The following is a 115,343-nucleotide window of genomic DNA, read 5'->3' as shown; positions in this document are numbered from 1 at the left end:
AAATACATGGAGAAAAGTAATAGCACACTAGACAGGTAATTGATTAGAGTATAACATAAAAAAGCAAGTTCAAACTAAAATTGAACTTGCTTTTCTTTTTTTATACTTTAAAGGGAAACAAATATTTATGAGTAAATATTTTGTTGATTTATACCAAAACATAATGTAAAATAAGTAGGAAATTTAGGATGATATTTCCTTGATGTCTTTTAAATGTATTTAAAGTATTTATTTTAATGTAATTAGTATAATTGGTAATGAATGCAGTGAAAAACTTATGGAAAAATGAAGAGGGGGAAGTTTATGAAAAGAGGAATAAGATTAAAATTAATAATAATGTTTGTTTTACTAATTTCTATTCCATTAGCTTTATTAGGGGGAGTATCTTACTCAAAATCAAAAGAAGTTTTGAAAGAAAATTTTGAAAATTCTACCTTGGAAATAATAAGGCAAGTAGATAAAACAATAACAAATCGTCTTAAGGGTTTGGAAAAAAGTCTTATACAGTTGTCTTATGATGAGAAAATACAGAAGATTATTCATGATGAAGAGAATTTACCAGAGGTAATGAAACAGTTTGAAAATTTTATGAAATCACATGATAATGTGCTAGATATTTATATAGGTATGAAAAATCAAGAGACGTATTCTTATGCAGTAGGAGGTTTTGTGGACAACTTTGATCCTACTGTTAGAAATTGGTATATAAAAGCAAAAAATGAGAATAAGTTTATTTGGGCTGAACCATATGAAGATAATACTACAGGAAAAGTAGTATTAACTGCAGCAATTCCTATTTTTGATAAAGTTAACAATAATGAATTTATTGGTGTGTTAGCTTTAGACATTACACTAAATGATATAGGGGAAGAAATTAACTCAACGAAGATTGGTAATAACGGATATGTATACATATTGGATGACGAGAGTACTATTATAATGCATCCCAACAGTGAGCTTCTATTAAAGTCTCTAAAAGTAGAGGATATTTCTAAGGCTTTAGAAGAAAAGAGTCAAGGGCACGTAGAGTATAAATGGGAAGAGGATGGAGTAAAAAAAGATAAATTTACTGCATTTATTAAAAATGAAGAGTTAGGATGGAACATTCTTGCGGCTATGTATATTGATGAAATTGATGATGATATCAATGTTTTATTAAAATGGATTAGTTATATAGGAATAGGTTCGTTATTAGTTTCAATCTTAATAGCTCTTTTATTCTCAAAAACAATAACTAAGCCAATTAATTCTCTTTTGAGGGTTATGGAGGATGTTAAAAAGGGTGATTTTTCAGTAAGAAGTAATGTGAAATCTAAAGATGAATTAAGAAGTTTAGGAGAAGGATTCAATGTAATGTTGGAATCTGTAGGAAGTTTTGTTAGTAATATAAAAATTGTATCTAGTGAAGTTAATGAATCGTCTCAAAGCTTAGCAGCAATTTCAGAGGAAACAAGTGCATCAGCTGAGCAAATGAATACCACAATAGAAGAAATAGCTAAGGGAGCAGCAGAACAGGCAAGTGATGCCCAAAGAGGGGACCAGATTACGTATGAGCTAGCAGAAAAATTAAATGAGTTAACAGATAATACAAGAAGAGTTGAAGAAAGTACTAATCAGGTATCAGAAGCCAATTTAGAAGGTATCAAGGCGGTAGAAGAGTTACAGAATAAAACTAATTCTAATGAAAAAGCTATTGAAAAAATTGAAGCTGCTGTGGTTGAATTAAATAACAATACTATGACTATAGATTCTATACTTAATACAATAAATTCTATATCAGAGCAAACAAATTTACTAGCATTAAATGCATCTATTGAAGCAGCAAGGGCTGGAGAAGCGGGTAAAGGTTTTGTAGTAGTTGCGGATGAAATAAGAAAGCTTGCAGAAGGTTCAAAGATTTCTACAGATGAGATTAAGAAAATAATTTTTAGAGTTCAAGAAGACAGTAATAATACTGTAAATACAATGAATAACGTTAAGATTATTGTAGGAGAACAAAGTGAAGCTGTTTATGAAGTAAATGAATCCTTTAAAAAAATATCTATGTCTGTAGAAGATATTATAGGTAAAATTGAATTTATGAGTGATTTTGCTGAAGAGATTAGTAATAATAAAGGAGAGATGGTAGATACAATGCAAAATATATCAAACATATCTCAACAAACTGCAGCTAGTGTTGAAGAAGTAACAGCATCTATAGAACAGCAAAGTGTTACAGTACAAGAAGTTGCAAATTCTGCAGATAAGCTAAGTGAATTGGCAAATAAGATGGAGCAAGAATTAGGTAAGTTTAGAGTATAAGGCGTAAGAAAATAAAAAAGTTATCTTATTAAGTGATAATAGTCTGTGTATTTCCTATGAATACAATTTTTAGTATATCTATTTTGAGGTGTACACAGATTCTTTTATATTTGTTGTTTTCAAAATTGAAAGAAAATTTAAAATTTTGTGTTGTATTTCTTGTTGAATAGGTATATAATGTAAATGATAGCAAAAAAATATTAAAGTAATAGGAGGTCGTGTAAATGTTAAACAATAGATTGTTTAGAGGGAAAATTGCTAGAGTTACTACTGGCGTTTCAGAGAAATTTAGAAAATTAAATAAGCACGATCTTGGGGTATATCTTTAATATTGATTAATTTTATTTATATTGAATATATAAGCCATAGGTTGTGTGCCTATGGCTTTTAATATTGTTAGTGGGATTATTATGTATTAATTCAAATACATAAGTCTAACTTTCTTATGTTTACAAAGCCGTAGAATGTTTATTCTTCGGCTTTTTACGTTCATAAATTTATTGAAAGAGGAGTGTAAAAGTATGATTACAGTATTTAAAAAAAGAAAAAATAAAGATTGGGATCCTCAATTCTATACTTGAACTTTGTCCAAGAAAGAATGGACAGTGAATATTTCACACTTAAGGGAGGGTGACAAAAATGAAAAAATTATTAAAGTTAACTAAAGGAAATAGATTATTATATATTACGGCAATTCTTTCTATTGCAGTAGCTACCTTTGTATCAATGATTCAGCCTATGATTATTAAGGTAACACTTGACTCTATAATAGGAGATAAACCAATAGATGCTCCAGTAGCAATTACAAATCTTATTGCCAAAGTAGGGGGGAGAGAGGTTCTTTGGAGAAATATATGGATCTGTTCATTAGCAATTGTACTTCTGACATGTACAAGAGGTGTGTTCTTATTCTTGAAAGGAAAGCTTTCAGCACAGGCAGCTGAAAATATAGCAAGAAATATGAGAACAAAACTTTATGATCACATTCAAAATCTACCATATAAATATCATGTTAATGCAGAATCAGGGGATTTAATTCAAAGATGTACTTCTGACGTCGAGACAGTTAGAAAATTCTTTGCAAACCAACTGGTTCAAATAGGAAGATCATTCTTTATGGTTACCTTCGCACTTATAATGATGTTGTCTCTAAATGTTAAGATGACTTTTATTGCTATGATTGTAGTGCCTTTTATATTTGTATTTTCATACGTGTTTTTCAAAAAAATTAAGCATACTTTTGAAGAGGCAGATAAGCAGGAGGGTGTCCTTACATCTATACTTCAAGAAAATTTAAGTGGGGTTAGGGTTGTAAAAGCATTTGGAAGACAAAGCTTCGAAATCGAAAAATATGAAGAAGAAAACAAAAAGTATAGAGACTTTACTTTTAAACTAATAAAGTTACTTTCAAACTATTGGTCATTGTCAGATTTACTTTGCATGACTCAGATTGGTTTGGTTTTAATATCAGGAGTATACTTTGCAGTAAGTGGAGAAATAAGTTTAGGTACTTTAGTTGTATTCACCACTTATGAAGGAATGTTACTATGGCCTGTAAGACAGCTTGGAAGAATTCTTTCAGATATGGGTAAAATGACAGTTTCACTAGGAAGAATAACAGAAATTCTTGATGTACCTGTAGAACAGGAATACGGAAAAGCTATTAAACCAGAGGTGAAAGGTGAAATAAGTTTTGAAAATGTAAGTTTCGAATATGAAAAGGAACAAGGAGTCCTTCATGATATAAGCTTTAAAGTAAATAAAGGTGAAACTGTTGCTATTGTCGGTCCTACAGGTTCAGGTAAATCAACATTAGTACACCTTCTATTAAGACTTTATGACTATAATAATGGTTCTATTAAAATTGATGGAACAGAGCTTAAGGATATAGAAAGAAAATGGATGAGAAGTAATGTGGGAATAGTACTTCAAGAGCCATTTCTTTATTCAAGAACAATAAAGGAGAATATTAAAATAGCAAAATTGGATTCTGAGGATGTAGAAATTCATAATGCGGCTTCTTCAGCTGCTGTTCATGAGGTTATAACTTCTTTTGAAAATGGTTATGACACTATAGTTGGAGAAAAAGGTGTTACATTATCAGGAGGACAAAGGCAGAGGGTCGCAATTGCAAGAACTCTTATAAAGGATATGCCAATACTGATATTTGATGATTCTTTAAGTGCAGTAGATGCTGAAACAGATAGAATAATAAGAACAGAGCTTAATAAGAAAAGTAGCGATAATACAACATTCATAATCTCACACAGGATTTCAACTGTTATGGATGCAGATAAAATTATAGTATTAAATCATGGAAAAATTGAAAGTATGGGAACACATGATGAACTAATAATGGAAGATGGTATTTACAGAAGAATATGGGAGATTCAAAACTCATTAGATACATTTGCTGAGGAAAAGAAAGCATGTAATGAGTAATAGGAAAGCGGGTGGAGAGAGATGGCTAGAATAGAAGAAAATTTAGAAGAAAATAAAGTTACGCAAAAGTTAAATATAGGTATATGGAGAAAGCTTTTTAAATATCTTACAGAATTTAAAAATGCACTTTTAATAGCAGGAATAATAATGATTGGTGTTGCAGGTATAGATGTAGTAATGCCTCTCATGACTAAATACGCTATTGATAATTTTATTATTAAGAGTACAACAAAGGGGTTAGGATTATTCGCCTTAGTATATTTTTTGATAATTATATTTCAGGTTATAAATGTAAGACTATTTATAAGGCAGGCAGGTAAAATAGAAACACATCTTGCATATCATATAAGAAAGCTTGGATTTAAAAGGCTTCAACAGTTATCCTTTTCTTATTATGATAATTCATCAGTAGGATGGCTTATGGCAAGAATGACATCAGATGTAGCAAGACTCAGCGAAATTATTTCCTGGGGATTAATAGATATGGTATGGGCCTTGGTTATGATGATTGGTTTTATAGGTATAATGCTGTATCACGATGTAAAGTTAACCCTTATAAGTATGAGTGTTGTATTGCCACTATTTTTTATAGGTGTATTCTTTCAAAAGAAAATATTAAAATCATATAGAAGTGTTAGAAAGCTAAATTCTCAAATAACTGCGGACTTTAGTGAGGGAGTTTCAGGTGCTAAAACAACTAAAACTCTAGTTAGAGAAGAAGAGAATTTAAAAGAGTTTAAACACGATGCAGGAAGTATGAGAAATTCTGCTGTTAGGGCAGCTATGTTTTCCTCATTATTTCTTCCAATAGTTATATCAATGGGAAGTATTGGAACAGGGCTTGCTTTATGGGTAGGTGGAAATAGCGTTATAACATTGGGGTTGAGTTATGGTACTTTTGTAATGTTTATCACTTATACAATACAATTCTTTGAGCCAGTTAGTCAGCTAGCAGCAACAATTGCAGAACTTCAAAATGCACAGGCATCAGCTGAAAGAATAATAAGTCTAATAAAAACTGAGCCTGATATATGGGATAAAGAAGATGTAATAGCTAAGTACGGTGACTTATTTCATGCTAAAGAAGAAAATTGGGAAAAAATTAAAGGTGAAATCCAATTTAAAGATGTATGTTTTGCCTATAAGAATGGAGAAAAGGTTCTCAATAACTTTAACTTAAAGATTAAGAAAGGGCAGACTATAGCGCTTGTAGGAGAAACAGGTTCAGGTAAAAGTACCATTGTGAATCTTATTTGTAGATTCTACGAACCTAACAGTGGAGGGATATTGATTGATGGAAAAGACTATAGAGAAAGGTCATTATTATGGCTTCAATCTAATATAGGTTATGTGCTGCAAAGTCCTCATCTATTTAGTGGAACTATTAAGGATAATATAAAATACGGAAAGCTTGATGCTACTGAAGTGGAAGTAGAAAGAGCAGCTAAACTTGTTAATGCTCATAACTTTATAATGAAGCTTGAAAAAGGTTATGATACTGAGGTTGGTGAAGGGGGAGGAAATCTTTCAACAGGAGAAAAGCAACTTATCTCTTTTGCTAGAGCAATTGTAGCAGATCCGGCTCTCTTCGTACTTGATGAGGCTACATCTTCTATTGATACAGAAACAGAAAGAATGATACAAAGTGCTATAGAAAAAGTTCTTGAAGGAAGAACAAGCTTTGTAGTAGCTCATAGACTTTCTACTATAGTATCAGCAGATAAAATCCTTGTAATAAGAAAAGGAAAAATTACTGAAGCGGGTAATCATAGAGAGCTTATAATGAGAAAAGGATATTACTACAATCTTTATACAAATCAACTTCTTGAAGATAAGGAGAAGGAAAGTAAAGAAGTATTTGCGTAGGAAACATGTGGCTAAATTAAATGCTGGATTTAAAAAATAGAGATGTATAGATACATCTCTATTTTTATGTGCTTAACATAGGTATAAATTTTTATGCAAGGCCCTTTGTTTCAAGAACAAGAGCAATAATAATAAGGGCGCTAACTAATATGAATATTAATACTACTCCAACAAGTGGTAAATTAATAATTTCTTCATGAGAAAATACCTTGGTATTGTTATCTTCCTTAATATTTACATCATATATTTTACACAATTTTTTAAATAACTTAAAAGTAATAAATAATCCAATCAAAGCGAGAATAAACATCATAAATAGCTCAAAAGAACTGGTAGTACTTGCCACTTCAGTTGTTTCAGATACAGCTGGGTTACTGAAAATTTCTATAAATACGGGAAAAGAATTATTTATAAAGTGCAGCAACATTGAAGAAAAAATAGAACCTGTTATATACACTAAATATGTCATTACAATTCCAGTTGCAAAGGTGTGTGTAAATTGAAATGTATTTAAATGCATCATTCCAAATATAAGTCCATTCATTATTGCAGCAATATGGACTTTCTTATTTCTATAACCATCCAAAATTATTCCTCTCATTACTAATTCCTCAAATACAGCTGGAGTTACAGCAGTTAGAAGAATCAACATCCAAGGATTAGTTACAGTATTGGAAGTAATTAGGGTGGATAATTCATCTCCAAACAATGCCTCATATGTAGAAATGATAGTAATGTCTAAAGGTAACATACATATCCAAATTAATGGAATGATTAAAAGAGCACTCATCTTTAAAGGCTTGAACTTAACAATTATTCTTCTGAAGGCTTGTCTATCAAATATAAAATATAATACACAAGGCAGAAATAATGCTAAAGGTTGATATGTACCTTCAGGCGAAGGAACAAATTGCATCGCTATTGACCAAACAAGCATAAATAAGAAAAAGGTATGCACCTTTAAAAGGGGCTTTTCTTTCTCAGATTGTAAATCTAAGTTTAATTCTGTCATATTTTCCATAGTTGAATTCTCCTTAAATGATAAATTATGACTTAATTATATATGAATATACTTCCATATTCAATCTTATCAGAGTTTTGTTGTAGTCGCAGAACATGTTTGGGGATATGTGAAAAATATGAAGCTAATTATGTTATGGAGTCTTACTATTTTTATTATTAATTATAAAATCAAATATGTATTTAAGATGAAAAGTGATTCCGAGAAATTGCTTATGTTTTTACATTAACATACTATATATTAGAAAATATAGGAAATATAGAAAATAATTTATTAATATGTTAGCATTGTAATTATATTGAGATATAAAAATGATATTTATTTAAAATTAATGGGGGGATAAGGTATGGTAAATGAACAGGTTAAGGTTTATGGAAAGGTAACAGATTTTAATGGTACTCCGTTATCGGGAGCAGAAGTAAGATTGATGAATGAGAAGTTTGAGGATATTCATGTAACATATACTGATGATCAGGGTAGATATAAGATTAAAACAGAAAAGGGATTATACTTTCATTTTTATGCTTGTAAAGATTATAAAGTAAACTACCTAGAATATTGGGCAGGGAATATTCCAATATTTGAGGATATGGAGTTAAATGCACAAATTGATGGTTTAGAAATATACTCATTAACAGCTTTTCCTGTTAAACGTGGATTCCCACAGCTAATGTTATATTTTAGACCAATGAGCTTAAAGAGGGCTAATGAACTTGAAGAAGCAGGAGATATGAATTTTAAAGAAAAAACTGTAGATGAATCACTGGATATAATTGATATTTCTCCTGAATTAACAAAGGAAGATATAGAGGTTCAAGTCAATGGAGAAAAATCTGAAGTTTATGAGGTTAATAAAGTTTCAGAATATTTAAGTAATGGACAAGCTACATATTCATACTTAGTTCATGTGAGTTTAAATAAGGATGTAAATAAATTTGAATATAATAAAGTTCATCTTTCATTGTTTGACAGAAAAACTGGAGAAAGAGGAGAAGGGAGTGTGTTTTGGAAAGAAGAAGAAACAGTTTAAATTGTTTTTAAGACATAGTTTGTTTGTATTACGTTGTAAAGGAAATATAATTATTACGACGAAATAGTATAATATTACGCACCTTATTTCTCCAAATGGCTACTTCACAAAGGAAATATGTTCAATTATATGTGATTTTTATGTCATGGAGTGGGTAAGGTATAGATTAATTGGAGGTGTAAAATGAAACAAGATAGTTCAACAGAATGCTGGAATCAAGTTTGCATAGATACTTGGGTTGAAAAAGCTCAAACAAATGATTTCCGACTATATTATATAATGCCATATACTTTGCAAAAAATAGGAGATGTTCACGGAAAACAAGTTCTTGATTTAGGGTGTGGTGAAGGTGGATATTCAAGAGCCTTATCGAAACAAGGAGCCATTGTTACTGCTGTAGATTGTTCTGAAACTTTTACAACTTATGTTACAAATAAGGTTAGAGAAGAGAGCTTGGACATTAAGGCATTATGTAGAAATGCTAATGAATTGACAGGCATCATTGATAACACTTTTGATGTTGTGCTTTGCTCGATGATGTTAATGGATGTAGAAGACCTTGATGGGACATTAAAAGAGATATATCGAGTTATAAAACCTAATGGGAGGGTTTTTATATCTATATTGCATCCATGTTTTAAGCCAAAAGAAAGTAAATGGATATTGGAAGATGATAAAATAAAGGTGTTAGTTAGCGATTATTTTAATCCAACAGAATGGGTTGGAGATATTAAAGGTATTGATACCTCCGTAATATATAGACATAGAACCCTATCAGAGTATATCAAAGCTTTCATAAGGAACAAGTTTACAGTAGTGGATTTGAATGAGCCAATTCCATCAGAAGAACAGCTGAATATGTCATCAAGAATTAAATGGTTATCCAAAATACCAATGTATATGTTTATGGAATTAGAAAAGTAATTTCCAATTTATCGGAAATGTTCTGGGATTAAACTGTAATTGCTTCACAATTTTCTTAATTATGATACAAGGGATTGATAATTAACAATCGCTTTAGACGCAATAAACGAGTATCTTGAACTAACAAAATGCCTAGTTAATAATATTTATACTATATATTAAAGGAGGAAAACAGTTCCTCCTTTTACTATAACAAAACATATTCATTTAATGCGTAGATGAATATGTTTTATTATAGTAAAATACTATAATTTAAAATAAACATATTCATTTTATGCGAAAATGAATATGTTTATGATAAAATGATAATATTAATAAATAAAGGAGAAAGAGATGATAGCAAGGAAACTTATTACGAAGCACTGAATAAATCTTCAATGCTCTGGCATGATGGGAGCCATAATTTTAATATATGGCTTGAATATTTTTTAGGAGTTATGATTAGAGCGTATAAAGAACTAGAGAATAGAGTTGGAATTATAATTAAAACTAAAGGAAGTAAAAGTCATAGAGTAGAGAAGGCCATTGAAGGAATTTTAGGTTATTTTACTAAAGAGGAAATTAGAAATATTTGTCCTGATATTGGAGAATCTACGATTAATAGAGTATTTAATAAATTAAAGCAAGAAGGGAAAATTGACGTTGTAGGTAAAGGGAGAAGTGCTAAGTGGAAAAAATTAAAATAGCGATAAGCACTATTCATATGAGAAAGGAATAGCTCTAATTGCATTTCTAATTCACGTTTCTATATAACAAAAATGTAATTATTATGTAACTAATGGGAGAGGGAATAGGTATATAATTTTATTGGTATAAAATTCATTTTGTAAGAAGGGGATTAGTTATGAAATTAAAGAAAAGATTTATTACAGTATTGTTATTAATGGTTTTCTTTATGGAAACAATTGCTTTTGCAGATATTCCTGCATTCACTGTGGTTATTGGGGACAAAGGATATTCACTTGAGCAATTACACAAAGGGATAGGAAGCGCTGAAATTAAAAAAGGACAACCTATATATATCAAGAGTACACAAGGGAAATGGATAGACACAAAAAGTGGAAAAGAGGTTGATAAAAATATAATTCCTCAGGTTACTTATTTTGATGAATATGGTAATAAGGTTGTTTATGAGAAACATGATGGAGATATTATAAAAGAAGTAAGTGAAAAAATGTATTTTGAATTATTTATAACAAAAAACAAAAGTGGACTTGGACAAGTAATATCATTGAATATGACACCTGAAGGATACTCTGAATACTTTAATGTTAATTATTTTCAGTTAGTTGATAAAGAAAATAAAAACATAACTGAGATACTTGAATTAGGTAAAGTAAATTACATTTATCCAGATATAGAAGCAAAAAAAGTTAGTATCAATTTATATGATTTTTCTAAGGAGAAAATAGTTGGTATTAAAGAGGTTACAATAAAAGAAGATGAAAAGATATTTATATCAGAAAATAAAATAGCAGAAAATGAAGTGATTACTGTTTCAAGTAGTGAAGAATTGGTAGCTGCATTAGGATCACATAGGACGATTCGTTTAAAAAAAGGTAAGTATGACTTATTAAATTATGATAAAAAAGGTTCATGTGTGAGATATGGTCAAGTTTTTGATGGGTTAGAAATAATCTTCAGTAACATAGTAGATATGACGTTAGAGGGGGAAGAGGGAGTAGAATTATATGTTGATCCAAGATATGCTAATGTGATGAATTTTAACTCTTGCTCAAGAATTAATTTTAAAAATCTTACTATAGGTCACACAAGAGGAAAAGGATATTGTACTGGCGGAGTTTTGAAGTTTGACTATTGTGAAAAAATCAATATTGAAAATTGTGTCCTTTATGGATGTGGTACTGAAGGGTTAACAATTACAGGTACAAATGATATCTTTGTTAAAGATTCAATTATAGAGGAATGTAGTTATGGAATAATGACAATAGATAACTCTTCTAATATTAGTTTTGAAAATTCTATTTTCAGAAACAATAAAGAGTTTCATGGAGCGATAATAAACACATGTAACAACGTAAAATTTAATGAATGTATCTTTGAAAATAATGAAGCTAAATTTGATGAGTTTATATCTGGATATGGAGCAGCTGAAGGAGCAGTAACAATTGAAAACTGTACATTTACTAAAAATGATAGTAAGGCCTTCATTGATGAAAACTATAAAAAGTGTGTAGTTTTGAAAAATAATAAGTTTGAGAAAAACAGCTTTGAAATAGAGGGGACTGTCACCACTCGAAAAAAGTAGAAAATAGGGAGATGGACACTTAGTGGTCAGAATCTTATGCATATAAATTGCCAGGGAAATAATTTCTCTGGTTTTTTATTATTAATAATATGTATTTTTCATGTGCTAAAAATATCTTTGTTTTAGAAGAGAGTCATGTGTTAGTTAATGGTTGCAATTGTAATTCCATGATATAATTTACATGTATAAAACTTGAGGGAGATAGGGGCAATAAGAAAATGGAGGTGGAATAGTATGAATAATTCCTTAGAATATCAGGTTAGAGTTTTAAAAATAGAGGAATTAGAAAGAGCATTAGAGCTTATATACAATGTTTTTATGGAATTCGAAGCACCAGACTTTTCAGAACAAGGTATAAAAAAATTTGTGGAGTTTTTAGATTTTAAGTCAATAAAAAATATGATTGATGATGAAAATCTTCATTTCTGGGTGTGTTATGATAAAGAAAAAATTGTTGGAGTTGTTGCAACTAGACAAGTTAGTCATATAGTTTTGCTATTTGTAGATAAAAACTATCATAGGAAGGGAATAGGTAGAAAGTTATTTGAAACAGTATTATCCACAGTTGAAAATAATCCTAGTATAAAAGAGATAACCCTTAATTCATCGCCTTATGCAGTAGAATTTTATCAAAGGTTAGGTTTTCAAGATACTGATTTAGAAAAGACTGTTGATGGGATAAGGTTCACTCCTATGAAATTTCAGATTAGGTAAATGTAATTAGTAAAAATATAAAAAGAGAGGAAGAAATCAATGGTTTGTTATAGAGATATACCCTTTAGTGAGGTTGCAATTATTAAAGAAGTTTGGGAGAGAAACAGAAACTTTCATGAGGAGATATCAAAATCTTTTAAAGAGCTCTATTCAGATCTTGTTTTTGAAGACAGAATAAATGTATTCAGCTCCTTTGATAAAGAGCATATAAAAATTACACTGGCTGAGGATGAAGAGAGTTGCAGATTACTTGGATACTGTATTTCCACATTTGAAGGAAATCAAGGTGAGCCTCAAACACTCCATGTTGTTGAAGAAGCACGAGGCACAGGAATTGGCAAAGAACTAATGAATCGTCATATTGAATGGTTAAAAAATAATGGCTGCGAAGATATCAACATTACGGTTTCTTATGATAACAATAACACTATAAAGTTTTATGAATCTATGGGATTTAAGCCTAATACTATAGAAATGAGGTTAACTAGTAATTAAGTAGGATGTACAAGCTAAGGTACTGATTCAGAAAAGATTGTTGATGGGATAAGATTTACTCCTATAAAATTGCAGATTAAATAAACTAGAAGGGGATACATATGATCCAATTAAAAAGAGGCATTTTGACAGCAGAAAAATTTATTGATTTAGTAGAATCAGTTGGGTGGGCACATCCTACAATTGAACAAATACAATTAGCGCTAGATAATTCCCTATATACTGCTTGTATAACAGATGGGAATGAAATTATTGCAATGGGAAGAATTATAGGAGACAACAGCATGTCTTACTTTATAAAGGATGTAGTAGTTAATTCAGAATATCAAGGAAAAGGTCTTGGAAAGCTTCTTATTAATGATATGTTGTCTTTCTTAAAAGAGAAAACACAAAAAGGATGGAAGTTCTGTGTTGAGCTTATGAGTGCTGAGGGGAAAGAAGTTTTTTATGAAAAGTTCGGATTTGAGAGAAGACCATCCACTAGTGGGGGAGCAGGAATGTTCTTGTTGATAGATAATTTATAAGGAGAAGAGTATGTATTGTCCAAAATGCGAAAGGCAGTACACTGATGGAAGTTTAAGGTGTAAAGAATGCAACCAAAAACTAATAGTAAAACTGCCAATGAAAAAAGTTAAAAAGAATAAACTCAGGGTAGACAATCATCCAGTGAGAGGTGAAAAGAAGAAAAGAGATGCCATAGAAGAAATGTTGTTTAAAATAATATTTTTAAATAAGCATTCCAATATATATTTTTTTGGTTTTTTAATAAGCTTATTCTTAATATATTTTACCGTAATGGTAGTAGCTTATGAAAATATGGATTTAAAAGATGCTCTACTAGTAATAGATATTTGTAAAAAAGTTATTTGTATATTGGTTTTAACATTGGTATTAATAGTATTTGGGTATGGTTTAGAGGACTGGAAATATTATAAAAAACTAAGAATGAAAAACAAGATATGTGCAGATATAATAAAAGGAATCTTAATACTTTGTATAGTTACTGCTGAAATTAATATATTAAGTAAGCCAGTGCTTGATTTTATATATAAAGATAATTATATATCCCAAGGTACAGTAACTGGTATTTCAGAAGGATGGCGAGGGCACATTACTATATTTGTTGACCATGAAGGTTACTCATATATCAAAAGATTAAAGAGTGTGGAAATTGGAGATACATATACTTTTACATATTCTAAAAGAAGTCATCTAATATTAGGCATTAAATAATATATCTTATTATAAATATAATTAATGTTGAAAAATGGTACAAGTTAATTACATAATCTTAGGAGGATAAATAATGAGTATGGAAAAATCATGTGGTGCGGTTATATACAGAAAATTAAATGGGGATTTAGAGTTTTTAGCGGTTAAAAGTAAGGTTAATGGACATTGGGGGTTTCCTAAAGGCCATGTGGAAGAAGGAGAGACGGAAAAGGAAACTGCAAAAAGAGAGGTTCTTGAAGAAACAGGCTTAAACATTACTTTGGTTGAGGGATTCAGAACCAAGATTGAGTATTCTTTAGCTGAAGATATTCGTAAAGAAGTTATTTTTTTTATTGGGAAAACATCAGATCAGTGTGTAAAAATTCAAGAAGAGGAGATTGGAGAATACAGGTGGCTAAACTATAGTGAGATGCTTGATTTATTAACATTTGATAGTAATAAAAGTGTTTTAAAGGAAGCTCAAGAATATTTCATTGTTTGACAGAAAAACTGGAGAAAGAGGAGAAGGTAGTGTGTTTTGGAAAGAAGAAGAAACAGTTTAAGATTATCATATGTAAGAATTTTTAAATGATTCGATAGCAAGAAATAATCCCATTAGCTACGTTAGGGGAAGTTTCTTACTTGAAATCAAAACAGATTATAAAAGAAAATCTGAAAAGCTCTACATTAGAAATAGTAAAGCAATCAGAGGAAACAATAACAAATTATCTTAAAAGCATTGCAGGAGAACAAAGGACTGCCGTTTATGAAGTAAATAGGGCATTCCAAAGAGTAAGTTTAAAGTATAACTAAGACCTAGATATGCAATATCGTTTTAAAATACATATATAGGTTTTTCACTGTGCAAAATCATATTATGTCGATATTTTTCGATTGTTATGATTTTTTATTGATTTATATCAAAATTTAATGTAAAATAAAAAGGTTACCAAGGAGAATATTTCCTTGGTGATTTTTTATAGAGAAAAAAATGAAGAGAGGGAAGCTTATGAAAAAAGGAATAAGATTTAAATTAATAGTAATGTTTGTTTTATTAATTTCTATTCCATTAGGTGTACTGGGAGGAATATCTTACTCGAAATCAAAAAATATTTTGAAAGAAAATTTACAAAGTACTACATTACAGCTAGTAAAGCAAACCGATAAAATAATAACAAATTATCTTAATGTTTTTGAGAAAGGTCTTATGGAGATGTCTTATGATGAGGAGCTGCAGCAGATTGAAGTTAACCAAGAACATTTGCCGGAAATGATGGAGCATTTTGATAACTTTATGAAATCTCATGACCAAGTATTAGATATTTATATAGGTACCAAAACTAAAAAATTCTACTCACATTTAGACAGTGGTTATGTAGAAGGATTTGACCCTACTGAGAGACCTTGGTATATAAAAGCAAAAGATGAAAAGAGGTTTGTTTGGGCTGGACCATATTTGGATGATAAGACTAAAGAATTAGTATTAACAGCGGCAATTCCTGTCTTCAATGAATCCAGCAATAACGAATTTGTAGGGGTTTTAGCTTTAGATATTACATTAAATGAATTAGGTAAAGAAGTTAATTCACTAAAAGTAGGAGAAAAAGGGTATGTATTTATATTGGATTATGATGGTAATGTTATAATGCATCCTAACAATGAACTTTTACTTCAGCCTTTAGGAATTGAAAATATATCAAAGGCTATAAAAGAAGATGATGAAGGAAATGTTGGGTATACATATGAAGAAGAAGGCATTAAACACGATAAGATTGCTGTATTTACTAAAAATGAAAAATTAAAATGGAATATTCTTGGAACTACTTATATTGATGAAATTCATGATGATACTAGTGTTTTATTTAAATGGATTACTTACATAGGAATAGGTTCTCTATTAGTTTCTATTTTAATAGCTTTTTTATTCGCAAAAACAATAACCAAGCCAATTGATTCCTTTTTGAGGATTATGGAGAATGTTAAAAAGGGAGATTTTTCAGTAAGAATTAATGTTAAATCAAGAGATGAGATAGGAAGATTAGGAGAGGGCTTTAATATAATGCTAGAGTCTGTAGGAAGTTTTATTAGCAATATAAAACATTTATCTAGTGAAGTAAATGAATCTTCTCAAAGTTTAGCAGCAATTTCAGAGGAGACAAGTGCTTCAGGGGAACAAATAAATACTGCAGTAGAAGAAATAGCTAAGGGAGCGGCAGAGCAGGCAGATGATGCTCAAAGAGGGGATCAGCTTACCTATGATTTATCTGAAAAATTAAATGAATTAGCAGATAATACAAAAATGGTTAAAGAAAGTACTAATCAGGTAACAGAAGCAAATTCAGAGGGTATGAATTTGGTACAAGAGTTACAGAATAAAACCAATTCCAATGAAAAAGCTATTGAAAAAATAGAAGCGGCTGTAGTTGAATTAAATAATAATACTATGAGTATAGATTCTATACTTGATACAATAAATTCTATATCAGATCAAACAAATTTACTTGCATTAAATGCATCTATTGAAGCTGCCAGAGCAGGCGAAGTAGGGAAAGGGTTTACAGTAGTTGCTGATGAAATTAGAAATCTTGCAGAAGGTTCAAAGGAGGCTACAGATGAGATTAAGGTAATAATCTCTAAAGTCCAAGAAGACAGTAATAATACTGTAAATAGAATGAATGAAGTTAAGAGGGTTGCAGGAGAACAAAGTGATGCTGTTCAAGAAGTAAATGAATCCTTCAGAAGAATATCTAAATCTGTAGAAGAAAGTATAGCTAAAATTAAATTTATGAATGATTCTATTAAAGAGATTAATAATGATAAAGAAGCGATAGTAGATTCAATACAGAATATATCAAGTATATCTCAGGAAACAGCAGCAGGTGCTGAAGAAGTAACAGCTTCTGTAGAACAGCAAAGTGTTACAGTACAAGAAGTTGCCAATTCCGCAGATAAGCTAAGTGAATTGGCAAATAAGATGGAATTGGAATTAGGTAAGTTTAGAGTATAATAAAAAAGAAAAGTAAGTTGAGACTAAAATCGAATTTGCTAATCCTGTTGAAGGTAAAAGTGTAGCTTTTTTATTTGTATTATTAGTAGGTTATGTCTTTGGAATATTACATAAGATTTTTAATTCATATGATAATGTTATATTCTTATATATGTTGAACTTTGTAATGGTCTCAATAGATACAGGGTTATATTTTAGAGATAAGAAGCATTTGGAACAGAATAAGAGAAAATTAGAGATGTAGTTTATGTGACTTTTTCAACAAACTCAAGTAATTCTTAGGAATTACTTGAGTTTGTTTATTATATTTTAATTTTTATTTTAGATATCAATTAAGATTACTGTGTTATGATACAAATCCCCTCTATTATATTATACCATAAAAATAAATTTTTTTCTAGACTTACAATTTATGGGTGTGTGTTATATAATAATATTCCGCGGAAAAATAATTAATATTGAAAGGAGAATTGAATGAATATACTGTACGAGTATATAAAGCTAAATTTAAAGGTATTATTTCAACACAAAAGGGCATTTTTCATAATGTTCTTTGTAAATTCAGCTGTTGTGATGATATACCTTCCCTTATTTAGGAGTATTTATGCCTATAATAATTCTCAAAACATAAAAGGGTATTCATTAGAACAAATGGTATGGTATTTTGCAGCAGTAACTTTTGTTAACACTTGCGTTCATTCCTATGCAGATTCAAGGATATCCACAAGAATACGAAATGGTAATTTAAGTATTGATTTATTAAAACCTGTAGGAATAATGAAAATAGAACTTGGACAAGGAATAGGTTTAAAAATTCCTGCTATTTTAATTCAATTCATGTTACCTTTTTTAGTCTATTCATTAGTAATATTTCCAACCTTTATTACTTTTAATTCTGTTTTCAAATTTATTATTCTCAATATCGGAGGATTCGCAATAGCATTTCTTACAAATTATATAATCGGATTAACTGCATTTTACATTAAAAACAACAACTCTATTATAAGGTTGAAAGGTTTCCTATTTAATTTTGCTGGAGGGGCTTTTATACCATTAGATTTTTTTCCTAACTGGGCTAATACTGTATTGGATATACTGCCCTTCAAGTATGTTTATTATTGGCCAATTCAATTCTTTTTAAATTCAGAAAAGGCACAAGGTACATTTATATTCTATAAGATATTCTTTATTCAACTGCTTTGGAGTGTTGTATTATTTATTCTAGGCAAGTTTTTGTACAATAAGGTAATCAAAAATTATTGTGCAGTTGGAGGTTAATTATGAAAAAAATTATGAGTTTAATTGATGTATTTGTATGGAATAGTGGGCTAAATATTTCACGAAGCATGCAATATAGATTTAATTTTTTTACTGGGATGATAATTACTTTATTATTCACATTAACAGGACCACTGATACAATATTTATTTTTCACGCAAACAAAAGGATTTCCAGGATGGAGTTTACAACAGATAATTCTTTTTCAAGGAGTGCTTCTTACTACTATTGGACTTAGAAATACTCTGTTTGGTACTGCTAAGACTCAATTCATTGGATTAATAAGAAGAGGGGAGTTTGATAGATTTCTATTAAGACCTTTTCCACCAATGGCACTATTATTAGCTTCTTCTTTTAGCCTTGATGGAATAGGAACTTTGATAGTAGGTGTAGTTCTAACAATATATTCAATAGTAAAACTCACATTAACCATAACCTTATGGCAACTTGGGCTTTTTATATTATGTATTCTCTTTGGGCTTTTATTAAGTGCAGCTTTAGATATATTACATTGCAGTATAATAATACTTACTGTAGCAGATGGTGGAGTACGAGGGATAATGGAAGCTTATTTGAAGTTTTCTGAATATCCATTAGAGATATATACAAAGTATCTTAAAATAATGTTTATGAGCTTTTTGCCAATAGCCATATTCGTTTATTTCCCAGCGCAGATTCTGTTGAATAGGATAGACATAAAAGTGCTTTTAACTTTTGGTAGTATTGTAGTATTTTTTATTTTAAGTTCTTTTTTCTGGAAAGTAGTATTGAAAAAATATACAAGTGCAGGGGGTTAAATTTAAATATGAATGAGAATATAATTTCTGTCAAAGGTATAAACAAAACTTTTAAAGTTACTAGTAGATCAAAAGCGGGATTAGCTTCATCTATTAAATCTGTTTTTAAAACAAAATACAAGTATGTAGAAGCATTAAAGGATATAGATTTTGAGGTTAAAAAAGGGGAGATACGTGGCTTAATAGGTTCTAATGGTGCAGGGAAATCAACACTTATTAAGACAATGACAGGCATACTATATCCAACAAGTGGAGAAGTTAACGTAATGGGTTACACCCCTTGGATTGATAGAGAAAAATATGTAAAAAATATAGGTGCTCTTTTTGGGCAGAAGACTCAATTGTGGTGGGATCTTCCGGCTATAGATGCTTTTTCTCTTAGTAAAAAACTATATAATATTCCAGAAAACATATTTAAAAGAAATATAGATTTTTTTATTGAGATATTAAATATTAGGGAGGTTGTAACAAAGCCAGTAAGGCAGCTTTCTTTAGGTGAAAGGATGAAATGTGAATTTGTAAATGCTCTTATTCATGAACCAGAACTAGTTTTTCTTGATGAACCTACAATAGGACTTGATATTATTTCAAAGGACGCAATAAGGAAGTTTATTAAAGATGTTAATAAAGAGAAGGGAACAACCTTTATACTTACTACTCATGATATAAGTGACATAGAAGATTTATGCAGCAATGTAACTATCATCAACAAAGGTGAGAAAGTTTATGATGATTCTTTTGATAATTTAAAAAATTATTATGAAAATAAAAGAGTTATTAAAGCTCAGTTATTCGAAGTCCCAGATCCTAAAAAGTTAGACCTATTTACTGTTAAAAGTTTAAAGGATTTGAGTCTAGAAGTTGAAGTGGATTTAAATAAAAAGAACTTAAAAGAACAGCTCTATAAAGTATTAGATTCATTTTCCATTCATGATATAAATATAAGTAATATTAATATTGAGGAAGTTATTAAGCAGATTTATGCAAGCTAATGTTGTTGTAATTTAGAAGTTTTGAAGCATAAGAATGACCCCTTAAAGTAAGTATATAGGGTTCTTTTTACCTATGTCTACTTTAAGGGGTACACTTTATTTCACAGCGCTTGCTTTTTTTTATGATATTATTCCAACTACACAAGCAGTAAGTAGAGAAGCTAAAGTTGAAACAAGTAATAATTTACCTGCATTCTTCGTCATAAATTCTGCTTTTTTCACATCAAATACCTTTAATGTTCCTAATACCATACCAATACTTGATAAGTTGGCAAAGGATATTAAGAATGTTGATATTATTGCAATTGATTTAGGTTGTAATGTTTCTAATATACGTTTCAAATGAGCCATAGCTACAAATTCGTTTGCTATGATTTTTTCTCCCATTATTCCACCTACAGAAACTATATCACTAGTTGGTACACCCATTATGAAAGCAATAGGGGCAAAAATCCATCCTAAGATAGTTTCTAAAGTTAAACCGTTTGCTACAGCAGATAATATAGTGTTAATAAAATGAATTAAGCCTAAATAAGCCATAAGCATTATACCAACTATAACTGCAGTTTGGAAACCTGTAGTAGCACCATTACCTATTGCATCAAGTAATGATTTGCACTCTGAGGCATTTTCAATATCTATTACATCCTCTTCTTTTGGGATGTTTACAGGTGTGAATAAAGAAGCCAATATCAAACCACTAAATACGTTAAGAGGTAAAGCAACAAATACGTATTTATAAGGTATCATCTGTATGTAAGCACCAATTATAGAAGCAGATACACTTGCCATTGCAGAAACGCATACAGTAAATAATCTGTTTCCATTTAAGAATTTAAACTGAGATCTAATAGCTAACAAACTATCGCTTTGTCCAAAGAATATATTGTTTATTGCTTGGAAGGTTTCTATTTGTGGAGTACCTGTAACCTTTCCTACAATTTTACCAACCCATTTTGTTATAAATGGAAGTACCTTTAGATAGTTTAATAATTCAAATAAAGCACCAAAGAATACTAGATTTAATAATACGCTAAAGAAAAACGTAGCATTTTCACCTAGAGCTAGTCCACCAAACACAAATTGAACTCCTGAACTAGCACTTGTAATTAATGAAGAAAAAACTGAATTTAAAGAATCAAGAATTTTTATTCCTAATTCAGTTCCTAATACAAACCAGCCAGTTAAAAATTGCAATACTAACATAATACCAATTGATTTGTAATGAATACCTTTTTTGTCGTTTGAGAATATGTATCCGATAGTAAGAACTAATAATATACATATGAATCCTAAAACCATAGACATTTAAATTTCACCAACCTTAAAAAATTTTAATAATTTAAACAATAATAAAATCGACAAAAAACGACGACTTTATTATTATAGTATATTTAAATTAAAAAAGCATTAAAAAAATAAAGTTCGTAAAAAAGAGAATTTAATTAATTAAATTAATTTTCTGAATTTGCAAATAAAAAGCGCGAAATTCGCGCTTTTTATTTATCTTAGTTTTTAAGTTTCATTTCAACTGGGATTAGTTCTTTCCAAGTTTCCATAGCTGGTTTTATTACAGCTGGTCCAATTTTTGATATAAGTACTAATTGGGAACCTTCAGGTTTTTCATCACAAGGCTTATAATCAATTTTTCTATTAACAACATCAACTTGATTCCAGCCGTCATCTAATTTAACGAAGCCTTTCATTCTGAAAGTATGTTTTGAAACCTCTTCTAAAAACTTAGTTAAATCTTCTTTATTAACCATATCTTCATAAGTTAACATTAGAGTTTTAGGTTTGTTTTCTTTGGTATTAGTTGTTTCTTCTGATTCTGCCCATTGATTTTGAAGAAGATCTTCATTTAAGAAATCATAATTGAATTTACCAAAAGCAGCTTCTTGTATAGCAGCTTTAGGATTAATCTCTGTGATTTTTTCTTTGATTTTCTCAACAGTTTCTTTATCAACTAGGTCAGTTTTATTAATAACTGCTAAATGACAATGTTTAATCTGTCTTTCAACAGTTTCTAAATCTTCTAATTGGTCGAAGAAATGAAGAGCATCAACTATGCTGACTATTCCTTTGTATTCATAAAAATCACCTTTTTTATGCTTAACACCAAATAAAATATCATCAACATTAGATGGATCAGCAAGTCCAGAACTTTCTACAAATAAATAATCTAAATCCATATCACACATTGTACACATAGTATCTACAAATGAAAGTTTTAAGCAAGAGCAGAATATTGAACCTCTGTTAATTTCTACAAGCTCCATTCCATCTTTTTTTATAATTTCACCATCGATGCTTATTTTTCCAAACTCATTCATTATTACTCCAACTTTTTTATCAGCAATGTCATTTAATACACTTGTTAAAAAAGTAGTTTTCCCTGCGCCTAAGAAACCAGAAAGCATGTATAGTTTAATTTTTTTACTCATATTAATATCTCCCTTATCTCAAATTTTTAACATTTGTTTTTTATAGATATTTTTTAACTTCTTTAACTGAAAGAACTCTTCCAGAAGATTTAACTACTTCATCAACTACAAGAGCTGGTGTAGACATTACTCCGTAAACGACGATTTCTCTAAAGTCTTCAACTTTTTGGATATCAGCCTCAAGCCCTAGCTCCTCTATAGCTTTTTCTACATTTTTTAATTGTTCATCACATTTTGAACAACCTTCGCCTAAAATTTTAATAATCATGATAACACTCCTTTCATTTTATCTATAATATAATGTTAAATAAGTATCCTACAATAATAATTGCTGTTCCAGTTACAGCTACAAATGTTGCTATTAATTTTGGTTTAATAACTTTTCTAAGAAGAATCATTTCAGGTGCTGAAAGAGCAGTTACTGCCATCATAAATGCCAGAGCTGTTCCTATACCTACCCCCTTATTTATAAGAGCTTCTGCAATTGGAATTGTTCCAAGCGCATTTGAGTATAGAGGGATACCACATAATACAGCTACTAACACAGCAAGAGGATTATCTGGGCCAGCGTATTGTGATAAAATTTCCTCAGGAGCCCATCCATGAATAGCTGCACCTATAGCTATTCCTATAATAAGAAAAAGCCATACTCTTTTAAAAATATCTTTAACATTTTGAATTGCAAAATTTACTCTATCTTTTCTTGTTAATTCTTCAATTGGTTTACTGCCCATCTTAAGTTGATAAACATATTCTTCAACTTGGTTTTCCAAGTGAAGCTTGTCAATAATTATTCCACCAATAACACCAACAACAACCCCTGTTACTACGTAAATAAGAGCAACTTTCCAACCAAATGAAGCTAGAAGAATTGCAAAAGCAGCTTCATTAACTATAGGTGAGGTTATTAAGAATGAAAAAGTAACTCCGAGTGGAATTTCTGCTTCAACAAATCCTATGAATAATGGTACTGAAGAACAAGAACAAAAGGGAGTAACAATACCAAGTAATGAAGCCATAATATTACCTTTAATTCCACCAAATTTTTCTAATATTTTTTTTGTTCTTTCTGCAGGAAAGTAACTTCTAACATAAGAAATCAAAAATATCATTGTTCCCAGTAGAATCAAAATTTTAATGGTATCGTAGAAGAAAAAATGAACGCTTGAACCAATGCCAGATTCCATAGAAAGTCCAAAAACATTTACAACTAGTAATTCAATTAATTTATAAAGCCAATCAAACATAAGAACACCCTCTTTTAATATTAATTATACACCTTAGAAAAACATGCATTAGATTACCATTAACTTGAATCTATTTATGACAGTTGCACTTGATTTTTAATGCCGTAGCAACTTCATCTTTTTTTTCTCTCATATCGCTACGAGTGTAGCTACTTTTTTCATACCTTTTTAATTTTGATAAGTCATTTATACATTGTTCATCAGTTTCAATTTGATTTAGAAAATAATCATAAAGCTTTTTATTGTCTGCTTTGAATTTTTCGTGGATAGTGTAATAAGTCCACTGAGATTCTTTAGTCGAATCTATGATTTTAGCTGTTTTTAATCTGTTTAAATGCCTTGAAGCATTTGATTGAGTTATTTCTAAAATTGTCTCTATTTCGCATACACATAGTTGGTGATTTACTAATAGATTAAGAATTCTAATTCTTGTTTCATCACTCAACATCTTGAATATCTCTACAAAGTCCATATGTATCCCTCCTATATTTCATATCACTATATTCGTTTACACTCATATAGTACATCTATTTTAAAAAAAATGCAACAAAAAAACAGAAAAAATTGATAAATGTCCCTAAATTTATTTTATTTATTATTGAATATTTTTGGAAAAGGGACAGTATAAATTAAAATTTGTATTAAAAATCTGATAATATTACATTAAATCAAAATAAAAATTGTGGGTTTTATGTGATAAAATGTGGTTTGGAGCTGGAAAAAGTATATTAAGGAACATTTTAGATAGAAGAAGAAGGCGAGAAAATATTATGGCTGTAATTTGTATTGATTTAGGAACTACAAATAGTCTTGTAGCATGCTTTAAAGATTTGGAAATCTAAGATTGAATATCAATTAAAATGTAATTATTATGTAACAAAAGCAAGTGATTATAGTTATATAATTTTATTAAGACAAAATATAAAAAGGGAGATGTGCTATGAAATCAAAGACAAAATTAATAGCAATGTTTTTATTAATAGCATTTTTTATGCAAACTATAGTCTTTGCAGAGATTCCTAAATTTACTGTGGTGATTGGAAAGAGAGGATATTCACTTAAGCAATTACACAAAGGAGAAGGAAATTCTGAAATAAAAAAAGGTGTACCAATATACATTAAGAATGCAAAAGGAAAATGGATAGACATAAAAAGCGGAAAACAAGTAAATAAAAATACAATTCCTAGGATTACTTATTTTGATGAATATGGTAATAAGATGGTTTTTGAAAAACATGATGGAGAAATTATAAAAGAAGCATGTGAAAAAATATGTTTTGAATTATTTATAACAAAAAACACAAGCGGAATTGGTCAAGTTGTATCGTTCGTTACGACACCAGAAGGATACTCTGAATTTTTTTATGTTAATTATTTTGAGTTTGTTGATAAAGAAAATAAAAAGTTAACTCAAAAGTTTGAATTAGGTCAAGATAATTTTACTTATCCAGAAATAAAACAAAAAAATGTTAATATAAATCTATATAATGTTTACAATGAAAAAATAGCTACTATAGAAGATGTTAAAATTAAAGAAGACGAGAAGATAGGTATATCGGATAGAAAAATAAAAGGTAGGAAAATAGTAAAAGATGAAGGTATTACTGTTGCCTTCCTAAAACAGAAGAATTAAAAGAGTATTATAGAAAAACTATAATAAAAGAAAGAGATCCTTGAGGTATAATTATGAAAAATAAAATTATTAGCATTGTAGGTATGTTGATTTTTACCATAGTAACAATTGGTGGAGGTATGTTTTTAGCAACAAAAGGATTTTTTTATTGGGAATTCATAGGATTAAGTGCATACACTTGGTTAAAGCTTATATGTGGCATAAGTATAGTTGCAATAATACTATATGATTATATTAATATAAGAATTCAAAAGAAAAAGGATGGAGAATTAAAATTTATACTTAAAAGAAAAAATAAGAAAAATCAAGTTGTATGCTTTATAGCAGTATTGATATCATTTTTTATACAAACGGTAATTTTGACAAAGGGATTTAAGGAATTCAATTCAGATATAATATTTCTTTTTTATTTTCATGTTCCTTTACTTTTAGTGTTGGGATACAGACATAATGAAAAAGAAGGTCTTGGTGAAGAGGGAATATATTATTGGGGAAGTTTAATTGCGTGGAAAAACGCAGTAAGATATAGTTTCAATGAAAATACATTAATATTAGTTATAAATAAAAAGACTTTTGGAATCAATGAAATAGTTAACATACCTTTTATTATAGAAGATACTGATAAGACTCATATTGAAAAGTTCTTGTGTGATAGGGTGGAAGAAGCGTGTTGTGATGCTGCGGTTCTAAGTTGTGATGTTTAGGATTTAAGGTATTCAATATGGTAAATAAAAAAAAGTTTTTTGGAGGAGAACTTTAATGTTTATTTTATCATTAAAGTACATAAAGTCACTTGAAGAGGTTGATTATGAAATAGTTGAGTTTTTACCAACAAAATATGTTGATGGGTTTGAGCGTTTCATAGGTGAATAATATGCTTATTTAATGTGTTAATATAAAGTAATTGCTGCATAAATACTGCCTTATGATAAAATTTGTTTCGCAAACGAATTTTATCATAAGGCAGTATTTATGCGGCTTTTTTATATTTTAAGTATTTATTCATAAATTGTCGATTACTGGGTTATTGAGGTTCGAAATATAGGGTTTTAATGTTGAAAAAATTCATATATTGGTATATATTATATAAATGAGTACTATTTTGAAAAAAATACCGATTAATATGAATGGAGATAATCTTTATAGAGAATATCCAGATATTAGTTATAATTTTGACCTGTTTGGCTATAAAACATATTAAAGTAAGAATCAACAAATTTTTGATAAATAACGTGAGAATACTTGAGTTTTATCAAAAAATCACTTTTCAAAATTAAATGTAAATAATATCTATATTTAAGTTTATGATTTATTGCTATTTGGCAAGTGAAAACTTTCACGTATTAAATAAAAAAAGTGATTCTTGGGGTGAACAGAATTTTTATTGAAATCAATATTATGTTATATCAATGGATTTGAAGTTTCTGAGGGTCTTATATTGAATTAGTAAGGGGGAATAAATATTTATGGTAAAAAATATTTAAAACAGTGTTATGAGCTATTCTAGTTATATTGTTTTTTTTTTTGCATGTCCCGTATATGCAGATGTAGGCGAATTTAAAAGATTAATAGTACTAAAATTTGTAAAGCGAAGTTTGGATGGGACAAAGAAGATACGTATTTAGAAATTAAAGGTAATTATACATTTATATAAATATTGGGGAGTTAAAATTGATATAACTTTTTAGAAAATCTCTGATTGCTTATTCGATGGGAAATCATAAGTAAATTTAAAAATAGTGTATAGTTATATTAATCTTGGAAATGGAAAAATAGGAGAGAAATAAGGGATAGGAGGAGTGACAATGAAAAACAAAACATGTCTCACAGTTGCAATCTTAGCGATGGCTATTATCGCAAATTTCTTTAATTTTGGAACTGAACAAGTTTATGCTGCTGTAAGTGGTAATTTGCTTATAAGTAAAGATGGAAATGATTCAGATTGGAAATGGAATAGCATATCCTATTTTGGAGGATCACTAAGTATTACTGATGATGGTAAAAAATATTCTTATACTATGTCTCAAGAGGAATTTGATGAGATTATGGAGTATCAGAATGAAGGATATAATATTTATTACAGAGTAGCTTTTAATACTATGGAAATTGAAAGCGCTGATTTGGAAATGTATTTTAATGGTGAAAATAATCCAAAAGATGATGATGGTGTTTGGAATAAGGATGAGGATGTAACCTATAAGCTGTATCATTATGAAAATGGGGTAACTGGATCTCAAACCCCTGGATATTATGAAAGTGCACCAGGGGATAGAAAATTATATTCTTTATCCGATACCACATTATATATAGAAATGAGTGGTGGAGATAAAGATGAAATCCTCATGACAGATATTAATTTTGAATATGCAATAATTGATGATGTTCCGCCAGAGATAGAATCAGTAGTTTATTATGATGATTGCTATGATTCAAGTCCACTTACAAGAGGCAGCGAAAGATTAAGCTTTAGCGGGGATGATAATTATGTAGATATGGTAATCACTTTTGATGAAGATATAACGCTTACAGAAACAGGAGCGGATAAATACATTGAAACTAACATGACTATTGGAGAAGCGGGGACAGGGAGTTTTGAGTATTTATATAAAAAGGATGAGAAATCTATTGTATTAAGGTATGATGTGGCATATGGCGATTATGCTAGGGAAATTGATAGAGATGGGCTTGTAAATAAAAAGAGATTATCATTAATTAATAAAAGTAGTTTTTTATCTGATATTGAAAAGTTTGAAATAAAAGATGCTTATGAAAATGAGTTTACTGCTGGCAGTAGTCATAGCTATTCAGACGTATCTGGGTTAGATATTACTATAGATGGAGATCCACCAGAAATAAGCATAGTTGAGTATGAGGTCGCTCATGGGGATGATAGCAAGGGGGTAGGCAGATACCTTAATGTAGGTGATATTGTATATATTAAAGTTAAGCTAGATCAGCTATTAGATAATGAAAAGGCATATGTAAGCAGCAGCGGATACCTACCATTAACTAATGGAGCAAAGGCTAATATAGATAATTATACATCAGCAGGCTATTCTAAAAATGAGTGGATTATTTATAAATACGTCGTATCAGAAAATGATACTAACACCAATTCTTTAAATCATACTATCACTGCTAGTGCTGCGAATAAAGAATACTATAATCAAGTTTTTAATATGGCTAAAACTATGGGAATTGAAGATGACTATGGTAACTATGCTCGAATGTTTCAAACAGGAGAGGACAGATACGCTACAATGCTATTTCCAAAGATCAACCATGAAGATAAGAATATTTTTGTAGATACTACTGAGCCTAGAGTTGATTTTAGTTATTCTTCTTCTGAAGCTTATAAAAATGAACAATTAGTAATTGTTACACCTGTTGAAATAGGCAGTATGCTTTCAGATGGAGTGTTTTACTATGTAATTAGTAAAAGTTCACAGCATCCAACTAATGGAATTATAGATGATAGTATACTTGGTGCAAAAGTATATCCTTATACTAGAACAGGAGATAATCCAAATTCGGGTTATAGTGATATTTCAGGAATTAAGGATGTAGTAATTGATGATGATTTATATATAGGTGTCAACAGCTTTAGTCAATATGACGAAAGGTATGACATTATTAATAAAACTGGTACATATGAAGATGTGAATTACGTAAATGGAACAGCAAGTGATGTATTGTATGATGATAGACGTGAAATTACGGGGGAATTTTATATTCACACCTATATGGAAGATTTAGCAGGAAATAAATCTTGGCAGACATCACAACCTATACATATGGACAATACACACATTAATGTAAAGTTATCGCCAAATGGGACAAACCAATATGTAGGTGATTTGAATATAAATTTCGAAATGTTACAAGAAGAACATTCAGGATACGATAAGTATGAATACCGTTGGGTTTCTCCAACAAGTTTGAATGAAAACACAATTGATATGAAAGAAATGTATACAGAAGGAACATATACATATAACTTGCTTAGAGATAATTATAAGGATTGGATGACAGGGGATAATCTTAACAATTATTCTAAAAATAATATACCTATACCTTCATTTGATGAAAGAGAACATGGATCATATTATCTGCTAATTAGAGCTTATGATAAAGCTGAGAATATAAGTTACATTGTTTCAGAACCTTATTATTTTGATAAAGAAAAGCCTGTTGTGACTTTTGAATCACTTAGTGAGGGATTCCATAATCCACTAGAAAATCATAAGGTAAGGGTAACAGTTAATGATAAGCATACCTTATTAACAGAATTTAAGTATTACTTTAGCAATAGTAATTTAACTAGAGATAAAGAGGATAAAATATGGAAACAACTTGAGCTTGAATTGCCAGAATTACCAGAAGATTACGATGTATTTAGTAATGAGGATTATGGTGATTTACTTACTGAAGAATCATTTTTAGAAACTAAAGACTGGAAGGAAGAAACTCTTAATGGATATGTATTCTTACATATTTACGCTAAAGACATTTGTGGCAATGAAATTATTGTAAAACAGGATTTTCTTCTAGATAATAATGGGTTCCCTACTATTAATTTTGATTATGACAATGCAATAGGAAATAGGTATAAAAGTGTAATTGGACATATAAGAGGTAGTGATGATGGTGGTATTAATACTCTTGAATATAAATGGAGTCAGTCTATTGAAATTCCTCAAAGTTATGAGGTTCTGGATATTTCAGGGGTTAATTCTAGGGATTTTAAAATTGATACACCAGAGTTTAATAAAGATGGTGAATGGTATTTACATGTTAGAGCAACAGATACATATGGTAATGTGAGTAATAGTGTTTCAGAAAAATATATTATTAACTCAACAGCACCAGACATTGGAATGTTCCAAATAGATAATGTAGGTATTATTATCACAAAGGACAGAAATATAGCTTTAACATTGAATAAATCAGTAGATGACAAACTTGAATATACTTATGTGATTTATAGTGATAAGACATGTAATACAGAGATTAAAAGAGGTACTTTCAGCTCAACTTCTGAAATAGTTAATATACAGCTAGATAATAGTACAAGCGAAGTTCAAAGTTTTTATTTCAAATTTTATGATAGTCTTGAACAAATAACAGAAAGTACTATTAAAGCAGAGGCAATTTATGACAATACACCTCCAACCGCTGAGTTGATTTATTCACCATCAAGCGAGAAGGGAATTGTAGAAGGAGAAGTTACTGTTACATTAAATAATGTTGAGGATAATATTTCTGATACAAATGACATTGTTTTAAGTGAAAATGCTTATACTTTTACAGAGAATGAGGAGCATGTATTTACTCTTACTGATGAGGCAGGTAATGTAAATACATATATTGCAAAAGTTACATGGATATCAGATGATAAACCAATTATAAGATTAAATACAAACAAGATTTTCGGCCATAAGTATAAGTCTATTGACTGTACATTAACAGCAGAAAGACCAACAGGTAGTGGATATATCAATATTGAAAATCCAAAGATATATTATCAATTCTCAACATCAGAGGAAGCAGTAGATGAAAATGATAAAGGTTGGATTGAGTATAATAATGGAGATACAGTAACTTTTGATAATGAAAATGGTGAGTATTACTTAAATGCTAAACTAGTTGATGGTAAAAGAATCTTTAAAAGTAGATTTGGAAAGTTTGTACTTGATAATATAGCACCTGAGGCAGTACTTGCTTATACGTATACTGATGAAAAGGGAGAGTCAAAAGAGATTACACAAGAGGAATATGAAGCTATAGAAGAAATTAATTCAGTAGTTAAAGTTTCTCTGGCTTTTGATGAAGATGTAATAATTAAGAGTGTAAAAGACAGTGAAGGAAAGGAACTTCATAGAGGAAAAGTTATTACATTCAATGAGAATGATACAATAACAGTTGCTTATATGGATAAAGCAGGTAATGAAGCTTCTAAGGACATCATTATCGATAAAATCAAAATATCAAATATTGATGAGAATATATTTACTGTAACACCGGATACAGTAACAAATGAAGAAATTACTGTAATAATTGAAGCTCCTTCAGAGAAGGTAATCAAAAATATTCGTTTTAATGATATAGCGATAGAATTAGAGTCAATTATATTTACTAAATTAGATGAAAATGAAGACAAGAATTATATAAAAGCGGAATTTAAAGTAAAGGAAAATGGAACAATAAAAGTTGATCTTCTCGAGAAGGATAGTGAAGATGTAATATCTACAGAGGAATGTGTTATAACAAACATAGATAAGACGGTTCCAAGCGGTAATATTACGATTTCAGAAGTTGATAGATATACTAGAGCAGCAGCTATTGAAATTACTGATAAAAATTCCACTTCAGTTACTAAAGTAGAATTTATAAAAGAAGATAATGCTGTTTTAGAATTTACTGCTGAAAACAACTATGCAGCAGGTGGAGTAGTATACAATATTATCACTAACACAGTAACAACAAGAATTAATGGTACTGTAAAATACTATTTTGAGGATAGTGCAGGGAATAAAGCAGAAAAAGAAAAAATTATAAATACTATTAATACTGAACTTGATTTAACTAAGGTATCTGCAGCATATCAGGTGGAAGGACAAGATACAGTCTACGATAATGTGGAAAGTATTGGTGTTGTTAATAAAAATATTACAGCAAGCATTACTATGCCTGAGGAATACTATGTTGTTAACAATTCAGGGAAAAGTACTAGAACTTTTGTAGTGGGAATGAAATACGATTTCTTGATTTCAAATGGTATCAACATAGGTAAGGTAAGTATTGATTTAACTAATACAATTAAAAAGACAGGTCCGGTTATTAATCTAGATTATACAATAGATGGAACTGATCATATTAGTAAATTATTGAACGGAAAGACAAGCAAAAATGTTCTTCTTACTATAACTTCAGATGATTCAATTAAGAAAGTAGAGTTTGATGGAGTAGAAGATAACAGTGCACCATTTAGTTATGAATTTACAGAAAACAAGGTTGTAACTATTGTTGCTACAGATACAGTAGGGAATATAAGTACCCTTAAAGCTTCAGTAGACTGTATAGATAAAGAGCCAGTAAGAGCAGGATTATTTTCTCTTTATACACAACCTACAAATGCAAATAATATTAAAGTACAGTTTCTATCTACAAAGCCTGTTGATGTTTTAGAAATAAGAAAAGATGGTATTAAGTATAAAGATGTGGAAGATGGAAATTCTGTAACTAAATATGAGTTTAATGTTGACAATAATGGAGTATATAGTGTTAGATACAGAGATGATATAGGAAATGAAGCAACTGTTAACTTAGCAGTTTCTAACTTTGATAGAGAAGCACCAATAGTTAAACTTATCTATAATGGAGAGGCATCAAAAAAATCAACAAAGGAAGATGTGTTAGTAAGCGTTCAACTTGTAAATGATGACCAAGAAAAGTATGAAATTAAAGTGTTAAATACTATTGGAAATATTGACAGTTATTTGTTTAAGGAAAATGGAAAATTCACATTCAGAGTTTCTGATGCAGCAGGAAATATAACTGAAATTACTGCTACTATTGACAATATTGATAGAGCGGCACCAGCATATAAAGTTAAATATTCTGAAACAGAACTTACAAAAAATGATGTAACTGCAACTGTAACAATAGATGAAGATGAATATTTAATTCTTAATAAGGATATTGACCAAAATAATAATGATAATAGTATTAATCAAAGTATTAAGGTTAATGGAAGAGATATAAAAATTAAATTTGATGATAATGGCTACTATCAATTGAGAGTTAGTGATGCAGCAGGAAATGAGAAAACAATTTTAATAAGAGTAAGGAATATTGATAGAATTAAACCTACTATCGAGCTTATTAATGATTACGTTGTTACTCTTAAAGGTGAAGTGCCTAAATTAAATGATTTTATTGCTTATGACACACATGATGGAGATATTCATAGTAAAGTCAATATCTCTCAGTTGGATATAACTACAGAAGGAGATAAAACAATAACTTATACTGTTAGTGATACAGCAGGAAATATATGTAGTGTAGATAGAGCAGTAAAAGTTGTTGGAGATGATTTTACAGTAATAGTAGATGGAAGAGAAAATCCTGAGCCATTTGTCACAATGAATAAAGAAGTTGATATAAGAGTATTTAATTTTATTGAAAACATGAAGATTAAATATTTAAAAGAAACAGTTAAGCATGGAAGATTCAAGCAAGGGGGACAGTTGTTTGATATAAGATATGATACTGTTGATGATGGAAAAAAAGGCAAAGATGAAATGAAATTCTCTGTTGACAAAACAGGATGGTACACTATTTACATTAGGGACTTAAATGGACAAACTACTAGTTTAACAATTTATTTCACTAAAACTAATTAAATCATATACTAGGCATATTCAAGGAAATACATTATTGAGATTTCAAGTGAAAACTAAATTTATACATACTGAAAATTCATTGAAGCACTGCAATTTTGAGACAGGTATAAATCAAGTATACTATGAAATCTCTATAGTGAATGATGAGTCATAAAAATTTGTGTCTAAAGTATAGAGAAAGGAATGTAAGATAATATGAAAAAAATAATATCGTTTGTATTATTTTTGATTTTAATATTTAATATTTCATTCCCAGCAGTAACTTGGGCAAGTGAAATAACACGACCTGTTACTCATGGGAATAATGTAATTGAGTTTTCTGTTAATAATAAAGGAAGGTTTAATATAAGATCTACAGAACTTGGTAATCCTATAAGACCTAATGATTCGAAAAAAACATTATTATTTTATGATGGAGAAAATGAAACATCCTTCACAACTTTTAGAATAGATGGGGAAGAATATATATTTGGTGAAAACTATGCCTATTCACTTTCTCAAAAAGCTAAATTGATTGGACAAACAGTCAAAGAAGGAGATTCAATTGTAACAACTTATAAAATTGGATCTAATGATAATGCAATCAATATTATTCAGAGATTAAGTGTTATAAATGATACTAACAATACGAATTATGGTAATGTATATATTCAATACGCACTTGAAAATAATACTGGCAGAGAGGTTAATATAGGTGCCAGAATATTACAGGATCTCATGATAGGGGATAATGATGGATGTGCAGTAAAAATAGGGGATAACTTTTTTGATAAAGAGATAGAATTTACTGGGGAAAACGTACCTGATATATGGAGAGCAACGGACAATGAGTTTGCTCCTAATGTTGTTGGATATGGGTATACCAATGGATGGGGAAATATAAAACCAGATAAGTTAATAATAGGTCATTGGCAGGGGCTATCAGAGACTTCTTATGATTACACTGTTAATGAGGAATTGAATTTTACAGTTGAAAGTGATTATGGAAGCAAAGATACAGCAATAGCTTATTATTGGGAACCAAAATCTGTTAGTAATAATGAAACCATTAATTTTGAAACTTATCTTGGACTTGGGCAAATAATAGATAAAGAACTTACTTATGCAACTAATATATTAGCACCAACTCAAATGGTAGTGAATGAAGATAAAACTGGATATGTAAACGATGGTGAATTTGAAATTGCAGTAATGATAGAAAATAATCTTCCTAATTCAGAGGAAATATATGATGTAATGGCATATCTTACATTTGATGATGCTGGTGGAGCTGTTTCACTTAATAATGATGCTGGATTAAAAGGTACAAAGCTTATCAAAAAGGGCGGACAGTATACATTCAGATGGAAGTTAAAAGCTACAGCTGGAGAAGAATACAACGCTACAAAATATAAGGTACAGTTATATGATAGACGTAATGTGTATCAAGAGGGAGATGAGCTTCCAGAAGGGAAAAAAGTTGGAGATGTTAAGCTGGAAGAAATTTATACTGTTTCAAAGGGACTAGTTCTTCCATCAAAAAGTGGTGCACCACCACAAATAACATTTGGAACAATTTCTCCTAATGAGATTTATTACAGCGGTAAGAATCTTGTTACAGTTAATTGTACAGGCATACCTTTGTTATCTAATAAGGAAAGCTGGGAACTGCAATATAGAATAAACAAAGGTGAATATAAGGTTGTTTCATCTGACAACATTAATGTAGTTCTTGAAACTAATTCATTAGAAATAATGTTTGAAGAACAATTTGATGTTGGAGAGATGGATTTCAGAATAAAAATATTAAATGATTTATTCACGGAAGGTACTGATGAATCTAAATATATATTAAAAGATGATATATATAAAATACCCGGTACAATCACAGTGTCGAAAGATAAAGCAGTTATGCCAAGGACCTATGGTATGTTGGCTATTGTATCAGATAGTAAAGATGGGGAAACTATTTATCATCATCCAATACCAATTAAAGATGAAACTCAACTTGAAGAATTAAATAAGGCATTAGAAGAAGCAAATAAAAAAGATGGAGATGAGTTTAGTAGAGAAGTACTTATGGTAATAAGTGGTGACATAAGAAGTGTTAGAGATAACGGACAGTTATCAAAATATGTTGTTTATGCACAACACAAAAAAGCTATTATAAACAACATCATTACTTATACTTCTGCAATTCCTATAACTATACAGTATCTTCCACCGTTAGTTGAGAAAAATAGAACTTCTATTCAATATTTCTCAGGGGAAAATGATGGTATGACTGATACTTTAAAAGAAGCATTAACTAAAACTACAACTATTCCTGAAAGCTTTGAATTAATTCCAGGAGGGACATCAATACCAGGAGTTTTATCTGATGCGGAGTTTGATTTCAGTTATGTTGGAGAAGCAATGGATCATGCTGTTAAAGCAAAACAAACTGTAGATTTAATTAAAGGTAATATTCTGAGTTCAGATGATTTAATATTAACTGATGTTGGTGGAATATCTGTTACAGGATTAGGAATACTTGGAATTAATTCAGGTGATGGTTTTGATTTCTGGATGGATATGTTCTCAGTTCAATTTGCAGATAATAATAAATATGCCCTATGGGATATAGAAGAGGGCATTTCACCAGTACAATTCAATCTTGATGGAGTGGGAGCAGTTTTAAACAAAGCCATGGACGGATTACCTGTACAAATTGGAGGAGTAAGGGTAGTTCAAGATGATGAACTTGATATGCTGACCTTTGATGCCACAGTTGATTTAACAATGCTCCCAGGTAATGTTGTAGTAAATGCTGAAGATGTTTTCTTCTCAACAAAAGGATACGAAGGTATAGTTGTAAATGCAGAAGCTGCACCAGAACCTATTGGTATAATTAAAGAAATGAATCTTAATGTAAGAGTTGATACTTATAATGGTGAGTTTGGAATAGTAGGTGGAGCTCAAGTACAGGTTGTAAAATGTGATATAGAATTCAAGATGATAAAAGAAAAAAGAAATGATACTTGGTATCTAAGTGATTGTATTATAGCAGGAGGAGGAAAACCAGGTATTCCAATATTTGCAGGTGCTGCGTATATTACAAAACTTGGTGGTGGTGTTCGTAATCTAGTAGAACTTACTAATCCCTATTATGATAATCCAGAGGCAATATTTACAGTAGTTGTTTTAATGGACCTTAATGTTGTAAAAACTTTAGATGGTGAATTTACAGGAGAATTTACAAAAAGGTACTTGGAAATAGGTGCTGAAAGGGCAGCTATAAAGAAACTTGATATTTTTAGAGATGTAGGTGTGAGATTAACTTGGATTACAGGAGGACCAGAACTTTTCAGGTTAAGAGCAAAGGGTACTATAAATATTGAAGATGTATTAATTGGAGAAGCCAAATTAACTATATCAGATATATTCTTTGAGGGTTCTAGTAGATTAACGGTAAAAATTCCAGGAAGCGTTCCTATTGTTGGTGGAAAGAATATTGGAAGAGTATCTTTTGGAGTAAGTAGCAAGAAGATTTGGGGTGCTATGGGAATTAACCTGCTCTTTAAAACTGTAGACATTGGTGCAACTTATTGGTGGAGAGGGAAGCTTAAATTTGATATTGGACAAGCAGAACAGTACAATAATCTTTTAGCACCAACACCTTTTAATAACGGAGAGGACCTAATCAAACCGAAGGGTGGTTTGTATCAAGGAACTACATTCGATGATAATGGTGAGAAAGTTGATTATTTGATCGGTACAAATGTTGAAAAACAAGAGAATAAAATTAATAATAATTCTCTTAAAAAAATTAAGTCTGTAACATCTTTTAATAAGTATAATAACGTATTTTCACCTGTACCAGTGGATAGTGATTATATTGGTACAAAAACTGCTTTAACAATAACAGAAGGTAATTATCATCATAACGAGTTAAGTTTAGAAGACAAGTATGTTTATGATGTTAAAGGATACGTTAAAAGTAATACAAAACTAGTTTTTGAGTATGAAGGAGAAGAAGAACCAAATATCTCTTTATATGCTAAAACAGGAGAACAGCACGAGGAAGATGGGAAGGTTTCAGATATAATTGGAGATACTCCATATTCTCTAAGTTCTGTAAATCATGTTTATAACGATAAAAATTACGAGACATTTATAGGATTTGACTCAAGTGAAGAAGAGGTTGAATTTGTTGTTGTTTCAGATGTAGAACTTTCTAATTATATTACTTATACAGATACTATAAGTGATGAAATAAAAAATGAATATATCTATGAAGTAACTATGGATACTAAGGAAAATACAGTGCTTGCTTTTATGCACGATGATGAATTGGAAATTGACGTTTATAAGCTAACTGGAACTACTTTTGATGGTAAAGAAGTGATAGGTGAAAAAGATACTTCACTTAAGCATATGGATACAAAATATAATAATAAAAACATCAGAATAATTAAAGGGTTTGAAGCTGGATTATCAGGAGCTAAGTTCTTTGTGAGTTCAAATAAAGAACTAACAAACCAAAATATTTTAGATGCTAGCATTATAGATGTACAAGATAGTAATAGTTCTTACGGTTCAGATATAGTGGCTGAATTTGTTTCAAAAGAAAACATACAAGACGCAGAGGTATTTTACATTACTGATGAGGATGATAATATAATCCAACTGCCAGAAGGAGATATCAGCGTATTATTCAATGAAAGGGAAATAAATAATAAAACTTATAATACAATGCTTTTCCCATTCGAGAATAATGGTAAATATTATTTATATTCAACTGTAGCTATTGATAATGAACTTAGCAGTATTTATGAAATCGAAAGAATGCCGAAATTGGAGAAAGACTCAGTTGAAATAAAGGAAAACTCACTTTCAACACAGAAATTAGATGTTTCTTGGGAAGGAAGTAATTATAGATACACTGCAGATGAAAATAAAAAGACTGATAGAACTGTTTTCGGTTTCTACTTAGTTGATGATAGCAAGATTGTAAACGAAGATGATGAACTTGAAAACGACATGGGCGTACTTTTAGGATTCTATAACGTTGAAGAAGGAGGACCTGATTCTTACACTATTGATATTCCAAAAGGAACTCCAAGTGGAAACTATCGTATCAAAATTATTTTAGAAACAGAAGGATTATGTCATAGATATGCATACTCTAAAAATTCTATTGAATATATTAATCCTCATTCACCAGAAAAAGTGACTAATGTTAAGGCAAGTACAATCGGAAATGGATTATTAGATGTTTCTTGGGAGAACAGTGAAACTGTAGATGAATACTATATTGAAGTATTTGATGAAAATAAAGAGTTAATGAATAGTTTTGGATCAGCTTCAGTAGAAGGAAATATTAAAAAAGCTGTAATTGGTGGAGTTTATGAAACTTTCAATCCTGAAAATCCAGAAGAATCAACAGTTGCAGGATTAGAGTCAGGCAAAGATTATATAGTTGGAATAACTCCAGTTAAGAAAATTGATGATACTTCAACAATTATTGGTGAAACAACTTATAGTGAGAAAATATATTTACCAAAGCCGAACCCAGCATCCATAAATATAGATTTTGGTGATGAGAATACTTATACTAGAACAGAAACTTCTTATGGGATTAATGCTGATGGTGAAGCAACCACTGAAGATATTGCTGTAAAAGGGGCAAATAAAAAATCTCCACTTTTGACTATAAAAACAGATCAGAATGCTACTATTAAGATTTTATTGGATAAAGTAGAACTGCAGAATACAACAGATTTATCTAAAAAAGTTGATTTGCAAATGGATAAATTAACTGAAGGTGTTCATTATCTGGATGTAATAGCTAGAACTGAAAATGGTGATGTGTCACACGAATCCTTAAAGTTTTATATTGATACTAGAGGACCAGAACTCTTAATAAACAGTCCTCAAAACAATGAATATATTTCTAGTGATATGAACAGTGTAGTAGTAAGTGGAAGAACAGAAGTTGGAGCTAAAATAAAAGTAAATGGAGTAACAATCCCTGTTGATGAGAAAGGGATTTATGAAGGAAATGTTCCTGTTGATAAGGAAAATGTTAAAACAGTGCTCTTAATTGAGTCGAGTGATGATTTTGGAAATATTACTAAGAATAAGACAGAAGTTATTAGAAATATTGCGCCAATCAAAGACGTTGTAATATCAACAGATATTCCTAACAGTACAAGAACAATAAAGAAACCTATTTACGAAGTAACCATGAAAAAAATGACAAATATATTCACAGGACAAGAAGTAGATGTTCCAATGACAACTGATGAAGTAATTGGTTATGACGAAGAGGTAATTTCAGAAAACATTGTTAAAATGGGAAGTAGTTATAAAATTGATGTTCAGGGGATTCCTGAAAATCTAGAATCTGTTGCAGCTGCATCGTCTGATGATTATGTTGGTATTGATAAAAATAAGGTTAAATATGAAATACTTGAAGGGAAAACACTTGCAAGTATTGATGATAACGGAGTTTTAAAAATTAAAAACAATGGTGATGTTGTTGTAAAAGTATCTTATGAAGTATTAAGTGATTATGTAGGAGAGAATGGTGAGAAAGTAAAAGGTTACTCATTTGATAAGTATATCACTATGACTTCTGAGTTTGTCGATGTTTATCCATCAGATCCAGATGAAGAGGATAAGGACGGAGAAGATAATGATGGAGATAATAATGAGGGAGACAAAAATACAGGAGATACTGATACTGGAGATAGTGGAAGAGAGCATCCAGGATATAATCCAAAAGAAGATACAAATGATGAAGTAACTAAAGAAAAAATTAATATTACTGTAACAGATGGAAAAGAAAATCTTGTTTCAGAGATAGATATAGTAAGAACAACAGAAAAAAATGGGGATAAAAAAGATAAGGTTGTATATAAGGTAGAACAAGCCAAAGCAACATCAGAAAAGCTAAAAGAAGAAGGCAAAGATACAGCAAGAATAGTCTTACCAGATAAAAAGGATAAAGTAGTAGAAGCAAGGATAAATATCCCAAAAGGGTCAATAAGTACATTAGCAAAAGGAAACATTAGCTTGGAAATAGACACTGAAAATGCAAGAATAAATATACCAAAAGAATCAATACAAAGTTTAGATAAAGAAATGAAGAAAGACTTGTTCTTTAAACTAGTTCCAATTAAAAAAACTCAAGGTAAAAAAGAAATTATCAAAAGAGCAAAAAAAGAGGAAATAGTAAAAGAAGCCATACAGGATACTTCGGTTTCAGTAGTAGGAAGACCGATGACTATAGAAACAAATATGGATTCGAAAGCAGTAGATATTATTCTTCCTTTACAGGATGTATCAATACCGAAAGAATCAAAAGCCAGAAAAGAGTTTTTAAAGAATTTAGCAGTATTTATTGAGCATAGTGATGGAGAAAAAGTAGTAACTAAAGGAGAAGTTGTAGAGTACAAAGAAGGGGAATTAGGAATTAAATTTAGAATAACTAAATTTAGTACTTTCACAATAATTAAATTAGATAAAGGGGAATTTGACTTTATTAATTTCAGTACTCCAAAGACTTTTATGCAAGATAAAGAAATAAAAGTTAAATTCAATAGACCAATAGATATTTCCACAATGACAAAAGAGAGTATATATGTGGAAGATTCATCAGGTAACAAAGTAGAAGCAGTATTAAAATATAACCCTATAAAAAATGAAGTAACTGTTTCACCAGTAAAAAATTATACTTTAGGAGCATCCTATAAATTATATGTTACAAATAAACTTCTTTCTGTTTTAGGAGAACCAATTAGCAAAAAAATTACTTACAAATTCAATATAGGAAATGTAAGTCTTAATATGGAAACTAAAATGAAAGAGTATAAAGATGTTTTAGAGAATAAGGAATGGGTTATAGAGTTGGATGAAATAATTGATTTGATTAGCTCTGAAAGCAATGGTATAAAGGTATATGATGAAAATTGCAATGAGGTAGAGGTACTTAGCACAGTAGTAAATAATAAAACAATAAAGATAACTCCAAAATATGAGTATCAGAAAGGAAAAACATATTACTTAATTGTAAATGGATTGATCTCTGAAAGTGGAGAAGAGTTAAATAAATCAAATTGGATTAAGTTTACAATAATAAATAAATAAATAAAATTAATATAAAGACTTCAGAACATAATAAAGGGTGTTCTGGAGTTTTTATTTCTAGAAGGATTTTAGCTGAAGAAAGTAGAATATATTTAGTTTGAAAGGAGTATGGTGAATGATGAAAAAAATAGTATATATAACTATGTTTTGTGTCCTTTTGCTTTTTAACTGTAATGTAATGGCAGAAGATATTACGGGAAATAGAGTAGTAGATCAATATAAAAATTGGACAATACATTTTAATGATGAAATTGATTTTGATAAAATATTATTTAATGATATTTATGTATTAGATAGTGAAGGTTTTCGTGTTTATGTAGATATAATTGTAGGAGATGATAATAAAAGCATAATTGTATGTTCACCATCAGAAGGTTATCAAGCTGGAGAAAAGTATACATTAACTATTAATGATACAATGCATTCTAAAAAAAATGTATACTTAAAACACTCAGTTGAAATGGAATTTAGTATAGCATCCATTGATATTAATGATGATAAGATAATGGACAAGCTAGTAGTTCTTCCTGAGACTGATTATGATGAATCTGAGGCTAAACAGATGATTAACAGATTATCAAAAATAGACCATAGAATACTTGAAGAACTTTCCAATGCAAATGTAAAAATTAAGCTTACAAATACTAATGTAACAGATGTTGATGAATATATTTATTTAAAAGGTGTTACTCCAAGAGGATGGGAAAATACAGGGAAAACGTGGGATGATATTCCTGGTCTAGGTGGTAATCTAGTTGTAGCTAGAATTGGATACAGTGAACCTTCTTATAAAAATGGACATGGTGCAATAAACTTAGAATTGCATGAAACTGCACATGCAATTGATTATTATGTTTTTGATAAGATATCGGGTCTAAACGAATTTATCAGTATTATGAATGTAGAAGGTGAAAAGTTATTTCCAAATGATGGTTACAGAGGAGGTTATTGTGAAGAATATTTTGCTGAAGCTTTTGCAATGTATTACTTAAATGATAAAACAAATGAAGAATTAAAAGAAAAAGCACCGTTAACGTATAAATTTATGGGAGAATTACCGGAGAAGATATCTCAAAAAAATCATTTGGAAGAATCTGCATAACAAAAGGTATATTAATATAAATATTTATAAGAAGAAGAAGGAAAAACATCGAGTTTTTTCTTTTTTTTTAGTTTAGTTGAATAAACTTAATAAAAGTATGATATAATATATACAAACATGTGTTTGTGGAGGTTAAATGATATGAAAGTAGTTGCAATGCCAATAGAAGTTGTTGCTTGGTTTGATAAGGAAGGCATACCTCATCCAGTGAGGTTCAGGGTTACTACTAAAGATTGTGAAGAGAAAGTTGTAAAAATACATAAGGTAATGACTAGCGAGATGGAAAAACTAGCGGGAAACGTGATGTATATATTTAATTGCATGAGTGTAATTAATGGGATCGAGAGAGGACTTCAGATAAAATATGAAATTGATACTTGTAAGTGGATTTTATTTAAAATATAGGGAGGCAATTATTTATGAAAATTCAAGCGTTAAGTTATGAGGATAAGGTGAATAAGGAAGTCTATGAAGGGCTTCGAGATTTAGAGATATTAGTTTTAAGTAATGCTGATAGAGAGACATTATTGGATCAAATTAAGAGAATGAAAATGAGGTATGATGAGATTCCGTTTTGATGAAACTTAAATACTTATAAACATACTGTGTGCATACTCTTTGTGGAGAAATTTTGAAATTATTTTGAAATATATAGAAGAAGTAATTAAAAAAAGAAGATCAGTAATGAAATTAATTGATTTATAATAAAAGAGTATAGGGAGGGAAAATGCAAATTAAAAAAAGAATAGGTGTAAGTATTTTTCTTATAGCTATGTTTATAATCTTTATAAGATATACTAATGATATCCATTTTGTATCTCAAACTGGATTTGATAACTATGATGTAAATAGAAAATATTATCTTGGATTTAACATGCATAAGGAAGGATTTATTAATTGTAAAATTAAAAATTGTTGGCTTGTTGATAAAAATGGTAATAGAATAAAAAATGAGGATATCCATTATAAATTTTATATTGATGAAAGTAAGACAACAGGAGCGGTTTCTAAAGAACTTTCATTTAAACCTAAAGCTTCATATAAAGATATTAAAAACTATGCAATTAAAACTGATAATCCAAATTTAGATTTAGAAATTTATTTTGATAAAAATAGTAATACAGAATTCATTCAAGGAATTAAGATTACTTATTCATTTCTAGGTATTCCAAAGAGTAAAATAAAAAAAATTGAAAGCTTTGAAGTAGATAAATATTAGGAGGACATCAATGGATTATATAAATCAGATTATGGAATATATTCCTGCCAACGAACAAGAAAGACAAGATAAAAAGATAATTCTTGATTATATAGAGACATTTCCACATAACATTTTATTAAGAAAAAATGAATTCGCACATATTACAAGTTCAGGATTTATAATGAACAATGAAATGGATAAAGTGCTAATGGTTCACCACAATATACGAAATACTTGGGCTTGGACTGGTGGACATGTTGATGGAGATTCAGACTTTTTAAAAGTTGCAATTAAAGAGGCAAAAGAAGAAACAGGTATTAATGCTGTAATACCTCTTACAAAAAATATTGTGTCTATTGATATTTTACCTGTATATGGGCATGTGAGAAGAAATAAGTATGTTAGTGGACATCAACATCTTTCGGTAGCATATATTCTTATAGCAAGTGAAAAAGAAGTACTCACAGTAAAGGAAGATGAAAATAGTGATGTAGATTGGTTTTCTTTGGATAAGTTTACTGAAGACTACTTTGATGCTAAGGATGTTTATTTATATAACAAGCTAATTCATAGGGCTAAAGAAATTAACAACAATAGAGAATTTTATTAATTCACATTTTCTTATAATGAGTAACAATAGGACAACTTTAAGTTAAAAAGTTGTCCTATTGTTACTCATTATTTTAGTTCAATAAGATTATCAAAAGCAAATACATTATATCATATAGATCCATTAAAGAAGAATTTAAAGGAATTATTAAATAAAAATTGAAATATATAGAATTAGGGTAAATGAAATAAAAAGGTGGTGCAAATTATGATAGAAGTTACTGATATGTCATATGTTGAAAAAAGAAATGTTCTTAATTATATAGTAAACTTGCCAGATAACTATGATGAAAAAAAAGATGAATCATTTCCAGTGATACTATTCTTACATGGTATAGGGGAGAGAGGAAATGACATCAATCTTGTAAAGAAATATGGGATACATAGATATGCAAAAGAGATAAATATACCATTTATTATTGTTTCTCCTCAGTGTCACTCTAATAATTTTTGGGGTACACACATTAATGATATTGAGCTTTTATTAAAAGATATAAAGAGTAAATACAATGCGGATATAAGTAAAATATGTTTAGTGGGTATTAGTTTAGGTGCCTATGGAGCATGGAATTTTGCTATGCAAAGACCGGAATTATTTTCAAGTATTGTTTCAGTGGCAGGGGGAGCGATGTTGCCTAAATATGCCAATCTAATAAGTCATATTCCTTCTTATATTGTTCATGGAGAACTTGATACGGCAATTAATGTTAAAGAAAGTTTGGAAATAGCAGATGCACTTAAGGAAGTAGGTGGCAAAGTAGAGTTAGTAATTATTCCTGATATGGGACATGAAGCATGCACGAAAATTTTCGAAAGTGATGAATTATATAAATGGATTGAAGAGAATACAAAGTAAAAAAGATAGAGTCTGAATTGTAATTTATTGTATAATTAATAATTGAAATATTTATATAGAGGGTAGGGTAAGAGGATGGCAGAATTATGTGATATTTATGATATTAATGGTCATAAAACTGGAGAAGTTTTTATGAGAGGAGAGACTTTGAAAGAGGGACAATATTATTTGGCCGCAAATATTTGGATTATTAATAGTAATTTTGAGATATTGATTCAAAAGAGATCTGAGTTGAAAAATTTCTCTCCGAATATTTGGGCAACCCATGGTGGCTGTGTAAGTGCAGGAGAAACTAGTTTAAATGGTTGTATAAGAGAGGTCTATGAAGAGATTGGAATTGAAATTCCAGCTAAAGATATAAAACCATTAACTAGAACCACAAGTGGAAAATTAATTATGGACAACTATATAGTAGTACAAGAATTTAATATTTCATCAGCTAAATTACAGGTAGAGGAAGTTAGCGAAATAAAATGGGTATCCCTTGATGAATTAGTACATATGGCTAAGAATAAAGAGTTTTTTGAATGTCCAGAGCTACCTTATGTAATTAACTTTATTGATAATTACAAATCCAATATAATCTCTGGAGGTAATGTATGATTATTGAAAACAAAAGCAATTCAATTATATAAAAAATATGGGTTTGTAGAAGAAGGATTATTAATAAAAGATCGTATTCATAAAGATGGAAACTATTATAATACAGTAATAATGGGAAGAAAATCAAGTATGATTCTGTAATCATAATTAAGAATAAATTGCACCACAACAGTAATATATTATAAAAAGGGTAATTCTTTTTATATTTATATTTTTGCTGTTTCAAAAATAAAGTGAAACTATCAATTAAAATAATGGAGGGGACTTTATGCGTGTAATTTGGTTTATAATTTGGTTGATCTGTGGTATATGGGGTGCGAGGGATGCATCAGACAGAGGGCAATCGGGAATTTTAGTATTTCTTTTGATTTTTTTTCTTGGTCCAATAGGGCTAATAATCTGGTTACTGATTAGAGATAAAGGTGATAGATAAGTGAACCCTCCCACCAGTTGCTCACGCAGAACTGGGGGCTTCTAGTATCATGTACTAGAATTTTTCCTGTTTCCTAGAACATCGCCATATAGGGCTTATGCGTTCTCCTCAGGCTTGACTTTCCCTAGGACCTAGGGTAGTTACCGTTTTGCGGTATTCTAAGTTGCCTTAGATATTTTACGTGATGGAGGCTAAGCTTGGTTTTCACTATATTCGTATACCCATCACAACCTTATATATCTAGTTATCAAAGAACATTTATACTTATAGTATATACATTTTTGATGATTTTACACTTGTAAGCTATAGTATCTTCAGAAGGATATCGAACCCTTCTGAAAATAGTATTATCCATCACCCACTTATAGAAGATGGGCGACTTCCATACAATTACGGTTAAAAAAAGGTTTATGTGGATGATGAAATGGACATGGTGTTAAGGTTATAAGGTGTTATTTTTAGGATAGAATATTAGTAATAATAAATACAATACACTATATAACTATGTAAGGTAATGAGAGATCATTATCTTATTTTTTATAATTAAGAGTATTTGAAACTATCTTATTAAATTGTAGAAAAAATGTAATTATTATGTAACTTTGAACGCTGATAATAGTTATATAATTTTAAATAAAGATTTATATTGAAAAGTTCTTGAGTGATAGGAAGGGAGGAGATTGTTATGGTGTGGTTGGAAAAGGTTACGGCTGATAATTATAGAGAGTGTTTGAAATTGAAGGTTGCTGAAGACCAGGAACATTTTGTCACATCGAATGACATTTCCTTGGCCAGGGCAGTTGCATCTTATGATAAAGTTACACCTTTTGCAATTTACAATGATGATATTATGGTGGGATTTATTATGTTGCGTTTTAATGAGGGATATAATAATTATCTTATTTGGCAACTCATGATAGACGAGAGATACCAGTCAAAAGGGTATGGAAAGCAGGCTATGAAGCTAGCCATTGAATGGATGAAAAATGAGGATAGATGCTATGAAATTGTTCTTACGTGTAAGGATGGAAACCATCTCGCCGAGAAGATGTATACCAAACTGGGATTTGAAAAAATGAGTGAAGTGGTGGATGGGGAAGTTGATATGGTTCTGCGGTTGTAAGTATATTCACTAAAAGAATGATCCTTTTGAAATAATAGATGGAAATGACTTAATTCCGTTTTAACGTAATATTTCCTATAGCAACGTGTGATTTAAATTAAGAATAAATAGTATCACTACATTAATATATTATATAGAGACTATTTTTTAATAAAAATAATATTTTTGTAGATTAAGAAATAAAGAATAATAATTAATTTTAATCACGGGGGAGTGAAACTATATGGGTGTATTATGGTTAATAATTTGGTTGCTGTGTGGTATATGGGCTGCTGCGGATGCGTCAGAGAAAGGAAAATCTGGGTGTTTGGTATTCCTTTTAATTCTTTTACTTGGTCCTGTAGGACTGATAATATGGTTACTAATTAGAGATAGTATTGATTAATAATAAATTTAACCACCTGGGAAATTATTCTTAGGTGGTTTTTTAGTTAACCTTTATTACAATAAGGACTTCAAAGTTTGTTTCTGAGTAATTAATATCAATGATACCATTGTATTTTTTTACTATTGAGCTTACGTTTTCTATACCAAAACCGTGAAGTTTCTTATCTTCTTTGTCAGAGATATATTTACCTTTAAAAAAATTAACCTTTGAACCAATGGTATTAGTAATATTATAACTAAAATATCCTTTATCTAAGAGAGCCTTTACAGTGATTTTACGTTGTGAGGGCTTGTTTATTTTAAGGGATGCTTCAATTGCGTTATCAAGGGTGTTAGCGAAAATTGAACATAAATCAATATCTTCTATGGGTAAAACTTTATCGATTGAGATGTTGAAAAAGCAATCAATATTATTTTCTAATGCAAAATTATATTTTGCATTTATAACAGCATTTACGATACTATTATTGCAAAACTGTCTGTTGCTAACCTGAAACTTGTCTGAAAGGCATTCAAAATATTCTTTAGCACCCTCTAAATCTTTATTTTCTAAGAAAGCGGAAACTACTCCTAAATGGTTATTAATATCATGCCTTAATTTTCTGACCTCTTGTTGATTATTAAGGAGTTCTTGATAATAACTGTATTCTAATTTTAGATTACGATTTTCTGCTTTAATTCTAATGCTTTCTGCAATATATTCAATGAGATAAATTACGCCTAAATTTGTTATTATACAAGCCAAAGCAATAAAATAAGCTTGATATTCTTTACCAGATGGAGTAAAAATAATTGTTGCGTAAATGGAGATAAATGGTGCAAGGCAAATCAAATCAACCAAAAGCCATGTTTTATAATCAATCAAGCTTGAAGCTTTTTTGAATTTATCACCAAAAATTTTATATATTACAACCCAAAAGATACAAGATAATATGGTAATAGTTTCACACAGATTACTCATAAATAGTGTTTGACTTGAGCTGAAATATAATTTAACTGAAATATCTTTTGTTATAAAATTCAAAGCAACTACAATGGGGTAAAGCACCATAATAATACTTATTTTTTCTATCTTTGTACCCCTATAACAAGTGAGCATTACAACAAAAAACAAAAGCATAGTATAACTTATATTTACAACATCAGCATTATAAATAATTACACCTGAAATTGCAAACATGGAAAAAAAAGCAATAAACTTTATAAATTTGTTTTCTTTTACACAAACAAATTTATTTACCAGCTTATAAAAATAAATGCCTTTGATTATCTCTGACACTATGGATAAAAGATCATTCATAAGTTCTCCTTTCTTAGGCAAGTTCAAATAAATAACAAGTCAGTATACTCGTATATTTGACTTGTTATTTATTTTCACATGTCTACTTAAGCAGAGTTTTGGCAAAGGCTATAACCAGATTTTGATTATATGTTCTGCTTACTGGCAAATTTTCACCATTAACAGTAGCACTTTTACCTTCAACTGCATTTATATAATTTAAATTAACAAGGTAACGTTGGTGTATTCTAATAAAAAAAGATGGCAATTGATTTTCAAGTATATTCAACTTTTCATAAAATTCTATATTTCCATGTGAAGTAACTGCACAGACCTTACGTCGATCACTTACGAAATAGCAGGTTTCAGACAGGTTAATTTTCTGTGTTCCACTTTTTGTTTCTATTATGTAAAAAACATCTTGGATAGAGATCAACTCATCTAAAGCAGATTGCAAAACCTGTATGATTTTTTCATCTTTATAAGGCTTTAGAATATAGTTGAGAGCTTTTACTTCATATCCTTGAAAAACAAAATCAGAATACGCTGTTACAAAAATAATAATGCTATGTTTCTGAGTTTTTCTTATTTCTTTTGCAGTTTCAACTCCGTTTATTCCACCCATCTCAATATCTAAAAATATAATATCAAAAGAGTTTTTATTTATTGCAGTAATTAATGCTTCTCCATTTGAAAACTCATTTATTTTATATTCAATTCCTTTTAACTCAAGATAACAGCTCACAACCTTCTTCAAAGAGTTAGTTTGGATATTCTCATCATCGCAAATAGCTATATTTAACATGATTATCACCTACCATAAGAAAATTATAACATATCAAAAAATGGTAATCCATAATCTGAATTATTCTTTTCAGAACTTTACAAAATCCATGTAAAATGTTACAACTTGAATTATTTAACACAAATTGATTTTGATTTAAACTATAAGCATAACATTTTTAGGAGGAAAAAATAATGCTAGAAGTAAATAAATTACATAAAAGTTATCATAATGCTAACGCAACTTATGAGGTTTTAAAGGATATTTCTTTAGAGGTGAAAAAAGGGGAGTTTGTCGCAGTTATGGGACCATCAGGTAGTGGTAAAACAACCTTACTTAACTGTATTTCTTGTTTTATACCTTTTGAGCAAGGTGAAATTTTATTAAATGGAGAAAATATTGCGGGGCTATCAGAGGAACAGCTTGCAGAGGTACGTAATGAAAAACTTGGATTTGTATTTCAGGACTATATGCTGCTTGATGGATTAAGTGTTTTTGAGAACATTTGTCTACCTCAAATAATAGGTGACAAAGAGGTGGATATAATGGAGTCTCGTGCCAAAAAATTATGTGATACCTTTGGAATAAGCCATATTATGAATAAGTATCCAGCTGAAATATCAGGTGGGGAAAAACAACGTACGGCCGTGGCAAGAGCTTTAATAAATGATCCTTATGTAATTTTGGCAGATGAGCCCACAGGAAATCTGGACAGCAAGTCAAGTAGGGCAGTTATAGACTCTTTTACACAAGCAAAAAAAGAGCTCTCAGCAACTGTATTTATGGTAACTCATGATAGCTTTGCGGCATCTTTTTGTGATAGAGTAATTGTTCTAAGAGATGGAAAGGTTTATACGGAACTTACTCGAAGTGGAACACGCATAGAGTTTATGGATAAGCTTCTTGATACATTAAAGGTGCTTGGAGGTGACAATAATGACAATGAATAATGTCACAGCAAAGCTTAGGCAAAAAAACATCAAAAATTATTATCTGTTATTGCTTTGCACTATCCTTTCCGTAATGCTTGTGACGTCTTTTGCCTTAATATATTTCAGTAAGACGGTGCAAACAATACTTCCAGAAGGTGGAGACAGTCGAAAACAGGCATCTATGATTTTTGTAATTGCCATTGTGGGGTGTTGTGTGTTTACGACTTATGCATCATCACTCTTTTTTAAATATAAAAGCCGTGAATTTGGTATTTTTATGGCTTTAGGTGAAAAGAAAAAGCACCTTAAAAAAGTTCTGTTGAAAGAGCTTAGTGTGGTGATTTCTGCTGCATCAGCTGTTGGATTGGTGTTAAGTGTACCGTTGTCTTATTTTATATGGAAGATATTTCAGATTTTTATTGTTGACACACATGAAATGCAGTATCAATTTTCACCCTTAGGGTTTTGCTATGGTATGGGTTTTTGTATTTTTGTTACACTCTGCATTTTCATTTCAGGGGTAAAGTTTATTAAGCGAAGCAATATTATAGAAATAATTACGGATAGTAGAAAAAGCGAGGTTGTAAAAGACGTTAAGTCTTGGACGGGAATAGCTGGATGGATAATTTTCTTTTCAGGGATATTTTTAGGATATATGGTTCCACATATAGCTGTTAGAAAATTTAACTATCGTTTGCCATCTATTTGGAACGTAACATTTCTTTTATCCTTTGTTGGAATATATAAGATAATGCTTTATACAGTTGTTCATTCAAAAAAGGGACGAAACAGTAAGAAGTATTATCGAAATATAATTTCTTCAAATATGATGAGATTCGCTGGCAAACAAACGGTACGAAATATGTGTGTCATTGCTTTTTTGATTGCAGGTGCGTTATTTGCTGCATTTTATACACCAACTGCAGTCACAGGTATGTTTAGCGATTTAAAAGCTCGAAGCATTGATAACGTTTTCTTTTACAGACAAGATGAAACACAAATATCAAAAGAGGAGATTTACTCTCTTGCACATGAGAATAATGTGAAAATAACCGATTATTTTGAAGCTGAAACAATTTCACTTATTATCGATGGAGTACGTCGTGATTATGTTGGTAACAAGCTAATTGAAGAACATTGTGAGAAGCTTAAGTATAGCAATTTTATGTCAGAAGAAAGCTTTAATAAAATCAGTGGTGAAGAAGTTGTTGTGCAAAATGGGCAGTATTTAACTGTGGTATCAAAGGAGTATACAGAGGGATTCTGGAAAAAAAGCAATGATCTAAGCCTGGTAACCCATCCTGTTACCGATATAACGGAAAACCTTGCTTTCGTTGATGTTGTAAGATTTTCTTCACTTTCTTTTGATGGAACAAATATTTATGTAATATCAAATGAAGATTATGAAAGGCTATATCAGGGATTAACCGAAGATAAAAAACATAAATTTGTTTTATTTAATGTAGAAAATCCAGAGGAAACATATTTTTTTACAAAAAAATTAAGAGATGAAATAATCAACCGTAGCTCAGAGAATGTGGCGATTGTTTCAAGTTATGATTTGTATAAAAAACAAATGTGTGAAGAAGAAGGCGAAAAATACTGGCTTGATGATTATAATGTAGAGCTTTCTGTAGATAATTCACAGCTTTTTATGGATTGGAAATATTATCCTATGTTTAAGGTGGTAAACTCACAGGATTTAATTAAAAACCTTGCAGTATTTTTAATGTTATTTATTTATATTGCTATTATTTGCTTTGCGGCTGTGGCTATTATCGCCTACACACGAAGTGTAACCATTGCGATTGATAACAAGGCACTATTTATGAATTTAAAAAAGTTAGGTGCTAACAATAAGTACATTGAAAGATCTGTGAAAAAACAGTTAGCAAAAATATTTATATATCCAACTATAGTAGGAAGCACCGCGATATATCTTTTCTTTGGGATGATTATGTTTGCAAATGGTGGTAGCAATATTTCATCAAGTGAATATATGGCACTTTCTATAAACTTTGCTATTATCCTTATTGCTTGTGCTTTTATGTATAGCGTTTATCGTATTGCTTTAAGAAGAGTTAAAGTTATGATTGGAATTCACTAAGAGAATCAACAAGTATAGAGATTCCAGTATAAAACTAAACTTATACATACAGGTCTGAGGTGTCTACGATTTTGAGATATGTATAAATTAAGTTATACTATGGAATCTCTATAGTTAAAAGGGGAGAACTAAAGATTAAAGTCTTGTAATGAAAGAGTTTGTCTGATATATGTGCAAAAAATGGAGGTAAAAATAGAAAATATACATTGATAAATTAGGGGATAGAATCAGGGGGTAAACCTTGAATCTATACCCTTGTTTTTTTGTTAAATGGGTTAGGGGGTATGGTTCAAATAATTGAGAGGGGGATTTTTACTTCAAGGCGTATACTTTACTGGGTAGAGTTAAATATTTTGTAAGTATTTGACGTTTAAAACATTATATAATATAATTGTGATTGTAAACAAGAAAAGTCAGCAAGTTCACAAATATTCATATTTTAAATTATTTGTGATAGACAGGAATCTTGGAATTATGACAAATGTCATTTTGACGGAGGTAAATTGTTATGGGTTTTTTTTATGAAGCAACAGGTTTAACTGGTTGGGCAATTTGGTTTTTTGTTCTCTTTGCTTTAATGGCTTTCAATGAGCTTGGTCGTTCAACAAAATGGGGGGGAATTATACTTTTCTTAATTGTCCCTATAGGGTTAACTATCTTTGTTTGGCCAACAACTGCAGCACCAGGAAATGAATATGGTACGGGTACTTGGTTTAACTGGGTAAAAACTTATTCGGCTTTGGCAGGGTGTCTTTGGTTTATGGCTCTTCGCTACAGCCCAAAACTTGCTAAAAAGAAGTGGGCTTTATGCCTTCCAGCCGCTATCTTGGGAATCAACATCCTTGAAGCAGCTCTTCGTGATTTCCAATGTTTTTCATATGGAGCATGGAATGGAGCTTATGTGGACAACCTTTGGGTAATGTCAGGATCATGGAATATCATGAATGGTATAGCTGGAATTCTTAACGTTATAGCCATCTGTGGCTGGGCGGGTATTTTTATTTCTAAAGACAAAACAAAAGATATGATTTGGCCGGACATGATCTGGGTTTGGATTATAGCTTATGATTTATGGAATTTCGCATATACGTACAATTGTATAGCTGATCATTCGTTCTATTGTGGTTTGGCATTGTTACTGTCATGTACTATACCAGCTTTCTTTATCAAAAAAGGAGCGTGGTTGCAGCATCGTGCACATACTCTTGGCTTGTGGATTATGTTTGTTATGACGGTACCGAGTTTTGCAGATAGAATAGCACCTGTATCTACTACACATAACCCAAAAGCGTTTTTTATCGCAAGCTTAGTGTCATTAATCGCAAATGTTGTACTAGTAGCTTATCAGTTTAATAAGATTCGCAAAAATAAACTAAATCCACTAAAAGATGAAATTTATGTGGGATCAAAAGCGTACAAGCAAGTCGTTCAAGAAAATATATAGAATAATAAAAGTAAATATGTAAGTAAAAGTATAGACTTATCTGAGAGGATAGGTCTTTTTTTGTATTGTTTACAATTTTAAGGATGTAGATGGGGACTAAACAACAATATGGTTAAAAACTACTTAAATAGTGATATAATCAATATGTATAAAGGAAAGTACCAGCTGTGTTAATTCGGGTGGTGACAGGCACCAAAATAAATGAAAGGTGTAAATTAGAGATGTTAAAAGACAGATACACTATAGAACATATAAAATATGAAGATCAAAGATATGAACTTAAATTATTGGAGCAGACTTTAAGTTACTTAAGCCAAAAAAATGAACATTGTAAAAGAGCAATTGCAATAAATGAGTCAGATAATAATAGAAGTGAATTTCAGAGGGACCGTGAACGCATAGTTCATACTAAAGCTTCGCGAAGGTTGGTAGATAAGGCACAAATATTTACATCGTCAAAAGGCGATCATTTTAGAACTAGAATGACTCATACATTAGAAGTATCTCAAATTGCAAGAGGATTAGCCTTAAGGCTAAATTTAAACAATGATTTAACAGAGGCTATAGCACTAGCTCATGATATTGGACATACGCCCTTTGGGCACCAAGGAGAACGAACATTAAATAGTATATTGCGAAATGAAATTAAAATAATAACATGTGCCGATAAAATTGATTTTGGCGGATTTAAACATAATTTTCAAGGGTTAAGAATACTATCTTATCTAGAAGAAAAGTATTTTGAACATGAAGGAATAGACTTGTCGTATCAAGTGCTGGAAGGAGTTTTAAAGCATACTGGTGGTAAAGTAAAGGATTGTAATAATTGTGATAAAGAAGTTTGTTTAAGAAAATGTTTTGATGTAGATGAGTTTTTAATTAACGGTGAGAAAGAATATTTATTTCTAGAATATAACTTTCCAACTACTCTAGAAGGGCAGATAGTTAGTATAGCTGATGAAATTGCTCAGAGAGGGCATGATTTAGATGATGCTTTTGCAGCTAAACATTTAAGTTTTGATGAATTAGTATCCTATGCTGAAATAACAAAGATGAAACCTATTAAAGATATTTTGGAAAAAATAAAGATAGAATCTAATAGGATGAAAGAATCTAATATACTATTTATAGATGAAAATGATATGTTAAGAGCCCGTTTAGTGTCTGAAATATTGGGGTATTTTATGAAAGACATAGTGACTCAATCCAAAATTAATATTAGCAAATATGATTTAGACAATGAGCTTTACAATAAACATCATAGAATTAATAAAAAATTAATTGAATTTAGTGATGATTGTAAATTTATCTTGGATTATCTTGAGACAATAATATCAAAGAAAGTAATCAATAGTTTTGAAGTTGCAAGATTTGATGATAAAGCTAAGAGGATTATTATGGCACTATTTAAGGCTTATTATGACAATCCTAAACTATTGCCTGATAGAACGCTTACACGTATATATAGAGACATTAAAAGAATAAGTAATAATGTTATTGACTTTAGAAATGGAGATCCTAAATTAATTTCTAAAGAACTGAATTTGATTTGTTTTAGTGAACCCAAAGGTAAAGATTGTAATATTGATTTAAATGATGAATACATAATAAAGAGAAAAATTCTTGTTAGAAATATAACAGACTATATTGCTGGTATGACTGATAATTATGCAATGAATGAGTATAATTCAATATATGGGTGTTAAAAGTGTAGAGATGCTTCTAAATATGTAATAGATGGTCATTTGCCAACAGTTAATTTGACATATTTCGGGTGGTGACTGTCACTCTTATATAAAAATCCATCTTTCTTAAAATTTGAGAAAGATGGATTTTTCATGTTAATAAGAGAACACCCAACAGTTGTAGAAATCTTTCAAAAGTAATGGTGTGTTTTTGACATATTTCGGAGTGGTGCTACACTTTTCGGGTGGTGACAGTCCCTTTAAAGAAAACATAATTTATCAGTGTGGAATTTATGTGGAATTAATGGTATAATTTTGTCATAGATACATATGTTATCTTTTTAACATAAAAAAATCAAAATAAAACGTAGGAAAAAGATGGAGGAGTAGATGATATGGACACATATAAAGTTCTTGAGATAAAGCAAAGTGTTTTCGAAGATAACGATAGACAAGCAGATTTGCTTAGGGAAGAATTGAAAAAAGATAAGACCTTTTTATTGAATTTGATGTCATCACCAGGTTCGGGTAAAACAACAACTGTTGTAAGAACAATTGACGCTTTGAAAGATGAAATGAGCATTGGAGTTATGGAAGCAGATATTGACTCAGCTGTGGATGCTGATACAGTTGCTAAGACAGGTGCAAAAGTAATTCAATTGCACACAGGTGGAATGTGCCACCTTGATGCAGATATGACTAAACAAGGGCTAGAGGGTCTTGGAACAGAAGGAATTGATTTTGCAATCTTGGAAAACGTAGGTAACTTGGTATGCCCAGCAGAATTCGACACTGGGGCATCAAAAAATGCCATGATTTTAAGTGTACCAGAGGGAGATGACAAGCCTTTAAAATATCCTTTGATGTTTTCAATTGTTGATGTGGTATTAATTAATAAAATAGATGCAGTAGCTTGTTTCAATTTTGATTTTGATGCAGTTAGGGAGCGTATAAAAAAATTGAACCCGAATATCAAGGTTATCCCAATCTCTGCTAAAACAGGAGAGGGAATTGATGAGTGGGCCGATTGGATACGTGCTGAAGTGAAAAATTGGAACGGAAAATAGATATAGATAGATTTTATTTTGATCAGGTGAACATATAAAGAAAACTAATATATTAAAGAAAATTTATTTGGGGGTAATACTATGGTCAATGAAAAAGTAATGGAACTTGCTAATAAGATTAGTAGGACAAAAAAAGGTTCAAAAAACGAAATTAAGCCAGAAGATCCGCAATATTATATTTTGGAACCTGTTGTTACAGAAGAAATGGCAGAAGTAGCACTTTGCCTTGAATTTCGTAAACATATGAGTGCAAAGGAGATTGCTCCTTTGTGTGGTAAATCTGAAGAGAAAACAGCGAAACTCTTAGAAGAATTAGCAGTTGCGGGTGTTGCTTTTGTTAATGAAATTGATGGTGTTGATGTATACTGGCATGATCTTTGGGTTCCAGGACACATGGAAATTATGGTTAACAACAAGGAAAATGTTAAAAAGTATCCACAAATCGCCAAGGCATTTTATGAATACGGAGATAGAAGAGGGCCAATGTTGGCAGGTAGTATGCCTGTAGGTGTAGGTATGATGCGTGTTATCCCAATTGAAGAAGCCATTTCAGGTGAAACCAGAAGTGCATCATATGAGGAAATTTCAAAATATCTTAATGAAAATACTGTTTTCTCAGTTTCGGATTGTTCTTGTCGTACATCAAGAGAAGCCTTGGGACAGGGCTGTGGTCACTTGAAAGAAGATATGTGTATTCAGTTGGGACATGCTGCTGAATATTATATCCGTACAGGAAGAGGTAGAAAAATTACACGTGAAGAAGCTTTTGAGATTATTAAAAGAGCTGAAGAAAATGGGTTGATGCATCAGATACCGAATTTAGATGGTCCAGGGAAAACACACGCCATTTGTAACTGCTGTGGCTGTGGTTGCTTTGCTTTAAGACTTGCTAATAAGTATACAAACCCTGATTTGGTTCGTTCAAACTATGTTTCACAGATAGATACAGATAAATGTGTTGGTTGCGGAGAATGTGTTGAAAACTGTCCAACTAATGCATTGAAATTAGGTCAGAAATTATGTTCAAAAACAACTATTCCTGAGAAGAAAAGAGAACTTCCATCTGATACAGAATGGGGTCCTGACAAATGGAATCTAGATTATCGTACTAACAGAAAAGTTGTTCTCGAATCTGGTTCAAGTCCATGTAAAGCAGAGTGTCCAGCTCATATAGGGGTTCAGGGGTATATAAAGCTGGCTTCTCAAGGAAGATATAAAGAGGCACTTGAGCTTATTAAACATGAAAATCCGTTCCCAGCAGTATGCGGACGTGTCTGCCCAAGATATTGTGAATCCGAATGTACTAGAGGAGATATTGATGATCCAATCGCTATCGATGAAATTAAGAAATTCATCGCGGAACAAGATCTAAATATGGAGCATCGATATGTACCTAAAGTAAGACATCAATACGGTAAAAAAATTGGGGTTATCGGAGCAGGACCTTCAGGTCTTTCATGCGCTTACTACCTTGCTTTAGATGGTTATAAGGTAACAGTATTTGAAAAACAAAAAGTACTTGGTGGTATGCTGACACTTGGAATTCCATCGTATAGACTTGAAAAAGACGTAATTAATGCAGAAATCGATATTTTGAGAGAATTAGGCGTTGAGTTCAAGACAGGTGTTGAGGTTGGAGAAGATGTTAGCCTTAAAGATTTAAGAGGCCAAGGATATGAAGCATTTTATCTTGCAATTGGAGCTCAATCAGGTAGAAAACTTGGGTTAGAAGGTGAAGAAGCAGAAGGCGTTGTTACAGGTGTTGATTTCTTACGAAATGTAAACTTGGGTAATGACGTAAAACTTGAAGGAGACGTGGTTGTAATCGGTGGAGGTAACGTTGCTATTGACGTTGCAAGAACTGCTACAAGAGTTGGCGCTTCAAAAGTGGATATGTTCTGTCTTGAAAGCAGAAAAGAAATGCCAGCCCTTGATGAAGAAATTGATGAGGCAATGGGTGAAGATATCGCTATTAACAATTCTTGGGGTCCAAAAAGAATCCTCCAAGAAAATGGACGTGTTGTAGGTATCGAATTTAAAAAATGTCTTTCTGTTTTCGATAAGAATGGAAGATTTAGCCCTACTTTTGATGAAAATGAAACTAAGATTGTTAAGACAAACCATGTTCTGATTTCAGTAGGTCAAGGCATGGATTGGGGTAAATTGCTAGAAAACAGCAAAGTAGAATTGAATCCAAACAAGACAATCAAAGCTGATGCGCTTACTCTACAAACAGGAGAGCCTGATGTATTTGCAGGTGGAGATGCAATGACAGGTCCTAGATTTGCTATTGATGCTATTGCTACGGGTAAAGAAGGAGCAATCTCAATCCATCGTTTTGTTCAGAATGGACAAAGTTTAGTTATGGGACGTCTTAAGAGAGATTATCGTATGTTCGATAAAAAGAACCTTAAGCTTGAAGGATACGATAATACTCCAAGACAAAAAGCATGTCATGCTGATGGAAATACTAGCAAAGAAACTTTCAAGGATTTACGTGTTACATTTACAGAAGAACAAGTTAAGAAGGAAACAGAAAGATGTCTTGGATGCGGTGCTACGGTTGTAGATGAATTCATGTGTGTAGGATGCGGTGCATGTACTACAAAATGTAAATTTGACGCAATCAAACTGGTAAGAAAGTATGATGCCCAAAATCCAGAATTTGAAAATTTGAAGTCTACAGTTGTAAAACACATGGTAAAACGTAAGGTGAAAATCACTGTTAAAAAGCCATTGAAAAAAATAAAATCAATTATATCTAGTAAATAAAACATGTAAGATAAATTGACAAAATGAAAGGATAAGGGCGGGGGAAGAAACTTCACCCGCCTTTAAACTTTGACAGGAGAGGTGAGTATTATGCATGAATTGGGAGTTTTGATTGAAGTGGTTAAGACAGTTGAAAATATTGCTGTAAAGAATGATTTAACGAAAATTGATACCTTGGTTCTCCAAATTGGTGAGCTCTCATCCATGATTCCGAGATATATTGAATCATGTTACCCAGCAGCAGTGGATGGTACGATATTGGAAGAGACAAAATTAGAAATTGAGATATTACCAGGGAATGGTATTTGCAAAGAATGTAATAAAGTTTTTAATCTTATTGAGAATAATAATAAATGTCCAGATTGCGAAAGTGAAGAATGGGAGATATTGGGCGGAAAAGAGTTTATGATTAAGGAAATCATTGCTTGCTAAAATGAGGCTGAGAAGTTGAACATTAAAGACCTCTTTTGGTCATTATAACAACCGAATGAGGTCTTTAGTGTTTAGTATGTCTTGGTTTATCATTTATATTCTTGTGCAGAATATTCTAATACGGGTTCACACGGAATAGCATATAAGAGTGAGGTTATTCCAACTTGGATAAGTACCAAAGTCAAAAATTTGAACGAAAAATAGCATTATAGGGAAACTTTATTGGGGGGTAATACATATGGTAAAAGAAAGAGTATTGGATTTTGCTAATCATATTAACAGAACAAAACGTGGTTCAAAAAGAGAAGTAAAACCAGAACACCCAGAATATAAAATTTTGGAGCCGGTTGTTACGGATGAAATGGCAGAAGTAGGACTTTGTCTTGAATTTCGTAAACCAAAGAGTGCAGAAGAAATTGCTGCTTTGTGTGGTAAATCTTTAAAGGATACAAAAAGAATCTTAGAGGAGTTAGCATTTCAGGGGGTTACCATCACTTGTGAAAAAGATGGGGTTGATAAATACTGGCTAGAGGTTTATGTTCCAGGGCATATGGAAATGCTAGTTAATCACCCTAAAAAGGAAAATGTTAAAAATTATAAGCAAATTGCAGAGGCTTTTGAGCAATATGGAAGAAATAAGGCTCCTATGGCAGCAGGTAATTTTCCAGTCGGAACAGGGGTTATGCGTGTTATCCCCATAGAAACATCCATTCAAGGGGAAACCAGAAGGGCATCCTATGAGGAGGTTTCTAAATATCTAAATCAAAATACTGTTTTCTCCGTTTCAGATTGTTCTTGCCGTACATCAAGAGAAGCAATAGGGGAAGGCTGTGGACATTTGAAGGAAGATATGTGTATTCAGTTGGGTGATGCTGCTGAATACTATATTCGTACAGGCAGAGGAAGAAAGATTACCCGTGAAGAAGCTTTTGAGATTATTAAAAGAGCAGAAGAAAATGGTCTTATGCATCAAATACCTAATACAGATGGGCCAGGAAACACACACGCTATTTGTAACTGCTGCGGGTGTTCTTGTTACTCTTTGAGAAATGCCTCTATGTTCTTAAACGTAGATATGATACGTTCAAATTATGTATCACAAATAGATACGGAAAAATGTGTTGCTTGTGGAGAATGTGCTGCGGTTTGTCCTACTAATGCATTGAAACTAGGTCAAAAATTATGTACTAAAACACCAATTGTTGAGGAGAAGAGAGTAGATTTCCCATCCAATACAGAGTGGAGTGAAGATAAATGGAATACTGATTATCGTACCAATAGAAAAAATGTTGTTGAAACTGGTACAAGTCCTTGTAAAACAGAATGTCCAGCTCATATTTCCGTTCAAGGGTATATTAAGCTGGCTTCTCAAGGAAGATATAAAGAAGCACTTGAACTGATTAAGCACGAAAATCCGTTTCCAGCAGTATGTGGACGTATTTGTCCAAGGAAATGTGAATCCGCTTGTACAAGAGGGGACATTGATGAGCCTGTTGCTATCGATGAAATTAAAAAATTCATTGCGGAACAAGATTTAAATATGGATACTCGCTATGTACCAAAATTGAGACATGAATACGGCAAGAAAATTGCCATTATTGGTGCTGGTCCATCAGGTCTGTCTTGTGCTTTCTACTTAGCTCTTGACGGGTATAAGGTAACTGTTTTTGAAAAACAAAAATTACTTGGTGGTATGTTGACACTTGGTATTCCATCTTATAGATTGGAAAAAGAAGTAATTAATGCAGAAATTGATATCTTAAGAGAATTAGGTGTTGAGTTTAAGACAGGTGTTGAGGTTGGAAAAGATATCAGTCTTAAAGATTTAAGAAGCCAAGGATATGAAGCATTTTATCTTGCTATTGGAGCTCAGGCTGGTAGAAAACTTGGGTTAGAAGGTGAAGAAGCAGAAGGTGTTGTAACAGGTGTTGATTTCTTAAGAGATGTAAACTTGGGTAAGGACATAAAACTTGAAGGAAACACAGTTGTAATTGGTGGTGGTAACGTTGCTATAGACGTTGCAAGAACAGCTGCAAGAGTTGGCGCTTCAAAAGTTGATATGTTCTGTCTTGAAAGCCGTGAAGTAATGCCTGCGCTTGAAGAAGAAATTGAAGAAGCAATGGGAGAAGATATCGGCATTAACAATTCTTGGGGTCCAAAAAGAATTCTTCAAGAAAATGGACAGGTTGTAGGTATCGAATTCAAAAAATGTCTTTCTGTTTTCGATAAGAATGGAAGATTTAGTCCTACTTTTGATGAAAATGAAACGAAGATTGTTAAGACAAACCATATATTGATTTCAGTAGGTCAAGCAATGGAATGGGGTAAATTGCTAGAAAACAGCAAAATAGAATTAAATCCAAACAAGACAATTAAAGCAGATTCGATTACTCTACAGACAGGAGAGCCTGATGTATTTGCAGGTGGAGATTCCATGACAGGTCCTAAGTTTGCTATAGATGCAATTGCTATGGGTAAAGAAGGTGCAATTTCAATTCATCGTTATGTTCATCCAGGACAAAGCTTGGTTTTCGGTAGAGACAGGAAAGCGTATCATGCACTTGATAAAGAAAACTTAAATCTACAAGGATATGACAATATCTCAAGACAGAAGTCAGAGCATGTGGATGGAAAGAAATCAAGAGAAACCTTTAAAGATTTACGTGTTACGTTTACAGAAGAGCAAATAAAGAAGGAAACAGAGCGTTGCCTTGGCTGCGGTGCTACAACTAGAGATGAATTCATGTGTGTAGGCTGCGGTGCATGTACAACTAAATGTAAGTTTGATGCTATTACACTTGTGAGAAAATATGATGCATCAAGCGTACCATTTGAAAAACTTAAACCTATAATTGTTAAACAGATGATTAAGCGTAAAGGTAGAATAGCGGTTAGAAAGTTTAATAATAATGTAAAGGGAATTTTTAAGAGGGATAAGTCTAAATAAATTATTAATGGAAAATAAAAGTTAATCAAATCTAGTAAATAATTAAGGGTAGTGGTATTTCCACTACCCTTAATTACTTACAGCATTTATTTTGTTATTAAATCTACATAAGTATATTATAAATAACATAAAAATAACTTGAAAATATTACGATAATGATATTAATATAGTAAATATACAATATATTAGAATGGTGAAGGGGTTGGGGGATAATAATGAATATTTTTAGTATTGAAGGAGGCAGAGTGATGTTTGGTACATATTATTATAGACTAAAGAAATTTTCATCTGAATTATATGAAGTATTGGTGAAAAATAAAGTGTTAGTTGGGGTGTTTATCTTTTCAATGGTTGTATTATCTTTTACTGGGTGTGGGAAAACAGCAGCTTCAGATAGTCTTGAAGGTTATTTACAGGATGTTTCTGAAATTAGTATTCCAGAGGATGTTTCTATTGTAGGTTTAGGAGAGGCAACGCATGGTAATCATGAGTTTGTAGAGCTAAAAAAAGAGGTTTTTAATGCATTAGTGAAAAATTATGGATATAAGGTGTTTGCGTTAGAAGGGGATTTTGGTGGCTGTCAAATGGTTAATAACTATATTCTAAATGGTAGTGGAACAGCAGAGGAAGCAGTTAAGGCAATTGGGTTTGCTATTTATAAGACAAAGGAGATGGTAGATTTAGTGGAGTGGATGCACGATTTTAATACATCTGTTTCAGATAATGAGAAATTGCGATTCTATGGATTTGATATGCAGAGGTATGATTGTAATAAGGCTGGATTGTTGTCTTATATACAAAAGGTGGACAATGATAAATATTCTACTTATGAAACCTCATTAGTAAATTTGAATGATGAAACTGTTTTTGACCAAGAACAAGGGAAAATAAAAAAAGGATTAAAAAACATAGAAAATATTATGAGTGAACTGGAGAAAAATAAAGAAAATTATATTACCAAAAGTTCTATAGCTGAGTTTGATATTGCCTTTCAATATGCCTTATGTATAAAAGAAAATGCTACTTTGAGAGGGACAAATGTGAATTATTGTCAAACAAGAGATCATTACATGGCTCAAAAAGTGCAGTGGATTTTATCTTATGAAGAGATGATAGGTAACGATAAATTGTTTATAGCTGGACATAATGGACATATTGAAAAATCTTCAGATTCTTTTGTAGGATACACTTCTATGGGGGAAAGGTTAAGCGAAACATATGGTGATAGATATTTTGCTATAGGAACAGAGTTTTATGAAAATACTTTCTTATGCAGAGAGAGTTCATCTGGTGAGCGTAAAGAATTTTCAGTTAAAAATGATAAAAATGATTTAATTAAGATGTATGCAGAAACAGACAAAGTCATTAGTTTGCTGGATATTAAAAGAGCAATGGAGAATGATGAGCTAAATAAATTATTATCAGCAAAACAAAGCATGGGTAATATAGGTGATGATTTTAACAAAACTCTTAAGTTGATCAAAACAGCATACACTGTATCAATGGTGCCTAAGGATACATATGATGCAATAATTTTTGTGAAAAATGCTACACCAACAACAATGCTTCAGTAAAAATAAGATTTTCTTTATAAAAAAGAAATTAGATAAGGGGAGAAAAATGAGTAAGAGTAAAATTAGGGCATTGATATTTATTTTGATTGTTACCTTAGCAGGACTTGCAGGTGGTATATTTATAGCAGTTAAAGGAGTTTTCTTTAAAGAATTCATGGGGTTATCCATGGGGAATTGGTTTAAGGTTATTATTGGTATAGCTATAACTATTGTAGTACTATATGATTTTATTAGTATAAGAGTTAAGAGGAAAAAGTATGGAGAGCTAAAGTACAGATTAAAAAGAAAGGACAAAAGAAAGCAAATTATAGGATTGATATTATTAATTATTATATTTTTTATACAGATATTAATTTTCACACGTGGATTTAAAAAATTTGATTTTGATGTAGTTTTTTTGATGTATTGTGTTTGGCCATTACCTTTAATGTTTTTATACCGAAATATTGAGAAAGAAGGCATTGGGGAAGGTGGAGTGCATTATTGGGGTGAAATAATCAAGTGGGACAAGGTTTTAAGATATAGTTTCAGAGGAGATACATTAACAGTAGTTTCAAGAAGTAAATCTTTTGGAGTTAATGAAATAATTGAAATTCCTTTTATTATAGAAGATGGTGATAAAATTGATATTGAGGAGTTTTTGAGTGAGAAGGTTGGGGAGTGAAAATCTTGAATAGAGAGTAGTTAGTTAATGTAGACTTATCTGAGAGGATAGGTCTTTTTTTATTATTAAGCAAATTGAAAAATTTCCTTAATAAATTATCACATGTAATCGTGCTTATATCAACGTGTTACATGTTTGTGTAAAATTGTACTAATTCAATTTCTTAATAATAAAAAAATGAAGGGGTTGTAGGGGAAGTATTTCCCCTGCCGGTTTAAGGAAGGGGCTCAGCAACGTTAGTTGCGTCGAGGGGAACCATAGGGTTCCCTAGCGAAGCGCGAAGCGCCTTTTTTATTTTAACTATGCTTGTTTTATGAGGCTATGATTTAGGATATAATTGATAGAAGAGACGATAATATTAAAAGTATCATTATTAGGAGGTCAATAACTAATGTATAGCTTTAAGAATGACTATAGTGAAGGAGTACATCCAAGAATATTAAATGCTTTGATGGAGTCAAATATGGAACAACTTGAAGGGTATGGAGAGGATCAATACACCAGAAAAGCAATTGCTTTATTAAAAGAAAAAATTAAATGCGAGGATATAGATATCCATCTATTCTCTGGTGGAACACAAACGAATTTAACTGCCATTTCAGCTTTTTTAAGACCACACGAAGCAGTTATTGCAGCGGATACTGGCCATATCCTTGTTCATGAAACCGGAGCAATTGAGGCTACAGGGCATAAAATTATATCTATAGATGTGAGTGATGGAAAGCTGAATTCTGAGAACATTAAATCAGCTCTTTATGCACATACTGATGAACATATGGTTAGGCCTAAACTTGTATATATTTCTAATCCTACAGAAATGGGATCTATTTATTCTAAAGATGAACTGGAACAATTGAGTGACTGTTGTAGAGCGCATAAACTTTTTTTGTACGTTGATGGTGCAAGAATTGGTTCAGCTCTTTGTTCAGAAGAGAATGATATGGAGCTTGAAGATTTAGGAAAACTTGTGGATGCTTTCTACATAGGCGGAACCAAAAACGGTGCTTTAATGGGGGAAGCACTTGTGATTTGTCGTGATTCTCTTAAAGAGGATTTTAGGTTTCATATTAAGCAGAAGGGAGGTTTGCTTGCTAAAGGCAGACTTCTTGGTATACAATTTTTAGAATTGTTCAGAGATGACCTGTTCTTCGAATTAGCAAAGCATGCCAATGATATGGCTAAGTTACTAAAGGTTGGAATAAGCGAAGCGGGATACTCCTTTTTGACACATTCACCTTCAAATCAAATATTTCCAATTCTTCCTAATGGGGTAATAGAAAAGCTTCAGGAGAAATATTTATTTTATGTTTGGGAAAAAATCGATGATGAGAGTTCTGCCATTCGACTTGTAACTTCTTGGGCTACTAAAGAGGAAAAGGTATTGGAGTTTAATGAGGATCTTCATAATGTGAATTGTTAGGTGTGAAAGTATAGACATATAAGGTGGATATACTAAAACAGGCTAAGTTACGCATTTTTATTTCAGAAAAGAGTTGTAGGTTGATAGGGCATATACCCAGTGGTATCATTTAAAGAGAAATTTAAGGGATTTGTTTTAAAGTGTGGGGGAGGAATGAAATATGAGTATATGTATTAAAGAATATAAAAATGAATACAAAGATATAATAAGTGAGCTTATTTCAGATAATAGTTTTGTAAGAGAGGATATACTTAGATGTTTAGATAGATGTCCAGAGTGTGGAATCCTTGTTGAAGAAGGAGAAAAAGTGGTTGGGGTTGGTGTATATACTGGGGTAAGAAAAAAGACTAGTATGACTTTATACGTGAAACCATCAAAAAGAAAAGAAGGAATTGGGACTGCTCTTTTAAAGGCATTAGAAGAGAAGATGCAAAATGTTGGAGTTGAAGAAGTTGTATGTGATTTTAAAGTTAGTGAAGTAGAAAAATCTTTTACATATAAAAATGGGTACAAGCATTGGTTTAAGTCCAATTATATGATTTATACTGGTGGTGAAATTACAACGGGAAATTATGATATTGTAAATTATGAAGATAAGTATTATGGTGAGTGCCAAAAGATTCTTAGTGAGTCATTTCATAAAATGCGATTATCAGTAGGGTTGGAATCTACTCCTAGTATTCCTAGTGAAGAAGAAAAACAGGATTATAAAGAAAATGCAGAAAACATATTTGTATTACGTGATAACAGCAAAATAATAGCTTTTGTTAAACTTGACGGTGATGAAATAGATTTAGTTGCAGTAGAGGAGAATCATCAGGGGAAAGGATTAGGGAAAGCTATAGTAAGCTATGCTGTTAATAAAGTATTAAGTAAAGGATGTACAAAAGTACCTCTTTGGGTAGTTGAAGGGAATACGGCAAAGTATTTATATGATAAGTTAGGATTTGTAAGAGAGCGTACACATGAATTTGTATGTAAGAGTATAAAGTAGTTATGAATTTGACATATTTCGGGTGGTGACTGTCACCAGATTACATAAGAAAAGTATAGATAGGCTTGTTAGTAGCCTATCTATAATTATTTAAGTAGATATTGTTATAGTATTTCTAATATTTCTACGGTATAATTTTCTGCTGGAGCATTAACTTCAACTATGTCACCAACTTTTTTGCCACATAATGCTTTTCCTAAATCTGATTCTATGCTAATAAACATATTTTGAGGGGATGCATCCATAATAGTTACTAATGTTATGATTTCTTCATCGTCATCCTCTATAAAATTAATTCTAGCTTTAGAATTAATTCCTAATATTGATTTATCTACAGCATCATTATCTATTACAGTTGCTGTTGAAATCATAGTTAATAGATGTTGAATTCTATTATCGTTTTCTCTATAGTTTCTACAAGCCTCTTTATATTCTGCATTTTCTGATCTATCGCCATGAGCAGCAGCTTCTAATTTTTCCCTTGCTATTTCAGCTCTTTTAACAGTCAGGCGATATTCTAATTCATCTTTTAATTTTTTTATATTATCTTCTGTCAGCGTATTATTCATAAATAAAGCGAATCCTCCAATTATATATTTATATTAATATTATATAGTATATAGAAAAAAAATAAAAGTTCTGTGAACTCTCCCCCGCTTGAATGAGAATAGGCAAGGGTTTTGACAAAATAAATTTAATAATGTATACTAACAAAGTTTAGTAGTACAATATGTACTACCGAATAGAAGGCGATAATATTAAAAAGATTTTATTCAATCATCAGATACATTGTAAGAAAGTTATCAAAAATAAAAAAAGTAGATATTTAAGAAAAATATTCCACAAAAACATTGATGTTCGAACGAATGTTTGGTAAAATTAAATTTCACTAAGGAATCTCTTTAGTTTGATAAAATTCAAAGAAAACAAACGAAAAAGGAGACAATATTGCAATGAAGCATTATTTTATTTTTAAAGATTTCATTGAAAAAGGAATAGATAAAGGAATAAGAGTATGGGATTATATTGAAAATGGTAAAATGCCTATTATACTTAAGAAAGTAAACGAAGTCGATATAAAAGAGATTTCTAAGGAAAAAGAACTTGAATTTTTCAATTATTATTATGATGAATATAATGGGTTTGATCAATGTTTTAGAGAATACACAAATGAAATACTTTCTGAGAACTTAGAGAATGGAAAAGAGATTATATTGAGGACTCTAGATGTCTTTATTAGATTGAATGGTTGGACTTGTGATAATCAATTACCCATTTTTCTTGAGGATAGAAAAATTATAAATATGGTTAGATTTTCTGATGATAGATATGCAAATATAGTGGATAGATATCCTTTGAAGAAGAAAGAGGAAAAACCATTTAAAAAAGAGAGAACTGAAAAGATTTTACCAGGAGAAATAGTTGTGGACCCTAATGATCAGGCAAGTATTTTATCTGCTATAGATGAGGAAATTAAACTTTTACAAAGCAGTCATATGATTGATGAAGTTCGTAAGAACAATGGTTATTATAATAATGGGAAATTATATGAGGGTGATTTTTTCGTAAGATTTGGATGCTTGGATGAAAAAGGATTTTTTAAAGAATATAGTTATGAGGAGTTTGGTTATTCTGAGTATTATGAGGCATTAATTGAGTGTGAAGAAGGAAGACAGCGTTTATATACATATGTTAAATTGATTACAGCATACTTACAAAATGGTATAGGGTTGGATTTTGGGATTACAAGTGAAGGGGTTCTTCATAGTTTTGCTTTCCTTTGGTTGTTAATACATGATCCTAAAGCTCATTATCTTTTCCCAGCTTATCAGGTTGCAGCAGGTGAATGGAGATCACTTACAGAAGATGAACCTGCTGATCACCATTATATGATTGAGGACTGCGATAAAGATTGTAAAGAAGTTGCCCATACAATGATTAATCTATTATCAGATAGTGGGGCTTATATGATGGAGACAATGGAAAAGAATATACATAAATTTCCGTACGAACGTTTCATAGAAGATGAGGAATGGCTAGAGGAGCTCCATAGAGCATTTGCAGCAGTATATATGGACAAACGTAAAGGGTCAGATGTTAAAAAGATAGAAGAATATTTTAAGGATTTTTTCAAAAATACATTTTTCGAATATATAGACCATTATTTTTTAGATGAAGATTTTGAAAAAGTATCTGAAAATCCTGAAAAATTGCTTGAAATCTATGCAGAATTAGAAGAGGATGAAGTTGAAGATATTGATGAGTGGACTGCTGAAGCTTTGAATAACTTATCAAAACTATATCCAGTATTTGTTAAATTAGATAAATGTATAGATATACAAGAAATTCACCAAATTGTATTAAAAACTATTAATGGAGAGATGGAGTTCCCAAGAGTTTATGGTAGATATTTAGACATAGATGATTTACCAGAATTGATTTCTATCAATTCAGAAGATGATGGAGATCTACTAAGGGAATTAAAAGAATGATATATATAGATTTTTAAAATTATAAGAAAAACTAAATCAAAAGAGGAGAATGAAAAATGGACCAATTTGAAAAAGAAATAAAAATTATCGTAGATTTACATTCAGAAGAATCAATAAAAAATGCATTGGATGAGTATATAGAACTCTTTGAGTCTGGAAAAGTAGGGGAAGATAAAAAAATAGGAGATATTGAATTTGTAAAAGAAGAAGGTAATGAAATAAGAACATTATTACTTGGGGACTGTCCAACTAAAGAAGAAGTTATAGAATATTATATGTTTGTTCGTTTGATAGAATGTAAAGAAAATGCACAAGAAGAGTTGGAAAAGATGAAATGTCATTATGGTCATCCAATATATTTTAGTGAAGCCTTATTATTCAGCAGTGCATGCAGCTATCCAAATTTAAATGAGAAAGTAGTAAAGGCTTGTGAAATGATTGCAAATTATTCAAAGAAAGAAAATGATACTTGGTCACTATGGGTGGATGATGAGTATCTTGCTGGAATTGATGCACTTTATTTTTTAGCAAAAAAAGATCCAGCCTATCTATATCTTATTGCTGAGTATATTATACCGTATTGGGATGATGAACATGCACCATTAGTTATTGAAGACTATTTTAAAAAGCTTTTTGAAGTTTACGGAATGAGAAAAGAGTTTATAAAGGCTTATGTAATTTCAGATAATTCGTATGCTAGAGGGAACATGTTTCCTGAATGGGATTATTTAAAAGAGCATTTTGAAAAGAATCCTGATGATTATAGTTACTTTAAAGAATTATCAATAGAGAAATATGTAAAGGAAGAATCTCTTATGACAGAATATGGTGAACATCGTATAAAAGAATTATATACAGATATTGTAGGTATTGATTGTGATGAAGAGTTACCAGAATACTGGAAGAATGAGTATGAAGCTGTTTGTAAGGAAATTGAAGAGAAGAGAAATTAAAAAACAACAGATATAAGAATGAATTAACATAAAGAAGAGGACAAGGAGAGAGGTTATAGTATGGGTAATGTTAATATTCCTGAACGATTTATAAAGGCTGTATTGAAAAATAGTGATCATGGGAATGAAAGTTATAGTGAACCCCTTAAAAATATACTGAAAATATTTATGCAAGACAGGGCAGGTTGTGCTGAGAAATTTAAAGATTACAAAAAGAAAAAAAGCGGATTCAGTTTGTGTGTAGCTTATATATTGTCTGAGGATAAAGAACTTGAAAAAGAATGTAAAGAGGGCTTTGATTATTTTTGTGAGTACTTGGGGGATACATTTGTAAATGAGGTTGCAACAGATTTAAAATACGATTCTGGTTTAGAAAATGAAGATATAAAAATTTTTAAAGACTATATGAGTGGTGTTTCTGATGAAAATCCATTTGAACAACTGGAAAGTAAATTTAAGCTGGCATATGGTGGACGTATAAGCAGAAAACAAAAGGCTTATTTATATTTTGAGGATTCAGATAAAGTTCACAATATAGTTCAAACGGGATTTTTATGTGCTAAGTGTGAGAATGTTGCAATTGCTGAAATGGGCATGAGATTCATGGAGTTTTTTACCAAACTGGCACCTTTGAAAATATTAAGCATAGCATCTAAATTGTACAGAGTGAAAGATAGTTGTAAATTTCTTAAGGGAAGATTTGATAAATTTATAGATGATCTAAATGGTATAAAAGTACCAAAGACTTATATAACAGGTTGGGAGCTGCTTTATGGACAAAGCCATTGCAGATGCAATGAGAAAAGGAAAGCTATATATGAAGATATTCTCAAAAGGGTTGGTGAAGGGAATATGGAAGATGATGCTGAGAACTATGAAGCACTAGAATATGTTGATATAAGAAAACAGATGGCTATACATAGAAATTTAGTTGAAAAGTATAATAGAGAAGAGTCTGTAAAGGTCATGGATGAGATGTTTATGGATGAATATATTCGTTTTATAAGAGTGAATATGATTGACTCTAAAGATCAACAGAATATAGATAAAATGGTTTCATATATGAAAGGTGAATTGGATTTTAAAGAAATAGAAGAAGATATTAATAATAAATTCAAGTCTTCATTGGAAAACTGTGAAATTGGTTACATATGTGGTGTTGGCTCTAAAGAATATGCTTTAAGAGGGTTAAAAGTGTTTACTGCACTTTGTGATATAAATATGCTGAAAGATTTTTATACTGAATTCAAATATGATATAAAACCAGGTGTATTTGAACGTAGAAAACCTGATAGAGATATTTATGAGTTTACTGAGAGGTTGGAAACAGTTGGTGTATCTGAATCAGTTATCTATGAATTTTTATGCTCTTATACAAGAGAAGAATTGGACAAACCATCTAAACAGCCAGATGATGAATTTGCCCAAAGATTATATCGCTATGCTAAAGAAGGTAAAGATGTACTTGGAAATTTACTTTCAGCAGATGATAGGGAAAAGATTTTTGCAATTTATCAAACAGGACTTTTATCAAGTCAGCTTAATTCTTTAGTAAAAATGCTGGAGGATTCATCAGTAGACGTAGTTAAATCAGCACTAGATACAATTAAATGGGCAGATCATGAAGAGATTCTTCCATTTAAAGAAAAGATAGATGAAGCTGAAGAGAAACTTAAGGAAATGAATAAGAATACACCAGTAGAAATATTTAAAAGAAGATTAAAAAAGTATTCAAAGGAAGCATTACAGCTTCAATTATCCAAGGAAGCTGTGTCAAGATGGTCTACGAAACTTGGAGGAAAACCCTATTTACCATTAGGGGAAGAACATCCTGAGGAAGGCATGTACCTACTGGCACAAATTAACTTTGAAGAAATTCCTAAGATGCAAGGGTATCCAGAAAAGGGATTATTACAGTTTTATATTAAAGAAGAAACATGTGGATATACTACTCGATATTTCAGTGAAATAATAAGAGATGAAAGTAAGCTTCAAGAGGGTTTGCCAGAAATATCAGATGATGATTGCTGGCCTGTTATATATTCCGAATTAAAAGTAACTTACAAAAAAATTGATGATACCCCTTCAGTAGAGGATTATTTGTTAGATGAGGAAATTGAAGATATTTTAAGTGAAATGTTTACAGACCACCATGAAAAGTTTGAAATGACTTCTCAATATGAACAAGAGAGGATAAGTAATAAAATCGGAGGATATCCTTTTTTCCCTGATTGGGGAGATCCTAGAAAAATAGATCCGGATCTTTTATGCCCAGATGACACTGAGCGTTTGGAAAGAGGAGAAATAATACTAAATGAGTATGGAGAGGTAAGCTTTGAAAATGAATGGGTATGTCTCCTTTCACTTTATAATGAGGAACTAGAAGGACTTGGAGATATCCAAGAGGATGGTAATATATATTTTTTCATCAGAAAAGCAGATCTTGAAAAGGGAGATTTTAGTGATATAAAGTATCATAGATTTACTTATTAAAAAATAACAACAGGAGGAAATGCAAATGATGGAGTATGGAATACTTTCAAGCTGCAGTGAAATTAGAAAAGAGTATGAAAATAACCATAAAATCGAGTTATTTTCTGAAAAAATAGATGAGATTGAAGAGCATTTACCAGAGAGAGTGATAGAAGTTTTTGAAGCTTATAAAACTCCTGATGAGACAATAGACTTAGTAAGAAAATTTTTATGTAAAGAAGACATAAGACTAGAAGATATTATTGAAGATATTAAGGAAAACTTAAAAAGCGATAAAATTAAAAAGAATGTTCGAAAGTATAATCTATGTAAAAGCAGTAAGCTAACTATATTAATTCAAGGATCAGCAATGATTGTTGAATTGAGCAAAGTAAGCAGAAAGGTAATTGAGTTACTTATAAATATATCACCTGTTTTTACTATAGAGGAAATTTCAAAAATATATAATCGAAAGAAAAGTAATTTTAAAGATAAGGATGAATATATAAAATTTACTTGTGATTTAGAAAAAAAATATAAAATAAGCCAAGAAGATATTTGTTTATGGAAGCTATACTATTCCCATGAACATCAAAAATCTGGTGTATTACAAAAAGAAATACTAAAGGAAACATTAGAAGAAAACAAAGAGAATATAGATTTATTGAAGAATTGGTTAAATTACTTGGAAAAAGAAGAAAGAGATGCTGTATGTTATTTATTATATAAAGTTACAGAAGACAATTACTTTGCAGAAAGGGCATGTAATACTTTCTTTCGTAAATTAATTAGCAAATTGAAATGCAGCAGTAGAGGAAGAGAGATTAAAGTAGATTTTAAAAAATATATAATGGGAGAAATCCCTTTTGAAGATGTAGAGAAATATGTAGACAATGAAGAAATAAAAATGGATTTTGATATAGATGATTATATTTGGAATTTACCAGAAGATTATAGTGGAAGAACATTAAAATTACTATTTGAAATAGATCAAAGTTCTCATATATTGAATAGTATGATTGGATATATAGAAAAAAACGAAAGAGGAACTGTAGAAGACTTTATTGATATTTTATTAAAAGCTAATGTAAAACATGAACATATAGTTTGTTTTATGGCAGAACAAGGAGAATATTTAGAGGTTACTGAATGGTTTGAAAAAGCACTTGTATATTTAATTAAGAAAGAAATTGATGTTTTAGGAAATTTAAAAAATGCTTTTGTTGAGGCAAGAGCTTTTGCAATAAGAAGTATATATAAAAATAGTAATTTAGATAAAGACACTATAAAAAATACCTTTGAGCACTTAAAGGATACTTCCAAGATGGTGAGAGAAACGACCATAGAGGAACTTTCAAAGCTTTCTTATGAAAAATTACAAGAAGTTATGGATGTAATAAAAAAATATGCAAAGATTAAGAAAAAAACTGTAAGAATGGCTGTGGTTGAGGTTCTTCTGAACTTTAAAGAAGAAGAGGAAGTTAAAGAAATATTAAACGAAGTGTATGAAAAAGAGACGGAGCCTAAAATTAAAGATCTTTTAGTAGAAGGATTAGAAATAGATATTAAAAAACTTTATGTAGATGAAAATGGACATTTTGATATTTTATTATATGTAGATGAACTTGTAAAACAGGATCAATCAAATAAAGTTAAAATACCTATAGAACAATTAACAAAAATAAGATGGAAAGATAAAGAAGAATACATAGACAAGCATGTAATTAAATATTTTGTTAAAAGTTATATGGAAAGTGATGAATTAAAAATAAATAAAGATGCTCTTTTAATTGCAGAGTATATGAATGAAGCGGATTTAAAGGAGTTTGTAACTCAAATTCTTAATCTTTGGATTGAAGATGGATGTAAACCTAAAGAAAAATGGATGTGCCTATTAGCGTCAATTCATGGGGATTATAATATGATTCACAAACTTAACAAATTAATATTGGAATTAGCATCAAGTTCTAAGCAGAAAATGGCATCTTATGTGGTTAAGGCATTAGCCCTTAATGGAAGCAGTGAAGCTTTAATATCAGTTGATGCCATAGGGAGAAAATTCAAGTATAAGAGTGTAAGGACGAGTGCACAGGAAGCCTTTTCCATAGCTGCAAAAGAATTAGGGTGTTCTATAGGACAACTGCAAGATAAGATTGTACCAACTTTAGGATTTACAGGTGCTCATTATAAAGAATATGATTATGGAAGCAGAGTATTCAAAGTTTATATAAATGATAACTTACAGTTTGAAATTGAAAAAGAAGATGGAAAAACAATGAAAAGCTTACCAAAAGCCAATAAAAATGATGATGAGGTCATGGTAGAAAAAGCGAAAGATGATTTCAAGATTTTAAAGAAAGAGCTAAAAGATGTAGTGAAATCTCAGATAGATAGAATGGAAGCAGCTTTAAGTGATTTCAGAATGTGGAATATGGATGAGTGGAATGAGCTTTTTATGAAGAATCCTATCATGTACAGACTAGGAAAAAACCTTCTTTGGGGACAATACCAAGGAAATACATTAGTAAAAACCTTTATATATGATGATGAAATCTATGATGTTAATGTTGATACCATAGAGTTAGATAAAGATAAAAAGATATCTATCGTTCATCCATTAGAACTAAGTAAAGAAGAAAAAGAGGCATGGAAAGAAAGCTTTGAGGATAATGAAATAGAACAGTTTTTCCCACAAATAGATAGAAGGGTATTTGTTTGTGAAGATGAAACATTAGAATTCATAGAAGACTTTAAAAATAAAAAAATCCATGATACTACATTTGTAAATAGAATAAGCAAAAGAGGATGGTATAAAGGTTCTGTAACAGATGGCGGAGGCTATGATGAGTTCTATAAAGAGAATATAGACTTAAAAATAGGCGCAGAAGTAACTTTAGATGAATACCTAGGGGTGTATGGTTTAGGATATGAAGACGTAGCTGCTGCAAAGGTTGAATTCTATAAAGCTGGAACTATAGAAAGAGGATCTTATGTTTATGATGAAATAGACAAAGAAAGAAGAATCAAACCAATAGATGTACCAAAAAGATATTATAGCGAAATTATTTATGATGTATTTAAAGTTACAGAAGTATAAAGTGGAAGGATAATATGGAAAATCAAGCAAGTATTTCACCCTTCAGAGGGCTTAGAAAAGCTGTGTCTTGGTATTATTCTTTTAAAGAAATGCGCCATAAGCAGAATGCTGAGTGGCGCATTTTTATTTCAGAAAAATGTTGTAGGTTGATAGGGGGATATACCAAGTGGTATTATTTAAAGAGAATTTAAGGTGCAATAAGTTATGATGTACAAAAGCGACTCTTTGGGTAGTTGAAGGGAATCCGGCAAAATCTTTCGTGTCCTTTACTATTTTGTTTCTGAAAAGAACTGGGGATTGAGTTGAGTGGTGGACTTCTCTATACTTAATGTATAGAGAAGTGAATGAAATATTAATTGTTCAGGGGAGGGGTTTAAGATGAATATTGGTGGAAAAAATATAGAATTAGCAACAAAATTGCAGCAACATTTAGCTATGAAGAAAGGAAAAGAAGGGGCAGGAATTAGTGCTGCTTTCGTTATGGATGGTGAACTTATAGCTGCATGTACAGTGGGAAAGTGCGGTAAAGATGGTACACTTTCTGATATATCAGATTTATATAATGTGGGTCAGTTACAAAAGTATATACTGCTGTTGCTATTATGAAATTGGTTGAGATGGGGAAAGTTGATTTGGATATTCCTGTAGTAGAGTATCTTCCTAGGTTTAAAATGAGAGATGAACGGTATAAAAATATAACGGTGCGCATGCTACTGAATCATTCTTCAGGACTTCCGGGTAGTAATTACCGTAATGCAATATCAGATAGGTGGACTGGTGAAAACTTTATGGATGAATACTATGAATATTTTTCTTGTTCTAAGCTAAAAGCGGAACCAGGAAGTTTCTCTATTTATTGCAATGATGGTTTTGAACTTGCAGCTGCTATCATTGAAAATGTGAGTGGACAGTCATATATAGAATTTGTGAGAGAGTACATAACAAATCCAATTGGTGCATATTCAACGGGGGTAGCTGATATTGCAATTGAAGGGAGAAAAATGATGTCATGTGATGGAGCTAATCCAGAATGGCTATCAGCAATTGGTGCAGGTGCAATTAGAACAGACCTTTCAGACTGTGCTCGTTTCGGATATCTATTTATCAATCCAAGTGAGGTTATTAAAAGGGAATCAATAGATGAATTATGTAGATCACAAGGCGTAACCTTTTTAAAGAATGATAATATGTCAACCTTACATGGGTTAGGGTGGGATGCTGTTGAATTCAAAAGTAAAAAGGTAAATCTGGGAGAGCATACACTTGAAAAAGATGGAGGGACATCACAATTTGAAAGTGAACTCATTGTTAGTCAAGAATATGGACTTTCAGCTGCTATATCTGGGACGATGGATTGTGAAGTTAATTTTTGCGAACTCCTTTGTGAAATGATGGCTATAGTTTTGGAAGAGAAAGGGTATGATGTTAGTGTAAAAGAGATGCCCACAGCTGAGCTAGATAATTCAGTAGAACCAATTCCTGAAAAATGGCTAAATGAAGATGGGAAAATATTTTATGCATCAGATAACATTTACAAAGTGGTTATAAAAGAAGAAAAACTTTCTGTTTGGTTTTACAAATATAATGGTGAATGGGTGAGGTCAAAATGGTATCATGACCTCCAATGGAATAATGGTAGATTTGGAAGGGATGAATTAAGTGTACTTTTTGAAGAGTATCAGGACAAGGTGTATATAATAAGAGGAAAAGATGGTATGAAAATACCATTTGGTCAGAGAAATATAAATTATGTACCTATAAGCGAAGGCTGGAAAAATCGTGTTGGTAAAAAGTATCTTGCTTGTAATGTTTCTGCTTTTGATTTAGATTCCGCAGAAGAAATATCCCTTGTGATAGAAGAGGGTGAAGATGAAGGGGTAATTCTTTTTAAGAGACCAATTGAAGGAAATATAATGCCGGTGGTTTCCTATGGGAATGACGACACGGATATGTTTCTTAACATACCTTCATACGGTTCCAATGACATATACGCACCATACCTATTCTGTAAAGATGGAACAGAATATCTGAGAAATGGCGGGTATATATATGTGGATACAGAAAGGGTTTCGCATATAAAATCAGGAATAATAAAAAGTTCAAGAAAAGAAGAAAATGCAATATTTAAAACAAAGGCTGGCTCACATATAGAATTCAACAAGCCAGAGGATGTGGCTGTTTTTATGTTAGATGAGAACTTATCAATCGTATATAACAGTCATGACGATGAATCTATGCCGGAAATATGTGATGGATATATTATTTTTGCTAATGATAGTGCTATGGATTTTGAAGTGAGTGTAAGGAAAAAGTAGGAGCGGGATAGGGTAGTGATGAATAAATATTGGTTATATGATATAATTTAGTAGTATTTTGGAAAAAAAGATATAAATTATCAATGATTTTAGGAGGAGAACAAAATGAAAAATATTACTTACATTACTTTTACTTATAGGAGACGCTACGTGTAAAAAGAAGTAAAGTGGTGCCAGACTATATACGTGCTTTTCGAGCTTAATCGATGTTACTTTATTGATAAATTCTTAGATAAGGAGCGGAGATTATGGGATATATAAAAGCATGTAAGGTTTTACCACAAGAGTTAGTAGCATTGATACAAGATTATGTAGATGGAGAATATTTATACATTCCACGTAAGAAAGGGAATGAGAAAAGCTGGGGGGAAGCTAACGGAACAAAAGAGAATATTGTTAAAAGAAACAGAGAAATCTATTATCAATATTGTTCCGGTGTAAAGGCTGATGCTTTAGCTGAAAGGTATTATTTATCAGAAAAAACAATACGTAAAATAGTATCTATTGAAAAACAAGATGCAAAACAATCAGTTGGTTAAATGAGAAGGGCATGAGAGAGTAATCTTTCGTGTCCTTTACTATTTTGTTTCTGAAAAGAACTGGGGATTGAGATGGGGGTTGGATTTTAATATACTTAATGTATAGAGAATAGTAATGAGGAATTAATTATAAGGGGAGGATTTATATGATAGAACTACGAAAAATCACATGGGATAATTGGGAAGCATGTATAAGTTTGGAAATCAAAGAAGAGCAGGATGACTTTATAGCATCGAACAAGTTCAGTCTTGCACAGTCATATGTTGCATTATTGAATGATGAACTTCCACCTATGACATATGCCATTCATAATGATGATACAGTAATAGGTTTTATTATGATGTATTATGACACAGCGGAGGAGAATGATTATGGTGATGAAGAATGTTATGGTATCTGCAGATTTATGATTGATAAAAGATTTCAAGGGAAAGGCTATGGTAAGGAAGCATTTACCCAAGCCATTGAATTAATTAAGACTTTTCCACAGGGCAAAGCGTCAGTTGTTTATCTTTCGTATAATCCTAAAAATATGGTAGCGAAGAACCTTTACGCATCATTTGGTTTTGAGGAAACAGGGGAGATTGATGATGGTGAAGCCGTTGCAAGACTGAATTTGTAGAGAGGGTAATTATTAAATGTGAAGAATGATAAATTTATATTTGAACTGCAATTTAAGTGTTTACTTAAGTTGTGGTATTTTTTTGTCTGAATATATGTAAAACCTGTGTTATAATGTATAAAAATGTTAAGGATGATAAATTAATAGTGGTGGATTATGAGAATAGTAAAATTATAAAAATATGTTTTAAAGTGTAACAGTGCTTAATTTAATAATCACTGTTAATTGGGATGGATTTATAATTTTAAGGGTTAATTGTATAAAAATGTGTTAAAATCAATATGAAGGAAAAAGGTTAAACAGACTTATAAAGTCTATTTGAAAAGAGAAATTTGTTATGTATATGACGATGAATTTAAAATATGAATTAATTTTAAAAGGAGGATTGAATGAAATCTAAAAGAAGAATTATTGTTGCAGCGGTTATCATAGGAGTGCTAATAAGTGGATGCAGTAATAGTGAAAATCAAATTGAAACCAATCAAAAGAAGAATACAGAGGTTGTGACAAAGACAGAAAATCAGAAAAATAATAAGAGTGACGAAAATGATAAGTCATCAGATGGAAATAACAAGAGTAGTAAAGAAAGCAGCATAGATATAAATATTAATGAAGAGATAATCAATCTAAATAAAATAATTGATGATTCCTATCTAGAAAAACTGTCATTAGCCGAATTATCACTCCTTAGAAATGCCATATATGCATCCAAGGGATATGATTTTTCAACAAAGTATTTGAAGGATTATTTTTCAAAATATACTTGGTATGAACCTCGAGGGAAGGAAGTAGAAGATAAATTTTCAGAAGTAGATAGTAACAATATTGAGAGAATAATGTCCAAGGAAAAGTCAGGTTTTGATAATTTAAAGAACTCACGTGATATGAGATTATTTGTAGATAAAGAATTTGCGTTTAATGGCGGAGGGGATAAGTTTAATTTATCCATGTATTCAACACCATACAGTGGAGAGGGAATGACTAATAATCCAATAAAGCTTATCCTTAATGGAAAAGAAAATAGCCTTGAATATAAGAGTGACTGGAATGATGGTGTATATGTGGGGTTAACTGATATAGATGAAAGTGATGATTCTGTTGAGGTATTAATAACAGCAGCTGGAACAGATATAGTTTGCACCACTGATATTTATAAATATAGTAATGGAAAGTTAGAGAAAGTTGATACAATTCATCATTTTGGGGACAATATTTTAATTGGGGACAATGGATACTTGTATTTTGCAAATGCAGAGGGAAATGGAGAGTTCAATACAGTATACAACTATAGGACTAGAGGGAAAGAAGAGATATGGGATCAGATGATAAAAAATAAACTCTTTGATAAGAACTTTATTGGAATCGAAAGCAATGAGCCAAGCACTTCTCAAAATAACGAAACCATAAATAAAAAAATAACTAGTCGGATTACCTATAGGGAAGATTTGAATTATGATGGTGATGAAGAAGAGATATATGTAGAGTTCAGTGAAAAAGGGGATTATAACTATGAAATTAATTGTTACACAATAAAAATAACTAATGGTGATAAGGTTTATGCTTATGAAGATGATGGGAATTGTAATCTAGATCAGTATATTAAATTCATGTACATGGATGAGAAGGTATTCTTCTATGTATACGATGATGGACCAAGCGGTGATCCCTTTACTACAGTACTTGAGCTGACTGAAGATGGAATAAGGAAAGTTATGAATCAGGAAGGAGAAGTTACAGACTATACTAAAGATGGTAGAATCTATACTTGGTTCAGTTACCTTGGAAGTGAAAAAGATGTACTGTATTATTTTGATATAAAAAAGGGATTGGTTCATGTGGAAAAGAGTAAGATTATTGGAAAAGAAATTTCATTCAATGGGCATCTGATTCTCTTTTCTGATAATAACTGTTCAGGTATGAGCTGGACAACAGAAGAGATAGCTGAGGAAATTATAAGGGTTAAAGAAAATAAAGAGGCTGATATAAAAAGGAAATATGAAGATTATTATAAATATAATCTTGAAAGAATAATCTATGTTTCAGACCCAGGAGAGAAGTTTGAGGTTGTTGATGTTGACTTTGAGACAGATCCAGAAAGAGTAAGGAATATACCAGTGAAAGTAAGGAACAAAAATGGAGATGTTGGATGGTTGTTGTGGCTTAATGGAGGAGATTAAGAAATTATAATCAAGTTATCATTTGTTTTATGAATATGGGGGGAGGAGTTCTATAAATGCTAAGACTAGGTAAAAAAGATTTTAAAATATACATGAGTTTTTTAGGTTTAATAATCTTATTAAGTATAATTTATCCAGTAAAGGCTTTTGCGGATATAGGTCCTAAGCCTACAATAACTATACTTGTTACTGGATATGAAGATAGAGATTATTTATTAGATTTATTATCAAATGAGGAAATGGATCGCTTAAAAGATAAGCCTACAGATGAAAAAGAACTGGATTTATATAATTACAATGAAGATGGATGGAAAGCACTCAATGTTAGAACAGGGTGGGTAAGTGGTTCACTAAAAGGAGAATATAATTCAGAAAGTGAAAAAATGATTCACAATTTTGGATATAGACCACCTGAGACATTTAGGATAATAGTTAGAAAAAATAATGGAGATATAGTAGTTTCTAATGAAGTTACACCAAATCAATTTGATGCAATAGTAACTTTTAATCTAAAATCAGGGAAGGCAGAAGTAGTGAAAAAAAATATTATAGGGAAGATGAGAGACATATCAAAAGAGCATCACTTTTTACCCTTAGTTCTTCTTATTATATTAGTCCCTATAGTATTTACCATAATTATTGAGATTATAATTGCGCTATTCTTTAAAATAAAGGAATTAAAAGTTTTATTTTGGACAAACATACTCACTCAAATTCTTCTTCAGATAACATTCAGAGGGGTTATAGATTCAAGGTATAATTATTATTTTACTCTATTTTTACTGGAGATGGGAGTTTTTCTTATTGAATATTTGATTTACAGAAAAACCATTAAATCTATAAATCAAAAGAGAATATTATTATATACTTTGATAGCTAATGGTATTACTTATGTAGTTGGGTTGTTTGTGTTTGGAATGTATTAACTAAAAGAGAAATATCATGGAGGATACTAATATGGTAAGATTAGAGAAAATAACAGCTGAAAATTTTAAAGAGTGCTTAAATTTGAAGGTTGCAGAGGAACAGAAAGATTTTGTTTCATCAAACACCCTTTCATTGGCAAAGGCATATGTGTTTAATGATATAGTAACACCTTTTGCAATTTATAATGATGATATAATGGTAGGTTTCATTATGATGCGTTTTACTGAAGAACATAATTATTATTTTATATGGCAACTTATGATTGATCAGAAGTACCAGGGCAAAGGGTATGGAAAAGAAGCTATGAAACTGGCTATTGAATGGATGAAAAAAGATGAGAGATGCCATCAAATTCTTACAACATATAAAAAAGGTAACCAATGTGCCGAGACTCTGTATACCGAACTTGGATTTGAGAATATGGAGGATTTCGGGGATGATGAAATGGATATGGTGTTGAGGTGGTAGGTAACATCGTTAAAAAACTCGATTAAGTTTAAAATAGTACCTATAGACTAGACAAATAAAAAGTGTTTAGTCTATAGGTGTTTTTGTGTAATTATGTGAGAAAATTGAGTATAGTAAAATCAAATTAACCTAAAACTTATAAAATAATTTTTGCAAACTCCATATTGTCAAATTCATTTTTCTTTAAATCATTCAGAACATCAATTAAATAGGTTTTGTGATGTTCTATAGTTTTTGAAAAAACTTGTATGAATCTAACAACATTATCAATGGATGCTTCTTTATTAAATAAAAATATGCCAGTCAAATAAAATCTAATAAGTGAGAATCTTATTAAAAGCATAATATAACCGTCAAATACTGATTCTGTTTCTGAAAAAGGAAATAAATTCTTATACATAAAATTAACTAAGTAATTTTCAAAAATATAGCTATTATTATTTATGAACTCTTCAAAATAACAATCAAATCCCTTTTTATAAGCTTCTGAATATTTATTTATATCTTTTGAGTCATTAAAATTAAATCCAGCTATAAGTTCTTTAGTATATTCTTGGAAAGAAGCACTATCTACTTCTTTAAAGACGTTTAAATCATCTATCATTTTCTTTAAAAAAGATACTTGAATAGCATTATTTAATGTGTTTTTTTCATAAGAATCCTTAGTCGAATTGATATCATATTCATTAATAAATTTACATACTCCATCAAAATTATAGTCAAGCTCTTCTTCGAGTTCATCTAAGAAATTACCTAATATAAAAAATCTTTCACTTAAATCAAATTTTCGATTTTTCATTATTTTAATGCAAAAAGCTCTAATTTCCTTTATATACTTTATAGGTAATTCATTAAAATCTTTAGATTTAGTATCAATATCACTTGAGAGAATATGTTTATCTAAAGTTTTTTCACTTTCTGTGAACTCAATTCCATCCTTTTTTAATAAAAGAATTCTTGCAGCTTCTGGACAAGCTGTATCAAGAGACATTTCATAATATCCATCAATTCTATTGGTGATTCTAGGGAAAGAGGTGCAAACATTTGAAAGATATTCTTCTCCTAGATTAGTGTAGATTACACAATAATGATTTTCATCTAAAAATGGACATGTTTTTCCAGGTTTTAACTTAACTTTTCCATAATCTACATCAGCGCTACAATAGTTATCATTGTTATGAACATTTTTTTGAAACATTTTCTTCATATCTTTGTCTTGAACTTTATAATACTGTCTGAATGTAGTCTTATCAATATCTACATCCCAACCAATACAACAGTTATCTTCACAACTACCCCCTATACACTTAAATTCCTCAAGATACAGCGGATATCTCATTTTTACTTTTTTATTCATCATTGCCTCCGAATTAATACCCCTGGGAAAAATACTCCGGGGATGCTTTTACTTAAAAATAATATCAACAATAATATATTATACTTGATATTTCAACAAACATCTATAGAGATTCCAGTACGAAAATTAATTTATGCTTGTTCCAAAATCTCGACGCATCAACGAGTTATGGACATGTATAAATTAACATTTGAGTTGGAATCTCTATATTAGCAACAAGAAATTTCTACTACTTTCTAATTTCTTGAAGCACCTTTGAAGTACTAACAGAAGCAGGAATTGTAATGGACAACTTATGTTTGTTCCTAAATAGTTGAGGCCAGATTTCTTGTAATCTTGCTTGAATATTGGTGTTGATCCATTTTTAATTGTAAAACAAATAGCAGCAGCTCATCATGGAAATGTAATTATCGGTAAAAGTCCCTATGACGGTTTTGTTGATTTAGTCCTATTTTTTATACTTGAAAATTAATATTAGCAATAATAAATGTAAATAAAAGTACAATTCTAATTAAATCGAAAATTGAAGTATTGTATATTATTGATACTTTATTAATATATCTGTTAATAATTACAAAAAAACATTATTGTTGTATTTACAATAGTGTATGGCATACAGTATAATAGAAATAGGAGGTAATAAAATGGAAAACAAAGATAAAGATGAATTATTTGATAAATTATTACTAGAACTACGGCGCGGTACGATAATATTAAGTGTTCTAAGCCAATTAAGATCATCACAATATGGGTACTCCCTTGTTATGTTACTTCGAGAAAAAGGAATACCAGTAGAGGCAGGAACGCTATACCCTCTTTTAAGGAGGTTGGAAAAACAAAATCTTTTAGAAAGTACATGGGACGTGGATGCTTCAAAACCAAGAAAATACTATAAGCTTAGTGAATATGGAATAAATACCTATGATAAACTGTGTACAGAATGGTTTAGCATGGTTGAAAATATGGATAATATTTTAAAAAGTGAGGAGTGAATATATGGATTTTATAAACCGGTATGTATATGCCGTTACTAAAAGTTTTGCGGAAAAACAACGTGAAGATATTGAAAAGGAATTAAGAGCAAATATAGAAGATATGATTGAACAGAATCAGGGGCCGGAATCTTATGAGGAAAAGGCAAAAAAAGTACTTTTAGAATTAGGAGATCCAGAAGTGCTTGCAGATGACTATCGGGGATCTAAACGCTATTTGATAGGTCCACAATACTATGAAACGTACATTCTGGTACTCAAGATTGTCATTGGAGCGGTATTTGCAGGAATTTCCATTGCAATATTTGTTGAAAGTTTCTTTTTAGTCAATGAAAATATTGGTAGTATTACAGCTGAAAATATTACTAAAATTACAACAAACTATTTCGCTGCTTTGTTTTCTGGTGTTTTGCAAGCTTTTGCCTGGACGACGATTGCTTTTATGATTGCGGAAAGAAAAAATACGAAGATAAACAAAGAGCATTTAGAAAAAAGCAAATGGAATCTATCGAAATTACCGGCAGTCCCAGATAAAAAAGCAGGAATTTCATTATCAAATTCTATTTTCAGAATTATCTTTGCTACAATCTTTTATACAATATTATATTCTGCTCCTCAATTTTTTGCTGTTTATCTTTCTAGAGGCAATGAAACAATAGGAATTCCTGTTTTTAACTTAGAAGTGCTACAGGGATATAGGGTATTAATCATGAGTATATTGATATTAAGTATTCTTATAGAAATGTTGAAGATATATTATAGAAGATGGATGTTAAAACTTTCGGTTATTCATGTGATTTTAACAGTAATTGCAACAGTGTTAGCACTAATTATAGTGACAGACAGTAGTGTTTGGAATCCGAATTTCGTAACTGAAATCATCAAACATTTCAACTTGACTTTTGATTTCGCCAGTTTAACGGAAAAGATAAAAAGCTGGGTAGTGGCTGTTATGGTGTTATCAAGTTCAATAGAAATTATTACTGTTTTATATAAAGGGATTTGTTATAATACTAAAAAATATTAGATATCTGTGGTATTTTGATTCTAAATATATGACCTATACTAGCGATTAAATAGATGCAGTGGAATTAGAAATGAAGCATCAAGAAAAATGATATGGTGTTGAGGTAGTGGGTGACCGCTACCTTTTTGCATTTATTTATATAAAAGAATCCCCTAGTATTATTCAGATTTTGTGATTTAATCTGTCAACTTAAAGGGGATTATAACTTGTAGTAAAGAATACACGATTTAAAGTAACTTAATTAGCTCTTCTAACTCTTCAGATAAAATTTTTGCAAGCTCAAAATCAGTATCTTTTAAAGCCAATGCTATTTTCGTTTCAACTGATTTTTTCTTTTCTTCAATTTCTAAATAGTCTTTATCAAAATGATTAGCATAAATCATCTTTCTAAATTTTCGCATGCTCATTTTTCTAATTGTCTTATCTTCAATGATTAGAACATAATCCATACAGTTTACTATAGAATAGTAATCATGAGAAATCATTAGAATCGCACCCTTATAGTTTTCTATGGCTTTTTCAAGTGCTATTTGTGAATAGGTGTCTAAATGACTTGTGGGTTCATCGAGAAGCAACATGTTTGCCTTACTAGCAGAAACTTTAGCCAATTGAAGTATATTCTTTTCTCCACCAGATAAAGATCCTATCTTTTGTTCAAGGACTTCTTCCTCAAAACCATAGTTTGAAATATATGATTTAATATCTCCAGAAGTTTCAAATCCTGCATGGAAGAACTCTTCAAGTATTGTATTAGACTCATTTAGTATTTCTCCTTGAACCTGAGATAAATAAGCCACTTCAACCTCATTATTTATTTCAATGGAATCACGATTATTTTTAAAGATTTCTCTCAATAAAGTCGTTTTTCCAGTACCGTTTGAACCGATAAGAGCTACTTTATCAGTAGATTTAATTTCAAAGTTAACATTTTCTAAAAGCATCTCATTAAAGGCAACACTGTAATCATTAACTTTTAGAGCAATGGTTTCTTCGATTTTATTAAAAGTAGACAAACGGATATTCGGTTGTTTAATATCTACAAATGGCGTTTTAATTCTACGCTCTTCTAATCTTTCTTGAATTTTAACTCTACGCCTTAGAGCTCTTCCTTTAGCAGTATTAGAATCATTAGTTGCGATATGTCTTAGTTTTTTGACTAATATCTCGTTTCTCTCAATTTCTTTATCATCCTCAGCAGCAAGTTCTTGTAACTCAATTTTAGTTTGAAGTAATGAGAAGTTATAATCAATATATCTTCCATCAAACTCTTGAAGCTCCTTGTTTTCAAGGTGTATAATTTTGTTAAAACAATGATTTAATAGATATCTGTTATGCGTAATAATTAACATCATTCCCTTGTGAGAATTAATCAGATTTCTAAGAGAATTAAGGTTTTCAAAGTCCAAAAACACATCTGGTTCATCCATAATCATTAAGTCTGGACTATTAAGCATTTCCTTAATCACTTGAATAAGTTTGAACTCCCCACCACTAAGTTCAGATATCATTAGATCTTTAAGCTTGATTAGGTTTGCAAGATTTAGCTTCTTATTAATGTTGCTTTCGAAATCATCCCCACCAATTGCCTCAAATGCGTCTAAAGCTTGTTGGTACTTTTCTAGTAAAGTATCAATATCCGAAGATGTTTCCATTTCAGTACAAATAGATGTTATTTCATTTTGTAGCTTAATAAATTCTTCCCCTATATATTCGAAAACTGTAGTTTCTTTTGTTTTCTCTAGTTGTGAGAACTGACTTACATACCCAATTCTACAATTTGGGTCCATCTCTAACTTACCATCGAACATATATCTTTCTGGATCCATAATTATATCTATAAGTGTACTTTTTCCACTGCCACTTGTTCCTATAAAAGCGCAATGTTGACCATCTTCTAATGTAAATGAAATCTTATTATATAGATCTTTTTGCGGAAATGAGTAGGACAAGTTATCAACTTTTATCATATTATTACCTCTCTTTATCATTTGAAAAGAGCCTATAAAAAAAGCTCTTCAATATATAATCTTCCCAATTGCAATTTTGCAATTGGGAAGATTATATATATAGTAACGAAATTGTTTTTGGATTTACTGTTGATAGCATAACACTTTTTACGACTAATTTCAATCATTTCATATTAGGCAAGTTCAGGCGCAAATACCCCAGGGGTATTCTGAAGGAGTCAAACGACTGAAGTTGATAAAACCCCAAATAAAAGATCTCTATAATAAGTCACTATCTTAAATTTCGTGATGACATCTTTAAGAAAAAATTAAATATTAATAGTATGATATCTATAGAAATGGCAAAAGGTATGATCCATGAAAAGTCTGTGTCCGCTAAGTTTTTATAGTCAAATACGTCTTTATTAACGGATGAAATATATTCATTATGTAGCTTCATAATTTTATCATCATATTTGGATTCATCAAATTCTTCATTATAAATATCAAACTTCAGAACCCCATACTCGTTATATATTATATAAATCAATTCTTTTGAGTTCACATAAGGAGTTAAATTATAATATCCATATTCATCAAAATTTAGTCGTTTTCCATGAAGTGTATTAACAGTAAATATAGTATGATCGCTTCCTTTTGTACTCTTTTTAGTAATAATGCGTGTTGAAGATATCCTTCCTATTTGTACATTTAATTCTCCATTTAGAATTTTGTTATGTTTTCTAAATGCCAATAAAAAAACTAAAGCTACAAATACTACAAAAACAAGTAAAATTGCTTTTTTATGCTCTATGTCTGGCTTAACAGCATTTTTTAAAAACTTAAATTTAAACCCTGCTCTTTTCATATAGTAAGAAGTATATGATAGTATGTAACCTGTTAAAATTAAAAATGCTATTGCAAGAGGTGCTGTAAGAATACTTGCTGGATTATACCCCATAAAATTACTCCTAAATCTTATTTTATTTTTATTTAACAATGATAAATACTATTATACCATAATTTATTGAATATAATGTAAAATTAAGAAAAATCTATCTTTTAAAAGGGCTTTTAGCAAAGGTTCTTGATTTTATAGTTACTCTAAAATTTATGATATAATAAGGTGTATTGTATATATTTGTTAAACTATAAAGGGGGACTTAATATTGAATATAGCAATTAACAGAGTAAGAAAAGGTGAAGAAAGACTCATTAAGGAGTTGTTTGAAAAAGCAGGTGATAAATTCTTTAAGGTAAACGAGGAATTCTTTTATAGTGATAAGAATATATTATTAGTTGCTGATAATGGAACTACTACTTGTGGATTTTTATATGCTTATATATTAGAAAAGTTAAATGATGAAAAAGCTGATATGTATTTGCATTCAATTGATGTTTTCCAGGAGTTTAAGAAAAAGGGAATAGGTATGGCTTTAATTGAAGAGTTAAAAAATGTAGCAGCTAGCAATGGATGTTCAGAGATATTTTTAATAACTAATAATAGCAATACAGCAGCAATGAGATTATATGAAAAATCAGGTGGGATTAGAGAAAATAATGATGATGTAATGTTTGATTTTCTATTATAGATTCATTATTTCAAATAATACATATATAAGTTAGAATATTTATATAGGAAAGACAAGGCTTATCTGAGAAGAAAGGTCTTTTTTATGTGTTTATATAAAAAGCTTGACTAGCTAAAAATATAAGGATATAAGAGCAAGCATATTCACAAGTTCAGGCGCAAATACCCCTGGGGTGTAAAATTTTCTAAATGGGAAAAATTACACCCCAGGGGTATTTCTGAAGGAGTCAAACTAATGAAGTTACTATTATTCATATGGTTCCAATAAACGTCACATGTTGAAACAGTAACGATGATAGAGTAGTATATGAAGAAGTGTAGAATTGACTTCTTAAACTAATTGCGATAATATATGTCTAATAGATATATATTTAATAGAGAGGTTGAAGTGTATGGAATTTATTATTTTAGGGCTTTTAATTTTAAAACCAATGACTGGCTATGAGATACAACAATTTTTAAAAAAGAATCTATCTACAATTTGTTCTAATAGTGCTGGAAGTGTACAGACAGCACTTAAAAAGCTGAGTTTACAAGATAGTATAGAATTTGAGGAGTATGTAGAAAAGGGTAAAAATAAAAAACTTTATTCCATTACAGAAAAAGGAAGAACAAACTTTTTAGAGTGGATTGTTACACCAATGCAAACTAAAAAGGTTAAAAATATGGAGCTTTCTAAACTATTTTTTCTTGGTATTGCACCAAAGGAAGAACGTAGAAAATCTATCTTAGGCTATATAGCTCAATTAGAAACAGTAAAAGCTGTTCTTATTTCTATAAAAGAAGAATTCGAACATATGAAGAGTGGAGAAATATTAGACACAGAAGATAAGTTTTTACAAGATGTTTTTATATATCAAGGATACACTTTAGAATATGGTATTGATTCAGCGGAGTTTGAAATTGAATGGTATAAAAAACTAATAAGAAAGATGGAGAATGAATAATGAAAATATTAGTTCTGAATGGAAGTCCAAAAGGTAAGAATAGTATTACCCTGCAAACGGTATTGTATTTAGAAAAAGTCTACCCTGAGCATGATTTTACAGTTTTACATGTAGGACAAAGAATAAAAGCATATGAAAAAGATTTTAGTGAGGCAAAAAAAGCCTTAGAAGATGCAGAAATAATTTTATTTGCTTATCCTGTTTATACATTTATTGCTCCTTATCAGATGCATAGATTTATTGAACTTATTAAAGAAAATGGTGTAGATTTAAAAGAAAAATTTACAACTCAAATTACTACATCAAAACATTTTTATGATGTGACTGCTCATAAATTCATTGAAGAAAATTGTCACAACTTAGGACTTAAATATATTCGAGGTTTGTCTGCAGATATGGATGATTTACAAGAAAAAAAAGGTCAAATAGAAGCTGAGAGTTTTTTTGAACAGCTGTTGTTTGACATAAAAAATGATATTTATGTGTGTGTTTCGCCAGGCGTTTATAAAGAAAAAAGAGAAATTTATAAACCAGTTTTAGAAAATACCTCTAAAGAGAGTGGTTTGGATGTAGTTATCTTAACGAACTGTGCAGAGGATGATACTAATTTAAGAAATATGATTGAAGATTTTAAGTCAACATTACCTTATAAAGCTAGAGAAGTAAATTTGAGAAAAACCCGTATTGATGGAGGCTGTCTTGGTTGCTTACGTTGTTCAGTTACAGGAAAATGTGTGTATAAGGATGGTTTTGATGATTTTTTAAGAAATGAAATTCAAAAGGCAAATGCAATTATCTATGCCTTTACAATAAGTGATCACTATACACATTCAAGCTTGAAACTTTATGATGACCGTCAGTTCTGTAATGGACATAGAGCTGTAACAGAGGGGATGACTGTAGGATATTTAATTAGTGGGGATTATATGGCAGAGCATAATCTTCAAACTATTGTGGAAGCACGTTGTGAGGTGGGTGGAACTTATCTTGCTGGTGTTGCAACAGACGAAGTAGATACTTCTAAGTCAATTCAAAATTTATCACAGAGTATTTGTTATGCACTGAGAAATAAGTGTACAAGACCAAAGAACTTCTATGGTGTTGGGGGTACAAAGATTTTTAGAGATCTTATTTATTTAATGCGTGGAATGATGAAGGCTGATCATAAATTCTATAAGAAACATGGTATTTACGATTTTCCGCATAAGAAAAAAGGTAGAATTTTAATGATGTATATCATCGGGCTTTTGATGAATTTACCTTCTGTACAGAAAAAAATGAAGGGTCAAATGAATGAGTTTATAATAGCACCGTATCAAAAGGTGATTGAAGCTGCTAAACCTAAAAAAGATAAGTATTAAGAGATAAATCTCTAATCTTATCTCTACATATACCTTATATGTAATTTATAAATAACATTTGGAGGTGGAATATATGGATGTAAAAAATAAAAAACGTTTTAGAAAAACAAAAATAGCGATAATATCTTTGGTTTGTATTCTTTTGATTTCAGTTGTAGGATTTTTTATCTATGTTTCTGATTATTACAGAGCTGAGGACATAGCAATTGAAGTTATGCAAGATAATTCAAAGATAGAAGTAGTAGACAACCTTACTATATTGTCTCCAGCTATACCGGGTGATACAGCTTTGATTTTTTACCCTGGAGCAAAGGTTGAGCATATAGCTTATTTCCCTATATTGAAGAAGTTAACTGATAAAGGGATTACTTGTGTCTTAGTAGAAATGCCTTTTAATATGGCTATATTTGATTCGCATGCGGCAGATGATGTGTTTGACAAACTTCCTGAAATAAAGAATTGGTATATAGGCGGTCATTCTATGGGTGGAGCTATGGCAAGTAGTTATGCATCCGAAAATAAGGACAAAGTAGAGGGGCTTATTTTGTTAGGGTCATATGTTTATGGAGATTATCCTGCAGAAAAAGCTTTAACTGTTTACGGTACTTTCAATTCAAATCTTGAAGAGCATATAGATTACACAGAAAATATTGTTGTAATTGAAGGCGGTAACCATGCGCAATTTGGAAATTATGGTGAGCAAAAAGGTGATCCTGCAGCTACAATAAGTCGTGAAGAACAGCAAAACATATCCGTTGATGCAATTTTGAATTTTATTGAAAATTGAGATGTAAGGATTTAAAAGATGGTCAAAAAAAGAACCCAGGGTGGAATTTCTTCTACTCTGGGTTCACTAGAGATATTTGTTATTCAAAATCATTTTTCTTAAAATTAGACTTGATAACCAGTGTTGATGATACAATATATTAAATTTTTATTATAAGACACAAGATGGATACATGTAGATGATATTCTAAAGTAAATCAAGCAAAACCAATATATTAAGAAAACTTATTTTTAAATATTGTGTTAAGGAGAGAGGATTATGAATAAAAAATTAATTGCTACTATAACAGGTGTAGCTATAGCAGTTGCAATCGGATATGGATTAAAAACTTTAGGAATATTTTATAAAAAAGTACCAGAAGAGAAGTTAAACGTACCAAAGTGGAAAACCTCAATGAAAATCAAGAATCCTAATTATATAGATTATGTTGATGAGTATGATATTGTAAAGAGTACAGACGAACTTGGAGGAAAAGCAGCTAAATATTATACTAAATATATAGATTATGTTGCTCCAAATGGAAAACCTATACGAATATTAGCTCAAAACGAAGTTAATGATGAACAAGTATTATATGCTTATAGTATATTAAGTTTTTATCTTGAAAGTACTGATACAAAGGATAAAACGGAAATTGCTAATAAGATGGCAGATAATGAATCTATTCTTATAATGCCTAATGGTGCTGATCGTGATGGTAAAACATCTATGCTAGCAATGTCTTTAGGACAAAACCTTAACTACTCTGAAGTAGCTAATGTAGGATCAAAATGGTATATAGAAAATGATTATGAGCATAGAGATGCATCTTTTGAAGAGATATTCCATTTGGTCCATGATTATGGAATTGGTACAACTAAAAAGCCACAAGCGGATAATGAAACATCACAAAGTATAAAAAAAGCTATGGATAATGCTCTACTAGCAGATAAATCAAAGAGGGGCGAGGAAGGTCTTTGGGCACTTGGATTTGGGAAAACGATAGATGAGTGGGAAAAAGAAGGAAGTTTAGAACAAGAATATATTGTTTCAGTAATTGATAGCTATTATGGTTTATGGAATGCTTTCCCTAAAAAAGGTGGTATGTGGGGAGGATATGTTGCAAAATCAAGAGAAGATGTTATTAATATGGACACTCTTGGATATAAGGCTCTTAACTCATTTTTACCTCCATATATAACAACGATGATTCGCGTGGATCCTAGCTTTACAGGCGATTTTAAAATGTATTTTGACAATAAAGCTCCATATACATTTAAGTCTCAGTATTTGAAAAATGTTACGTTGACAGGAAGTAACAATAGCAATTTATATGGTAATGACCTGGATAATATTCTTATGGGTAACAGTGGTGAAAATATTGTAAATGGAATGGGTGGCATTGATATTGTTCAATTCCGAGGAGCATCTCTAGAGTATACTGTAGAGAAATCTTCAGAAGGAGTAATTGTAACTGACACAATTAATGGACGTGATGGCAAATGTATTTTAAAGAATATTGAATTATTAAGATTTACAGACAAAGATATAAAAAGTAAATAAAGATAACTTAGTCTAAAAGGGAAAATTTATACCACAGGGTGCGGATTTTCCCTTTTTACATTTTATGAAGAGGTGGATGGCTTTGGATTTCACAAAAAAAATATTGACACCTTCTGTCTGTAAAGGATATAATAAAAACAGACAGAAGGTGTCAGTTTTTAAATAAGGAAGTGTAGAAATGGACGAAAAATATGAACATATAGACACCAATAATGAGAAGGTTTTAAGAATAGTAAATGCATCTTTTGAGGTTTTTGCTAAGAATGAACTAGAGAAAGCATCAACTAATGTTATAGTTAAAAAAGCAGAGGTTTCAAGAGGGCTTCTATACCATTATTTTGAGAATAAAGAGGATTTGTTTGAGTTTTTAATATGTTTTTCCACGAAATTTATGGTAGATGATATAGGAAATAAGCTTGACTGGGAGGAGAAAGATTTTTTTAATCGTATGCGACAAGCGGCGATTATAAAGTGTGAATTAATGAATGTATATCCTTATATGATTGAATTTTTAGAAAAATATAAACATAGAATTACTAGGGATAAGCTAAAGAAATATACGGAAGAAGTATCCCCAGGTATTATGGAAAAAGCATACACATATAATTTAGATTTTAGTGGTGTTAAAGAAGACGTAGATATAGAAAAGATGAAAAAGATTATAATAGCTACTTTAGCAGAAATTATAAGAGAGCATTGGGAATTAAGAAAAAACACTGGAAAAGAAATGGATAGAAGTAAAATAGAAAAGGAATGTGATTCTTATGTAAGTTTTTTCAGAAAACATTTCTATAAGTAATCTTATTTATAGAGAATCCAGTACGAAAATTAATTTATACATACACCTTAGAAAAAGCTATACAATTCTAGCCAAAATCTCAGCTTCTCAATGAGTTATGGACTTGTATAAATTAATATTTGAGTTGGAATCTCTATATTTAGAAGAATAAGGTATTGGTTTTGTATTTCATAATGAAAGTTAAAGAGTATGTAAAGTATAGATAAATTAGGAGGGATTAAAGTGAATAATAAGATTTATCATTTTGACACAGCAGAGAATTTTATATTATCACAGGTTGGGGGTAAAGGTAAGGCGCTAATAGAAACATCAAAAGCAGGCTTTCCAGTTCCAGAAGGATTTGTTTTAGCGGTAGAGTTCTTTAAGCCTTGGCTTAAGGATATTAAAAGTTCTGATGAATGGGGAAAATTATTATTAGACACTAAAAAGGAAGACTGTGATCTAGTAAAAAAGAAAGCAGAAGCTTTAACTTTTACTGAGGAACAGGACAAGGCTATAAAGGAAGCTTTAAAGGAATTTAGAAAAGGTACGATTTTTGCTGTTCGTTCATCTTCACCAGAAGAGGATTTAGAAGGAACTAGCTTTGCAGGAATGTATGAAACATATTTAGGTATAACATCAAAAATGTTAGAAAAATCAGTGGCTGCTGCATTTTCATCTTGTTTCGATTTTAGGGTTATGGAGTATAAAAAGCAAAATAGAATAAATTTAGAAAACACTTGTATAGCTGTTGTAATTCAAAAACAGATAGCTTCTGATGTAAGTGGAGTAGGATTCTCTTTAAATCCTAGTAATAATTGCTACGATGAAGTTATGATTAATGCATCCTTTGGACTTGGAGAGAGTATAGTATCTGGTATAGTAACACCAGACACTTATGTTGTAGATACTATAGATAATAAGATTATAGAAAAGAAAATAGGGGAAAAAGAAAATGCTCTATGGCTTAAAGAAGATGGGGGAACTATTGAGAAAAAAATAGATAATCCTAAAGAGCAAGCTCTTAATAATAAAGAAATATTAGAATTAACTGCTTTAATCAAGAAATGTGAAGACCATTATGGTAAACCTATGGATACAGAATGGGCCTTTGAACAAGAGAAACTATACCTGTTACAGTCAAGACCTATTACAACATATGTTCCATTATTTCCTGAACTTATGACTAAAAAGGGTGAAAAGAAAAAAATATATGCTGACATGATGATAATGACGCAAGGATTCTCAGAAAGTATGTCAGTTTTAGGGATGGAACTCTGGGCTAAAATGATATATGTAATAAAGAATGGTCTTCTAACTCCGGAGATAGATGGGTTAGTGCCGGCGTTACATGGTAGACAATATATAAATATATCGGCTATGTTAAAGAGTTGGGGTAAAGGTGCAACTAATAAGTATTTAAAGGAAGCTGATGAGAATATAAATAAGATATTTAAGGATATAAATATTTTAGAATATAAACTAGACAAGAAAACAGAAACTTTGAAGGGTTCTAAGAGAGCAATGATAGGAATGGTTTTTAAAATATTGCCATCTGCAACTAAGGCAAAGTTTTCAAGCTATGAAGACGTTATCAAGGATTATAATAACCTAGCAGAAGAAGTATTTTCACGTCTTAGAGAGTTAAAGATGGATAGGGATTTTCATAAGATGGTTGATTCTACAATGGAAGATGTTTATAGTATAATGAATAATTTTGGGATTATTATGGCTGGTATGGGGGCTTTTTCATCAATTAAAAAGATGTTTAAAGGAAAAGGGTTAGATAATCAAGTAGTAGCTTTGGGTATGGATTTAGATGGTAATCCAACCAGTGAAATGGGACATATGTTATTTAAACTTGCTTCATTTGATGAATTTCAAAATACTAAATCTGTAGAAGAATTCCTGCAGAAAGTTCAAGAGAGGTCTTACTCAAAAGAATTTATGGAGCTTTATGATGAGTATATAAGGAAGTTTGGTGCAAGAGGATTTATGGAGATAGACGTTGCTTCTAAAAGAGTATATGAAGACCCTTCTCTATTATATGAAAAGCTTGTTAATATAAACATTAATGATAGTCAAATAACAAAGGTTAAAGAAAAGAGATTAGAAGCATATAATAAGCTTCTTAAGGTAGCTAAAGAAAATGGATTTGAGAAGAAGTTTAAAAGGCAGGCGGAGGTTTATCAAGCTACCTTTGGATATAGAGAACATCCTAAGTATGTAATTGTTATGATATTCTCAAAACTTCATGAGATTCTTTTAGAATTCGGAGAAAGACTTGTTAAAGAAGATAAGCTTGATGAGAAATATCATATATTTGATCTTCACATTAAAGAGATTACAGCAGCTCAAAAGGGAGAAAATATAGATTTAAGAGCTAGTAGAGATAAAAATTTAGAACCATATAAAAAGGTTCAAAATGTTAAGAATTGGCCACTTGTAATAAATAGTAGAGGAAAGATATTTAAACCTAAAATTAATGCAGAAAAAGGAGACTTAGTAGGTTCTGCTATAGCACCTGGTGTAACTAGAGGTAGAGCTAAGGTTCTTAAAACCCCTTATGAAAAGCCATTAAATCCAGGTGAAATATTAGTAACAAGAGCTACAGAACCATCATGGACACCAATATTCATAAATGCAGCTGGGGTTATAATGGAAATAGGAGGACCTCTTCAACATGGTGGAATAATAGCTAGAGAGTATGGTATTCCTTGTGTAAGTGGTATGATGGGAATAATGGATATTGTAAAAGATGGTGATATGCTTGAGGTTGATGGCAACAATGGTATTGTAAAAATCATCAAAGAGTAAGCTGTGAAAAAATTAAAAAAACTTACTCGTTAAAAAATTGAATTGCTTTGGCGATGAGTACAAGCCATATACTAAGAAGCTATCTAAGTGCTGCTAATAAAGCGTTTAGATAGCTTTCTATATAATAAAATTACTTGGTTATAATTAAAATTTTAACAAGCGAATTTCAGCTTCTTATTTTTGAAATAATTATTCTTATAATTATTATAAATGAATAAATATCTAAAAACTTACTTTTTAAGTGGAACTTTATGTTTTGATAATTGAAGTAAGTGATAAGCCTAAAGGTCTTGGTAGTGGTATGATAGAGGATTTTCATGGAATAATTATTCATGTAATAAAGGGAAGAAGTAAAAAGTTTATATTGATTTTACAATATTTTCTAAAAAGTATATATTTTTTTTAAAAAGTTAAAATTTATATTTAAAAATACAGGTATTTATGTTAGAATTAGTTGCGTAAATGATTAGTTTGTTTATATTATAACAAACTAATTATATGTAAATATTAGAATTTCTAATTGAAACAATTTCATTGAATTAGAAATTTTAATATAGATAAAAGTGAAAATTTTGAAAAATATATTGCTACTAATGGGGGGAATGTGTTTTTAGATATGGACGTTATGAAAATTTTATTAGGATTTATTTGTGAAATAAAAAAGGGTTAGTATTAATTTTGAGGTGAGATAAAATGAGTGAGAGTATGAAGTCTTTTATTAAGGATTTACCAATAATAACATTTGCTATGTTTATTGGAGCAGTAGCTGTACATTTCTTTTTGATTCCAAGTAAATTAATTGTTGGCTCAATTACTGGTTTATCAATAGTAATTAATTTACTTACATCAATATCATTGCCAGTATTAATTTTTATTATAAATGCATTTTTGTTAATCTTATCTTATTTTCTTATTGGGAAAGAATTTGGTGTTAAAACTGTATATGCAGCGTTAATTTTGTCACCTATGCTTGCTATACTAGAAAAATTATATCCAATTAAAGAATCATTCATGCAGGATCAGTGGCTAGATCTTTTGTGTTTTGTGTTGATTCTGAGTTTTGCACAAACAATTTTATTTAGACGCAATGCATCAACTGGCGGCTTAGATATTATAGCAAAAATTGTTAATAAATATTTTCATGTTGATTTAGGAACATCTGTTACTATTGCAGGAGCACTTATTTGTTGTACTGCAATTTTAGTATATGATATGCGAACAGTAATCATAGGATTAATCGGAACTTATCTTAATGGATTAATATTAGAACACTTTATGATAGGATTTAATTCTAGAAAAAGGGTCTGTGTTATTTCAAAAGATTATCAGTTGATTCGTAAATTTATAATAGAAGATATGCACCGTGGTGCAACCTTATATCCAGTTAAAGGTGGATTAGAATCTGAGGACAAATTTGAAATTGAAAGTTTAATGACACGAAGTGAATTTTCTTATCTTATGGAATTTATTAAAAAAGAACAGATTGATGCATTTATTACAGCGGGAACAGTTAGTGAAATCTATGGCAATCTAGGAATAAAAGGAATAAAAAGTAAGCCTAAAATATTATTAGAAAATAAATAGAAAAGAAGCGCCTCTAATCATACAAAAAGAGACTGCAGTAGATTTGTGTTTACACAAATCTAACTGCAGTCATTTAATGTGAAGTGAGTTTTATTCTTGTATTATTAAAATTCTGGTGGTAATTTAATCATGTCTTCATAACTAAATACTGGTCCATCTATACACATGTACTTTTCTCCTACTTTACAGTGACCACACTTACCTACACCGCATCTCATATGAGTTTCTAAAGAAGTTAATATATCATTTCCATTCATTCCAAGGTCCATTAAATCTTTAGCTACAAGCTTAATACGTCTAGGTGAAGCACATACGATTGCAGTAGTATTCTTCCAATCAAGACCTAGGTCTGCAAATAGATCATTAATGTATCCAACGTGGGCATCAACCTCATCTGTTGGTCTTGCAAGGGCGTAAAGAACGTCAACACCATCCATTTTACCCCATTCTTTTAGATCGTCTTTATATACAAGTCCATCATAAGAACCAGCGCTTGCTATCATAACTATTCTTCCACACTCTTCTTTATGTTCAAGTGCTCTTGCTAAAAGCGTTCTTACTGGAGCTACCCCAACACCACTTCCTATTACAAGAACATCTCTACCTTTTGCTTTTTCAAAAGGGAAGCCTTCTCCGAAAGGACCTCTTAATCCTATTTTGTCTCCTGCCTTCATTTCATGGATTGCAGATGTAACTTTTCCGGCTTTCTTAATACAGAAATCGAAATGAGTTTTCTGAGAATCTGAAAAAGGTATAGATATTGCAATTTCTCCAACACCAAATACTGTTATCTCAAAGAATTGACCATGGAATTTAAATTTTTCATGTAGAGACTTATCTTCATACTCAACCACGAAACGCTTTATGTTCCATGTTTCCTCGATAACTTCCTTTATCACAGCAACCTGAGGCATATATATGTTTTCAGGAATATTTTGTTTCTCTATTATCATATTCTCAAATTCATTGATATTCTCTCCGCATGTACAATTATGATTCTTATCCTTTAAATCAGTGGCTGCACATTCTCCAAGAGATGTTTCTTTCTCATTTAAAACATACTCATCAGCGAACTTGTTTATTACGTTAACAAAATCAATGCAAGCAGGGCATGTTTGAATGCATCTTCCACATCCAGTACAGCCTTTCATACCAAACTTCTGCTCTATATATTTTAACTTATCGTAAATTCTATATTTAATTCTTGAAGCATTATTTCTAGGATTATGTTCCCCTGCATTTCTAGTAAAAGATTCACTTTGACATGAGTCCCAAAATCTCACACGAGTACCACTAGAATGTGTACTGCAGCTATCACAGGAACCACTGCACTTATCATTTTCTTCAACTACATTAAAACAAGTACAAGTAGGACACACTGTAGTACAGCCTGTACAGTTGATACATCCTTTAGCAAGCTGTTCCCAAATAGGATTATCAAAATTTTCATCCAACAATTCTAGCATATTTGAAATATTAAAATCTTTAACAAATTTACCTTCTACATCTTTAAGAAGACCTTTTTTATCTTCTGATATTGAAGAATTAACTTCTGTTAAGAATTCTTTTCCTAATGAAATTAATTTTTCTCCTTTTTCTGTTCCAACTTCAACAATGTATTCATCTTTAAGGGGAGTAAGAGCAATATCATAACCTTTTTCTGCAAAAGGTCCTGCCCCCATGGAAGAACAAAAGCAATTTTCTCCTGGCTCAGTACAATTAACAGCTACAACAAATGTTTTTGCTCTTCTTTGTACATAATTATTATCTACAAATTCCTTTGTAAAAAATCTATCCATATAAGCTATACCATATGCATCACAAGCTCTAACTCCAAAAAGAAGTTTGTTATCTAATTTGCTATAATCTGGATCAAAAGTTTTAAGTTGATTTTCATTTTGCTCCCATTTGAATAGTACTTCTCTTTGTTCATAAAAGAATTCTTTAATTGAAACTGGGGAATTTAAATAATCCATAGTAAATGTGTTTTCATCATATGGCATCATCATAATTTCATCATTTTCTATTGAAGGAGCTAAAACTTTAAAATGTGCCGCCCATTTTTTTAGTAAATCCTGTAGATTGCTTTTCTTTAGTTTAATCATTATTTTACCTCCTCAAGGCTAACAGCACAAACTTTGTAATCTGGTATTTTAGTAATAGCATCTAAATTCTTAGAATTAATTAATGTATTTACTGGTGATTCGCTAAAATGGAATGGCATAAATACAACACCAGGATTTACTGAATCACAAATATTAGCTTTGCATAGTATTTCGCCCTTTGGAGAGCTTATTTTTAACTTAGCATTATTTCTTATACCTAATTTTTCGGCATCTTTAGGGTTAATATCAAGTTTCCCATAAGGTATTTCTCTATCTAATGCCCAAGATCTTCTTGTCATTGTACCAGTATGATAATGCTGAGCTAAACGTCCTGTAGTTAAAATAAATGGATATTCTTCACTAGCAACATCAAATGGTTCTTCATAATCATTAATTATAAATTTTCCTAATCCCCTTGAAAATTCACCTTTATGAAGATACTTAGTTCCTGGATGGTTTATATCAGGACAAGGCCATTGTAAGCCGCCTTTTTCAAGCCTATCATATGTAATACCGCCATAGCTAGGTACAAGTGAACTTATTTCTTCAAATATATCAGCAGGGGAAGAATAATCTGCTTCATAACCAAAAGCTTTTATAAGCTCTTTTAGTATAATCCAGTCAGGCTTACTATTTCCTACAGGCTGAATAGCTTGTCTTACTCTTTGAACTCTTCTTTCTGTATTTGTAAATGTTCCATCCTTTTCCAAGTAACTTGATGCAGGAAGAACAACATCCGCAAATTTTGCAGTTTCTGATAAAAATATATCCTGAACTACAAGAAAATCAAGACTTTCAAGTGCTTTTTTTATGTGATTAAGGTCTGGATCAGAAATCATAGGATTTTCTCCAACGATGTATAAACCTTTCATTTCTCCATGAGCAGCTTTGTCCATCATTTCCGTAAGAGTTAAACCTACTTTATTTCCAAAATCTTTTCCCCATTTTGTTTCAAATTTTTCTATAACTTTTTCCTCTGTTAAAGATTGATATCCTGGTAAACAATTAGGAAGTGCAGCCATATCACAAGCACCTTGTACATTGTTTTGTCCTCTTAAAGGATTAATTCCAGAACTTTCTTTACCTATCTGACCACATAACATAGCAAGATTAGCCAAAGCTCTAACGTTTTTAGTTCCAGTTGTATGTTGAGTTATGCCCATAGCGTATAAAACTGTGGCATTTTTAGCATTAGCATAAGCTCTTGCCATTTCTCTTATATCATCTGCATCTACACCAGTTATTTTTGATACTTTTTCTGGAGTATACTTTTCTACAGATACTTTAAATTCTTCATAATCTTCTGTTCTATTTTTTATGAATTCTTTATTTTCTAAACCTTCAGAAATGATAACATTCATCATAGCATTTATAAAGGCAGTATTTGATCCTGGGTTTAACTTAGCATGAACAGATGCAATACTTGTTAAAGGTATACTTCTAGGATCTGCAATTATTAACTTGGCACCATTTTTTTCTACAGCTTCAACTACTCTATTACCGATAATTGGATGCTGTTGTGATGTATTGGAACCTATAATAAATATAACATCAGCTTTTGAAATTTCATTAATAGAATTTGTCATTGCTCCACTACCAAACATAGCAGCTAGACCAGCTACTGTAGGACTATGTCACAAACGCGCACAATGATCTATATTACTAGTTTTTAATATAGATCTTGCAAATTTAACCAAAAGGTAATTTTCCTCATTAGTACATCTTGCTGAAGAAAAGACACTTATTGCATCAGAACCTTTTTTAGATATTATTTTTTTAAAAGACTTAGCTATATATGATAAAGCTTCTTCCCAAGTACTTTCTTTAAATGTTCCATCACTTTGTTTTATTAAAGGGCTTGTCAATCTATCTGGATGATTAACAAAACTATGTCCCTGCCACCCTTTTACACACAATTGCCCTTTACTTACTGGATGATTTGGTTTTGGTGAAACTCCAATAACTTGGTCATCTTTAACATTAACGTAAAAATTACAGCCACACCCACAATACCCACAAGTGGTTAAAATTCGTTTCATTACATTATGCCTCCTAATTTTCTTTAGTGAAGAAATATAATAAAATTTCTAATATATATAAGAAATTCGATATATATGTACAAAATTCGAAATATATAATAAAATTCCATTTGACATAATAATATGTGTATTTATCCAAAATGTAAATAGGATTCCATGATTTACTTATTAATTCTAAGTAAAACATTGTATGCTAAAGAAAATAGGTGTTAATTTGGTTCGTTGGCAAAATTTAACCATATTCCTCTGTTTATAAAAGTTAGAAAACACTTTACAATATTAAAATGACGGGACTAAGTTCGGAACCTGCATTTTGAATGTGAAATTAGTAACTAAATATTTCAACATTACTATGTAATTTACGTACTTTTTTTGATTAAAATCGCTTTTTTAGTGAAAAATTTGATAATTTTATCACAGAGTTATATCTGTGTCAAAAATTATCAGATTCTTGATTTATTATTAAGTATTATAAGTATCATAATTTATAGATATATACTTGATTATTAACAATCCATTGTGGATAGGTACATATATATGTTCTTAGAAGAAAGCTATTTTTTATATAGAGATTCCAAGTTAAGACTAAATTTATACTAGGTTCAAGGTGTACTGCGATTTTGAGCATGTATAATAAAGTTTAACTATGGATTCTCTATAGTTAAAATTTTCAGAATAACATATTTATTTACACAATTTATTGTGAAGCTATTTATCTATTAATTTAATAAATTATATTTAAATCTAAGGAGGAAATTTTTCTAATGGAAAAAAGAATGTTATCACCAAAGGAAATTACCGATGCGGTAATTAATGCAGGCATCAGCAAAGTAAAGCTATCAACTCTACAAATGATTTTATTAGGTATTATGGCAGGTGCATTTATAGCATTTGGAGGATTTGCATCAACTGTAGCATCACACAGTATTAGTAACGTTGGAGTAGCTAAAGTAGTAACAGCGGTGGTATTTCCAGTAGGACTTATGCTAGTTGTAATATGTGGCGCTGAATTATTTACTGGTAATAGTTTAATGGTTGCTTCATTGGTTGATAAAAAAATCACTCTTGGACAATTAATGAAAAATTGGATTCTTGTTTACATTGGTAATTTAATAGGTTCTATAATAATAGCGTTTTTAATCTCACAATCTGGTTTGCTAGGAATGGGCGTAGGAGCTGTTGGAGCAACTACAATAAAAATCGCTTCTTACAAAGCTGGACTTTCAGTTAGCAACTGTATATCAAGTGGTATTTTATGTAATATTGTTGTATGTCTTGCTGTTTGGGCTAATGCTGCGGCTAAAGATGTAGCAGGTAAAGTAGCTATAAGCTTCTTCCCAATTATGGCTTTCGTAATTTCAGGATTTGAGCATAGTGTGGCAAATATGTACTACTTCTCAATGGGTATATTTGCAAAATCAAATGAAGTTTTTGTACAAGCATCTAAGTTATCATCTGAAAAACTTGCAAATCTTAATTGGGCAGGTGCATGGGGAAATATACTACCTGTTACATTAGGAAATATTATTGGTGGTGGTATTTTTGTAGCATTTACATATTGGGTAATTTTCAAGCATGCATCAACTATAGAGAATCCATAGTGAAATTTAATTTATACATGTTCCAAAATCTCAGCGTATCAATGAGTTATGGACTTGTATAAATTAATTATTGAACTGGAATCTCTATAACAATTCAGACAAAAAATAAATAGCTTTGATCTTTGCTTTTGAAAGGCGGTAATCTTTTGAATAAACTGGGAAGTGCAGTGATTTTATGTGGCGGCAAGAGCAGTCGAATGGGATTTGATAAAAGCAAAATAAAAATAAATGATACATTATTATTAGATATTACAGCGGAATCTTTAGAAGAAATATTTGATGAAATTATATTAGTTACAGATAAAAAGGAGAAATTTCGGAATTCAAAGTATACCATCATAGAAGATTCAAAGAAAAATTGTGGTTCTGCAGAAGGAATATATACTGGACTTAAATATGCTTCATCGGAATATGTCTTTGTATTAGCTTGTGATATGCCAGTTATAAGTATTGAATATATAAAGTATATGATGACCATAATAAAAAACAATAATAATATAGAGGGAGTTATTTCAAAAAATGGTAAATGGATTGAACCTATGCATAGTTTTTATTCTAAAAACATGCTTCCTCATTTTAAAGAAGCTCTTGATCAAAATAAATTAAAAATTTCTAAAATTATTGAAAATGGTAATATGCATTATATAGAAGAACGTATTATAAGAAAATACAGTAAGGATTTAAATATTTTTATCAATTTGAATTATATAGAAGACTTAAGCATATTGAATACCATTAATTATAAGGGGAAAAAATCTTATGGACATTGTTAAAGAGATTGACATAACAAAATATTCAAATGGAATCACAGAGAATATTACAGATAAGATTATTGTTGAAGAAGCTTTAGATATTTATATTAACAACAAATATTATGTTACACTTATGTGTACTCCTTATGAAGAAAAAGAGTTAGTGTTAGGATTTCTTTTTTCTGAGGGATTAATATCTTCAATTAAAGAAGTTGAAAATATTGAAAAGAAAAGTGAAGGTATGATATTTGTAGGTTTGCGTGATAATAAACGTGTAATATTTGAAAATAAAAGAGCTCTTACATCAGGATGTGGAAGAGGAAGTATTCACGTTAATATTTTGGTTAATAAGAATGTTGATATCATCGAAAACACATGCAATTATAAAATTAAAGATATTTTAATGTATATGAAAGAATTTAATACTGCTTCAAATTTATTTAAAGAAACAGGAGGAGTACACGGCTGCTGTATTTGTGGATGTGATGGCTTACTAATTTCTTCTGAAGATATAGGAAGACATAATGCACTTGATAAATTAATTGGTAAATCCCTTCTTAATAATATTGATTTACATGACAAAATATTGTTAACTACAGGCAGAGTTTCATCAGATATTTTAATAAAAACCGCAAAAGCAAAAATACCTCTATTAGTATCACATTCAGCCCCTACTGAATTTGCAGTAAAAATGGCTAAGATTGTTAATGTAACTTTAATTGGTTTCGCCCGTGGGAATAGAATGAATATATACAGTGGCGAACATCGACTAACATATTAATGGAATAAGCGAAACTAGAATTGTTATATAACAAGAAAATAATTTGATTAGTTGCCTTCCTCCGGGGGGCAATTTTTATTATGACCTTATTTTAATGAGAAGGTGGGGATTTCCAATTATATCCTATGACTCCTTGGGTGATTGTATTGTAACCATTTCTTTACTTTTAAAATATCATTCTATTATAAGATAAATATGTAAAAAATAAACAAAGATGAGGTGCACCAGGATAAAAAACTTGAAAAAAATAGTTGCATCAATATTATTGGTACAAAGGTAGATATAAAAAATGTAAATGATATGCTCATGAGGGTAGATAAAGAAAACATTGATATAATTGATATAATAGTAGAATAGGAAAATACTCTTAAATAATATTGATAAGCTCAAAAAGATAATGGAGGGGATTAAGCTAAATGAAAGCTAAAAAAGGGTATTCTTTAATTTTAATAATTTTAATAATTAGTAGAGTTACGGTGTTTTATTTGGAAACAGCACATAATTATTATTTAATCACTGCATCGATAGTATTTTTAATTAATGCATTAATTCTGATATTTCTTAAGTTGCATATTAAACCTAAATCTAGTATATTGAACGTGTTATTGTATATTATTATGATAATTTTATTGTTTATTAATTTTTTCATATATATATTTACTGCTGAGTCAGCTAATACATATATACAATCACCACAAAAAACAAATACATTAGTAATATCAGAGAAACAAATGCTAGCAGCAGCAACCTATACAACAATATATGAGAGAAAACTGTTGATTTTTAAGAAGAAGATTTCTGATGAAGACATAGGTACTGGAGATGCATCCATGCCATTTCAAGACAGTCATTATAAAATAAATTGGTTAAGTGAAAATGAAGTAGAGATGTATTATCCTTATCGTTCTAATGTACATGAATCAAAGTGGAGATATGTTAAAATAAATATACGATAATACTTAAATTAATATTAGTAATTTCAAGAATAATAAGACGAGTACGATATTGGATGAAATATTGTACTCGTTTTGCTTTATTTATTCCCAAAAATGAAATTATTACTATAAAAACTTAGCTGTTATATATGTTGACAAAAACATATATCATATAGATGAAATAGTATTGATACTATTTGATATATGGAATTAATATAATGAATTATGGGGTGCTAATATAGATTGCATTACTGCTCAAGAAGTATCGGAGAAATGAAATAATACTAGAAGACTATTTCAGACGTTTTGCTTACAAGGGGGAATAAAATGAATGCAAAATATCTTATTGAAGAGAAAATTAATAAAACTATAATAGCTAGAAACAATGAAATAGAATCTATTAAAAAGCATTTTGACCGCGTTCTGGAAGGGAGGAATGGGGTATCTGTCATTATGGGTTTACCAGGTATTGGGAAGACTTTTTTAGTAGAGCATGTTGTAACGGAGCTGGCAAGCAGTAATGTAACCTATGTATACGGCAAATTCAGGCAGCATGATAATAAACCATTCATTGCCATTTCAGAAGTTATAGAGCAAATGGTAAAGCATCTTTTAACCCTGCCCTATGAACAATTAGAGAACATAAAAAATGTTTTAGAAAAAGTCTTGGGTTCGGACGTAGAAATAATAACATCTATAAGTCCATATGCAAGAAAACTTCTAGGATATCATAAAATCATTAATATAGATAATTATGAAAAACTAAAATACAGAGTCAGAAAAGCTCTATTTCAGTTTTTATCAACGGTTTCAGAAGCGCTATTCCCACTGATTATGTTTATAGATGATTTACAATGGGCGGATACACCCTCTCTAGAAGTAATAGAGCGTATCTGCAAGGATAATGAACTGTTAAATTTACTGTTCATAGTTGCATATCGGGATAATGAAGAAAAAAGTATTAAAAAAGTGGAAAACCTCACTAAAATATCACAAATTAAAAATGATTATATTCCTATACAACTACATGAACTAACGGATTTTGATATAAAAGGATATATACAATTAATCTTTGGAGTAAATACTGAAAATATTGATTATTTAGCAAGAATTATATACGGTCTAACACTTGGGAATCCTTTTTACATAAAGGAAATTCTTCATATCTTTATGAAAGAAGATATTCTTGTATACTCAGCGCAAAGAAAACTATGGGTAGTTAAAATTGACGGTATTAATAATTTAAGTTTATCCACTGATATAGAGCAGATTATAATAAACAAAATAAATAAGCTAAGTGATGAGGATAAATCACTGCTTGAACTTATATCATGTCTTGATGGTAAAGTAGAGTACAAGCTATTAAAAAAAATAATAAATATAGAAGATGCATTACTAAGTAATCAGTTGAATAGATTGTGTGAAGCTGCTTTTCTTGTAAAAACAGTAGAAGATTATCAAGCCGATGAAACCTTAAGCTATGGTTTTGTGCACGATATTATATTAGAACTGGTGTATAAAAAAATTGATTCTGAAAAAAGAGCAAAGATTCATTATAAGATTGCTAAAAACCTCACAGATAACGCAGATAAAACATTTATAGAAAACAATAGCCTTTTCATAGCATCACAATTGTTACGCTGCGACTATCATATGATGACACAAGAAAATACAGAGAGGTGGATTTTTGAACTTTACAATGCTGGTATGGAAGCAAAACAATCTGCGGCAATAGAACAAGCCCTAAAAATATTTCAGTGCTGTGTGGGTTTGATTCCATATACAGACTCTAAAGATAAATATGACTTAGAAATGAAAATTAACATAGAATTAGGAGAATGTGAATATATCTGCGAAAGATACCAAGAAGCAAAGGAAAGATTTGAAGTACTCATTACCAAATACAATACACCAGAAAATTTGATAACCATAAAACGAAAATATATGAACCTTTATTCTTATACCGGTGATTCTGAAAAGGTAATAGAATTAGGTATTGAAGTATTAAATCAATTAAACTTCAAATTCAATACAAAACACCTTGTGATTGATCTTATAAAAGGAAAACTGTTATTCTCCAATAAAAAGATAGAGAAGATTAAAAATGCACCTATGATTAAAGATGAAAGGCTAATGATTATCTTAGAAACCTTAATGAAAATGATTCCTGCTGCTAATATTATCAATGATAAGATATTTGGGCTGACTCTTATGAAAATAGGTATCCTTTCTGCAAAACATGGAAATTCTCCTTATTCACCTATTGGATATACTGCCTATAGCTACATTATGTATAATATATGGAAAGACCATGAAAAAGGTAAAAAACTAAAAGACATTACAATAGATTTACTAAAAGAGACAGATAATCTATCCAGCAAATCAATTGAATATTCATTTATAGGAACCTTTATAGATCATTGGTCAAACCCCATGGAAAAATCCATGGAATATTTGGAAAGTTCCATTGAAGAAGGTACAAAGATAGGTGAATACATATATAGTGGTTACGCCATTGTCTCCATCATTTATGCAAAATACATCATGGGGATACCCTTAAAGGAAATAACCAACTATACTAACCTCCAAGCAAAAAAATTACAGAGGATTGGAGAGGACATCGCAACATTTATAGACAAGCTTTTTAACCCACATGTGCATTATCTTGAAGAAGGGATACTTACAAAGGAAGATTATAAAAACGAAGAGGAGGTAAAAACATTAAGTAATAACAAAAGCCTGTCATATTATGCCTTCATGCTCCAAAGATTTTACCTAGAAGGAGAAAAAGAAAAAGCCTATGAATTAGTAGAAAATATCACACCAAGCATAGGTTTGTTAAAAGGTCACATCATGTATACAGACTTACTCTTTTATAGTATACTCACAAGACTTGATAGGCAGAAAGCTCTACAAAACTCTGAAAAGAGGAAAAACAAGAGATTAATAAAAAAAAATATGAAAGAGTTAAAATATTGGATTAATATATATAAGGAAAACCATTATGCAAGATATTTACTTGCTAAGGCTGAATACGTAAAACTCTTTGAAAAAGAGAAATCTTTAGAAAAACTATATAATGAAGCAATTAGTTTTGCAGAAAACAGGGGTCAATTACAATTAGAAGCAATAGGTAATCTTTTGGCAGCAAAGTACTATGATTATAATATAAAACTCTCAAAATTTTATGCTAAAGAGGCTGTAAGCTTATTTAAAAAATGGGGAGCAATCTACATTGTGAATTTAATTAAAAAGGAATTTGGATTAGAAAAGGAGACTAAATTACATACAGAAGAAAAACAGCTACATATGAAAAAAACAGAAAAGATAGAGGCAAATGAAGAAATAAATAAAAGCATATTATATCATTTGAATGTAATTGAAAACATGGAAGAAGAAGAAGGGTTTATATATATGCTTGATTTTCTTACTAGGAATAATTATGCTGATTATGGTGCTGTTTTATTTGAGAAAGCTGATGAAATACATTTACAATATGAAAAGAAAAAAAATGAGAAGGTTACTTACTATAAAGAATTAATAAACATAAAATATGTAGGTAATTTACCTCGTAAAGTGCTTCGATATGTTGCAAGAACAGGAGAAGAAGTTATTTTAAATAAAAACTCCAATGGGGGAATATTTGCAAATGACCCATATATAGTGGATAAAGATGAAGTATCTATTGTCTGCATACCAATAAAATATTTAGGTGTCTTTGTAGGTATCATTTATTTAGAAAAAATCTGTGAGGGTGGTTTTAATGAAAACTTTGCTCAAATTATTAGAAGTTTAATTCCTTCACTCATATCAAAGAGATCGACTATAAAGGATGTGAACCTTCACAGATTATTTAATCCTCAAAGAGCTGAATCGCCTTTGACTGATAGAGAGGTGGAAGTATTACAGAAAGTTGCAGAGGGAATGTCAAACTCCTCCATAAGCAAACAGCTATATATTTCTATAGGAACTGTTAAAAGTCACTTAAGTAATATATATAGTAAATTGGAAGTGGATAGTCGTATAAAGGCAGTTGTAAAAGCAAAAGAACTTAATCTCATAAAAATAGTCTAAAAACCTGCTAAAATTAGCAGGTTTTTAATTTTTTATGAAAAATATAACTTTTGGCAGATGTAAAATTTTACAGAATCTGTATAATGGAATTACAAATAATCATGTTTTTAGTCCATATATATAAGGAGGTAGAGATTATATGAATCAAATGTTAGGGGAAATCAAACTTTTTCCCTACGATGATGTACCGGTAGGCTTTCATAAGTGTATGGGGCAAGCTTTATATATTAATAAATATCCTAAGCTTTATATGCTACTTGGTACAAAATTTGGAAAAGGAGATAACTTTCAATTTAGATTACCCGATTTAACAGAGGATGCACCGAAAAGTTTGACCTATTGCATTGCCACGGAAGGTAAGCTGCCAGAAATTCACTGTGAAAATGGACATAACGTTCAAGAAATATAAATTTAGGGATCGTTGAAAAATAACTTCCACTATTATAGATATCTCAGCTCAATAATTTATTTGCGCATGTCCATAACTCATAGAACCATTGAGATTTTGGAACATGCAGAAATAAAATTTCGCGGTAGCATCTATATGATTGTTTCAAAAAGTGTAAGAATCACACACATTTTTGAAACAAAAGGGGAAGTAATTTTTAAGCCGACCCTTAGAAAGGATTGGTAGGTATGAAAAAGAAACTAAGCATCATATTAGTAATACTTCTTATATTAACCAACATGGGTTTAGGAAGCACAACAAAAGCATACGTAGCATCAAATACACCGCTAGAAAGTATGAACCCAGGAGATAAAATCATATTCGCAGATAAGGAATGGATTATCCTAGATCCTGATGTGGGGTATATAATACTTGCATCTAATGATGGGGATAGACAAAGGAATTCAACAGATAATAATGATTATGCCAGTAGTACTATTAGAGCTTATCTAAATGGAGACTTTTTAAACAGCCTGAAAGAAGAAAATAAAGATTTAATTACGGAAGTTATATGGAATTGTGGTCCAGAGAAAATTGTTAAGATTCATAAGTATGATTATGATTGGTATTACTCTGTAGAAGTCAGTGAAAGAGTTAGAGATAAAGTAGGACTGATTTCATATAGTGAATATATAAATTATAGTAAATATTTTAATCCTAAAGGTGGAGTTCTTGAACCAATAGACTGGAATTACAGTTGGTGGTTAATGACTCCGAATTCTGGCGTCTCTGACCTTGTGTGGTATGTCGGCACTTACGGCGACCTCTACCACTACGGCTACATCACTTATTCTCTTGGTGTGCGCCCCGCTTTGTATCTGAAATCTGGAATCTTTGTATCTGCTGTAACCTATGCTGGAAATGGTAGTGATGCAGGAACAGTGCCATCAGATAGTAACAATTATATTAAAGGTTCATCAGCAAGTGTTTTAGGCAACGGTGGAAACTTGACAAGAGCAGGTTATACCTTTGTAGGGTGGAACACAAAAGCAGATGGTAGAGGTATAGATTATGCAGTAGGGTCAACATTTAAAATGGGGAGTGAAAATGAGACTTTATATGCGAAGTGGACACAGAGCAGTGAGAAAGAAATAATAGGCTTTACATTGGCAGAACAGACAGGGGCAGCTGATATAAAAAATGGAAATCATACAGTAGAAATAGAAGTAGATAACGGAAAAGACGTAACAAATCTAACACCAACTATTAGCG

Annotated in this window: 89 protein-coding genes and 1 pseudogene (1 of these 90 cut by a window edge); 76 read left to right on the top strand and 14 right to left on the bottom strand. The window is 30.6% G+C overall.

What is annotated here, in order from left to right; genetic code table 11:
- The 4 genes from KDK92_RS04305 to KDK92_RS04290 all read left to right on the top strand — a co-directional run.
- Positions 1-39: the final stretch of a PQ-loop domain-containing transporter gene (locus KDK92_RS04305; protein ID WP_250857822.1), read on the top strand. Its footprint begins 240 nt before the window's first position; the window shows 39 of its 279 coding nt (coding positions 241-279); the start codon falls outside the window, past its left edge; it ends in the stop codon at positions 37-39.
- A gap of 264 nt (positions 40-303) precedes the next feature.
- Positions 304-2,301, top strand: a complete 1,998-nt coding sequence (locus KDK92_RS04300; RefSeq protein WP_250857821.1) for a methyl-accepting chemotaxis protein — start codon at positions 304-306, stop codon at positions 2,299-2,301.
- A 639-nt stretch (positions 2,302-2,940) separates the two neighbouring features.
- Positions 2,941-4,743 carry an ABC transporter ATP-binding protein gene (locus KDK92_RS04295; RefSeq protein WP_250857820.1) on the top strand — a complete coding sequence of 601 codons (1,803 nt, stop codon included), beginning with the start codon at positions 2,941-2,943 and terminating at the stop codon, positions 4,741-4,743.
- Positions 4,744-4,764: 21 nt separating this feature from the next.
- Positions 4,765-6,609, top strand: a complete 1,845-nt coding sequence (locus KDK92_RS04290) for an ABC transporter ATP-binding protein (protein WP_250857819.1) — start codon at positions 4,765-4,767, stop codon at positions 6,607-6,609.
- Between the two features lie 91 nt (positions 6,610-6,700).
- Here the strand turns inward: KDK92_RS04290 and KDK92_RS04285 are convergent, their stop codons facing one another.
- A complete protein-coding gene (locus tag KDK92_RS04285) occupies positions 6,701-7,630 on the bottom strand; it encodes a CPBP family intramembrane glutamic endopeptidase (RefSeq protein ID WP_250857818.1) in 930 nt (309 codons plus the stop codon).
- Between the two features lie 346 nt (positions 7,631-7,976).
- On the opposite strand from KDK92_RS04285, the gene KDK92_RS04280 reads away from it, so the two are divergent.
- From KDK92_RS04280 to KDK92_RS04215, 14 genes are all read left to right on the top strand, one after another.
- On the top strand, positions 7,977-8,660 hold the full coding sequence (locus KDK92_RS04280) for a carboxypeptidase-like regulatory domain-containing protein (protein WP_250857817.1): 684 nt from the start codon (positions 7,977-7,979) through the stop codon (positions 8,658-8,660).
- 183 nt (positions 8,661-8,843) lie between these two features.
- Complete coding sequence (locus KDK92_RS04275) at positions 8,844-9,584, top strand: class I SAM-dependent methyltransferase (protein ID WP_250857816.1); 741 nt, start codon at positions 8,844-8,846, stop codon at positions 9,582-9,584.
- A 302-nt stretch (positions 9,585-9,886) separates the two neighbouring features.
- On the top strand, positions 9,887-10,270 hold the full coding sequence (locus KDK92_RS04270; RefSeq protein WP_250857815.1) for a Fic family protein: 384 nt from the start codon (positions 9,887-9,889) through the stop codon (positions 10,268-10,270).
- 158 nt (positions 10,271-10,428) lie between these two features.
- The gene (locus KDK92_RS04265) at positions 10,429-11,853 is read left to right on the top strand and encodes a right-handed parallel beta-helix repeat-containing protein (RefSeq protein ID WP_250857814.1); all 1,425 of its coding nucleotides are present in this window, start codon (positions 10,429-10,431) and stop codon (positions 11,851-11,853) included.
- 234 nt (positions 11,854-12,087) lie between these two features.
- Entirely contained in the window at positions 12,088-12,567 is a 480-nt protein-coding gene (locus tag KDK92_RS04260; protein ID WP_250857813.1) for a GNAT family N-acetyltransferase, read from the top strand.
- A gap of 39 nt (positions 12,568-12,606) precedes the next feature.
- Positions 12,607-13,062: a GNAT family N-acetyltransferase gene (locus KDK92_RS04255; RefSeq protein WP_250857812.1), complete on the top strand. Its 456-nt coding sequence runs from the start codon at positions 12,607-12,609 to the stop codon at positions 13,060-13,062.
- A 101-nt stretch (positions 13,063-13,163) separates the two neighbouring features.
- On the top strand, positions 13,164-13,586 hold the full coding sequence (locus KDK92_RS04250) for a GNAT family N-acetyltransferase (protein WP_250857811.1): 423 nt from the start codon (positions 13,164-13,166) through the stop codon (positions 13,584-13,586).
- A gap of 10 nt (positions 13,587-13,596) precedes the next feature.
- Entirely contained in the window at positions 13,597-14,295 is a 699-nt protein-coding gene (locus tag KDK92_RS04245; RefSeq protein ID WP_250857810.1) for a hypothetical protein, read from the top strand.
- A 73-nt stretch (positions 14,296-14,368) separates the two neighbouring features.
- Complete coding sequence (locus tag KDK92_RS04240) at positions 14,369-14,776, top strand: bis(5'-nucleosyl)-tetraphosphatase (RefSeq protein ID WP_250857809.1); 408 nt, start codon at positions 14,369-14,371, stop codon at positions 14,774-14,776.
- Between the two features lie 140 nt (positions 14,777-14,916).
- Complete coding sequence (locus KDK92_RS04235) at positions 14,917-15,087, top strand: hypothetical protein (RefSeq protein ID WP_250857808.1); 171 nt, start codon at positions 14,917-14,919, stop codon at positions 15,085-15,087.
- Positions 15,088-15,283: 196 nt separating this feature from the next.
- Positions 15,284-17,281, top strand: coding sequence for a methyl-accepting chemotaxis protein (locus KDK92_RS04230; protein ID WP_250857807.1), 1,998 nt, complete (start codon positions 15,284-15,286; stop codon positions 17,279-17,281).
- Between the two features lie 474 nt (positions 17,282-17,755).
- A complete protein-coding gene (locus KDK92_RS04225; RefSeq protein WP_250857806.1) occupies positions 17,756-18,559 on the top strand; it encodes an ABC transporter permease in 804 nt (267 codons plus the stop codon).
- Between the two features lie 2 nt (positions 18,560-18,561).
- On the top strand, positions 18,562-19,356 hold the full coding sequence (locus KDK92_RS04220) for an ABC transporter permease (protein ID WP_250857805.1): 795 nt from the start codon (positions 18,562-18,564) through the stop codon (positions 19,354-19,356).
- Positions 19,357-19,364: 8 nt separating this feature from the next.
- Positions 19,365-20,348, top strand: coding sequence for an ABC transporter ATP-binding protein (locus KDK92_RS04215; RefSeq protein ID WP_250857804.1), 984 nt, complete (start codon positions 19,365-19,367; stop codon positions 20,346-20,348).
- Between the two features lie 120 nt (positions 20,349-20,468).
- On the opposite strand, the gene KDK92_RS04210 is transcribed toward KDK92_RS04215, so the two are convergent.
- The 5 genes from KDK92_RS04210 to KDK92_RS04190 form a co-directional block, all read right to left on the bottom strand.
- Positions 20,469-21,656 (bottom strand): NupC/NupG family nucleoside CNT transporter, encoded by a 1,188-nt coding sequence (locus KDK92_RS04210; protein WP_250857803.1) that lies wholly within the window; start codon positions 21,654-21,656, stop codon positions 20,469-20,471.
- A 200-nt stretch (positions 21,657-21,856) separates the two neighbouring features.
- Positions 21,857-22,792, bottom strand: a complete 936-nt coding sequence (locus KDK92_RS04205) for a CobW family GTP-binding protein (protein WP_250857802.1) — start codon at positions 22,790-22,792, stop codon at positions 21,857-21,859.
- 40 nt (positions 22,793-22,832) lie between these two features.
- Positions 22,833-23,060, bottom strand: coding sequence for a thioredoxin family protein (locus KDK92_RS04200; protein ID WP_250857801.1), 228 nt, complete (start codon positions 23,058-23,060; stop codon positions 22,833-22,835).
- Between the two features lie 22 nt (positions 23,061-23,082).
- A complete protein-coding gene (locus tag KDK92_RS04195) occupies positions 23,083-24,039 on the bottom strand; it encodes a permease (protein ID WP_250857800.1) in 957 nt (318 codons plus the stop codon).
- Between the two features lie 70 nt (positions 24,040-24,109).
- Complete coding sequence (locus KDK92_RS04190; protein ID WP_250857799.1) at positions 24,110-24,511, bottom strand: ArsR/SmtB family transcription factor; 402 nt, start codon at positions 24,509-24,511, stop codon at positions 24,110-24,112.
- Positions 24,512-24,740: 229 nt separating this feature from the next.
- Between KDK92_RS04190 and KDK92_RS04185 the strand changes: the two genes are divergently transcribed.
- The 16 genes and pseudogenes from KDK92_RS04185 to KDK92_RS04110 all read left to right on the top strand — a co-directional run bounded on the left by KDK92_RS04185 (position 24,741) and on the right by KDK92_RS04110 (position 48,501).
- The gene (locus tag KDK92_RS04185) at positions 24,741-24,881 is read left to right on the top strand and encodes a hypothetical protein (RefSeq protein ID WP_250857798.1); all 141 of its coding nucleotides are present in this window, start codon (positions 24,741-24,743) and stop codon (positions 24,879-24,881) included.
- Positions 24,882-24,979: 98 nt separating this feature from the next.
- A complete protein-coding gene (locus KDK92_RS04180) occupies positions 24,980-25,672 on the top strand; it encodes a hypothetical protein (RefSeq protein WP_250857797.1) in 693 nt (230 codons plus the stop codon).
- A gap of 53 nt (positions 25,673-25,725) precedes the next feature.
- Positions 25,726-26,376, top strand: a complete 651-nt coding sequence (locus KDK92_RS04175; protein ID WP_250857796.1) for a hypothetical protein — start codon at positions 25,726-25,728, stop codon at positions 26,374-26,376.
- Between the two features lie 1,101 nt (positions 26,377-27,477).
- Entirely contained in the window at positions 27,478-34,077 is a 6,600-nt protein-coding gene (locus KDK92_RS04170) for a DUF5011 domain-containing protein (RefSeq protein ID WP_250857795.1), read from the top strand.
- A 195-nt stretch (positions 34,078-34,272) separates the two neighbouring features.
- Positions 34,273-42,189: an Ig-like domain-containing protein gene (locus KDK92_RS04165; protein ID WP_250857794.1), complete on the top strand. Its 7,917-nt coding sequence runs from the start codon at positions 34,273-34,275 to the stop codon at positions 42,187-42,189.
- A gap of 115 nt (positions 42,190-42,304) precedes the next feature.
- The gene (locus tag KDK92_RS04160) at positions 42,305-43,291 is read left to right on the top strand and encodes an anthrax toxin lethal factor-related metalloendopeptidase (protein ID WP_250857793.1); all 987 of its coding nucleotides are present in this window, start codon (positions 42,305-42,307) and stop codon (positions 43,289-43,291) included.
- Positions 43,292-43,432: 141 nt separating this feature from the next.
- A complete protein-coding gene (locus KDK92_RS04155) occupies positions 43,433-43,696 on the top strand; it encodes a hypothetical protein (RefSeq protein WP_250857792.1) in 264 nt (87 codons plus the stop codon).
- 14 nt (positions 43,697-43,710) lie between these two features.
- Positions 43,711-43,869 carry a hypothetical protein gene (locus KDK92_RS04150; RefSeq protein WP_250857791.1) on the top strand — a complete coding sequence of 53 codons (159 nt, stop codon included), beginning with the start codon at positions 43,711-43,713 and terminating at the stop codon, positions 43,867-43,869.
- A 149-nt stretch (positions 43,870-44,018) separates the two neighbouring features.
- Positions 44,019-44,510, top strand: a complete 492-nt coding sequence (locus KDK92_RS04145; RefSeq protein ID WP_250857790.1) for a hypothetical protein — start codon at positions 44,019-44,021, stop codon at positions 44,508-44,510.
- Positions 44,511-44,520: 10 nt separating this feature from the next.
- Positions 44,521-45,102, top strand: a complete 582-nt coding sequence (locus KDK92_RS04140) for an NUDIX hydrolase (RefSeq protein ID WP_250857789.1) — start codon at positions 44,521-44,523, stop codon at positions 45,100-45,102.
- A gap of 207 nt (positions 45,103-45,309) precedes the next feature.
- Complete coding sequence (locus KDK92_RS04135; protein WP_250857788.1) at positions 45,310-45,957, top strand: carboxylesterase family protein; 648 nt, start codon at positions 45,310-45,312, stop codon at positions 45,955-45,957.
- A gap of 75 nt (positions 45,958-46,032) precedes the next feature.
- On the top strand, positions 46,033-46,560 hold the full coding sequence (locus KDK92_RS04130) for an NUDIX hydrolase (protein WP_250857787.1): 528 nt from the start codon (positions 46,033-46,035) through the stop codon (positions 46,558-46,560).
- A 9-nt stretch (positions 46,561-46,569) separates the two neighbouring features.
- Positions 46,570-46,701 (top strand): annotated as a pseudogene (locus KDK92_RS04125) (GNAT family N-acetyltransferase); the annotation flags it as partial.
- A gap of 127 nt (positions 46,702-46,828) precedes the next feature.
- A complete protein-coding gene (locus KDK92_RS04120) occupies positions 46,829-46,993 on the top strand; it encodes a hypothetical protein (RefSeq protein ID WP_250857785.1) in 165 nt (54 codons plus the stop codon).
- Between the two features lie 685 nt (positions 46,994-47,678).
- Positions 47,679-48,116: a GNAT family N-acetyltransferase gene (locus KDK92_RS04115; RefSeq protein WP_250857784.1), complete on the top strand. Its 438-nt coding sequence runs from the start codon at positions 47,679-47,681 to the stop codon at positions 48,114-48,116.
- Between the two features lie 223 nt (positions 48,117-48,339).
- The gene (locus KDK92_RS04110) at positions 48,340-48,501 is read left to right on the top strand and encodes a hypothetical protein (protein WP_250857783.1); all 162 of its coding nucleotides are present in this window, start codon (positions 48,340-48,342) and stop codon (positions 48,499-48,501) included.
- 42 nt (positions 48,502-48,543) lie between these two features.
- Here the strand turns inward: KDK92_RS04110 and KDK92_RS04105 are convergent, their stop codons facing one another.
- Positions 48,544-49,803, bottom strand: coding sequence for a sensor histidine kinase (locus KDK92_RS04105; protein ID WP_250857782.1), 1,260 nt, complete (start codon positions 49,801-49,803; stop codon positions 48,544-48,546).
- Positions 49,804-49,885: 82 nt separating this feature from the next.
- Complete coding sequence (locus KDK92_RS04100; RefSeq protein WP_250857781.1) at positions 49,886-50,587, bottom strand: LytR/AlgR family response regulator transcription factor; 702 nt, start codon at positions 50,585-50,587, stop codon at positions 49,886-49,888.
- Between the two features lie 173 nt (positions 50,588-50,760).
- On the opposite strand from KDK92_RS04100, the gene KDK92_RS04095 reads away from it, so the two are divergent.
- The 12 genes from KDK92_RS04095 (at position 50,761) to KDK92_RS04040 (ending at position 68,604) form a co-directional block, all read left to right on the top strand.
- Positions 50,761-51,516: an ABC transporter ATP-binding protein gene (locus KDK92_RS04095; RefSeq protein WP_250857780.1), complete on the top strand. Its 756-nt coding sequence runs from the start codon at positions 50,761-50,763 to the stop codon at positions 51,514-51,516.
- Complete coding sequence (locus KDK92_RS04090) at positions 51,503-53,605, top strand: ABC transporter permease (protein WP_250857779.1); 2,103 nt, start codon at positions 51,503-51,505, stop codon at positions 53,603-53,605. The genes KDK92_RS04095 and KDK92_RS04090 overlap by 14 nt, the downstream gene beginning before the upstream one ends.
- A gap of 508 nt (positions 53,606-54,113) precedes the next feature.
- The gene (locus KDK92_RS04085; RefSeq protein ID WP_250857778.1) at positions 54,114-55,049 is read left to right on the top strand and encodes a DUF5692 family protein; all 936 of its coding nucleotides are present in this window, start codon (positions 54,114-54,116) and stop codon (positions 55,047-55,049) included.
- A gap of 221 nt (positions 55,050-55,270) precedes the next feature.
- Positions 55,271-56,755, top strand: coding sequence for a deoxyguanosinetriphosphate triphosphohydrolase family protein (locus KDK92_RS04080; protein ID WP_250857777.1), 1,485 nt, complete (start codon positions 55,271-55,273; stop codon positions 56,753-56,755).
- A 374-nt stretch (positions 56,756-57,129) separates the two neighbouring features.
- Positions 57,130-57,801, top strand: a complete 672-nt coding sequence (hypB, locus tag KDK92_RS04075; RefSeq protein ID WP_250857776.1) for a hydrogenase nickel incorporation protein HypB — start codon at positions 57,130-57,132, stop codon at positions 57,799-57,801.
- An 81-nt stretch (positions 57,802-57,882) separates the two neighbouring features.
- Positions 57,883-60,573 (top strand): FAD-dependent oxidoreductase, encoded by a 2,691-nt coding sequence (locus KDK92_RS04070; RefSeq protein ID WP_250857775.1) that lies wholly within the window; start codon positions 57,883-57,885, stop codon positions 60,571-60,573.
- 90 nt (positions 60,574-60,663) lie between these two features.
- Positions 60,664-61,005 carry a hydrogenase maturation nickel metallochaperone HypA/HybF gene (locus tag KDK92_RS04065; RefSeq protein WP_250857774.1) on the top strand — a complete coding sequence of 114 codons (342 nt, stop codon included), beginning with the start codon at positions 60,664-60,666 and terminating at the stop codon, positions 61,003-61,005.
- A gap of 238 nt (positions 61,006-61,243) precedes the next feature.
- Positions 61,244-63,952, top strand: coding sequence for an FAD-dependent oxidoreductase (locus tag KDK92_RS04060; RefSeq protein WP_250857773.1), 2,709 nt, complete (start codon positions 61,244-61,246; stop codon positions 63,950-63,952).
- A gap of 215 nt (positions 63,953-64,167) precedes the next feature.
- Positions 64,168-65,526: an erythromycin esterase family protein gene (locus KDK92_RS04055; protein WP_250857772.1), complete on the top strand. Its 1,359-nt coding sequence runs from the start codon at positions 64,168-64,170 to the stop codon at positions 65,524-65,526.
- Between the two features lie 46 nt (positions 65,527-65,572).
- A complete protein-coding gene (locus tag KDK92_RS04050; RefSeq protein WP_250857771.1) occupies positions 65,573-66,190 on the top strand; it encodes a hypothetical protein in 618 nt (205 codons plus the stop codon).
- 391 nt (positions 66,191-66,581) lie between these two features.
- Positions 66,582-67,610, top strand: a complete 1,029-nt coding sequence (locus KDK92_RS04045; RefSeq protein WP_250857770.1) for a threonine aldolase family protein — start codon at positions 66,582-66,584, stop codon at positions 67,608-67,610.
- Between the two features lie 160 nt (positions 67,611-67,770).
- Positions 67,771-68,604: a GNAT family N-acetyltransferase gene (locus KDK92_RS04040; RefSeq protein WP_250857769.1), complete on the top strand. Its 834-nt coding sequence runs from the start codon at positions 67,771-67,773 to the stop codon at positions 68,602-68,604.
- A 104-nt stretch (positions 68,605-68,708) separates the two neighbouring features.
- Here KDK92_RS04040 and KDK92_RS04035 read toward each other — a convergent pair whose 3' ends face one another.
- Positions 68,709-69,173, bottom strand: a complete 465-nt coding sequence (locus tag KDK92_RS04035) for a GreA/GreB family elongation factor (protein ID WP_250857768.1) — start codon at positions 69,171-69,173, stop codon at positions 68,709-68,711.
- Positions 69,174-69,557: 384 nt separating this feature from the next.
- Between KDK92_RS04035 and KDK92_RS04030 the strand changes: the two genes are divergently transcribed.
- The 12 genes from KDK92_RS04030 (at position 69,558) to KDK92_RS03975 (ending at position 84,667) form a co-directional block, all read left to right on the top strand.
- On the top strand, positions 69,558-71,096 hold the full coding sequence (locus tag KDK92_RS04030; protein WP_250857767.1) for a hypothetical protein: 1,539 nt from the start codon (positions 69,558-69,560) through the stop codon (positions 71,094-71,096).
- 56 nt (positions 71,097-71,152) lie between these two features.
- A complete protein-coding gene (locus tag KDK92_RS04025) occupies positions 71,153-72,049 on the top strand; it encodes a hypothetical protein (RefSeq protein WP_250857766.1) in 897 nt (298 codons plus the stop codon).
- A gap of 60 nt (positions 72,050-72,109) precedes the next feature.
- Positions 72,110-74,542, top strand: coding sequence for a YwqG family protein (locus tag KDK92_RS04020; protein ID WP_250857765.1), 2,433 nt, complete (start codon positions 72,110-72,112; stop codon positions 74,540-74,542).
- Between the two features lie 25 nt (positions 74,543-74,567).
- Positions 74,568-77,618: a DUF4132 domain-containing protein gene (locus KDK92_RS04015; RefSeq protein ID WP_250857764.1), complete on the top strand. Its 3,051-nt coding sequence runs from the start codon at positions 74,568-74,570 to the stop codon at positions 77,616-77,618.
- A 14-nt stretch (positions 77,619-77,632) separates the two neighbouring features.
- Positions 77,633-77,809, top strand: a complete 177-nt coding sequence (locus KDK92_RS04010; RefSeq protein WP_250857763.1) for a hypothetical protein — start codon at positions 77,633-77,635, stop codon at positions 77,807-77,809.
- Between the two features lie 187 nt (positions 77,810-77,996).
- On the top strand, positions 77,997-78,224 hold the full coding sequence (locus KDK92_RS04005; RefSeq protein WP_250857762.1) for a hypothetical protein: 228 nt from the start codon (positions 77,997-77,999) through the stop codon (positions 78,222-78,224).
- Complete coding sequence (locus KDK92_RS04000) at positions 78,221-79,933, top strand: serine hydrolase domain-containing protein (RefSeq protein ID WP_250857761.1); 1,713 nt, start codon at positions 78,221-78,223, stop codon at positions 79,931-79,933. Before KDK92_RS04005 ends, KDK92_RS04000 begins: the two co-directional genes overlap by 4 nt.
- 248 nt (positions 79,934-80,181) lie before the next feature.
- Positions 80,182-80,472, top strand: a complete 291-nt coding sequence (locus KDK92_RS03995; RefSeq protein ID WP_250857760.1) for a CD3324 family protein — start codon at positions 80,182-80,184, stop codon at positions 80,470-80,472.
- A 146-nt stretch (positions 80,473-80,618) separates the two neighbouring features.
- Complete coding sequence (locus tag KDK92_RS03990; protein WP_250857759.1) at positions 80,619-81,095, top strand: GNAT family N-acetyltransferase; 477 nt, start codon at positions 80,619-80,621, stop codon at positions 81,093-81,095.
- 389 nt (positions 81,096-81,484) lie between these two features.
- Complete coding sequence (locus tag KDK92_RS03985) at positions 81,485-83,272, top strand: YARHG domain-containing protein (RefSeq protein ID WP_250857758.1); 1,788 nt, start codon at positions 81,485-81,487, stop codon at positions 83,270-83,272.
- A 56-nt stretch (positions 83,273-83,328) separates the two neighbouring features.
- Positions 83,329-84,198, top strand: a complete 870-nt coding sequence (locus KDK92_RS03980; RefSeq protein WP_250857757.1) for a hypothetical protein — start codon at positions 83,329-83,331, stop codon at positions 84,196-84,198.
- Between the two features lie 31 nt (positions 84,199-84,229).
- The gene (locus KDK92_RS03975) at positions 84,230-84,667 is read left to right on the top strand and encodes a GNAT family N-acetyltransferase (protein WP_250857756.1); all 438 of its coding nucleotides are present in this window, start codon (positions 84,230-84,232) and stop codon (positions 84,665-84,667) included.
- Positions 84,668-84,803: 136 nt separating this feature from the next.
- On the opposite strand, the gene fliB is transcribed toward KDK92_RS03975, so the two are convergent.
- Complete coding sequence (gene fliB / locus KDK92_RS03970; protein WP_250857755.1) at positions 84,804-86,024, bottom strand: flagellin lysine-N-methylase; 1,221 nt, start codon at positions 86,022-86,024, stop codon at positions 84,804-84,806.
- A gap of 644 nt (positions 86,025-86,668) precedes the next feature.
- On the opposite strand from fliB, the gene KDK92_RS03965 reads away from it, so the two are divergent.
- Together KDK92_RS03965 and KDK92_RS03960 are read left to right on the top strand one after the other, a co-directional pair.
- Positions 86,669-87,016 carry a PadR family transcriptional regulator gene (locus KDK92_RS03965; RefSeq protein ID WP_250857754.1) on the top strand — a complete coding sequence of 116 codons (348 nt, stop codon included), beginning with the start codon at positions 86,669-86,671 and terminating at the stop codon, positions 87,014-87,016.
- A gap of 4 nt (positions 87,017-87,020) precedes the next feature.
- Complete coding sequence (locus tag KDK92_RS03960) at positions 87,021-88,043, top strand: hypothetical protein (RefSeq protein ID WP_250857753.1); 1,023 nt, start codon at positions 87,021-87,023, stop codon at positions 88,041-88,043.
- Positions 88,044-88,270: 227 nt separating this feature from the next.
- On the opposite strand, the gene KDK92_RS03955 is transcribed toward KDK92_RS03960, so the two are convergent.
- Positions 88,271-90,010, bottom strand: a complete 1,740-nt coding sequence (locus KDK92_RS03955; protein ID WP_250857752.1) for an ABC-F family ATP-binding cassette domain-containing protein — start codon at positions 90,008-90,010, stop codon at positions 88,271-88,273.
- Positions 90,011-90,281: 271 nt separating this feature from the next.
- Entirely contained in the window at positions 90,282-90,950 is a 669-nt protein-coding gene (locus KDK92_RS03950; RefSeq protein ID WP_250857751.1) for a hypothetical protein, read from the bottom strand.
- 208 nt (positions 90,951-91,158) lie between these two features.
- Between KDK92_RS03950 and KDK92_RS03945 the strand changes: the two genes are divergently transcribed.
- From KDK92_RS03945 to KDK92_RS03910, 8 genes are all read left to right on the top strand, one after another.
- On the top strand, positions 91,159-91,581 hold the full coding sequence (locus KDK92_RS03945) for a GNAT family N-acetyltransferase (protein ID WP_250857750.1): 423 nt from the start codon (positions 91,159-91,161) through the stop codon (positions 91,579-91,581).
- A 391-nt stretch (positions 91,582-91,972) separates the two neighbouring features.
- Positions 91,973-92,527 carry a PadR family transcriptional regulator gene (locus tag KDK92_RS03940; protein WP_250857749.1) on the top strand — a complete coding sequence of 185 codons (555 nt, stop codon included), beginning with the start codon at positions 91,973-91,975 and terminating at the stop codon, positions 92,525-92,527.
- Entirely contained in the window at positions 92,527-93,888 is a 1,362-nt protein-coding gene (locus KDK92_RS03935) for an NAD(P)H-dependent oxidoreductase (RefSeq protein WP_250857748.1), read from the top strand. The genes KDK92_RS03940 and KDK92_RS03935 overlap by 1 nt, the downstream gene beginning before the upstream one ends.
- Positions 93,889-93,961: 73 nt before the next feature.
- Positions 93,962-94,675: an alpha/beta fold hydrolase gene (locus KDK92_RS03930; RefSeq protein WP_250857747.1), complete on the top strand. Its 714-nt coding sequence runs from the start codon at positions 93,962-93,964 to the stop codon at positions 94,673-94,675.
- Between the two features lie 258 nt (positions 94,676-94,933).
- Positions 94,934-96,217 carry a hypothetical protein gene (locus KDK92_RS03925; RefSeq protein WP_250857746.1) on the top strand — a complete coding sequence of 428 codons (1,284 nt, stop codon included), beginning with the start codon at positions 94,934-94,936 and terminating at the stop codon, positions 96,215-96,217.
- A 178-nt stretch (positions 96,218-96,395) separates the two neighbouring features.
- Positions 96,396-97,016, top strand: coding sequence for a TetR/AcrR family transcriptional regulator (locus KDK92_RS03920; protein WP_250857745.1), 621 nt, complete (start codon positions 96,396-96,398; stop codon positions 97,014-97,016).
- 222 nt (positions 97,017-97,238) lie between these two features.
- Positions 97,239-99,812, top strand: coding sequence for a PEP/pyruvate-binding domain-containing protein (locus KDK92_RS24770; RefSeq protein WP_250857744.1), 2,574 nt, complete (start codon positions 97,239-97,241; stop codon positions 99,810-99,812).
- 693 nt (positions 99,813-100,505) lie between these two features.
- A complete protein-coding gene (locus KDK92_RS03910; RefSeq protein ID WP_250857743.1) occupies positions 100,506-101,396 on the top strand; it encodes a YitT family protein in 891 nt (296 codons plus the stop codon).
- A gap of 104 nt (positions 101,397-101,500) precedes the next feature.
- Here KDK92_RS03910 and KDK92_RS03905 read toward each other — a convergent pair whose 3' ends face one another.
- Positions 101,501-103,501, bottom strand: a complete 2,001-nt coding sequence (locus KDK92_RS03905) for a 4Fe-4S dicluster domain-containing protein (RefSeq protein ID WP_250857742.1) — start codon at positions 103,499-103,501, stop codon at positions 101,501-101,503.
- Entirely contained in the window at positions 103,501-105,540 is a 2,040-nt protein-coding gene (fdhF, locus tag KDK92_RS03900) for a formate dehydrogenase subunit alpha (protein ID WP_250858616.1), read from the bottom strand. Before fdhF ends, KDK92_RS03905 begins: the two co-directional genes overlap by 1 nt.
- Positions 105,541-106,304: 764 nt before the next feature.
- Between fdhF and KDK92_RS03895 the strand changes: the two genes are divergently transcribed.
- The 8 genes from KDK92_RS03895 to KDK92_RS03860 form a co-directional block, all read left to right on the top strand.
- Complete coding sequence (locus KDK92_RS03895) at positions 106,305-107,141, top strand: formate/nitrite transporter family protein (protein ID WP_250857741.1); 837 nt, start codon at positions 106,305-106,307, stop codon at positions 107,139-107,141.
- Between the two features lie 146 nt (positions 107,142-107,287).
- Positions 107,288-107,914 (top strand): molybdenum cofactor guanylyltransferase, encoded by a 627-nt coding sequence (locus KDK92_RS03890; protein WP_250857740.1) that lies wholly within the window; start codon positions 107,288-107,290, stop codon positions 107,912-107,914.
- Positions 107,901-108,674 carry a formate dehydrogenase accessory sulfurtransferase FdhD gene (gene fdhD / locus KDK92_RS03885; protein WP_250857739.1) on the top strand — a complete coding sequence of 258 codons (774 nt, stop codon included), beginning with the start codon at positions 107,901-107,903 and terminating at the stop codon, positions 108,672-108,674. The genes KDK92_RS03890 and fdhD overlap by 14 nt, the downstream gene beginning before the upstream one ends.
- Positions 108,675-108,893: 219 nt before the next feature.
- Positions 108,894-109,031, top strand: a complete 138-nt coding sequence (locus tag KDK92_RS03880) for a hypothetical protein (RefSeq protein ID WP_250857738.1) — start codon at positions 108,894-108,896, stop codon at positions 109,029-109,031.
- Positions 109,032-109,090: 59 nt separating this feature from the next.
- Positions 109,091-109,630, top strand: a complete 540-nt coding sequence (locus KDK92_RS03875; protein ID WP_250857737.1) for a hypothetical protein — start codon at positions 109,091-109,093, stop codon at positions 109,628-109,630.
- Between the two features lie 306 nt (positions 109,631-109,936).
- Positions 109,937-113,683: an AAA family ATPase gene (locus tag KDK92_RS03870; protein WP_250857736.1), complete on the top strand. Its 3,747-nt coding sequence runs from the start codon at positions 109,937-109,939 to the stop codon at positions 113,681-113,683.
- A gap of 139 nt (positions 113,684-113,822) precedes the next feature.
- Entirely contained in the window at positions 113,823-114,092 is a 270-nt protein-coding gene (locus KDK92_RS03865; protein WP_250857735.1) for a phage tail protein, read from the top strand.
- A 227-nt stretch (positions 114,093-114,319) separates the two neighbouring features.
- The coding region (locus KDK92_RS03860; protein ID WP_250857734.1) for a DUF6273 domain-containing protein at positions 114,320-115,343 on the top strand (1,024 nt) is incomplete at its 3' end.

This window comes from Oceanirhabdus seepicola (assembly GCF_023684385.1).
Lineage (GTDB): Bacteria > Bacillota > Clostridia > Clostridiales > Clostridiaceae > Oceanirhabdus > Oceanirhabdus seepicola.
Note: the sequence above shows the minus strand (reverse complement) of the source record. Positions and strands in the feature narration are given on the sequence as shown.

Coding starts and splice junctions, on each gene's coding strand:
- KDK92_RS03895 (WP_250857741.1), top strand. CDS start 106,305: ATGGAAAAAAGAATGTTATCACCAAAGGAAATTACCGATGCGGTAATT.
- fdhD (WP_250857739.1), top strand. CDS start 107,901: ATGGACATTGTTAAAGAGATTGACATAACAAAATATTCAAATGGAATC.
- KDK92_RS03865 (WP_250857735.1), top strand. CDS start 113,823: ATGAATCAAATGTTAGGGGAAATCAAACTTTTTCCCTACGATGATGTA.
- KDK92_RS04010 (WP_250857763.1), top strand. CDS start 77,633: ATGGAAAATCAAGCAAGTATTTCACCCTTCAGAGGGCTTAGAAAAGCT.
- KDK92_RS04270 (WP_250857815.1), top strand. CDS start 9,887: ATGATAATATTAATAAATAAAGGAGAAAGAGATGATAGCAAGGAAACT.
- KDK92_RS04200 (WP_250857801.1), bottom strand. CDS start 23,060: ATGATTATTAAAATTTTAGGCGAAGGTTGTTCAAAATGTGATGAACAA.
- KDK92_RS04130 (WP_250857787.1), top strand. CDS start 46,033: ATGGCAGAATTATGTGATATTTATGATATTAATGGTCATAAAACTGGA.
- KDK92_RS03940 (WP_250857749.1), top strand. CDS start 91,973: ATGGAATTTATTATTTTAGGGCTTTTAATTTTAAAACCAATGACTGGC.
- KDK92_RS04045 (WP_250857770.1), top strand. CDS start 66,582: ATGTATAGCTTTAAGAATGACTATAGTGAAGGAGTACATCCAAGAATA.
- KDK92_RS04225 (WP_250857806.1), top strand. CDS start 17,756: ATGAATATACTGTACGAGTATATAAAGCTAAATTTAAAGGTATTATTT.
- KDK92_RS04015 (WP_250857764.1), top strand. CDS start 74,568: ATGATGGAGTATGGAATACTTTCAAGCTGCAGTGAAATTAGAAAAGAG.
- KDK92_RS04050 (WP_250857771.1), top strand. CDS start 65,573: ATGAGTAAGAGTAAAATTAGGGCATTGATATTTATTTTGATTGTTACC.
- KDK92_RS04020 (WP_250857765.1), top strand. CDS start 72,110: ATGGGTAATGTTAATATTCCTGAACGATTTATAAAGGCTGTATTGAAA.
- KDK92_RS04190 (WP_250857799.1), bottom strand. CDS start 24,511: ATGGACTTTGTAGAGATATTCAAGATGTTGAGTGATGAAACAAGAATT.
- KDK92_RS04210 (WP_250857803.1), bottom strand. CDS start 21,656: ATGTCTATGGTTTTAGGATTCATATGTATATTATTAGTTCTTACTATC.
- KDK92_RS04100 (WP_250857781.1), bottom strand. CDS start 50,587: ATGTTAAATATAGCTATTTGCGATGATGAGAATATCCAAACTAACTCT.
- KDK92_RS04275 (WP_250857816.1), top strand. CDS start 8,844: ATGAAACAAGATAGTTCAACAGAATGCTGGAATCAAGTTTGCATAGAT.
- KDK92_RS03925 (WP_250857746.1), top strand. CDS start 94,934: ATGAATAAAAAATTAATTGCTACTATAACAGGTGTAGCTATAGCAGTT.
- KDK92_RS04065 (WP_250857774.1), top strand. CDS start 60,664: ATGCATGAATTGGGAGTTTTGATTGAAGTGGTTAAGACAGTTGAAAAT.
- KDK92_RS04290 (WP_250857819.1), top strand. CDS start 4,765: ATGGCTAGAATAGAAGAAAATTTAGAAGAAAATAAAGTTACGCAAAAG.
- KDK92_RS03920 (WP_250857745.1), top strand. CDS start 96,396: ATGGACGAAAAATATGAACATATAGACACCAATAATGAGAAGGTTTTA.
- KDK92_RS04055 (WP_250857772.1), top strand. CDS start 64,168: ATGAATATTTTTAGTATTGAAGGAGGCAGAGTGATGTTTGGTACATAT.
- KDK92_RS04145 (WP_250857790.1), top strand. CDS start 44,019: ATGCAAATTAAAAAAAGAATAGGTGTAAGTATTTTTCTTATAGCTATG.
- KDK92_RS04030 (WP_250857767.1), top strand. CDS start 69,558: ATGAAGCATTATTTTATTTTTAAAGATTTCATTGAAAAAGGAATAGAT.
- KDK92_RS03985 (WP_250857758.1), top strand. CDS start 81,485: ATGAAATCTAAAAGAAGAATTATTGTTGCAGCGGTTATCATAGGAGTG.
- KDK92_RS04110 (WP_250857783.1), top strand. CDS start 48,340: ATGGGTGTATTATGGTTAATAATTTGGTTGCTGTGTGGTATATGGGCT.
- KDK92_RS03990 (WP_250857759.1), top strand. CDS start 80,619: ATGATAGAACTACGAAAAATCACATGGGATAATTGGGAAGCATGTATA.
- KDK92_RS04105 (WP_250857782.1), bottom strand. CDS start 49,803: ATGAATGATCTTTTATCCATAGTGTCAGAGATAATCAAAGGCATTTAT.
- KDK92_RS04165 (WP_250857794.1), top strand. CDS start 34,273: ATGAAAAAAATAATATCGTTTGTATTATTTTTGATTTTAATATTTAAT.
- KDK92_RS04060 (WP_250857773.1), top strand. CDS start 61,244: ATGGTAAAAGAAAGAGTATTGGATTTTGCTAATCATATTAACAGAACA.
- KDK92_RS04005 (WP_250857762.1), top strand. CDS start 77,997: ATGAATATTGGTGGAAAAAATATAGAATTAGCAACAAAATTGCAGCAA.
- KDK92_RS04285 (WP_250857818.1), bottom strand. CDS start 7,630: ATGGAAAATATGACAGAATTAAACTTAGATTTACAATCTGAGAAAGAA.
- KDK92_RS04000 (WP_250857761.1), top strand. CDS start 78,221: ATGAAATTGGTTGAGATGGGGAAAGTTGATTTGGATATTCCTGTAGTA.
- KDK92_RS04280 (WP_250857817.1), top strand. CDS start 7,977: ATGGTAAATGAACAGGTTAAGGTTTATGGAAAGGTAACAGATTTTAAT.
- KDK92_RS04180 (WP_250857797.1), top strand. CDS start 24,980: ATGAAATCAAAGACAAAATTAATAGCAATGTTTTTATTAATAGCATTT.
- KDK92_RS03995 (WP_250857760.1), top strand. CDS start 80,182: ATGGGATATATAAAAGCATGTAAGGTTTTACCACAAGAGTTAGTAGCA.
- KDK92_RS04255 (WP_250857812.1), top strand. CDS start 12,607: ATGGTTTGTTATAGAGATATACCCTTTAGTGAGGTTGCAATTATTAAA.
- KDK92_RS03975 (WP_250857756.1), top strand. CDS start 84,230: ATGGTAAGATTAGAGAAAATAACAGCTGAAAATTTTAAAGAGTGCTTA.
- KDK92_RS03960 (WP_250857753.1), top strand. CDS start 87,021: ATGGATTTTATAAACCGGTATGTATATGCCGTTACTAAAAGTTTTGCG.
- KDK92_RS03870 (WP_250857736.1), top strand. CDS start 109,937: ATGAATGCAAAATATCTTATTGAAGAGAAAATTAATAAAACTATAATA.
- KDK92_RS03905 (WP_250857742.1), bottom strand. CDS start 103,501: ATGATTAAACTAAAGAAAAGCAATCTACAGGATTTACTAAAAAAATGG.
- KDK92_RS04080 (WP_250857777.1), top strand. CDS start 55,271: ATGTTAAAAGACAGATACACTATAGAACATATAAAATATGAAGATCAA.
- KDK92_RS04170 (WP_250857795.1), top strand. CDS start 27,478: ATGAAAAACAAAACATGTCTCACAGTTGCAATCTTAGCGATGGCTATT.
- KDK92_RS04230 (WP_250857807.1), top strand. CDS start 15,284: ATGAAAAAAGGAATAAGATTTAAATTAATAGTAATGTTTGTTTTATTA.
- KDK92_RS04155 (WP_250857792.1), top strand. CDS start 43,433: ATGAAAGTAGTTGCAATGCCAATAGAAGTTGTTGCTTGGTTTGATAAG.
- KDK92_RS04175 (WP_250857796.1), top strand. CDS start 25,726: ATGAAAAATAAAATTATTAGCATTGTAGGTATGTTGATTTTTACCATA.
- hypB (WP_250857776.1), top strand. CDS start 57,130: ATGGACACATATAAAGTTCTTGAGATAAAGCAAAGTGTTTTCGAAGAT.
- KDK92_RS04090 (WP_250857779.1), top strand. CDS start 51,503: ATGACAATGAATAATGTCACAGCAAAGCTTAGGCAAAAAAACATCAAA.
- KDK92_RS04035 (WP_250857768.1), bottom strand. CDS start 69,173: ATGAATAATACGCTGACAGAAGATAATATAAAAAAATTAAAAGATGAA.
- KDK92_RS04205 (WP_250857802.1), bottom strand. CDS start 22,792: ATGAGTAAAAAAATTAAACTATACATGCTTTCTGGTTTCTTAGGCGCA.
- KDK92_RS03935 (WP_250857748.1), top strand. CDS start 92,527: ATGAAAATATTAGTTCTGAATGGAAGTCCAAAAGGTAAGAATAGTATT.
- KDK92_RS04185 (WP_250857798.1), top strand. CDS start 24,741: ATGTGGTTTGGAGCTGGAAAAAGTATATTAAGGAACATTTTAGATAGA.
- KDK92_RS04150 (WP_250857791.1), top strand. CDS start 43,711: ATGAAAATTCAAGCGTTAAGTTATGAGGATAAGGTGAATAAGGAAGTC.
- KDK92_RS03875 (WP_250857737.1), top strand. CDS start 109,091: ATGAAAGCTAAAAAAGGGTATTCTTTAATTTTAATAATTTTAATAATT.
- KDK92_RS03910 (WP_250857743.1), top strand. CDS start 100,506: ATGAGTGAGAGTATGAAGTCTTTTATTAAGGATTTACCAATAATAACA.
- fliB (WP_250857755.1), bottom strand. CDS start 86,024: ATGAATAAAAAAGTAAAAATGAGATATCCGCTGTATCTTGAGGAATTT.
- KDK92_RS03930 (WP_250857747.1), top strand. CDS start 93,962: ATGGATGTAAAAAATAAAAAACGTTTTAGAAAAACAAAAATAGCGATA.
- KDK92_RS04295 (WP_250857820.1), top strand. CDS start 2,941: ATGAAAAAATTATTAAAGTTAACTAAAGGAAATAGATTATTATATATT.
- KDK92_RS04195 (WP_250857800.1), bottom strand. CDS start 24,039: ATGTTTGATTGGCTTTATAAATTAATTGAATTACTAGTTGTAAATGTT.
- KDK92_RS04245 (WP_250857810.1), top strand. CDS start 13,597: ATGTATTGTCCAAAATGCGAAAGGCAGTACACTGATGGAAGTTTAAGG.
- KDK92_RS03955 (WP_250857752.1), bottom strand. CDS start 90,010: ATGATAAAAGTTGATAACTTGTCCTACTCATTTCCGCAAAAAGATCTA.
- KDK92_RS04095 (WP_250857780.1), top strand. CDS start 50,761: ATGCTAGAAGTAAATAAATTACATAAAAGTTATCATAATGCTAACGCA.
- KDK92_RS04250 (WP_250857811.1), top strand. CDS start 13,164: ATGATCCAATTAAAAAGAGGCATTTTGACAGCAGAAAAATTTATTGAT.
- KDK92_RS04070 (WP_250857775.1), top strand. CDS start 57,883: ATGGTCAATGAAAAAGTAATGGAACTTGCTAATAAGATTAGTAGGACA.
- KDK92_RS04135 (WP_250857788.1), top strand. CDS start 45,310: ATGATAGAAGTTACTGATATGTCATATGTTGAAAAAAGAAATGTTCTT.
- KDK92_RS04120 (WP_250857785.1), top strand. CDS start 46,829: ATGCGTGTAATTTGGTTTATAATTTGGTTGATCTGTGGTATATGGGGT.
- KDK92_RS04160 (WP_250857793.1), top strand. CDS start 42,305: ATGATGAAAAAAATAGTATATATAACTATGTTTTGTGTCCTTTTGCTT.
- KDK92_RS04140 (WP_250857789.1), top strand. CDS start 44,521: ATGGATTATATAAATCAGATTATGGAATATATTCCTGCCAACGAACAA.
- KDK92_RS04085 (WP_250857778.1), top strand. CDS start 54,114: ATGGGTTTTTTTTATGAAGCAACAGGTTTAACTGGTTGGGCAATTTGG.
- KDK92_RS04300 (WP_250857821.1), top strand. CDS start 304: ATGAAAAGAGGAATAAGATTAAAATTAATAATAATGTTTGTTTTACTA.
- KDK92_RS04265 (WP_250857814.1), top strand. CDS start 10,429: ATGAAATTAAAGAAAAGATTTATTACAGTATTGTTATTAATGGTTTTC.
- KDK92_RS03950 (WP_250857751.1), bottom strand. CDS start 90,950: ATGGGGTATAATCCAGCAAGTATTCTTACAGCACCTCTTGCAATAGCA.
- KDK92_RS04240 (WP_250857809.1), top strand. CDS start 14,369: ATGAGTATGGAAAAATCATGTGGTGCGGTTATATACAGAAAATTAAAT.
- KDK92_RS04040 (WP_250857769.1), top strand. CDS start 67,771: ATGAGTATATGTATTAAAGAATATAAAAATGAATACAAAGATATAATA.
- KDK92_RS04260 (WP_250857813.1), top strand. CDS start 12,088: ATGAATAATTCCTTAGAATATCAGGTTAGAGTTTTAAAAATAGAGGAA.
- KDK92_RS04215 (WP_250857804.1), top strand. CDS start 19,365: ATGAATGAGAATATAATTTCTGTCAAAGGTATAAACAAAACTTTTAAA.
- KDK92_RS04025 (WP_250857766.1), top strand. CDS start 71,153: ATGGACCAATTTGAAAAAGAAATAAAAATTATCGTAGATTTACATTCA.
- KDK92_RS04220 (WP_250857805.1), top strand. CDS start 18,562: ATGAAAAAAATTATGAGTTTAATTGATGTATTTGTATGGAATAGTGGG.
- KDK92_RS04115 (WP_250857784.1), top strand. CDS start 47,679: ATGGTGTGGTTGGAAAAGGTTACGGCTGATAATTATAGAGAGTGTTTG.
- KDK92_RS03965 (WP_250857754.1), top strand. CDS start 86,669: ATGGAAAACAAAGATAAAGATGAATTATTTGATAAATTATTACTAGAA.
- KDK92_RS03980 (WP_250857757.1), top strand. CDS start 83,329: ATGCTAAGACTAGGTAAAAAAGATTTTAAAATATACATGAGTTTTTTA.